The sequence below is a fragment of the Bacillus sp. JS genome, from assembly GCF_000259365.1.
GTDB lineage: Bacteria > Bacillota > Bacilli > Bacillales > Bacillaceae > Bacillus > Bacillus stercoris.
Map to the genome: position 1 here is coordinate 717,672 of NC_017743.1, position 115,343 is coordinate 833,014.

Annotated in this window: 78 protein-coding genes, 4 pseudogenes and 2 riboswitches (1 of these 84 only partly in view); of the genes and pseudogenes, 72 read left to right on the forward strand and 10 right to left on the reverse strand. The window is 45.4% G+C overall.

All coding sequences use genetic code 11. The annotated features are described in order from the left end of the window. Positions 1-40: 40 nt before the first annotated feature. From guaA to purD, 20 genes are all read left to right on the forward strand, one after another. A complete protein-coding gene (gene guaA / locus MY9_RS03705; RefSeq protein WP_024571783.1) occupies positions 41-1,582 on the forward strand; it encodes a glutamine-hydrolyzing GMP synthase in 1,542 nt (513 codons plus the stop codon). Positions 1,583-1,691: 109 nt separating this feature from the next. After that, positions 1,692-2,225 carry a sigma-70 family RNA polymerase sigma factor gene (locus tag MY9_RS03710; RefSeq protein WP_014476022.1) on the forward strand — a complete coding sequence of 178 codons (534 nt, stop codon included), beginning with the start codon at positions 1,692-1,694 and terminating at the stop codon, positions 2,223-2,225. After that, a complete protein-coding gene (locus tag MY9_RS03715; protein WP_014663053.1) occupies positions 2,207-3,673 on the forward strand; it encodes a DUF4179 domain-containing protein in 1,467 nt (488 codons plus the stop codon). The genes MY9_RS03710 and MY9_RS03715 overlap by 19 nt, the downstream gene beginning before the upstream one ends. 147 nt (positions 3,674-3,820) lie before the next feature. After that, positions 3,821-3,922: riboswitch (purine riboswitch) on the forward strand. A 134-nt stretch (positions 3,923-4,056) separates the two neighbouring features. Then, positions 4,057-5,379, forward strand: a complete 1,323-nt coding sequence (gene pbuG / locus MY9_RS03720; protein WP_014663054.1) for a hypoxanthine/guanine permease PbuG — start codon at positions 4,057-4,059, stop codon at positions 5,377-5,379. Between the two features lie 210 nt (positions 5,380-5,589). Beyond that, positions 5,590-6,393: a hypothetical protein gene (locus tag MY9_RS03725; RefSeq protein WP_014663055.1), complete on the forward strand. Its 804-nt coding sequence runs from the start codon at positions 5,590-5,592 to the stop codon at positions 6,391-6,393. A gap of 158 nt (positions 6,394-6,551) precedes the next feature. After that, positions 6,552-6,719 carry a Fur-regulated basic protein FbpA gene (locus MY9_RS03730; protein WP_014663056.1) on the forward strand — a complete coding sequence of 56 codons (168 nt, stop codon included), beginning with the start codon at positions 6,552-6,554 and terminating at the stop codon, positions 6,717-6,719. A 210-nt stretch (positions 6,720-6,929) separates the two neighbouring features. Continuing rightward, complete coding sequence (locus MY9_RS03735; RefSeq protein WP_014663057.1) at positions 6,930-7,484, forward strand: DUF2179 domain-containing protein; 555 nt, start codon at positions 6,930-6,932, stop codon at positions 7,482-7,484. Next, a complete protein-coding gene (locus tag MY9_RS03740) occupies positions 7,484-7,681 on the forward strand; it encodes an NETI motif-containing protein (RefSeq protein WP_003219403.1) in 198 nt (65 codons plus the stop codon). The genes MY9_RS03735 and MY9_RS03740 overlap by 1 nt, the downstream gene beginning before the upstream one ends. A 79-nt stretch (positions 7,682-7,760) precedes the next feature. After that, positions 7,761-7,862, forward strand: a riboswitch (purine riboswitch). A gap of 141 nt (positions 7,863-8,003) precedes the next feature. Beyond that, on the forward strand, positions 8,004-8,492 hold the full coding sequence (gene purE, locus MY9_RS03745) for a 5-(carboxyamino)imidazole ribonucleotide mutase (protein ID WP_014663058.1): 489 nt from the start codon (positions 8,004-8,006) through the stop codon (positions 8,490-8,492). Further along, positions 8,485-9,627: a 5-(carboxyamino)imidazole ribonucleotide synthase gene (purK, locus tag MY9_RS03750; RefSeq protein WP_014663059.1), complete on the forward strand. Its 1,143-nt coding sequence runs from the start codon at positions 8,485-8,487 to the stop codon at positions 9,625-9,627. Before purE ends, purK begins: the two co-directional genes overlap by 8 nt. Next, positions 9,624-10,919, forward strand: a complete 1,296-nt coding sequence (purB, locus tag MY9_RS03755) for an adenylosuccinate lyase (protein WP_014663060.1) — start codon at positions 9,624-9,626, stop codon at positions 10,917-10,919. The genes purK and purB overlap by 4 nt, the downstream gene beginning before the upstream one ends. A gap of 73 nt (positions 10,920-10,992) precedes the next feature. Beyond that, positions 10,993-11,718: a phosphoribosylaminoimidazolesuccinocarboxamide synthase gene (gene purC / locus MY9_RS03760; protein ID WP_014663061.1), complete on the forward strand. Its 726-nt coding sequence runs from the start codon at positions 10,993-10,995 to the stop codon at positions 11,716-11,718. Continuing rightward, positions 11,711-11,965 carry a phosphoribosylformylglycinamidine synthase subunit PurS gene (gene purS, locus MY9_RS03765; protein ID WP_003219409.1) on the forward strand — a complete coding sequence of 85 codons (255 nt, stop codon included), beginning with the start codon at positions 11,711-11,713 and terminating at the stop codon, positions 11,963-11,965. The genes purC and purS overlap by 8 nt, the downstream gene beginning before the upstream one ends. Next, complete coding sequence (purQ, locus tag MY9_RS03770) at positions 11,962-12,645, forward strand: phosphoribosylformylglycinamidine synthase subunit PurQ (RefSeq protein WP_014663062.1); 684 nt, start codon at positions 11,962-11,964, stop codon at positions 12,643-12,645. The genes purS and purQ overlap by 4 nt, the downstream gene beginning before the upstream one ends. Further along, positions 12,629-14,857 (forward strand): phosphoribosylformylglycinamidine synthase subunit PurL, encoded by a 2,229-nt coding sequence (gene purL / locus MY9_RS03775; RefSeq protein ID WP_014663063.1) that lies wholly within the window; start codon positions 12,629-12,631, stop codon positions 14,855-14,857. Before purQ ends, purL begins: the two co-directional genes overlap by 17 nt. Then, positions 14,833-16,263 carry an amidophosphoribosyltransferase gene (gene purF / locus MY9_RS03780; RefSeq protein ID WP_003233947.1) on the forward strand — a complete coding sequence of 477 codons (1,431 nt, stop codon included), beginning with the start codon at positions 14,833-14,835 and terminating at the stop codon, positions 16,261-16,263. Before purL ends, purF begins: the two co-directional genes overlap by 25 nt. Before the next feature lie 100 nt (positions 16,264-16,363). Beyond that, positions 16,364-17,404, forward strand: a complete 1,041-nt coding sequence (gene purM, locus MY9_RS03785; protein WP_014663064.1) for a phosphoribosylformylglycinamidine cyclo-ligase — start codon at positions 16,364-16,366, stop codon at positions 17,402-17,404. Then, entirely contained in the window at positions 17,401-17,988 is a 588-nt protein-coding gene (gene purN, locus MY9_RS03790) for a phosphoribosylglycinamide formyltransferase (protein ID WP_014663065.1), read from the forward strand. The genes purM and purN overlap by 4 nt, the downstream gene beginning before the upstream one ends. Then, on the forward strand, positions 17,985-19,523 hold the full coding sequence (gene purH, locus MY9_RS03795; protein WP_014663066.1) for a bifunctional phosphoribosylaminoimidazolecarboxamide formyltransferase/IMP cyclohydrolase: 1,539 nt from the start codon (positions 17,985-17,987) through the stop codon (positions 19,521-19,523). The genes purN and purH overlap by 4 nt, the downstream gene beginning before the upstream one ends. 15 nt (positions 19,524-19,538) lie before the next feature. Further along, the gene (purD, locus tag MY9_RS03800) at positions 19,539-20,807 is read left to right on the forward strand and encodes a phosphoribosylamine--glycine ligase (protein ID WP_014663067.1); all 1,269 of its coding nucleotides are present in this window, start codon (positions 19,539-19,541) and stop codon (positions 20,805-20,807) included. Between the two features lie 37 nt (positions 20,808-20,844). Here purD and MY9_RS03805 read toward each other — a convergent pair whose 3' ends face one another. Then, positions 20,845-21,267 carry an Lrp/AsnC family transcriptional regulator gene (locus MY9_RS03805; protein ID WP_014663068.1) on the reverse strand — a complete coding sequence of 141 codons (423 nt, stop codon included), beginning with the start codon at positions 21,265-21,267 and terminating at the stop codon, positions 20,845-20,847. A gap of 143 nt (positions 21,268-21,410) precedes the next feature. Between MY9_RS03805 and MY9_RS03810 the strand changes: the two are divergent. After that, a pseudogene (locus MY9_RS03810) lies at positions 21,411-22,673 on the forward strand (APC family permease); the annotation flags it as partial. Between the two features lie 24 nt (positions 22,674-22,697). On the opposite strand, the gene MY9_RS21045 reads toward MY9_RS03810, so the two are convergent. Further along, the gene (locus MY9_RS21045) at positions 22,698-22,925 is read right to left on the reverse strand and encodes a YgaP family membrane protein (RefSeq protein WP_040083954.1); all 228 of its coding nucleotides are present in this window, start codon (positions 22,923-22,925) and stop codon (positions 22,698-22,700) included. A 129-nt stretch (positions 22,926-23,054) separates the two neighbouring features. Between MY9_RS21045 and MY9_RS03815 the strand changes: the two genes are divergently transcribed. The 3 genes from MY9_RS03815 to MY9_RS03825 are packed head-to-tail and all read left to right on the forward strand — an operon-like array spanning position 23,055 to position 26,136. Continuing rightward, a complete protein-coding gene (locus MY9_RS03815) occupies positions 23,055-24,797 on the forward strand; it encodes an adenine deaminase (RefSeq protein ID WP_014663070.1) in 1,743 nt (580 codons plus the stop codon). Between the two features lie 26 nt (positions 24,798-24,823). Then, complete coding sequence (locus MY9_RS03820) at positions 24,824-25,819, forward strand: DUF3048 domain-containing protein (RefSeq protein WP_014663071.1); 996 nt, start codon at positions 24,824-24,826, stop codon at positions 25,817-25,819. A gap of 2 nt (positions 25,820-25,821) precedes the next feature. Beyond that, positions 25,822-26,136, forward strand: coding sequence for a YerC/YecD family TrpR-related protein (locus tag MY9_RS03825; RefSeq protein WP_003219429.1), 315 nt, complete (start codon positions 25,822-25,824; stop codon positions 26,134-26,136). 37 nt (positions 26,137-26,173) lie between these two features. Here MY9_RS03825 and MY9_RS03830 read toward each other — a convergent pair whose 3' ends face one another. Beyond that, on the reverse strand, positions 26,174-27,751 hold the full coding sequence (locus MY9_RS03830) for an FMN-binding glutamate synthase family protein (RefSeq protein ID WP_014663072.1): 1,578 nt from the start codon (positions 27,749-27,751) through the stop codon (positions 26,174-26,176). Positions 27,752-28,015: 264 nt separating this feature from the next. On the opposite strand from MY9_RS03830, the gene MY9_RS03835 reads away from it, so the two are divergent. The 19 genes from MY9_RS03835 to MY9_RS03925 all read left to right on the forward strand — a co-directional run bounded on the left by MY9_RS03835 (position 28,016) and on the right by MY9_RS03925 (position 77,966). Beyond that, a complete protein-coding gene (locus MY9_RS03835; protein WP_014663074.1) occupies positions 28,016-28,702 on the forward strand; it encodes a heptaprenylglyceryl phosphate synthase in 687 nt (228 codons plus the stop codon). 61 nt (positions 28,703-28,763) lie between these two features. Next, entirely contained in the window at positions 28,764-30,983 is a 2,220-nt protein-coding gene (gene pcrA, locus MY9_RS03840) for a DNA helicase PcrA (protein WP_014663075.1), read from the forward strand. Positions 30,984-31,006: 23 nt separating this feature from the next. After that, positions 31,007-33,013, forward strand: a complete 2,007-nt coding sequence (ligA, locus tag MY9_RS03845; protein WP_014663076.1) for an NAD-dependent DNA ligase LigA — start codon at positions 31,007-31,009, stop codon at positions 33,011-33,013. 15 nt (positions 33,014-33,028) lie between these two features. Then, entirely contained in the window at positions 33,029-34,219 is a 1,191-nt protein-coding gene (locus tag MY9_RS03850; RefSeq protein ID WP_014663077.1) for a CamS family sex pheromone protein, read from the forward strand. A gap of 125 nt (positions 34,220-34,344) precedes the next feature. Continuing rightward, positions 34,345-35,538 carry an MFS transporter gene (locus MY9_RS03855; protein WP_014663078.1) on the forward strand — a complete coding sequence of 398 codons (1,194 nt, stop codon included), beginning with the start codon at positions 34,345-34,347 and terminating at the stop codon, positions 35,536-35,538. Positions 35,539-35,619: 81 nt separating this feature from the next. Next, a complete protein-coding gene (locus tag MY9_RS03860; RefSeq protein WP_014663079.1) occupies positions 35,620-40,116 on the forward strand; it encodes a non-ribosomal peptide synthetase in 4,497 nt (1,498 codons plus the stop codon). Then, entirely contained in the window at positions 40,113-41,618 is a 1,506-nt protein-coding gene (locus MY9_RS03865; protein ID WP_014663080.1) for a serine hydrolase domain-containing protein, read from the forward strand. Before MY9_RS03860 ends, MY9_RS03865 begins: the two co-directional genes overlap by 4 nt. Beyond that, positions 41,608-42,591: a hypothetical protein gene (locus tag MY9_RS03870; protein ID WP_014663081.1), complete on the forward strand. Its 984-nt coding sequence runs from the start codon at positions 41,608-41,610 to the stop codon at positions 42,589-42,591. The genes MY9_RS03865 and MY9_RS03870 overlap by 11 nt, the downstream gene beginning before the upstream one ends. Beyond that, positions 42,588-43,289 carry a thioesterase II family protein gene (locus tag MY9_RS03875; protein WP_014663082.1) on the forward strand — a complete coding sequence of 234 codons (702 nt, stop codon included), beginning with the start codon at positions 42,588-42,590 and terminating at the stop codon, positions 43,287-43,289. The genes MY9_RS03870 and MY9_RS03875 overlap by 4 nt, the downstream gene beginning before the upstream one ends. A 1-nt stretch (position 43,290) precedes the next feature. Then, positions 43,291-44,145, forward strand: a complete 855-nt coding sequence (locus tag MY9_RS03880) for a 3-hydroxyacyl-CoA dehydrogenase family protein (protein ID WP_014663083.1) — start codon at positions 43,291-43,293, stop codon at positions 44,143-44,145. Positions 44,146-44,160: 15 nt separating this feature from the next. Continuing rightward, complete coding sequence (locus tag MY9_RS03885) at positions 44,161-45,222, forward strand: HAD-IIIC family phosphatase (protein WP_014663084.1); 1,062 nt, start codon at positions 44,161-44,163, stop codon at positions 45,220-45,222. 25 nt (positions 45,223-45,247) lie between these two features. Further along, positions 45,248-45,517, forward strand: a complete 270-nt coding sequence (locus MY9_RS03890) for an acyl carrier protein (protein WP_003240117.1) — start codon at positions 45,248-45,250, stop codon at positions 45,515-45,517. Next, complete coding sequence (locus tag MY9_RS03895; protein WP_014663085.1) at positions 45,504-46,646, forward strand: acyl-CoA dehydrogenase family protein; 1,143 nt, start codon at positions 45,504-45,506, stop codon at positions 46,644-46,646. Before MY9_RS03890 ends, MY9_RS03895 begins: the two co-directional genes overlap by 14 nt. Positions 46,647-46,667: 21 nt before the next feature. After that, positions 46,668-55,766: a hybrid non-ribosomal peptide synthetase/type I polyketide synthase gene (locus tag MY9_RS03900; protein ID WP_014663086.1), complete on the forward strand. Its 9,099-nt coding sequence runs from the start codon at positions 46,668-46,670 to the stop codon at positions 55,764-55,766. Positions 55,767-55,785: 19 nt separating this feature from the next. Next, positions 55,786-58,455: a non-ribosomal peptide synthetase gene (locus MY9_RS03905; RefSeq protein ID WP_014663087.1), complete on the forward strand. Its 2,670-nt coding sequence runs from the start codon at positions 55,786-55,788 to the stop codon at positions 58,453-58,455. Then, positions 58,448-62,971 (forward strand): type I polyketide synthase, encoded by a 4,524-nt coding sequence (locus MY9_RS03910; RefSeq protein ID WP_014663088.1) that lies wholly within the window; start codon positions 58,448-58,450, stop codon positions 62,969-62,971. The genes MY9_RS03905 and MY9_RS03910 overlap by 8 nt, the downstream gene beginning before the upstream one ends. A 17-nt stretch (positions 62,972-62,988) precedes the next feature. Beyond that, a complete protein-coding gene (locus MY9_RS03915) occupies positions 62,989-70,542 on the forward strand; it encodes a type I polyketide synthase (protein WP_014663089.1) in 7,554 nt (2,517 codons plus the stop codon). Between the two features lies 1 nt (position 70,543). Continuing rightward, positions 70,544-76,972, forward strand: a complete 6,429-nt coding sequence (locus tag MY9_RS03920) for a type I polyketide synthase (RefSeq protein WP_014663090.1) — start codon at positions 70,544-70,546, stop codon at positions 76,970-76,972. After that, the gene (locus MY9_RS03925) at positions 76,965-77,966 is read left to right on the forward strand and encodes a phosphotransferase enzyme family protein (RefSeq protein WP_014663091.1); all 1,002 of its coding nucleotides are present in this window, start codon (positions 76,965-76,967) and stop codon (positions 77,964-77,966) included. Before MY9_RS03920 ends, MY9_RS03925 begins: the two co-directional genes overlap by 8 nt. Positions 77,967-78,036: 70 nt before the next feature. Here MY9_RS03925 and MY9_RS03930 read toward each other — a convergent pair whose 3' ends face one another. The 3 genes from MY9_RS03930 to putP form a co-directional block, all read right to left on the reverse strand. After that, positions 78,037-79,416: an alkaline phosphatase gene (locus MY9_RS03930; RefSeq protein ID WP_014663092.1), complete on the reverse strand. Its 1,380-nt coding sequence runs from the start codon at positions 79,414-79,416 to the stop codon at positions 78,037-78,039. A 111-nt stretch (positions 79,417-79,527) separates the two neighbouring features. After that, the gene (locus tag MY9_RS03935) at positions 79,528-80,226 is read right to left on the reverse strand and encodes an MgtC/SapB family protein (protein ID WP_014663093.1); all 699 of its coding nucleotides are present in this window, start codon (positions 80,224-80,226) and stop codon (positions 79,528-79,530) included. A gap of 106 nt (positions 80,227-80,332) precedes the next feature. Then, entirely contained in the window at positions 80,333-81,811 is a 1,479-nt protein-coding gene (gene putP, locus MY9_RS03940) for a sodium/proline symporter PutP (RefSeq protein WP_014663094.1), read from the reverse strand. Between the two features lie 413 nt (positions 81,812-82,224). On the opposite strand from putP, the gene gatC reads away from it, so the two are divergent. From gatC to gatB, 3 genes are read left to right on the forward strand one after another with little or no spacing between them, the layout of a single operon-like run. After that, entirely contained in the window at positions 82,225-82,515 is a 291-nt protein-coding gene (gene gatC / locus MY9_RS03945; protein WP_003219442.1) for an Asp-tRNA(Asn)/Glu-tRNA(Gln) amidotransferase subunit GatC, read from the forward strand. A 15-nt stretch (positions 82,516-82,530) separates the two neighbouring features. Then, positions 82,531-83,988 (forward strand): Asp-tRNA(Asn)/Glu-tRNA(Gln) amidotransferase subunit GatA, encoded by a 1,458-nt coding sequence (gene gatA, locus MY9_RS03950; protein WP_003233901.1) that lies wholly within the window; start codon positions 82,531-82,533, stop codon positions 83,986-83,988. Positions 83,989-84,001: 13 nt separating this feature from the next. Beyond that, a complete protein-coding gene (gene gatB, locus MY9_RS03955) occupies positions 84,002-85,432 on the forward strand; it encodes an Asp-tRNA(Asn)/Glu-tRNA(Gln) amidotransferase subunit GatB (RefSeq protein WP_003219444.1) in 1,431 nt (476 codons plus the stop codon). Here the strand turns inward: gatB and MY9_RS03960 are convergent. Beyond that, positions 85,419-86,316 (reverse strand): annotated as a pseudogene (locus MY9_RS03960) (TetR/AcrR family transcriptional regulator). The gene gatB and the pseudogene MY9_RS03960 overlap by 14 nt on opposite strands. A 131-nt stretch (positions 86,317-86,447) precedes the next feature. Here MY9_RS03960 and srfP point away from each other — a divergent pair. From srfP to MY9_RS03980, 4 genes are all read left to right on the forward strand, one after another. Continuing rightward, positions 86,448-89,606, forward strand: a complete 3,159-nt coding sequence (srfP, locus tag MY9_RS03965) for a surfactin resistance protein SrfP (protein ID WP_041521260.1) — start codon at positions 86,448-86,450, stop codon at positions 89,604-89,606. A gap of 150 nt (positions 89,607-89,756) precedes the next feature. Beyond that, complete coding sequence (locus MY9_RS03970) at positions 89,757-90,668, forward strand: diacylglycerol kinase (protein ID WP_003233894.1); 912 nt, start codon at positions 89,757-89,759, stop codon at positions 90,666-90,668. A gap of 56 nt (positions 90,669-90,724) precedes the next feature. Next, positions 90,725-92,107, forward strand: a complete 1,383-nt coding sequence (gene rlmD, locus MY9_RS03975; RefSeq protein WP_014663097.1) for a 23S rRNA (uracil(1939)-C(5))-methyltransferase RlmD — start codon at positions 90,725-90,727, stop codon at positions 92,105-92,107. 102 nt (positions 92,108-92,209) lie between these two features. Then, a complete protein-coding gene (locus MY9_RS03980; protein WP_014663098.1) occupies positions 92,210-93,373 on the forward strand; it encodes an MrcB family domain-containing protein in 1,164 nt (387 codons plus the stop codon). A 527-nt stretch (positions 93,374-93,900) separates the two neighbouring features. Here MY9_RS03980 and MY9_RS03990 read toward each other — a convergent pair. Together MY9_RS03990 and MY9_RS03995 are read right to left on the reverse strand one after the other, a co-directional pair. Beyond that, a complete protein-coding gene (locus tag MY9_RS03990; protein ID WP_014663100.1) occupies positions 93,901-94,284 on the reverse strand; it encodes an Imm50 family immunity protein in 384 nt (127 codons plus the stop codon). Positions 94,285-94,299: 15 nt separating this feature from the next. Further along, positions 94,300-96,048, reverse strand: a complete 1,749-nt coding sequence (locus MY9_RS03995) for a T7SS effector LXG polymorphic toxin (protein WP_014663101.1) — start codon at positions 96,046-96,048, stop codon at positions 94,300-94,302. A gap of 210 nt (positions 96,049-96,258) precedes the next feature. Between MY9_RS03995 and MY9_RS04000 the strand changes: the two genes are divergently transcribed. Together MY9_RS04000 and MY9_RS04005 are read left to right on the forward strand one after the other, a co-directional pair. Then, a complete protein-coding gene (locus tag MY9_RS04000) occupies positions 96,259-97,266 on the forward strand; it encodes a hypothetical protein (protein ID WP_041521261.1) in 1,008 nt (335 codons plus the stop codon). Between the two features lie 108 nt (positions 97,267-97,374). Next, the gene (locus MY9_RS04005) at positions 97,375-98,535 is read left to right on the forward strand and encodes a lysozyme inhibitor LprI family protein (RefSeq protein WP_014663104.1); all 1,161 of its coding nucleotides are present in this window, start codon (positions 97,375-97,377) and stop codon (positions 98,533-98,535) included. A 45-nt stretch (positions 98,536-98,580) separates the two neighbouring features. Here MY9_RS04005 and MY9_RS04010 read toward each other — a convergent pair whose 3' ends face one another. After that, positions 98,581-99,279, reverse strand: a complete 699-nt coding sequence (locus MY9_RS04010; RefSeq protein ID WP_014663105.1) for a YetF domain-containing protein — start codon at positions 99,277-99,279, stop codon at positions 98,581-98,583. A 194-nt stretch (positions 99,280-99,473) separates the two neighbouring features. Between MY9_RS04010 and rapH the strand changes: the two genes are divergently transcribed. From rapH to yesS, 20 genes and pseudogenes are all read left to right on the forward strand, one after another. Then, positions 99,474-100,604 carry a response regulator aspartate phosphatase RapH gene (rapH, locus tag MY9_RS04015; protein ID WP_014663107.1) on the forward strand — a complete coding sequence of 377 codons (1,131 nt, stop codon included), beginning with the start codon at positions 99,474-99,476 and terminating at the stop codon, positions 100,602-100,604. Beyond that, complete coding sequence (gene phrH, locus MY9_RS04020; RefSeq protein ID WP_014663108.1) at positions 100,594-100,767, forward strand: phosphatase RapH inhibitor PhrH; 174 nt, start codon at positions 100,594-100,596, stop codon at positions 100,765-100,767. The genes rapH and phrH overlap by 11 nt, the downstream gene beginning before the upstream one ends. A 158-nt stretch (positions 100,768-100,925) precedes the next feature. Next, the gene (locus tag MY9_RS04025) at positions 100,926-101,645 is read left to right on the forward strand and encodes a YebC/PmpR family DNA-binding transcriptional regulator (RefSeq protein ID WP_003233863.1); all 720 of its coding nucleotides are present in this window, start codon (positions 100,926-100,928) and stop codon (positions 101,643-101,645) included. A 137-nt stretch (positions 101,646-101,782) separates the two neighbouring features. Further along, positions 101,783-102,292: a hypothetical protein gene (locus MY9_RS04030; protein WP_014663109.1), complete on the forward strand. Its 510-nt coding sequence runs from the start codon at positions 101,783-101,785 to the stop codon at positions 102,290-102,292. A gap of 112 nt (positions 102,293-102,404) precedes the next feature. Then, complete coding sequence (locus MY9_RS04035; RefSeq protein ID WP_014663110.1) at positions 102,405-102,989, forward strand: TetR/AcrR family transcriptional regulator; 585 nt, start codon at positions 102,405-102,407, stop codon at positions 102,987-102,989. A gap of 79 nt (positions 102,990-103,068) precedes the next feature. Beyond that, entirely contained in the window at positions 103,069-103,512 is a 444-nt protein-coding gene (locus MY9_RS04040) for a nuclear transport factor 2 family protein (protein ID WP_014663111.1), read from the forward strand. Then, positions 103,509-104,377, forward strand: a pseudogene (locus MY9_RS04045) (NmrA family NAD(P)-binding protein). Before MY9_RS04040 ends, MY9_RS04045 begins: the two are co-directional and overlap by 4 nt. A 126-nt stretch (positions 104,378-104,503) precedes the next feature. Beyond that, complete coding sequence (gene cotJA / locus MY9_RS04050) at positions 104,504-104,752, forward strand: spore coat-associated protein CotJA (RefSeq protein WP_014663113.1); 249 nt, start codon at positions 104,504-104,506, stop codon at positions 104,750-104,752. Further along, positions 104,736-104,999, forward strand: coding sequence for a spore coat protein CotJB (cotJB, locus tag MY9_RS04055; protein ID WP_014663114.1), 264 nt, complete (start codon positions 104,736-104,738; stop codon positions 104,997-104,999). Before cotJA ends, cotJB begins: the two co-directional genes overlap by 17 nt. Positions 105,000-105,013: 14 nt before the next feature. Beyond that, positions 105,014-105,583 (forward strand): spore coat protein CotJC, encoded by a 570-nt coding sequence (gene cotJC, locus MY9_RS04060; RefSeq protein ID WP_014663115.1) that lies wholly within the window; start codon positions 105,014-105,016, stop codon positions 105,581-105,583. A gap of 124 nt (positions 105,584-105,707) precedes the next feature. Further along, a complete protein-coding gene (locus tag MY9_RS04065; RefSeq protein WP_014663116.1) occupies positions 105,708-106,250 on the forward strand; it encodes a GNAT family N-acetyltransferase in 543 nt (180 codons plus the stop codon). A 22-nt stretch (positions 106,251-106,272) separates the two neighbouring features. Further along, a pseudogene (locus MY9_RS04070) lies at positions 106,273-106,577 on the forward strand (YesK-like family protein). Positions 106,578-106,691: 114 nt separating this feature from the next. Continuing rightward, positions 106,692-107,321 (forward strand): YesL family protein, encoded by a 630-nt coding sequence (locus MY9_RS04075; protein WP_014663118.1) that lies wholly within the window; start codon positions 106,692-106,694, stop codon positions 107,319-107,321. Continuing rightward, positions 107,318-109,051: a two-component system sensor histidine kinase YesM gene (gene yesM, locus MY9_RS04080; RefSeq protein WP_014663119.1), complete on the forward strand. Its 1,734-nt coding sequence runs from the start codon at positions 107,318-107,320 to the stop codon at positions 109,049-109,051. The genes MY9_RS04075 and yesM overlap by 4 nt, the downstream gene beginning before the upstream one ends. Then, a complete protein-coding gene (gene yesN / locus MY9_RS04085; protein ID WP_014663120.1) occupies positions 109,051-110,157 on the forward strand; it encodes a two-component system response regulator YesN in 1,107 nt (368 codons plus the stop codon). Before yesM ends, yesN begins: the two co-directional genes overlap by 1 nt. 102 nt (positions 110,158-110,259) lie before the next feature. Next, complete coding sequence (locus MY9_RS04090; RefSeq protein ID WP_014663121.1) at positions 110,260-111,543, forward strand: ABC transporter substrate-binding protein; 1,284 nt, start codon at positions 110,260-110,262, stop codon at positions 111,541-111,543. Then, positions 111,540-112,469, forward strand: coding sequence for a carbohydrate ABC transporter permease (locus MY9_RS04095; RefSeq protein WP_014663122.1), 930 nt, complete (start codon positions 111,540-111,542; stop codon positions 112,467-112,469). Before MY9_RS04090 ends, MY9_RS04095 begins: the two co-directional genes overlap by 4 nt. Positions 112,470-112,472: 3 nt before the next feature. Next, positions 112,473-113,363 (forward strand): carbohydrate ABC transporter permease, encoded by an 891-nt coding sequence (locus MY9_RS04100; RefSeq protein ID WP_014663123.1) that lies wholly within the window; start codon positions 112,473-112,475, stop codon positions 113,361-113,363. Positions 113,364-113,378: 15 nt separating this feature from the next. After that, positions 113,379-114,413, forward strand: a complete 1,035-nt coding sequence (gene yesR, locus MY9_RS04105; protein WP_014663124.1) for a rhamnogalacturonyl hydrolase YesR — start codon at positions 113,379-113,381, stop codon at positions 114,411-114,413. A gap of 23 nt (positions 114,414-114,436) precedes the next feature. Continuing rightward, positions 114,437-115,343, forward strand: partial view of a transcriptional regulator YesS gene (yesS, locus tag MY9_RS04110; protein WP_014663125.1) — the 5' end (the start) only. Its footprint extends 1,379 nt past the window's final position; only the first 907 of its 2,286 coding nucleotides appear in the window; its start codon is at positions 114,437-114,439; its stop codon lies off the right edge, out of view.

A 115,343-nucleotide genomic window follows, 5' to 3' on the forward strand; every position in this document is an offset into this window, starting at 1 on the left:
TTTCTGTGTCAAAAAACTTAGAGGAGATTAGGTGACAACCATGACAAAGTTAGTGAATGAAATGATTCTTGTCCTTGATTTCGGCAGTCAGTATAACCAGCTGATTACACGCCGTATCCGTGAATTCGGTGTATACAGCGAGCTGCATCCACATACATTGACGGCTGAAGAAATTAAAAAAATGAATCCAAAAGGAATTATTTTATCCGGCGGTCCAAACAGTGTGTATGATGAAAACTCTTTCCGCTGTGACGAGAAAATCTTCGAGCTTGATATTCCTGTATTGGGAATTTGCTACGGCATGCAGCTGATGACTCATTACCTTGGCGGTAAAGTTGAAGCGGCAAGCCAGCGTGAATACGGAAAAGCAAACATCCACATCGAAGGCACACCTGATTTGTTCAGAGATCTTCCGAATGAACAAGTGGTTTGGATGAGCCACGGCGATTTGGTTGTAGAAGTTCCTGAAGGCTTCACTGTTGACGCGACAAGCCATCACTGCCCGAACTCAGCAATGAGCAAAGCAGACAAAAAATGGTACGGCGTTCAGTTCCACCCGGAAGTGCGCCACTCTGAATACGGCAATGATCTTCTGAAAAACTTTGTATTTGGTGTTTGCGAATGCGAAGGCGAATGGTCAATGGAGAACTTTATCGAAATCGAAATGCAAAAAATCCGTGAAACAGTCGGAGACAAACAGGTTCTTTGCGCGCTAAGCGGCGGCGTTGATTCCTCTGTTGTTGCTGTTTTGATTCATAAAGCGATCGGCGACCAGCTGACTTGTATCTTTGTAGATCATGGTCTTCTCCGTAAAGGCGAAGCTGAGGGTGTTATGAAAACATTCAGCGAAGGCTTTAACATGAACGTGATTAAAGTAGACGCACAAGATCGATTCTTAGATAAACTAAAAGGCGTTTCTGATCCTGAGCAAAAACGCAAAATCATCGGTAATGAATTCATTTACGTATTCGATGATGAAGCGGACAAGCTCAAAGGTATCGACTACCTTGCACAAGGTACGCTTTACACAGATATCATCGAGAGCGGTACCGCAACGGCGCAAACGATCAAATCTCACCACAATGTCGGCGGGCTTCCTGAAGACATGCAGTTTGAGCTGATCGAGCCGTTAAACACGCTCTTCAAAGACGAAGTGCGCGCGCTTGGCACAGAGCTCGGCATTCCGGATGAAATCGTGTGGCGCCAGCCGTTCCCAGGACCGGGACTCGGAATCCGCGTTCTTGGCGAAGTAACAGAAGAAAAACTAGAAATCGTTCGTGAATCAGATGCAATCTTGCGTGAAGAAATTGCAAATCACGGCTTAGAGCGTGATATCTGGCAATACTTCACGGTTCTTCCTGACATCCGCAGCGTTGGTGTTATGGGTGACGCAAGAACATATGATTACACAATCGGAATCCGCGCCGTTACATCAATCGACGGCATGACATCTGACTGGGCGCGTATCCCGTGGGATGTGCTTGAAGTCATTTCGACACGTATCGTAAACGAAGTGAAGCACATTAACCGCGTGGTGTACGATATTACAAGCAAGCCGCCTGCGACGATTGAGTGGGAATAAGTAAATAACAATGAGAAAAACGTCCCTTTTTCAAAAGGGGCGTTTTTTTGTTAACTTTTTGAAACCGTTTCGGCAGTTTTCGTATCTAACAACATAGGAGGTGGATAAGGTGAAGGAAGAAAGATTGATTACAAAGGCGAGAAAAGGAAATACTCGGGCCTTTGAAAAGCTTATGCTGGCACATCAGGAGACTTTATATAAAACCGCTTATCTCTATTTAAGAAATAAAGAAGATGCACTTGATGCTGTACAGGAAACAGCTTATAAAGCTTTTATCAGTATAGAAAAACTAAAAGAGCCAAAGTATTTTTTAACGTGGCTTACTCGAATATTGATTCATACTATTTTTGCCATGAATAAAAAGAAAGGAGATTTGGTTCCGTTTGAGAAACATCATGATGCTGGAACCAATCAAGCAAATATTGAGGAATACATAGACTTGCGAAATGCGATTGATTTACTTGATGAACATGTTCAGCTCACGATACAGCTCTATTATTTTCAAGATTATTCGATTTCAATGATAGCTGAACAAACAGGAATGGCAGAAGGCACAATTAAAACCCATTTACATAGAGCGAGAAAAGCATTGAAACAGGAGCTGGAAAAGGAGGATCAAAACAAATGGACAAACACCAAATGAAGCAGATATTTGATGACATTGAAGTGCCTAAGACAGCGCTAAAAAAAGCAATACATCAAGCTGTTGTTCGTGCTGAAAATGAGAGTAACACAAGGCGCCGTTTTAAATGGGCACGAACTATTACAAATGGAATCGCTGTTGCTGCTGTGGTAGGTATACTGTATTTAACGTCCGGTCTTTTTCTGCCTTCTGTAAACAAAGCGATGGGGAGCATACCCATTGTCGGCCAAATTTATAAGGAGTTTCAAGATAAAGTTGGTCTATCATTGTTTAAAAGCAATCTGGTCACAGCTTTGAATGAAAAAGCTGAGTCAAGGGGAATCACTGTTTCGGTAAACAGCTCGTATTACGATGCCGGGCAGCTTGTGTATAACTTTACTGTTGATAACCTCCAGTCTGATGAAAAAGAGCTCAGTTATAATGTGAGTAAAGCGAGTTTTAACAATAATTTTTCAATCAACTACGATTCCTTAATGCTCAAAAAATTAAATAACAAACAATATGCTGGTCAATTAAGGCTTTATACAAAAGGGACAGAAATAAAAAATGGGGATACCGTGCCTTTTGTGATTACTCATATCAATGAAATACAGGGAAACTGGAGATTCAAACTGCCTATTACCAAAAAGAATGCTAGTTATTTAGAAAGCTCAAAAGTGGTATCAGTGCTTAACAATCGTTATCAATTTTCCAATATTCAAGTGGAGAACGGAAAGCTCGGATCTGTCCTTCAATTTACAATCGATTATCAAGGCGTAGCAAAGCATGATACGGTTGAAATTAACGAAGTCAAAGATGATTTAGGAAACACATATGAGATGACAGCGTCAAACATCCAACTTGGAGACCGCAAAAAAGTAAACGAGAGAACGGTAAGAGCAAAAGGACAAACACAGTTAGAATCACCAATTAATCCAAAGGCAAAAAAGCTAACATTAATAGCAAATATTAAATCTGAGGCAGAGGGCAGTGAAATTGTCCCGCTAAATGCAGAGATGCCGTTTCATGTTTCAGAAACAAACCATCAAAACATAGGGATTGAAATCAATAACATTAACCAAAAAGGGAGGAAAGTATTGGTTCATTATCGCTTCACTGGAATTGATACCTCAAGCATGAATGAAAATGACTTAGTGAATATCGGTGAAACGATTGGCCTTGGTGATACGAAAAAAATGCAATCTTGGCTTGATCCAGTGGGTGATTATGAAGAAGGTTATTATTTGAAAGCAAATATAGCTAAAGTGAAAAATATGAAAACAGCCGAAATGGTATCTACTTTTGAACTGGATGATGATTATAATAATAAGCTGTCTTTAAAGCATTTTGAGTTTAATGAGTATGGCCTGTATATTGATAAGGGCGTTTTAAATCACCTGATTCAACTAAAGTCAATCTCGTTTACTGTACCAGTGCATCAGGTGAGTCAGCCTACCGAAAAAAAATAATCATAAGTCGAAAAGCCGTATGTTGCCATACATACGGTTTTTATCATTGTTGCCCATTTAGTCAATAGACGAATAAACCAATTTTTTTAATAAGTAATGTTCGTTATTTATATTGTCATTTCAAAATGAACTTGGTACAATAGACACAGAAATCAAATAAGATGAATTCGTATAATCGCGGGGATATGGCTCGCAAGTCTCTACCAAGCTACCGTAAATGGCTTGACTACGTAAACATTTCTTTCGTTTGATATAAATAAAACACGTTTATTTATTCGAACTGAAATCCGTCTGTAGTCAAGCGTCCCAAAATTATTGGGGCGTTTTTTATTTGGCGATTTCAGGGCAGGATAAATAGCAAAGAGTGAAGGGAGTCAAATAGCTTGAAAAAGTATTTTCAGTTTGATGAGCTGGGCACCAGCTATCGCAATGAAATCATTGGCGGATTAACGACTTTTTTGTCTATGGCATATATTTTGTTCGTCAATCCGATTACGCTTGCTTTGGACAGCGTGAAAGATTTTCCGGAGGCGCTGAGAATTGACCAAGGTGCGGTCTTTACGGCGACAGCGCTGGCGTCTGCAGCAGGCTGTATCTTAATGGGATTAATAGCGAGATATCCGATCGCCATCGCGCCCGGTATGGGGCTGAACGCGTTTTTTGCGTTTTCTGTTGTCCTTGGTATGGGCATTTCATGGCAGGCAGCTTTGTCTGGTGTTTTTATTTCAGGTCTTATTTTCGTTGCTCTTTCTTTAACAGGTTTTCGTGAAAAAATCATCAACGCCATTCCGCCTGAGCTGAAATTGGCAGTCGGTGCGGGGATCGGCCTGTTTATTACATTCGTTGGCTTACAAGGATCAGGAATCATTACTGCAAATCCTTCTACGCTCGTCACGATCGGAAACATTCACAGCGGTCCTGTGCTGTTAACCATTTTCGGTGTGATTGTAACAGTTATTTTAATGGTGCTTCGCGTGAACGCAGGCGTGTTTATCGGGATGCTGTTAACAGCGGTTGCCGGCATGATTTTCGGTTTGGTTCCGGTTCCGACTCAAATCATCGGAAGTGTGCCGAGCCTTGCGCCGACTTTCGGACAAGCGTGGATTCACCTTCCTGATATTTTCTCCGTACAAATGCTGATCGTTATTTTAACATTCTTGTTTGTCGGATTTTTTGATACAGCTGGTACACTTGTTGCTGTGGCAACACAAGCTGGTTTAATGAAGGAAAACAAATTGCCGCGTGCGGGGCGTGCGCTTTTAGCTGATTCATCTTCTATTGTGATCGGTGCCGTGCTTGGTACGTCTACAACAACTTCTTACGTGGAATCAAGCTCAGGTGTCGCTGCGGGTGCCCGTTCAGGATTTGCCGCAATTGTAACAGGGATTCTCTTTTTACTGGCTACGTTTTTCTCGCCGCTCCTATCAGTTGTTACGTCAAATGTAACAGCGCCGGCGCTTATTATTGTTGGTGCATTGATGGTGGCGCCGCTTGGCAAAATCGCTTGGGATAAGTTCGAGGTGGCCGTTCCTGCTTTCCTTACCATGATCATGATGCCGTTAACGTACAGTATTGCAACTGGCATTGCCATCGGATTTATTTTCTATCCGATTACGATGGTGTGCAAAGGAAAAGCCAAAGAGGTTCATCCAATCATGTACGGGCTGTTTGTTGTATTTGTCCTGTACTTTCTCTTCTTAAAATAAGGAATGAAAAACCAGCTGCCGGTGCAGCTGGTTTTTTTGTTGCAAAAGATAAAACCATTTCATACGATATACCGTCATGTAGATGTGAAGCCATGCTTTACTTAAATGGAAATGACTTGACTGTTCAGGAAGGCTTCGGTACCTTATATAAGTGTTTTATTTTCTTGCTGAATGGTATTCCGCCGTATTTTTTTGATAGGAGTTGCTGACATGACGGAAGAAAGAAAAGAAACGTTTGAAGAAGAAATTAACCAGAGTGAAAGAATAGATGCAGATGAAGAACCGCTATCGAGAATGTCCAGAAAGGCAAGCCGCCAAAGCAAGCAGAAGCAAAAACAAAAGCAGAAACCCCGCCAGGAACGCGGTGAATCGGCTGTTAAAGACAAGCTTGCGTCTGTATGGGCAGCCATCAACAGATACTGCGGTTTTGCATTCTCGATTTTAAAATCACCGGCGAAAACCGTCATAGCGGATGGTTTTTCTCATTATAAGTACGGTCTGATTTCAATGCTTATATTCAGTGTGATCTTTTCAATTGGGAACTGGTTTCAGTTAAAGGCGAGCTGGAACCGGCCGCTCGGTTTCGGAGAACGCCATCATGCTTTCTATGACGGGTTTTTAGTTGTTCTAGTGTATTTGCTGATCTTTTTTGCGGTAATGGTCTTTGCTATATGGGCTGTCTCCCGCTACATGATGAAGCAGAAGGTGACGTTCAGAGAAGCGGCTGCCGTATTGGGTTCATTGCTTGTACCGGTGATAGCTGTTTCAATTATATGGCTGATCTTTGCGATCGTGAATATCCCAATGCTGACAGTTCTGTTTACGGTGCTGATCCTGTTTTCCATCTTTTTTATCATCGCGCTGTATGTACAGCGGGTGTACCAGGCGGCAGAAGATGCACCGATTGATTATATCTATTGTGTATTGGCTGTGGTGGGGATAGCGCTGCTGTTTATGGCAGTGACTTGGCCATTTATTTCTGAATATTTCACGGCATCGCTGATTCCGCTTTAATGAAAAAACCGGCTCAAAGCAGCCGGTTTTTTCATGTCACACTTTTTACAAATATATCTAAAAAACATAGTTGATTTGTAGGATTAACCCGTGTATGATGGGGAAAATGCTGTAAACGTCCAGCGCAAAAACCTTTATATTGAAGGAGGATGATGGACATGGCTGAAGTACTTCGCCGCGCAATTAATCAAAAGAAGCAATTTTTAAAAACCAAATTACTGCTCTCGGAATTTTATCAGGGAAGAGGGGAACAGCTGGCCCACTACACGCTTAGTGAGCTTGAGAAAGAATACAAGTCCCTTCTGAAAATGAAAAAAGAGATCTGACAATAGATGAGAAGAGGTGAGTCTGCTGAAAAGCGGGCTTTTTTTGATTTTGAAAAGGTGAGAAAGCGGGTAAACTACTACTGTTTAACCTCATAAAGCGTGTCGAAATATTTTCCTTAGGCTTTGGGCCTCGGCTCATTGTAAACGACTCATTTCTCTAGTAGAATATGAATGCTTTATGCAAGCTGAAGAGTAGGGGGATGAAATAAAATGATGCAAACCATCTTATCAAATGGGATAGCCATGGTTCTCATAATTCTCATTATTAATATTGTCTATGTGTCATTTTTTACGATAAGAATGATATTAACGCTGAAAGGACAGCGTTATTTAGCGGCCGGCATCAGCACGGTTGAAATACTGGTTTATGTGACAGGTCTGAGTCTTGTGCTTGACAACCTAGACCAGATTCAAAACGTGATCGCGTACGCGCTCGGTTACGGTCTTGGCGTGATTGTCGGCATGAAAATAGAAGAAAAATTGGCGCTTGGCTATATTATGGTCAACGTCATTACGAAGGAGCTCGATCTTGATCTTCCGAAGCAGCTCCGTGAAAAAGGCTACGGCGTGACAAACTGGGTGGCCGGCGGACTCGAAGGTGACCGTACAGCCCTTCAGATTCTGACGCCTAGAAGATATGAACTCCAGCTATATGATACGATTAAAACACTTGATTCAAAGGCCTTTATTATTGCGTACGAACCAAAAACAATCCACGGGGGCTTCTGGGTCAAAGCGGTTAAGAAGAGGAGAATTAAAGAATAATGGCAAAGCCGAAGAAGAAAAAGTTTGAAGTGACAGAGCAGCAAACGATTGATGCGGTGCTTCAGCAAATGAAAGAAGAAGGTTATCTGCCTGTAAGGCGAATGGAAGAGCCTATTTTTATGGAAAAAAAGGAAAATGGGTCAATTCAGATCGTTCCGTGCGGGAAAAAAATCGTATTTGAAGGGAAATTGATCTAAAACACGAACATTAGTAGAATGAATTTTTGTATCGTTCGATAATATCGTTGACATTATCCATGTCCGTTGTTAAGATAAACATGAAATCAAAACACGACCTCATATAATCTTGGGAATATGGCCCATAAGTTTCTACCCGGCAACCGTAAATTGCCGGACTATGCAGGAAAGTGATCGATAAAACTGACATGGATATATCGCAGAAGCGAACGACTGACGATACATGTACCATGCCCGGTTTGTATTGCTTCCTCATAAGTGCAATGCAAATTCGGGTATTTTTTATTTTCTGAAAACTAAAGCATTAGAAGGTGGGAACAGAATGCAGCCGCTAGTAGGAATCATCATGGGAAGCACTTCCGATTGGGAGACAATGAAACACGCATGCGACATACTTGACGAACTTAATGTTCCATACGAAAAAAAGGTCGTTTCCGCTCACAGGACGCCTGATTTCATGTTTGAATACGCTGAAACCGCCAGAGAAAGAGGCATCAAGGTGATCATCGCCGGCGCCGGTGGAGCGGCGCATCTGCCGGGGATGACGGCGGCGAAAACAACGCTTCCGGTCATTGGAGTGCCGGTCCAGTCCAAGGCGCTGAACGGCATGGATTCACTTCTATCCATCGTCCAAATGCCTGGAGGCGTACCTGTTGCGACGACAGCCATAGGCAAAGCGGGCGCAGTGAACGCAGGCCTGTTAGCGGCGCAAATTTTGTCAGCTTTTGACGAAGATCTTGCCCGTAAGCTGGATGAGAGAAGAGAAAATACAAAACAGACGGTGTTAGAAAGCAGTGATCAGCTTGTCTAAACAAATCATCTATCCGGGAGCTGTAATCGGCATAATCGGCGGCGGCCAGCTTGGGAAAATGATGGCTGTATCCGCCAAACAAATGGGGTATAAAGTCGCGGTCGTTGATCCTGTGAAAGATTCGCCGTGCGGGCAGGTTGCGGATGTCGAAATTACCGCTCATTATAATGACCGTGAAGCGATTCGACAATTGGCTGAAATCAGCGATATCATCACATATGAGTTTGAAAACATTGACTATGATGCGCTGCATTGGCTGAAAGACCATGCGTATCTCCCGCAAGGAAGTGAGCTGCTGCTCATTACCCAAAACCGTGAAACAGAGAAAAAAGCAATTCAAGCCGCGGGCTGTGAAGTCGCCCCGTACAGCATCGTCAAAACACAGAAGGAATTGATACAGGCGGTACAGGAGCTCGGGTTACCCGCAGTGCTGAAAACATGCCGCGGCGGGTACGACGGCAAAGGCCAATTTGTGATAAAAGAAGAGGCGCAAATGGAGCAGGCAGCCGCTCTTTTAGAACACGGAACTTGTATTCTTGAAAGCTGGGTTTCTTTTAAAATGGAATTGTCAGTGATTGTCGTCAGATCGGTAAACGGAGAAGTTTCAACATTTCCGGCAGCTGAAAACATTCACCACAACAATATTCTTTTCCAAAGCATTGTGCCTGCACGGGCCGGGGAAGGGATTCAGCAGAAGGCTGCTGAGCTGGCCGTTAAGCTTGCTGATGAGCTCAATCTTGTCGGGCCGCTTGCTGTTGAGATGTTCCTGACAGAGGACGGAGAGCTTTTGGTCAATGAACTGGCGCCAAGGCCGCACAATTCTGGGCATTATACGCTGGACCTTTGTGAGACGAGCCAGTTTGAGCAGCATATCAGAGCGGTATGCGGGCTTCCGCTTGGGAAGACAGATTTGCTGAAGCCGGGCATGATGGTGAATCTTCTCGGCGATGAAGTGAAGCTTGTTGAGAAAGACCCGGAGCTTTTAAAAGAGGCAAAGCTATATATATACGGAAAACATGAAATCAAAAAAGGCCGCAAAATGGGGCATATTACATTTATGAAGCAGCCTGAAGACGAATGGATTCAGGAGATCACAAATAAATGGATGAATAGAGACGGAGGACAAGCAGAATGATCGAACGTTATTCAAGACCTGAAATGTCCGCGATTTGGACGGATGAAAACAGATTTCAAGCATGGCTGGAGGTAGAGATTCTTGCCTGTGAAGCGTGGGCGGAGCTTGGCGTCATTCCGAAAGAAGATGTAAAGATTATGCGCGAAAACGCGTCATTTGACATCAACCGCATTTTAGAAATTGAAAAGGACACGCGCCATGACGTTGTCGCTTTTACACGCGCTGTTTCCGAATCACTGGGCGAAGAAAGAAAGTGGGTGCACTACGGATTAACGTCAACTGACGTTGTTGATACGGCTCTTTCCTACTTATTAAAACAGGCAAACGATATTTTACTCAAGGATCTTGAGAGATTTGTTGACATTATAAAAGAAAAAGCGAAAGAACATAAATACACAGTCATGATGGGGCGCACACACGGCGTACACGCTGAGCCTACAACATTCGGCTTAAAACTTGCGCTTTGGCATGAAGAAATGAAACGTAATCTTGAGCGTTTTAAACAAGCCAAAGCAGGCATCGAGGTTGGAAAGATTTCCGGCGCTGTCGGCACATATGCGAACATTGATCCATTTGTTGAGCAATATGTCTGTGAGAAGCTCGGATTGAAAGCAGCACCAATTTCAACTCAAACCCTTCAGCGTGACCGTCATGCTGACTATATGGCAACACTTGCTTTAATCGCGACAAGCATCGAGAAATTCGCTGTGGAAATCCGCGGATTGCAAAAGAGTGAAACACGTGAAGTTGAGGAATTTTTCGCGAAAGGGCAAAAGGGTTCATCTGCAATGCCGCATAAACGAAATCCGATCGGCTCTGAAAACATGACAGGCATGGCGCGCGTGATCCGCGGCTACATGATGACAGCTTACGAAAATGTTCCATTATGGCATGAGCGCGATATTTCTCATTCTTCAGCAGAACGGATTATTCTTCCGGATGCGACAATTGCGCTGAACTATATGCTGAACCGCTTCTCCAACATCGTGAAAAACTTAACGGTCTTCCCGGAAAACATGAAGCGCAACATGGACCGCACTCTAGGCCTTATCTATTCTCAGCGTGTGCTGCTTGCTTTGATCGACACAGGCCTGACACGTGAAGAAGCCTATGATACTGTTCAGCCGAAAGCAATGGAAGCGTGGGAAAAACAAGTGCCGTTCCGTGAGCTTGTGGAAGCGGAAGAGAAAATTACGTCACGTCTTTCTCCGGAAAAAATTGCTGACTGTTTTGATTACAACTACCATCTGAAAAATGTTGATCTGATCTTTGAACGTTTAGGTTTAGCATAGAAGAAGCTTTTAGCGGCTTCTTCTAAGCCGCCGCAGTTTGAAAATTCCCAACATTCGGGTTAGGAGGCCTTCCGTGAATATTGTGAAGAATGAACTTTTATATGAAGGAAAAGCAAAAAAGATCTACAAAACCGATGACGAAAACACGCTGTATGTTGTGTATAAAGACTCCGCCACTGCCTTTAACGGCGAGAAAAAAGCAGAAATCAGCGGAAAAGGACGCTTAAATAACGAGATTTCAAGCTTGATTTTCAAACATCTTCATACAAAGGGCATTAACAATCACTTTATCGAGCGCATTTCGGAAACGGAGCAGCTCATTCAAAAGGTAACGATCGTGCCGCTTGAAGTCGTCGTCAGAAATGTTGTGGCAGGAAGCATGTCCAAACGTCTCGGCATTCCAGAAGGCACGGAACTTGAACAGCCGATTATCGAGTTTTACTACAAGGATGACGCCCTGGGTGATCCGCTCATCACCGAAGATCATATTTGGCTTTTGAAGGCGGCGACTCCTGAGCAGGTAGAGACCATTAAGTCCATTACAAAAACAGTAAATGAAGAGCTTCAAAGCATTTTCGACGATTGTCATGTCAGATTAATAGATTTCAAGCTTGAATTCGGTTTAGATGCAGAAGGGCAAGTGCTTTTGGCGGATGAAATTTCTCCTGACACATGCCGCTTGTGGGATAAAGAAACGAACGAAAAGCTGGACAAAGATTTATTCAGACGCAATCTGGGAAGCTTAACCGACGCATACGAAGAGATTTTCAAAAGACTGGGAGGCATTCATCATGTATAAAGTAAAAGTTTATGTCAGCTTAAAAGAAAGTGTACTAGATCCACAAGGGAGCGCTGTCCAGCATGCCTTGCACAGTATGACTTACAACGAAGTTCAAGATGTGCGCATCGGGAAATACATGGAGCTTACCATTGAAAAATCTGACCGTGATCTTGACGTGCTAGTGAAAGAAATGTGTGAAAAACTTCTTGCAAATACAGTGATTGAAGATTACAGATATGAAGTTGAGGAGGTAGTCGCACAGTGAAATTTGCGGTGATTGTGTTACCTGGCTCCAACTGTGATATCGATATGTATCATGCTGTAAAGGATGAGCTCGGCCATGAAGTGGAATACGTCTGGCATGAGGAAACAAGTCTTGACGGCTTCGACGGCGTGTTAATTCCGGGAGGATTTTCTTACGGCGATTACTTAAGATGCGGCGCCATCGCCCGATTTGCGAATATTATGCCAGCTGTCAAACAGGCGGCGGCTGAAGGAAAACCTGTTCTTGGCGTCTGCAACGGATTCCAGATTTTACAGGAGCTTGGGCTTCTGCCAGGCGCAATGAGACGCAACAAAGATTTGAAGTTCATTTGCCGTCCGGTTGAATTGATTGTGCAGAACGACGAAACATTATTCACAGCTTCCTACGAAAAGGGACAATCGATTACAATCCCGGTTGCCCATGGTGAAGGGAATTTCTACTGTGATGACGAGACGCTTGCTTCATTAAAGGAAAACAATCAAATTGCTTTCACATACGGCTCTAATATTAATGGAAGTGTCAGCGACATTGCCGGTGTCGTGAATGAGAAAGGCAATGTATTAGGCATGATGCCTCACCCTGAACGCGCGGTCGATGAACTGCTTGGAAGCGCCGACGGTCTTAAATTGTTCCAGTCTATCGTGAAAAATTGGAGGGAAACTCATGTCACTACTGCTTGAACCAAGTAAAGAACAAATAAAAGAAGAGAAACTGTATCAGCAAATGGGTGTCAGTGATGATGAGTTTGCATTGATAGAATCCATTCTTGGAAGATTGCCGAACTACACTGAAATCGGAATTTTTTCTGTCATGTGGTCTGAGCATTGCAGCTACAAAAACTCAAAGCCGATTTTGCGTAAATTCCCGACAAGCGGCGAGCGTGTGCTGCAGGGGCCGGGGGAAGGCGCCGGAATCGTTGATATCGGTGATAACCAAGCGGTTGTCTTCAAAATTGAATCACATAACCACCCATCAGCTCTAGAGCCTTACCAAGGCGCTGCCACTGGCGTAGGCGGAATCATCCGTGACGTATTCTCGATGGGTGCCCGTCCAATCGCTGTATTGAACTCTCTTCGATTTGGTGAACTGACTTCACCGCGAGTGAAGTACTTGTTTGAAGAAGTAGTAGCGGGTATCGCCGGATACGGCAACTGTATCGGCATCCCGACAGTCGGCGGAGAGGTGCAATTTGACAGCAGCTATGAAGGAAATCCGCTTGTCAATGCCATGTGCGTCGGTTTAATCAATCATGAAGACATCAAAAAAGGCCAGGCGAAGGGTGTCGGCAATACCGTAATGTACGTAGGAGCGAAAACCGGGCGTGACGGAATCCACGGCGCTACGTTTGCTTCTGAAGAGATGTCAGACTCATCTGAAGAAAAGCGTTCTGCTGTCCAAGTCGGCGATCCGTTTATGGAGAAGCTTTTGCTTGAAGCATGTCTGGAAGTCATCCAATGCGACGCCTTAGTCGGCATTCAGGATATGGGAGCTGCCGGTTTAACAAGCTCAAGTGCAGAAATGGCAAGTAAAGCCGGCTCTGGTATTGAAATGAACCTTGACCTGATTCCTCAGCGCGAAACAGGCATGAGCGCGTATGAAATGATGCTTTCTGAATCACAGGAACGGATGCTTTTGGTCATCGAGCGCGGACGTGAGCAAGAAATCATCGATATTTTTGATAAGTACGATCTTGAAGCGGTTTCTGTCGGACGTGTGACAGATGATAAAATGCTTCGCCTGACACACAAAGGAGAGGTTGTGTGCGAGCTGCCTGTTGATGCCTTGGCAGAAGAAGCACCGGTTTACCATAAACCTTCTCAAGAGCCTGCTTACTATCGCGAGTTTTTGGAAACGGACGTTCCTGCCCCGCAAATTGAAGATGCGAATGAAACGCTGAAGGCGCTTCTTCAGCAGCCGACGATTGCGAGCAAAGAGTGGGTTTACGACCAGTATGACTACATGGTGCGCACGAATACAGTTGTCGCTCCCGGGTCTGATGCTGGTGTTCTCAGAATCCGCGGAACGAAAAAAGCGCTGGCGATGACGACAGACTGTAACGCGCGTTATCTCTATCTTGATCCTGAAGTCGGCGGGAAAATTGCTGTTGCTGAAGCGGCACGCAATATCATTTGCTCAGGCGCAGAACCGCTTGCAGTCACGGATAACCTTAACTTCGGAAATCCGGAGAAGCCGGAAATCTTCTGGCAGATCGAAAAAGCGGCTGACGGCATCAGCGAGGCGTGCAATGTTCTCAGCACACCGGTTATTGGCGGAAACGTATCACTTTATAACGAATCAAACGGTACAGCGATCTACCCGACACCTGTTATTGGCATGGTCGGCTTAATTGAAGATACAGCACACATTACTACACAGCATTTCAAACAAGCGGGCGATCTTGTGTACGTGATTGGCGAAACAAAACCAGAGTTTGCCGGAAGCGAGCTGCAAAAAATGACAGAAGGCCGCATTTACGGCAAAGCGCCGCAAATCAATCTTGATGTCGAACTGTCACGCCAAAGAGCACTGCTTGAAGCGATTAAAAAAGGCTTCGTTCAATCTGCGCATGATGTGTCTGAAGGCGGCCTAGGCGTAGCGATTGCGGAAAGTGTCATGACGACGGAAAACCTTGGCGCTAACGTAACTGTAGAAGGGGAAGCAGCGTTATTATTCTCTGAATCTCAATCCCGTTTCGTTGTTTCAGTGAAAAAAGAACACCAAGCAGCGTTTGAAGCAGCTGTAAAAGATGCGGTTCATATTGGTGAGGTAACGGCTGACGGAATTCTGGCGATTCAAAACCAAGACGGACAACAAATGATTCATGCGCAAACGAAAGAGCTTGAACGCGCATGGAAAGGAGCTATCCCATGCTTGCTGAAATCAAAGGCTTAAATGAAGAATGCGGCGTATTTGGGATTTGGGGGCATGAAGAAGCCCCGCAGATCACATATTACGGTCTCCATAGCCTTCAGCACCGAGGACAGGAAGGTGCGGGCATCGTAGCGACTGATGGTGAAAAACTGACGGCGCACAAAGGCCAAGGGCTGATCACTGAAGTATTTCAAAATGGCGAACTCAGCAAAGTAAAGGGAAAAGGCGCTATCGGGCACGTTCGGTACGCAACGGCTGGAGGCGGCGGATACGAAAATGTACAGCCGCTCCTCTTCCGTTCCCAAAACAACGGCAGCCTGGCGCTTGCTCATAACGGAAACCTTGTCAACGCCACTCAGCTGAAGCAGCAGCTCGAAAATCAAGGGAGCATTTTTCAAACCTCTTCGGATACAGAGGTTTTGGCCCATCTGATCAAAAGAAGCGGCCACTTCACACTGAAGGATCAAATTAAAAACTCGCTTTCCATGCTGAAAGGCGCCTACGCGTTTCTGATCATGACAGAGACCGAAATGATTGTCGCGCTTGACCCGAACGGGCTTAGACCGCTGTCGATCGGCATGATGGGCGACGCTTATGTGGTCGCATCGGAAACATGCGCATTTGATGTTGTCGGCGCAACGTACCTTCGTGAGGTAGAACCGGGTGAGATGCTGATCATCAATGATGAAGGCATGAAATCAGAGCGTTTTTCCATGAATATCAACCGTTCTATTTGCAGCATGGAGTACATTTATTTCTCCAGACCAGACAGCAATATTGACGGTATTAATGTGCACAGTGCCCGTAAAAACCTTGGGAAAATGCTGGCTCAGGAATCCGCAGTTGAAGCTGACGTCGTAACCGGGGTTCCAGATTCCAGTATTTCAGCGGCAATCGGCTATGCAGAGGCAACAGGCATTCCGTATGAGCTCGGCTTAATCAAAAACCGGTATGTTGGCAGAACGTTTATTCAGCCGTCCCAGGCTCTGCGTGAGCAAGGCGTCAGAATGAAGCTGTCTGCGGTGCGCGGGGTTGTAGAAGGCAAACGCGTCGTGATGGTGGATGATTCGATCGTACGCGGAACAACTAGCCGCCGGATTGTCACGATGCTGAGAGAAGCGGGTGCGACAGAGGTGCATGTGAAAATCAGTTCACCGCCGATCGCTCATCCGTGCTTTTATGGCATTGACACTTCCACACATGAAGAACTGATCGCGTCTTCGCATTCTGTTGAAGAAATCCGTCAGGAAATCGGAGCCGATACCCTCTCATTTTTGAGTGTGGAAGGGCTGCTGAAAGGCATCGGCAGAAAATACGATGACTCGAATTGCGGACAGTGTCTCGCTTGCTTTACAGGAAAATATCCGACTGAAATTTACCAGGATACAGTGCTTCCTCATGTGAAAGAAGCAGTATTAACCAAATAAAACTTGAAAATGACATAAAGGCAGCGCAGTTCGGCTGCCTTTCTCTTTCTGCCCTCTTTAGGGGAGATATTTTGAAAAGCGCCTTAAAGGAGTGAATAGGATGTCTGAAGCATATAAAAACGCAGGGGTTGACATCGAAGCCGGATATGAAGCTGTAAAACGAATGAAAAAACACGTGGAGCGCACGAAACGGCTTGGCGTTATGGGCAGCCTTGGCGGTTTTGGCGGCATGTTTGACCTGTCTGAGCTTTCTTATCAAAAGCCAGTTCTCATTTCGGGAACGGACGGTGTCGGCACAAAATTAAAGCTCGCTTTTTCCATGGATAAGCATGACACGATTGGCGTGGACGCTGTTGCGATGTGTGTCAATGACGTGCTGGCACAAGGTGCAGAGCCGCTGTTTTTCCTTGATTATTTAGCGGTTGGCAAAGCGGACCCTGTGAAAATTGAACAGATTGTACAAGGTGTGGCGGACGGCTGTGAGCAGTCAGGTTCAGCCTTAGTCGGCGGCGAGACGGCTGAAATGCCGGGGCTCTATACAGCTGATGAATACGATATTGCCGGTTTCTCAGTCGGAGTGGCAGAAAAGGACGAAATCGTGACTGGAGAAAACATCCAAGAGGGCCATCTCTTGATCGGCCTCAGCTCCAGCGGCCTTCACAGCAACGGATTTTCCCTTGTCAGAAAAGTGCTTCTGGATGATGCGGAGCTGGATCTTGATACAACATATGAACCGTTTGAACGCCCGCTTGGCGAGGAGTTGCTTGAACCGACAAGAATTTACGTGAAGCCTGTGCTTGCCGCAGTCAAAAGCGGAAAAATTGACGGCATGGCGCACGTCACAGGCGGAGGATTTATCGAAAATATCCCGCGCATGCTTCCAGAAGGCTTAAGTGCGGAAATCGATCACGGTTCATGGCCGATCCCGCCGATTTTCTCTTTCCTGCAAGAGTACGGCAAGCTGAAGGAAGAAGACATGTTCAACGTCTTTAATATGGGGATCGGCTTTGTTTTGGCTGTCAAAGAAGAGTATCTGACAGATGTGATCGGAACGCTTGAAAGCCATGGCGAAAAAGCCTATTTGATCGGGCGTGTGAAAAAAGGCCAAGGCGTCACATTTGGCGGTGCGGCACTTTCATGAAAAAGATTGCGGTATTTGCATCAGGAAACGGTTCAAACTTCGAAGCCATCGTCACGCGTTTGAAGGAGGAGAACTGGGATGCGTCAGTAGCGCTCCTCGTTTGCGACAAACCGCAGGCGAAAGTCATCGAACGGGCGGAAGCATTCCACATTCCATCCTTTGCATTTGAGCCGAAGTCTTATGAAAACAAGGCTGCATTTGAACAAGCCATTATTGAACAGCTTCGTCTTCACGAGGTTGAATTGATTGTTCTTGCCGGTTATATGAGGCTGATCGGAGATACGCTCCTTCAAGCATATGGAGGGAAAATCATTAACATTCACCCGTCGCTTCTTCCCGCGTTTCCTGGAATCGACGCAGTCGGACAGGCGTTCCGAGCGGGTGTGAAGGTGGCCGGAATCACCGTGCATTATGTCGATGAAGGAATGGATACAGGTCCGATCATCGCTCAAAAGGCAATCGAAATTGATGAACATGATACATTGGAAACAATCGAACAGCGAATTCACAAGCTTGAGCATAAATGGTATCCGAGTGTGATTAAACAGCTATTAGGATTAAATAACAGAGGTGAAAAGGCATGACCATTAAACGTGCATTAATCAGTGTTTCAGATAAAACAAATCTTGTTCCTTTCGTAAAAGAACTGACAGAGCTTGGCGTTGAAGTCATCTCCACAGGCGGAACGAAAAAGCTTCTTCAAGAAAACGGCGTGGATGTGATCGGAATTTCTGAAGTGACAGGCTTTCCTGAAATTATGGACGGCCGGTTAAAAACCCTTCACCCGAATATTCACGGCGGTCTTCTGGCGGTTCGCGGCAATGAAGAGCATATGGCGCAGATCAATGAACACGGGATACAGCCGATTGACCTCGTTGTCGTCAACCTCTATCCATTTAAAGAAACGATTTCTAAAGAAGACGTCACGTATGAAGAAGCGATTGAAAATATTGACATCGGCGGACCTGGCATGCTGCGTGCGGCATCAAAAAACCATCAGGATGTGACGGTTATCGTCGATCCGGCCGATTACAGCCCAGTGCTGAAGCAAATCAAAGAAGAAGGCAGCGTATCTCTTCAGAAAAAACGCGAACTGGCGGCAAAAGTATTCCGTCATACTGCGGCATATGATGCACTGATCGCTGACTATCTGACAGACGTTGTCGGTGAAAAAGAACCAGAGCAATTCACTGTAACATTTGAGAAAAAACAATCGCTTCGCTACGGAGAAAACCCGCATCAGGAAGCAACATTCTATCAAACAGCACTTCCTGTTAAAGGCTCCATTGCGCAAGCAGAACAGCTCCACGGCAAAGAGCTTTCTTACAACAATATTAAAGACGCGGACGCGGCAGTTCAAATCGTTCGTGAATTCACTGAGCCGGCTGCGGTTGCCGTGAAGCATATGAATCCGTGCGGTGTTGGGACCGGGGAAACAATCTCAGAAGCGTTTGACAGAGCGTTTGAAGCGGATAAAACATCTATCTTCGGCGGCATTATCGCGCTGAACCGTGAAGTGGACAAGGCAACTGCCGAAGCGCTTCACAACATTTTCTTAGAAATCATCATTGCGCCTTCATTCAGCCAAGAAGCGCTTGACGTCCTGACTGCGAAGAAAAATCTTCGTCTACTGACGCTTGACGTATCTGCTGCTGTTCAAAAGGAAAAACAGCTGACATCCGTTCAAGGCGGGCTGCTGATTCAAGATTTAGATATGCACGGCTTCGATGATGCGGAGATCAGCATTCCGACAAAAAGAGAGCCGAACGAGCAAGAGTGGGAGGACTTGAAGCTTGCTTGGAAAGTCGTGAAGCATGTGAAATCAAATGCGATCGTTCTCGCGAAGGACAACATGACAGTCGGCGTGGGAGCAGGCCAAATGAACCGCGTCGGATCAGCGAAAATCGCAATCGAGCAAGCAGGAGAAAAAGCGAAGGGCAGCGCGCTCGGCTCTGATGCATATTTCCCAATGCCGGATACTGTCGAAGAAGCGGCAAAAGCGGGCGTTACAGCCATCATTCAGCCAGGCGGATCGATCCGTGATGAGGATTCCATCAAAAAAGCGGATGAATACGGCATTGCCATGGTATTCACCGGCATCAGACACTTCAAACATTAAGGGGATGAAAACGACGTGAATGTATTAATTATCGGTAAAGGCGGAAGAGAGCATACGCTGGCATGGAAGGCAGCGCAAAGCAGCCTCGTCGAGAATGTATTTGCCGCTCCCGGAAATGACGGCATGGCAGCTTCCGCACAGCTTGTAAACATTGAGGAAAGCAACCACGCAGGGCTTGTCTCATTTGCAAAAGAAAATCAGGTCGCCCTGACCATTGTCGGCCCTGAGGTTCCTTTAATTGAAGGTCTGGTGGATGAATTCGAAAAAGCGGGCTTGCGTGTGTTCGGCCCGTCAAAAGCTGCGGCGATCATCGAAGGAAGCAAACAGTTCGCTAAAGATTTAATGAAGAAATACGACATTCCGACCGCAGAATACGACACATTTACATCCTTTGAAGAGGCGAAGGCATATGTGCAGGAAAAAGGCGCTCCGATTGTCATAAAAGCTGATGGACTCGCAGCTGGAAAAGGCGTTACTGTTGCTATGACAGAGGAAGAAGCAATCGCATGCCTGCATGATTTTCTTGAGGATGAAAAGTTCGGTGATGCGAGCGCGTCTGTCGTCATTGAAGAATATCTTTCTGGTGAAGAATTTTCTCTGATGGCCTTTGTCAAAGGGGAAAAGGTGTATCCGATGGTGATTGCCCAGGATCACAAGCGTGCGTTTGACGGAGACAAAGGCCCGAATACGGGCGGAATGGGGGCTTACTCTCCAGTTCCGCAAATTTCGGAGGAAACGGTCCGCCATGCTGTAGAAACCATCGTGAAGCCGGCCGCCAAAGCAATGGTACAAGAAGGCCGTTCCTTCACTGGCGTTTTGTACGCTGGATTGATGCTTACTGAAAACGGCTCGAAGGTTATCGAATTTAATGCCCGCTTCGGCGATCCGGAAACACAGGTCGTGCTTCCACGCATGGAATCTGATCTGGTACAGGTGCTTCTTGATCTTTTAGATGATAAGGAAGTTGACTTAAGATGGAAGGATACCGCAGCTGTTAGTGTGGTGCTTGCATCAGAAGGGTATCCGGAAAGCTATGCAAAAGGCACTCCGATCGGCAGCCTTGCAGCAGAAACCGAGCAGGTCGTGGTCTTCCATGCCGGAACGAAAGCAGAGGGCGGAGAGTTCGTTACAAACGGGGGCCGCGTCGCCAATGTGACGGCTTTTGATGAAACGTTTGAAGCGGCTAGAGAACGAGTGTACAAAGCGGTTGATGAAATATTCAAACCGGGACTCTTTTTCAGAAAAGATATTGGGGCACGCGCTTTAAAGGCTGCCCAAAAATAAGTGAGGAAAACCCGCAGATTAAGCTGCGGGTTTTTTGTTACATAAAAGCGGGATGGTGAGCGGAAGAAGAAAGCACAACAAGCGTGGTTGGTTTTCCATGGGCCATCGAGGCGTCAATAAAATCTTCAAGCGTATGTACCGATTCTGTCACGACCTTTGTCACATAGCTGTACATACCCGTGATACGGTGGTTTTCTGCTACATCAGGATGCGATGTTGCAAAGGCGGCGTAGTGCTTGCAGCTTTTCGGCTCCATGAGAATAAAAGCGGTGACATGCTTGTTTAGTTTTTCGTAACAGATATTCGCGCTGTAGCCGGTAATCACTCCTTTGTCTTCAAGCTTCCTGACACGCTCCGCCGCGCTTGGCGAGCTGAGTCCGACAAGCTTTCCCAGCTCAACCATCGTTAATCTGCCATTTCGCTGCAAATGCGAGAGAATCTGAAGGTCTGTATCGTCCATTTGTCTGGCTCCTTTACATATTTAGGCGAATGAATGAAAATTCCTTTGATCATAAGGTAATGCTGTTGATTTAGCTTCATTGTAGCATATGGATGCCGTCTTATTTTTTCTATAATAAAGCCATCAATCAGAGAGGAGGCATCATGTTGCCAGAATTACAGCGTTCTATTACTTGGATACAAGGGACAGCGTTAACGATTGGAGCCGTTTTAGGCTGCGGGATATTAATTCTGCCGTCTGTAACAGCTGACGCAGCCGGACCCGCTTCTTTATTTGTTTGGGTGTTCATGTCCTTCTTATCTTTTCTTCTTGTCGGCACGCTGGCCCGGCTTGTGAAAATAGCGCCCAGCGCGGGAGGAATCACGGCTTATGTGCAGCTGGCCTTTCAGAAAAAAGCCGGGGCTATTTTGGGCTGGATCATGTTAGGGTCCGTTCCGATCGGCGTTCCCATCATCGCTTTGACTGGCGCGCATTACGTCAGTTACGTCACAGAGGCGGCGGATTGGCAGGTTACATCGATTGCTGGTTGTATGCTGGCTATATCTATTTTGCTTCATATGAGAGGGATTCAACTATCCGCAAACATCAGTACACTCGTTATATGTGTCATCGTATTTCTGCTTGTCACTTCTATTGCTGTGTCATTGCCATACGTCACGATAGCAGAATTCAAGCCGTTTCTTCCGCATGGCTGGTCTGCCGCGGGATCTGTTTCAGTTATGATTTTTTTCTCTTTTGTAGGCTGGGAAATGATTACCCCGTTGGCTGAGGAATTTCATCGCCCTGAAAAAGATGTCCCGCTTAGCTTGTTTTTGGCAGCGTCTTGTGTGGCAGGGCTGTATATCATGCTGTCATTTGTGACGGTGGGGACTCATTCATATGGACAGAATGGAGAAATTGCATCGCTTGCCATGCTCATCTCAAAAGGAGCAGGAGAAAGCGGTGTATATGTCACGGTATGTTTAGCGCTCTTTATTACATTCGCCACCATACACGCCAATATTGCTGGTTTTTCAAGAATGGTGTACGCATTGGCGAGAGAGGGGCACATACCCGTATTTTTTGGAAAACTAAGTGCGACAAAACGTACGCCTATCCGTGTTTTGACCGCGATGGCCGCGGTGTTTGGCTTAGTGCTTGCAACCCATGGCCTGTTTCAAATCGATTTGACGACTCTGTTGAAAGGGCCGAGCGCGGCTTTCATCGCATCTTACATATGTACATTGGCGGCAGCACTGAAACTCCTGAGCTGGAGAGATTCGGGCTGGTGGATGGCGCTCGGGGCGTTTGTGGCGTGCGCAGTGATTTACTCATTCAGCGGCTGGGCGCTTCTTTATCCGGCAGTGCTGGCAGCTGCCGGATATTTCTATATGAAAACAAAGGGTGGGCATAAAAAAAGCTCGATCACGTTTCGTGATCAAGCTTTTTCTTTATCCGTTTTGCTGGCCGTTATTTCCAGAATCGCTGTTTTGAAACATGTAGGTCACAGGACAGAATCGCAGGATTCCCGAACCCGCTTTCATGGCCCCCATAAAGATGTAAAAGAGATGCATTCTGCACCAAGGTTTTTTCGTAAACTTTGCGCTCGCGGCTGACATAATCGTCAATCCGCAGGCGATTCTGAAGACGGCATTAATGAGACTGATGTTTGGCTTCATGGAAATCCGCTCCTTTTTACTTGAAAAAGTTTTTTAATTGAACCTTCAAAAATTTGTAACGTTTTTATCGTGCGTGATGAGGAAGGATGTGATACCATGAGTCTAATACATATAAAGGAGAGTATGTGAATGTCCGAACGCACCTTTAACTGGAAAAACAAAGACATCAGGGCACAGGTTGATGTTGTAGACTCAAAGCTGCTTCCAACGCTCCTTTTACGGAATGCTCTCGTCTTAAATCCATATGTAAAACAATGGCTGAAAAAAAACATTTGGATTTATCAGGACCGCATTGTTTATGTGGGTCATGAACTTCCGAATAGAGCCGAAAAAATTCATACGATTGATTGTGAAGGAAAATACATTGTGCCGGGTTATATTGAACCGCACGCACATCCTTTTCAAATATATAATCCCCAAACACTGGCGGAATATGTGTCTCAATACGGAACCACGACATTTGTGAATGATAATTTATTTTTGCTTTTGCAAAGCGGAAAAAAGAAAGCGCTTACGATTTTAAATGAACTCAAAAAGCAGCCTGTCCAGTATTTCTGGTGGTCACGCTATGACCTCCAGACAGAGGTTTTGAACGAGGACCACGTTCTTCCGTTTGATGTCAGAAAACAGTGGATTGAACATCCGGATGTGATTCAAGGCGGAGAAATGACCGGATGGCCTCGCCTTGTAGATGGTGATGATTTAATGCTACACTGCATGCAAGCTACAAAGAAACAAAGAAAACGCATTGAAGGGCATTTTCCCGGCGCTTCTGATAAAACGCTTACAAAAATGAAGCTGTTCGGAGCGGATTGCGATCATGAAGCGATGACAGGTGATGAAGTGATGAGAAGGCTGGAACTGGGCTATTATGTTTCCCTTCGGAACTCTTCCATTCGCCCTGATGTAAGAAAAATCTTGCAGGAGCTGCATGAGAAGGGCTTCCGCTATTATGACCACTTCTTTTACACGACAGACGGCGCGACGCCGAATTTCTATAAAGGCGGCATGACAAACGAGCTGATCCGCATTGCGTTAGAAGAAGGCGTACCTGCAATTGACGCCTACAATATGGCATCATTTAATATTGCGAAGTATTACCAAATGGATGATTATTTAGGAGTTGTCGGGCCTGGCAGACTGGCTTCGCTGAACATACTGGAAGACCCGCTAAATCCAAATCCCGTGACTGTTCTGTCAAAAGGGACCATCCTGAGAGAAGACGGCTGTGATTTGAAGGCGTTTACAAATATGGACTGGAACAAAGGCGGTCTTGTCCCGCTTGAGCTTTCATATGATATGACGATGGATGATTTGCAGTTTTCCATGCCGATGGGCGTGAAAATGCGGAATGCGGTCATTATGGAGCCGTATATGATTGAGATCGACAATTCGGTGGAACAGCTCTCATTTGACCATGATGAAAGTTATTTGACAATGCTTGATAAACATGGAAAATGGCGCGTCAACACAATGATAAAAGGTTTTGCCTCAAACGTGCAGGGATTTGTTAGCTCCTTTACGACGACTGGCGATATTGTCGCGATTGGTAAAAATAAAGCGGATATGCTGCTCGCTTTCGCCCGCATGAAAGAGATCGGGGGAGGAATCGTTCTGGCGGAAAACGGGAACATTCTGTATGAAATTCCGCTTTCGCTGTGCGGCTGCGCCTCTTCAGAAGCATATGAAGTCGTGCTTGAGAAGGAACAGAAGCTGAGAGATCTTTTGACAGAAAGAGGCTACAAATTTAGTGATCCCGTCTATACGCTGCTCTTTTTGCAAAGTACGCACCTTCCGTATATACGCATTACGCCGAGAGGAATCTTCGACGTCATGAAAAAAACTGTACTCTTTCCATCGATAATGCGTTAAAATATAAAAGAGCGGGGAGCCGACATATGAAAAAATGGATGACAGTTTGCGTGCTGTGTTTCGTGTTTTTTCTGCTTGTATCCTGCCAGCAGAAGGACGCTGTCCCGGATTCCGCAAAGAAGCCGAAAGCTCCTTTGACTGGACTGGAGATTGAACAGAAGGTGACTGAACGCCGGCCTGTTGCTGTTGTGGTGAACAATCATCCGAAGGCGAGGCCGCAGTCTGGACTGTCTAAAGCCGACATTGTCATAGAAGCGCTTGCAGAAGGGCAGATCACACGATTTCTGGCTATTTTCCAAAGCCAGATGCCTGAAACTGTCGGACCTGTGCGGAGCGCGCGGGAATATTTCGTCACTCTCAGCAATGGCTTTGACAGCATATTTGTCCATCACGGCTGGAGTCCCGGCGCCAAAGAGCAGCTAGAATCCGGAGCTGCCGATTATATAAACGGATTGGATTTTGACGGAAGCTTATTTTGGAGAGCTGATTTCAGCAAACCGCCCCATAATTCCTACACGTCTTATGATTACATAAAAAAGGCGGCGGAACAAAAGGGATATGAGCTTAAGCGGGAAACAAATCCGCTGCTGTTTCAAACATCAGAAGCAAAACCTGCAAATGAATCTTACAATGTTCGGGTAGATTATGGAACAAAAAACGTTACAAATCTTGTCGAATACAACTATGATAAAAAAGCTGAATCTTATACAAGAAGCTCTGATGGTGTCATAACGACAGACCGGGAAACCGGAAAGCCGGTTGCAATGCAAAATATTTTCATTGTTGAAGCCAGCCATCATATTATTGATCAAGATGGAAGGCGGGACATCGACTTGGAATCAGGGGGGAAAGGTCTGTTGTTTCAGCACGGAAACGTCATTGAAACAGACTGGAAACAGGTGAATGGCAGAATTGTGCCGATAAAAGACGGCAAGTGGCTTCCGTTTGTGCCAGGAAAGACTTGGATCAATATCGTACCTGATCTTGATGCGGCTTCCATTAGTAAAGGAGAAGGTGTGTAACGATGCAAATCGATAAATTACGCGGCAAAGAGCTGGACCAGTTATTTAACTCGATCTTATCGCTGAAAGACCTGGAGGAATGTTACCGGTTCTTCGATGATCTATGCACAATTAACGAAATTCAATCGCTGGCTCAGCGCCTTGAAGTGGCGCGCATGCTTCGCGAAGGAAACACGTATCATAAGATTGAAACAGAAACAGGCGCTTCCACAGCTACGATTTCCCGTGTGAAACGCTGCTTAAATTACGGAAATGACGCTTATGAAATGGCGCTCGACCGTGTGAAGGAGACGGAAACTGAGTCTTCTTCTAAATAACAAAAAACCGCCCTGCCGTTTGGCAAGGGCGGTTTCTTTATGAAACAAATTGATGGATCAGGTTGTCGATATCGACAATGCTGCCATCCTCTTTTCGATAGACAACATGCTCCTTGGAAAAGTGAATCGGCGAATTGATTCCTGCTGCGGCTGCAAGGTTAAACAGCCCCTCGCGCAGTGAAATAACATAGTTGCAGACACGGTGCTGTTTTTCCTCAATGCTCAATGCTTTTTGCAATTTTGGATCTGTCGTCGCCACGCCTGCTGGACAGGTGTTGTTGTGGCAAACGAGAGCGCGTATGCAGCCAACCGAAAACATCATGCCGCGTGCGATGTTGACAAAGTCAGCGCCGAGAGCTAAGGCGACCGCGATTTTATCAGGAGTCAGGAGCTTTCCGGAAGCAAAGATTTTCAGCTGTCTGCGCAACCCGTACTGTCTAAGAAGCGTGTCAACAATAGGGAGCGCTGTCATAATCGGAAGGCCGACTGTATCCGCGAGCTCGTAAAAGGAAGCTCCGGTACCGCCTTCACTTCCGTCGATCGTGATAAAATCCGGATGCTTTCCGCTTTTCTGCATATAAGCGAAAAGCTCATGCAATTCTTCAGGATGCCCTGCGACTAGTTTGATGCCGACTGGCTTTTGCCCGACATCCCTAAGTTTTTCAATAAAGTCGAGCATTTCAGGAGGGTTTGAGAATTCATAAAAGCGGTTCGGGCTGTCAATCGACTTTCCTGGCTCGACATTCCGAATGTCTGCCACTTCCTCTGATACTTTGGCGCCGTCCACGTGGCCGCCCCGGGTTTTTGCTCCTTGTGCCAGCTTTAGCTCAAACGCTTTAATCTGGTCAATTCTGCTTTTTCTTTTAAATTCCTCCCATGAAAATTCCCCATTTCTTTTGCGCACGCCGAATAGGCCCGGTCCGATTTGGCAAATGATATCGGCGCCGCCCTTTAAGTGATACTCAGACAATCCTCCCTCACCTGTATTCATCCAGGTGCCGCCTGCCTGATGGAGCCCTTTTGAGAGCGCCGTAATTGCCCGTTCTCCGAGGGAGCCGTAGCTCATTGCAGACTGGCCGACTAATCCCTTCACGTGAAATGGCTTCTCGCATGTATGCTCGCCAATCACCTGCACATCATCAGGATGAAGAAAATACGGATCTGCCTTGATGCGTTCGGCGTGTTCCTTGCGTTTGAAGAGATTGTTAGCATCCATTTTATAAATTTGGGTTTCAATTTTTGGCGTTTGATTTACGTGCATTTCTTCCCTTTGTTTTGGAAACATAGCGTTACGGATATAATAGCCGGGTTTATCAAAATCTCTTACAGATCCAAAGCCCATCATTCTGCTTTTGTATTTGCCAGAGATAACCGTTTGCTCATATTCCTTTCGTGAAAAAGGCTGCTCTTCATTGTCATTGCTATATAAATACTGTCTGAGCTCCGGCCCGATTTTTTCAAGAATATACCGAAACCTTCCGATGACGGGGTAGTTGCGAAGAATTGAGTGCTCCTGCTGTTTTTCATCTTTTATGTAGATCCAGGCAAATAAGACGATCGGGATAGCGATGATCCCAATGATAAATGCGATGAGTGCAATAATAATGGTTTCCATCTCTCAGCCTCCCTTTTTTATGTAACCATTTCCACAGTTGAACACTTTCCAAACAATAGGAGAGGGAATCTGGTGAAAAATGTGCGCTTTTGCAGAAATAAGACTCACTGCGCAGGTACGTCCGCCTGCTCTCTTTTTTATGAAAAAAGAATCAAAACACCTTTTTCAGTGAATAACGAGATTAACGGCTTTTTCCGTTTTTACGCGCTATGTGAATTTGTTATAATGTTTAAATGGTAACAAACGAATGGAGGAACATATGACGTGTACGATGTAACAGAGTGGAAGCATGTCTTTAAACTCGATCCAAATAAAGATTTGCCTGACGAACAGCTGGAGATCCTTTGCGAATCAGGAACGGATGCGGTCATTATCGGAGGAAGCGATGGTGTGACAGAGGATAATGTCCTGCGGATGATGTCTAAGGTCAGACGGTTTTTGGTGCCGTGTGTTCTTGAGGTGTCGGCAATTGAAGCGATCGTTCCCGGCTTTGACTTATATTTTATTCCGAGTGTATTAAACAGCAAAAACACGGATTGGATTGTCGGAATGCACCAGAAAGCCATGAAGGAATACGGAGAACTGATGTCTATGGAAGAAATCGTGGCGGAAGGCTACTGCATCGCAAATCCAGATTGCAAAGCGGCGGCACTGACTGAAGCGGATGCCGAAATGAGTACTGACGATATTGTCGCTTATGCGCGTGTGTCAGAGCTGCTGCAGCTGCCGATTTTTTATTTAGAATACAGCGGCATGCTTGGAGACATAGACGCTGTCAAGAAAACGAAGGCTGTATTGGAAACGTCCACCTTGTTTTATGGCGGCGGCATCAAGGATGCAGAAACGGCCAAACAGTATGCAGAGCATGCGGACGTGATCGTTGTAGGCAATGCGGTGTATGAAGATTTCGACAGGGCTTTGAAAACAGTAGCGGCTGTGAAAGGCGAGTAGTAAATTGTACGGATTTGGTTTATGATAGAACATATGTTTTGTATAGGCGGGTGAACAAATTTTGAATTATATTAGCAATCAATTACTAAGCGGTTTAAATCCCGTTCAGCAGGAAGCAGTCAAAACAACGGACGGGCCTCTTTTGCTGATGGCGGGAGCGGGAAGCGGAAAGACGCGTGTCCTGACACACAGAATTGCTTATTTAATGGCAGAAAAGCATGTGGCGCCGTGGAACATTCTGGCGATCACATTTACCAATAAAGCGGCACGCGAAATGAAAGAACGTGTGGAAAGCATCCTCGGGCCCGGCGCGGACGATATCTGGATTTCCACATTCCACAGCATGTGCGTGCGGATCTTGCGCAGAGATATCGACCGGATTGGGATCAACCGAAATTTCTCCATCCTTGATACGGCGGACCAGCTTTCAGTGATCAAGGGGATTTTGAAGGAGCGCAATCTTGATCCGAAGAAATTTGACCCGAGAAGCATCCTTGGCACGATCAGCAGTGCGAAAAACGAATTAACCGAACCGGAGGAATTCTCTAAGGTTGCCGGCGGCTACTACGATCAGGTGGTCAGCGACGTATATGCTGATTATCAGAAGAAGCTTTTGAAAAACCAGTCGCTCGATTTCGACGATTTAATTATGACGACGATTAAACTGTTTGACAGAGTACCTGAAGTGCTTGAATTTTATCAGCGCAAATTCCAGTACATCCACGTTGATGAGTATCAGGATACGAACAGGGCGCAATACATGCTCGTAAAGCAGCTTGCCGAGCGTTTCCAGAACCTTTGCGTTGTCGGGGACTCTGATCAGTCGATCTACAGATGGCGCGGCGCGGATATCACCAACATTCTTTCATTTGAAAAAGATTATCCGAATGCAAGCGTGATTTTGCTAGAACAAAACTATCGTTCAACGAAACGGATTTTGCGCGCGGCTAACGAGGTCATCAAAAATAACTCTAACCGCAAACCGAAAAATTTGTGGACGGAAAACGATGAAGGCATCAAGATTTCTTATTATCGCGGTGATAATGAGTTCGGTGAAGGACAGTTTGTGGCCGGCAAAATTCATCAGCTTCACAGTTCAGGCAAGCGGAAGCTGTCGGATATCGCCATTTTATACCGGACAAACGCGCAGTCCCGTGTGATTGAGGAAACGCTTCTCAAAGCGGGCTTGAACTATAACATTGTCGGCGGCACAAAGTTCTATGACAGAAAAGAAATTAAAGACATTCTTGCGTACCTGCGCCTCGTATCCAATCCGGATGATGATATCAGTTTCACGCGCATTGTCAATGTGCCAAAGCGCGGAGTTGGCGCGACATCACTTGAGAAAATCGCTTCGTATGCGGCCTTAAACGGTTTGTCATTTTTCCAAGCGATTCAGCAGGTTGATTTTATCGGCGTCAGTGCCAAAGCAGCCAACGCGCTTGACGGCTTCAGACAGATGATTGAGAACCTGACCAATATGCAGGATTACTTATCCATTACAGAGCTGACAGAAGAAATTCTTGATAAGACCGAATACAGAGAAATGCTGAAGGCTGAGAAATCGATCGAAGCCCAAAGCCGTTTAGAAAACATCGACGAGTTCCTGTCTGTTACGAAAAACTTTGAACAGAAAAGTGAGGACAAGACACTCGTTGCGTTCCTGACAGACTTGGCACTGATTGCAGATATCGATCAGCTCGACCAGAAGGAGGAAGAGTCAGGCGGCAAGGATGCAATCACCTTAATGACACTGCACGCCGCAAAAGGGCTGGAGTTCCCGGTTGTTTTCTTGATGGGGCTTGAAGAAGGCGTCTTCCCGCACAGCCGTTCATTAATGGAGGAAGCGGAAATGGAAGAAGAACGCCGCCTTGCTTACGTTGGGATTACAAGGGCGGAGCAGGAGCTCTATCTGACCAATGCCAAAATGCGCACCTTGTTTGGCCGAACGAATATGAACCCGGAATCTCGCTTTATTGCTGAAATACCGGATGATTTATTGGAAAACCTAAATGAGAAAAAAGAAACGAGAGCGCCGTCTGCAAGAAAAATGCAGCCGAGACGCGGCCCTGTTTCACGTCCGGTATCCTACGCCAGCAAAACAGGCGGCGACACCTTGAACTGGGCAGTCGGAGATAAGGCGGGCCATAAAAAATGGGGAACAGGAACTGTCGTCAGTGTGAAAGGCGAAGGAGAAGGGACGGAGCTCGATATTGCCTTCCCGAGTCCTGTCGGCGTGAAACGCCTGTTAGCAGCATTTGCTCCTATTGAAAAGCAGTAATTGAAGAGGAAAGGAAGAAGCAGATGGACAAAGAAACAGCCAAGCAGCGGGCAGACGAACTGCGCCGCACCATCAACAAGTATAGCTATGAATATTACACCCTAGATGAACCGAGCGTCCCTGATGCCGAATACGACAGATTGATGCAGGAGCTGATTGCGATCGAGGAGGAGCATCCAGACCTCAGAACGCCTGACTCTCCTACGCAGCGCGTCGGCGGAGCCGTGCTTGAAGCGTTTCAAAAGGTCACCCACGGCACACCAATGCTCAGTCTGGGCAACGCCTTTAATGCTGATGATCTCCGTGATTTCGACCGCCGTGTGCGCCAAGCCGTCGGTGACGATGTGGCGTATAATGTGGAGCTGAAAATAGACGGTCTTGCTGTTTCTCTCCGTTATGAAGACGGCTATTTTGTCAGAGGAGCCACCCGAGGTGACGGAACGACGGGAGAGGACATTACGGAGAATCTGAAGACGATTCGCAATATCCCCCTCAAAATGAACCGTGAGCTGTCGATCGAAGTGCGCGGCGAGGCGTATATGCCGAAGCGTTCGTTTGAAGCACTCAATGAGGAACGAATTAAAAATGAAGAAGAACCGTTCGCTAATCCGCGAAATGCCGCGGCAGGATCACTTAGACAGCTTGATCCGAAAATTGCAGCGAAACGAAACCTCGATATCTTCGTCTACAGTATAGCGGAGCTTGACGAGATGGGTGTGGAGACGCAAAGCCAAGGGCTTGATTTTCTCGACGAACTCGGATTTAAAACGAATCAGGAACGAAAAAAATGCGGCGACATAGAAGAAGTCATTACGCTGATCGATGAGCTTCAGGCGAAGCGCGCTGACCTGCCGTACGAAATAGACGGCATTGTCATTAAAGTCGATTCTCTCGATCAGCAGGAGGAGCTCGGTTTTACGGCGAAAAGCCCGCGCTGGGCCATCGCGTATAAGTTTCCTGCTGAAGAGGTCGTGACGAAGCTTCTCGATATCGAATTAAATGTCGGCAGAACGGGTGTGATCACGCCGACCGCGATTCTTGAGCCGGTAAAAGTTGCCGGCACAACGGTCTCAAGAGCATCCCTTCATAACGAAGATTTAATTAAAGAGAAGGACATTCGGATTTTGGATAAGGTCGTCATCAAAAAAGCGGGCGATATCATTCCGGAAGTCGTGAACGTCCTCGTTGAACAGCGCACAGGAGAAGAAAAGGAATTCAGCATGCCGACGGAATGTCCTGAATGCGGCAGTGAGCTCGTCCGGATCGAAGGAGAAGTGGCGCTTCGCTGCATTAACCCTGAATGTCCGGCGCAAATCCGGGAAGGGCTGATCCATTTCGTTTCCCGCAATGCCATGAACATTGACGGGCTCGGCGAACGAGTGATCACACAGCTGTTTAAGGAAAACCTTGTCCGCAATGTGGCAGATTTATATAAGCTGACGAAGGAACAAGTCATCCAGCTCGAACGCATGGGTGAAAAGTCCACTGAAAACCTGATCAGCTCCATCCAAAAATCAAAAGAAAATTCGTTAGAGCGCCTGCTGTTTGGGCTTGGCATCCGCTTTATCGGATCAAAGGCTGCAAAGACGCTCGCCATGCAGTTTGAAAGCTTGGAGAACCTGAAAAAAGCCTCTAAAGACGAACTTCTCGCGGTTGATGAAATCGGTGAAAAAATGGCTGACGCGGTCATCACCTATTTTCATAAAGAAGAAATGCTTGAACTCTTGAATGAACTTCAGGAGCTGGGCGTAAACACGCTTTACAAAGGCCCGAAAAAAGTAAAGGCAGAGGACAGTGATTCTTACTTTGCCGGTAAAACAATTGTTCTGACAGGAAAGCTGGAAGAACTGTCAAGAAACGAAGCCAAAGCGCAAATCGAAGCGCTGGGCGGAAAACTGACGGGAAGCGTCAGCAAAAACACAGACTTGGTCATCGCCGGAGAAGCGGCGGGAAGCAAGCTGACAAAAGCACAAGAGCTGAACATTGAAGTGTGGAATGAAGAACAGTTAATGGAAGAGCTAAAGAAATAAGAGGAGTGTTTTCTATTGAAAAAGACGTTGGCATTGGCGGCAACGGCGGCAGTATTAATGCTGTCTGCCTGCTCGTCAGGTTTTGGGGGGGAGAAGGAGGAAGAGATTACGCAAAAGACGGCGAAATCGTCAGAAAAAGCGATTGTCCCGAAATATAATATCTCTGACTCCTATTACAAAATGGTGCTGCCGTTTAAGGCAGGCAAAGCGCGCGGCTTAACAACGGAACAGCTGAACACGAGACTGGACATTGACGAGTTTGAAACAGGGCTGATGCGTCTTGCCCAAGATTCTTTCTCGACTGACGATTATCTGTTCCAAGAAGGACAATATTTAGATGAGGATACAGTATTAAGCTGGCTGGCCCGGAAAAAAACGGGCTCTGATTTGAAAAAAGCCGAAAAAGAAGATAAGAACTTCAAAAATGAAGGCTTGAACCCGGCGCTCCCGAGTTCTGGTTCAACAGAAGAAAAGAACGAAAGCAGCCCGATTTATTTAGCATCCATGCTTGAGCACGATTATTTAGTCAGAAAAGACAAGAATTCTATCCAGCTTGGCGGCGTCATGATCGGACTGGCGTTAAACTCAGTGTATTACTATCGTGAAAAAACTGGCGACCCGCAAAAAGAAGTGGAGATTAAGGACAGCACGCTCCGCCAGCAGGGAGAAAAAATCGCACAGGAGGTTATTAACCGCCTCCGTAAAAAAGATAACTTGAAGAATGTGCCAATTACAGTCGCACTCTACAAGCAGGCGTCGAAAACATCGATTGTGCCGGGGAACTTCATTGCCAAAACAGAGGTCAAAGCAGGCTCTACTGATATCTCAAATTGGGATGACATCAATGAAAAATACGTATTCTATCCAGCGGATACAACCACAGCAGAAAAGTACCCGGATGACACCGAGGTCTTTAAGCGGTTCAAAAATTCAATTGAAGAATATTTCCCGAACTATACAGGCGTTGTCGGTACAGCGCTGTATGATAATGATGAAATGAAGAAAATAAAGATTGACATACCAATGCAATTCTACGGAAAAAGTGAAGTTGTCGCGTTTACCCAGTTCCTAACGGGTGAAGTGATGGACTACTACTCTAAAGGCTCAATTGATGTCGAAGTCAATATCACGTCCTCAGACGGACAAGAAGCGGTCATTATCCGCAATGCCGGAGATAAAGAGCCGACTGTTCACATTTATGACTAATATTGGATGACCCCTTGTGCCGCTGCGGCGCAGGGGTTTTTTGCGTTTTTTTTGAAGGCTAAGTAGCATTGGAGAGGGTGTTTATTTATGTTATGATGTTCTAAAAATAGAAAAGGGTTGAAATTATGAAAAATAAATCCTTTTATTTTATATGGGCGGGCCAGTCAATTGCCAATTTAGGAGATTCTTTATACGTGCTGGTTCTGACTCTATTTACGTATCAAGTCACAGACTCGGCCTTCTTGGCATCGCTGGTAGCCATGATGCAGTTCGTGGGTCAGTCATTAAGCGCAGTATTTATACCTGTTTTCATTCATAAATACAGACTAAAGCACATTTTGATTTTTTTACAGTTAACGCAAACCATTCTGTTATCTTTGTTGCTTCTTATATTTATGATAGATTTTAAATCTATTTTTATTTTTTTCTTTATCGTATTTTTAATGTCGCTGTTAGACGGAGGAACGATTCCAGTCAGAAATTCAATGATTCCCCGCTTTGTTCCAAAATCCATGTTGTTGAAAGCAAACAGCTTGGTGCTGACCTCTGACCAAATCGTGCTCCTGCTTGGATGGATGCTCGGCGGTATTTTGATCAAATGGCTCGGACCGCAATTGCTGCTATTGTTGACTTTTGCCCTTTATGGCACCTCTACAGTCTCTTTATTTTTTGTCAAGGATGCGGGAAAAGGAGATGCAGAAAAGGAAGAAACCGAGTCCTTTATGGATAAAATTTCTTCCGGGTGGAAAGCAATTTATCGCATGCCTGTTATCAGAATGCTGACTGTTCTTGAGCTTTTATCCATGTTCGGCAGAAGTATTTGGACAGGAGCCATTATCCTTGTTTATGTCGATGAAGTGCTGCATAAAAGCGAAACATGGTGGGGGTTTATTAACGCAAGCTATTTCGCCGGCACCATTACAGGCGGTTTAATCGTTTGGAAACTTTCAAAAATAATGAATGGAAAACTGTTCTCGATGATTTTATGGACATCACTTGCCATCGGCGCTTGCACACTATGCCTTGCGCTTAATAAGTATGCGTTGGCATCGCTGCTTTTTGTCTTTATTTTAGGACCGTCATTTCAGCTCCGGGGAATTGCGATCAGAACCTATGTGCAGGAGAGCATAAATGAAACTTTGCTTCCGAAAATACTGTCGGCTCAGCATACAATAAGTACATTTGTATACGGTGCATCGATCTTAATTATGAGCAGTCTTACTGATTGGCTGGGTGTCCAATATGTATTTTTCTTAAATTTTATTATTTTTACCGTTTCAGCGCTTTTATCTTTAAAACTAAAAAATGAACAAATATAGACAATCTTTTATAAATATTTACAAATTATTTGTTATGTGATTAAATTGGTGATGTAAAATACTATTTGTAAAGAGGTGGAAATGTTGAGTGGTAACTTGAATTTATTTCCTCTTTCTCATCATCAAAAAAGAGTTTTAAATATCGAAAATTTATACCCCGAAACAGCTATTAATCATATTGGTGGCCTTATCCAAATCAATGGAAAACTTCATCTTGAGACATTAAAAAAAGCCATTCAGCATTGCATCAGACAGACAGAATCCCTCAGAATACGGCTCGTAAAGCAGGAAGGATCAGTTCTTCAATACATAGACGAAAAAGTGCAGGCCCATGTGCCATCAGTCGATTTTACTTCAACCGACCATCCATATGAAAGAATGCTAGATTGGGCCGAACGGGAATTTAAAATCCCTTTCTCTTTGTTTGATGGCGCGCTTGTTCAATTTTATGTTTTTCAAACAGATGAAGCAACATGCGGGTATTTAATAAAATGCCATCACATTGTTGCTGACGGCTGGTCTATGAAAATCATCATTGATAAGATTAAGGATCTGTACATGCTTCTGGCAAAAGGAGAACTGCCTGAAGAAGCCGCTGATGACTATTCAATTCTCATAGAAAAAGAGAAAAAATACCTTTCTTCGCCACGATATCAAAAAGATGCCGCATTTTGGAAAGAAGAATTTTCTCATTTGCCGGACAGCTTCTTGTCAAAAAGTTCAGCGAACATTGCTGGTAAACGCAAACGATTTAAACTAGACAAAGAACATTCTGCTGCTGTTTATGAATTTATTCAAAAGCAAGGCTCTTCGTTAAACGCATTGTTTACCGCATCGCTGTTTTGGTATGTAAGCAAAGCAACGGGAGAGACTGATTTGATAATCGGCACGCCGGTGCTAAACAGGTCTGGAAAGAAGGAAAAAAGCACGGCGGGGATGACTGTCAGTACGATGCCGTTCAGAAAGAAAACAGACCTTGACCAGCGTTTCTCAGATTTTTTACAAGAAGTCAATTCAGACTATATGAAATACTTTCTCCACCAACGGTACCCCTATGACGAACTGATAAAGGAATTACAGCTGGCAAAACAGGGATATGACCAGCTCTTCCAAATGTATATCAATTCATACAACACCGCCCTTGCTTCTGATATAGATGGATGCCATGTCGAATATGATGAATTATATAACGGATCACAGCCTTATTCCCTTCAAATTGCGGTTAAAGAATGGGACGAAGGCGGGGCAATCGAATTGCAGTTCGACTACAAGGTAGCGGATTACAGCGAAACGCAAATTCAGCAATTGAAAGACCGTTTACTTCGCCTGATTTTATTGCTTGTCGAGGACCCAGATATTCAATTCAGACATTTGTCTATATTAACTGAACAAGAAAAAAGGGACGAGATATTTAAGTGGAATCAGACGCAGGCCGACTATTCGAAAGAACAGACAATCAATCAATTAATTCAAGCAACAGCCTCACAGCATCCGTTTCGGACAGCGATAGAGGATGGGGGCAGACATGTTACTTATCAGGAACTGGATGAACGCTCCAACCAAATTGCCCGCTGCCTAATACATAAAGGAATAAGCCGCGGTGATTTTGTTGCCGTGAGCATGAAACACTCACCAGAGTTGATTGCTGTTTTACTGGGCGTTTTCAAAGCAGGCGGCGCTTATGTGCCGATCGACCCCGAGTATCCCGCGGAACGAATCAAGTATATTTTAGAAAATAGTGAAGCGGCGTTTTTGATTACAGACCCTCTTTTTAAAATAGACTGCCGTTTGCCAAGGCACGTAAAAAAAATCAGTATTGACTGCACCATGTTTAACGATTTAGATACGGGACAGTTAGACATCAGGAACGATCCTTCCGACATCGCATACATGATTTACACTTCTGGATCAACAGGGCAGCCGAAAGGCGTGATGATCGAACATCAAAGCCTTGTGAACTACATAACATCAGCCTCTCAGAATTATACTTCTTCCCAAGAGGACAGCTTTGCGCTGTACTCATCCATAGCTTTCGATTTAACCGTTACATCCATTTACACCCCATTAGTGACAGGAAATAAGATTGTCATTTACAGACAAGAAGATATCCCGGAATTTATCCTTCATCAAATCGTAAAAGAAAAGAAAACAGCTGTCATCAAGCTGACACCAGCGCATTTAGCGTTGCTGAAAGATGCAAACTTAAAAGATTCCTCTATTAAAAGAATGATTGTTGGCGGTGAGCAGCTGTCTGTTTCTTTAGCACGCCAAATAACAGAAGCATCGGATCACCGCATCGAGATCTTTAATGAATACGGGCCGACAGAAGCGACCGTTGGGTGTATGATCCACAAGTATGACCGAGAACAGGATCAGCAAGCCTCGGTTCCAATTGGGGTTCCGCTGCAGAATACAGAAATTTATTTATTAGATGAACAGCTGCAGCCGGTATTGCCGGGAACTCAAGGCGAAATGTATATATCAGGCGATAATGTCGCTAGAGGATATTGGAAACGTCCGGATTTGCAAACCGAGCGTTTTCTGGACAACCCTTTCATAAAGGGCAGAAAAATGTATAAGACAGGAGATCTGGCGAAAAGAACGAATAGTGGATTGCTTGAATATGCAGGGCGTAAAGACCATCAAATCAAATTAAGAGGCTACCGTATAGAACTGGGAGAAATTGAATTAGCCTTGCTTTCTCTCACGGAAATAGAAGAAGCGGTTGTCATTGATTTTGATGATTCACAGGGCGGAAAGCAATTGGCGGCATATGTAGTGAGCTCTGCACCTGTGCCAGTGCTGGAGCTTAGGAAAAAGCTTTCTGGCAAACTGCCCGTTTTTATGGTCCCGGCCTACTTTATCAAGATGGATCATATTCCGCTTACGCAAAATGGAAAAACAGACAAAGAAGCGCTCCCTGATCCTTTACTTTATCAAGAGCAGACAGATTACGGATTGTTAAATGAAGAGCAGAAAGAAGCTGAGGCGGTTCTTTTGGAAACCGCGAAGGAGATTCTCGGCCAGACAGACATTTGCCCAGAGGACCATTTTTATCAGCTTGGCGGAGATTCTATCAAAGCCATTCAATTCGTTTCGAAAATGAAAGAAAAAGGTCTTTTTATCAAGACTCAGGATATTATGACATATCCCGTATTTAGAGAACTTGTCAGTGCTGTGACCAGCAAACAATCGCCTGCAATTCCTCAACAGCAGGCTGAAGGCAGAGTGATGGGCACACCGATTACCCAATGGTTCTGGTCTTTGGATTTAAAATGCGCTCATTTCTGGCATCAATCGGTAATGCTAACTGCTGAAAAAGAGATTCACCTTGAAGACGTTAAGACGGTTCTGTCTCTTTTAATCAATCATCATGACAGCTTGCGAATGAATGTAGAAAAAGAGACGAATGCCTTGGTCTATGACAATACAGATATCGAACCTTATATTGAATACTGGGATCTGTCTACTTTTTCCGAGGAAGAGCAAACCAAACAAATAGCAGTAATCGGGCAGGAAATGAGAAAAAGCACGGACTTATACAATGGAGTGCTTTTTAAAACCAGCATGATCAAAGCAAACGAAAAAACGCATTTGTTATTTACAGCCCACCACTTAATCGCGGACGGTGTATCATGGCAAATCCTGATTGATGATTTTCTTGCTCTTTTAGATTCATTAGATAAGAAGGAAGAGAAGAGACTCCCTTTAAAGACACATTCTTATCAGGAATTTTCACATTCGATCCATGAATACGCTTATTCACGTGAAGCGGAGGAAGAATGCAGTTATTGGAATGAAAAAGTGAAAAAAATTGAGCCGCTCTATGGGATTTGTTCGGAAAATTCCAAAGTTGAAAATAGCATAAAACTGAAACGGGTTTTGACAAGCCAGATGACCCAAAAACTGTTCAGTGAAGCAAATGAGGCGTATCAAACCCAAACAAATGATTTGATTATCACTGCGTTAATCCGGGCTTGCCATCATTGCACAGGCAAAGAGGTTATTTCTTTGGAGTTAGAAGGTCATGGAAGAGAGCCATTAAAGGAAGACTTAGATTTTTCAAGGACGTTCGGGTGGTTTACAGCAATGTATCCCGCAGTATTTCAGGCAGAGGCTGATCTGCCAGCGCAAATCCGTTCAGTGAAAGAAAACCTGCGCAATATCCCCAATAAGGGGATTGGCTACGGCGCTCTCACTTATTTGAATAAACGAATGCCGGATCACAAGAAGCCTGAGCTGCGCTTTAATTATCTAGGAGAAGTTGACCGTTTTTTAGCAGATAAATCAGAATACCGCATGACTTATTTAAATTCAGGCGCTGAGTCATCGCCTGAAAATGATCTGACGGTCAGTCTTGATTTGACAGCGGGAATCTATGGCGGACAGCTAACGTTGGATTTAATCTGCAGCAATCTTTATCAGACAGAGGATATGGAACAGCTTTTAGATGAATTTTCTGTACAGCTGGAAGAGCTGACTGAACATTGCTGTAAACAAGAGTCTGTCGAATATACGCCATCAGATTTCGAAACCGCCTCATTATCTATTGAAGAATTGGATTCCTTGTTCAAATGATGAGAAACGTATGGCTGGTTTTCTGTCTTTGTATCTTGTCGGTTCAAATCTGGAGCGGCGGACACGCAAGCGCTCAGACGCCAGTTGATAAGCGCATAGACGCTCTGATCGAAAAGCAAATGAAGGAAAGCGGAATACCGGGGATCTCAGTGACAGTGGTAAAAGGAAATGCTGCGGTTTACGAAAAGGGGTTTGGTTATGCCGGCGACAGGCATAGCAGCCCTGTAACCGCCTCGACATTGTTTGAGTTGGGCTCAACCTCTAAAGCATTTACTGCACTGGGGGTACTTAAGCTTGTCCATTCGGGGGCAATCAGTCTAAATGACCCTGTCAGCCGGTATATCAGCGGATTTTATGCAGTTTACAACGGAAAGAAAACAGATATCACAGTTCATCAGCTGCTGCATCATACAAGCGGAATTCCATTTTTATCAATAGCGGATATCAAGATTGATTCTAAGGAAGATGCTTTGGAAAAAACGGCGAAGGGGCTAAAGGGAGTTGAACTTAGTCATAAGCCGGGAAGCACATTTGAATATGCCACAATCAATTATGATGTACTGGGATATATCATTGAACAGGCATCAGGCCAGCCGTACGAGCAATATATGGCTGAGCACGTTTTTAAGCAGTTAGATATGTCAAACACGTATGCTGGGCGGCACGCTGGTGATGACGGTGATGTATCATCAGGTTTTAAAATTGGATTTTTAAAGGCGAGAGCCTATGACGCGCCTGAGTATCGGGGAAACACGCCTGCCGGATATATTATCACGAACGCAGAGGATGTATCCAAATGGCTTCGATCTCAGCTGAATCACAGTGACGGTGATATAAGCCGTTTGATTGAGCAAAGCCACCTGCCTGATAAAAGCGTAAAAACGGACGAGCCTGGCGTGTATTACGGTGCGGGATGGTCAATTTTTGAAAAAAAGGGCAGAGTCAAAGAATTGTTCCATGCCGGCTCCAACCCGAACTTTTCTTCGTTTATTATCATCAGCCCTGACGATAATGCGGCTGTAGGGGTTTTGGCCAATATGAACAGCGCGTACCCTGAGAAAATCGCCCGTTCTGTTTTACAAGTGATTGCCGATCAAAACCAAAAGCAGGACGGTTCTGTCACTGATCCGTTTCAGGTCATTGATAAAGCTGCGGCTGCCTTGCTGGTTTTATTCAGTTTATTGCTTATTGTTCTGGTGTGGAGGGTTTATATTTTTCTAAAAAACGTTAAATCGAAAAATGTTCCCGTTCAGCAGCGAACAAGAATAAAGGCGCTGCTTTGGGGAGGGTTGCTGGCAGCCGGAATAGTGGTGCCGAAGCTTATTTCAGTCTTTGCCTTTAATGGCTTGCCTTGGAGCATGATATTTATTTGGGGGCCCGGATCTCTTCGTTATTTGGCGGCGGTTTATGGTTTGCTGCTCCTTGCCTCCTGTCTATTCGGTTTAACTGCTTGTTTTTTCAATCACCGTGCCGCAAGAAGGAGTGAGACGCATGAAATGTGAAACATCCATCCTTGGTATTCAGCCGTTTAACGACCTATTTTATCGCAGCTGTTTTTTTAACTGTTATTTTTCCGTAGTTCGCTCGTTTCAGCAAGAAATCTATCCTTATCTTTTAAATGACATGTATTCGTATCAATTGGATGAAGACGGTTATCCAATGGTTGATCGGACAGAAGTTTATGATCCTGAGTATGTCATGAATCAGCAGGGAATCATCGCGGATAAGCAATCGGTCAGCAGCAGTCTCATAGCTGATGTGAAACGCGATGTTCTTAAACATAAACCCGTCATCATTTGGTTGGATACATATGCGCAGCCTTATAGACAGGAATATATGTCTAAGCATAACCGGAACAGCATACTGATTTATGGCTTTCATGATGTAGATCAGTCTGTTCTTGCCATTGAAAACCGTTATCCCGATAACTTGTCATATGAAGCCAGAAATATTTCATATCAGCATTTGGCCAAAGCCTATCAAGGCTTTCACAGTTATTTTCAGCCTCCTGCCGCTTTTCATTCATATGCCTCCTTTTCTTATGATCCGGGCAGGGACCTCTCAGGGCAAAGCATTTTCAAGGATGCGGCTGCCTTCTTTGCTCATAACATCACCGGGCATGTAGATCGGATGTTATCCGGTTTGGCGTCCTTCAGCCGGTTTACTGAGCAATTTCACAGCATAAGAGACAGCGAAAAGCTCCTTCATTCATTTAATGGGATTTTAAATGTGAAAAAAACAGAGCAATACCGCCTCGCATTTCTTCCGGATTTTCAACAGCTTGCCGCTGTGACATCTGACATTATTGATGAGTGGGAAGCAGCGCGGCATCTTGCGGCTAAGCTTTATTTTTCGGGGGGATCTTCTTCTGGTTATGAAGATCGGATCAAAGATTCACTGAAAAAAGTGCTGGAGCTTGAAGCAGCCCATATTGAATGCCTGAAGGATATAGGAAAAGAGGAGAGGGTCAAATGATCAAATTATTCTGTCTGCCGTATGCCGGGGGTTCGAGCACCATCTTCAGCGGATGGAAAAGGTTTCTTGATGCGTCAGTTGAACTGGTGGCCCTAGAGCTTCCGGGACATGGAACGAGAATGTCTGAGCCATTGCTCAATCGTGCAGAATCCGTGACGGAAGATCTGTTTATGCAAGCAAAATCTCATTTGGGTGATTCGGATTATGCCATTTTTGGGCACAGCATGGGATCGTTGCTTGCATACGAATTGCAAAGGAAATTAACCATGGAAAATAAACAGCCGATCCATATGTTTTTTTCCGGGCGTTTCCCGCCTCATATCCCGGAAAAGAAAGTGCTTCATCAGCTTTCAAATTCCGCTTTAAAACAAGCGATTATTGAGATGGGGGGTGTACCGGAAGAATTCAGCAAAAATGAGCAGGTGCTTGACTTTTTCCTTCCTATTTTAAGAGCTGACTTTGAGTTGCTGGAAACATACAGGAATACAGCAGTTGCTCCATTATCCTGCGATATTTCAGTTTTTTACGGCAAACGTGATCTGCCGTCAGTGCTGTTTGATTTATCTGATTGGAGTCAGTACACCGATCAGACATGCAGATTTTACGAATTTGAAGGAGATCATTTTTTCATTAATCAGAAGACAGAAGAAGTGACAGCTAAAATCAATCATATTTTGAATCAGACAGGAGTGGTATGAAATGGATTTCAGAACTGCCGGTGTTATCGGAGGAGGCGTCATGGGGGCCGATATGGCTCTTGATTTATCTGCGAATGGGTATCAAGTGATTTTGCTGGATATCAGTGATGAAAAACTGAAAGCCGCAGAGGAAAACATTAAAAAGACATTTAGGCTTGTTCAACTGATGCGGAAAGAAAAATTCAGCATGTCATTGGAAGATGTGCTTGATAACATTCAATTCACAACTGAGCCGCACAATGTAGAGCCGGCTGATATCATCATTGAAAACGTAACAGAAGATTGGGAGATCAAAAAACAAGTGTATTTACAGTTAAAGGATATCTGCCGAGAGGATGCCGTCTACCTTGTCAATACAAGCTGCATCTCAATTACGAAGGTCGGTTCACTGATGCATCGTCCGGAAAAGGTAATCGGAGCACATTTTATGAATCCTGTTCCTCTGAAAGAACTTGTAGAGGTGATACGGGGCGATGCCACCTCTGACGAGACTGTCAATGCAACCGTCGAGTTTTTGAAATCTTTCGACAAAAACCCTGTCGTCGTTCATGATTTGCCTGGCTTTGTGTCAAATCGTGTGTTAATGCTGACCATTAATGAAAGCATTTGGACGGTACAAGATCAAGTGGCGACACCAGCCAATGTGGATAAAATTTTCCGCGGCGGGTTCGGGCATAAAATGGGTCCGCTCGCGACTGCGGATTTAATAGGTCTCGATACGATCCTTAACTCCTTGCTGGTTCTATATGAAAGCTACAAAGATTCAAAGTTCAGGCCGTGTCCGCTGCTCGTGAAAATGGTAGACGCAGGAAAGTTAGGGAGAAAGTCAGGACAAGGATTCTTTCAATACAGTTAAAGGAGGGGCAGGCCATTGAAAAAGGGAGTTAAGTGTGTTGTCTGGGATTTAGATCATACGCTATGGGATGGTATTCTGCTTGAATCAGATGATGTAAAGCTGAAGGAACATATCAAAGAGATTCTGACTGAGCTTGATGAACGCGGCATATTGCTGTCTGTCGCCAGCAGAAATGACGAAGCTGCTGCTATGGAAAAATTAAAGGAATTTGGAATAGACCATTTCTTTTTATATCCGGAAATCAGCTGGAATGCCAAATCGGTCTCTTTGGAAAAAATCAGCAAAAACCTCAATATTCATAAGGATACGCTTCTCTTTATTGACGACCAAGCGTTTGAAAGGGAAGAAGTGAAAAATGCCCATCCGGAGATTTCGTGCTGGGATGCCGTTCGGTATAAGGATCTAATCGTCGACCCGTTGCTGAAGCCTGCATTCGTAACAGAGGATGCCAAAAGACGCCGGCAGATGTATCTGGAGGATGATCGCAGAAAAGAGGATGAAGAGCAGTTTGAAGGACCGTCCGAACAATTTCTTGCCACTCTGAATATGAAGTTTACGATCAGCCATGCGCAAGAAAGCGACTTGCAGCGGGCAGAAGAGCTTACGGTGCGTACAAATCAGCTGAATGCAAGCGGAAAAACATACGATTATCAGGAATTAAATTATTTCCGAGAATCAGACTCTCATATGCTGCTAGTCTGCGAACTTGAGGACAAGTACGGCTCTTATGGAAAGATCGGACTCTCTTTAATAGAAGAAAAGGGAGATGAATGGCATATTAATCTTCTTTTAATGTCATGCCGGGTTATGTCCCGCGGTGTCGGTACCATATTACTGACAGCTATTTTAAATGAAGCGAAACAAAAAGGGAAAAAACTGTTTGCCGATTTTAAACAAACAGATCGCAACAGAGTCATGTATATCACCTATAAATTTGCCAATTTCAAAGAACATACGAAGGGCCCGGACGGCTACATTCTATTTGAAAATGACCTGAGCCAGATTCAGCCGTATCCTGCGTATGTCGAGGTCAAAACGGAATTCAGCCAATCACCTGTTGCGGGAAGCAGCAATTAATCTAAATAGCGGGGAGAGCAAATAGATGAATCTTCATGAACAAATTAGAGAATATATTGAACAAAATTTGGTGGTCTTTGACGATGAAATCGAATTAACCAATGATGATCACATTTTTGAAATGGGATTTGTAAATTCTTTATTTGCGATGAAGCTTGTAACATTTCTTGAGCAAAACTTTGGGTTTCAGCTTGATAACGAAGATTTAGATATTGCCAACTTCAGCACAGTAAACCGAATCGTCAGCCTAATTGAAAAGAAACAGAACGGAGCGCTTGCTAATGAAAACAGCTGAGATGAAAGCCGACATCATTCAAGATTTCCGGGGTTACTGCGATGAAAAAATCAGACCTTTTGCAGGCGAGTTTGATGAGAAGGAATGCATCCCGGCAGAATTAATAAAAGAGTTAGGGAGCAAATCTTATTTTGCTGCGGGGATTCCGGAAGTTTATCACGGATTGGGATTGAACCCTGTCGAGTACGGTTTGTTTACTGAACAAGCAGGAAAAGCGTGCTGTAATATTCGAACCCTTTTGACTGTAAATTCGTTAGTCGGTGAATCTCTGCTGCGGTACGGTACAGAGCGCCAAAAAGAAGAATGGCTTGTCCCTATCGGAAAAGGAGAGAAAATCGGAGCGTTTGCATTGTCTGAACCAAACATTGGTTCAGACGCAAACCACATTGAAACATCGTATGCAAAAAACGGAAGCAGCTATGTCATCAACGGCAGAAAAAAATGGATTTCCTTTGGCGCCATTGCTGACTTTTTTCTGGTTATAGCCCGGGATGGAGAAGTGGTTACAGCCTTTATTGTAGACAGCCGCCAGAGCGGAGTAACGGTAAAAAAAATGGAAGGCATGATGGCCAATAGAGCTTCTTATCTTGCGGAAATAGAGTTTGACGGCGTCGAGGTTTCTGATGACCAAATATTAGGGCCAATCGGGGGCGGTTTTAATTACATCGTTAACTTGGCTTTGGATCATGGCAGATACAGTGTGGCATGGGCCGGATTGGCGATTGCACAGGAAGCCGTCGATTCTTTAGTCACATACTCACGGAAGAGAAGCCAATTCGGAGAGAAGCTCTACAAACATCAAATGATTAAAGGAATGATCGGTGATGCCGTAACACAGCTGCATGCGGCCCGCGCCTTATGCATGAAAGCCGGCGAAATGCGGATGAAACAAGATCCAGAGGCCGTGACGGAAACGTCTGTCGCGAAATATTTCACTTCAAAGGTTGCTGTTGAGATTACCAATTCAAATGTGCAAATCCACGGAGGAAGCGGCTTCAGCAGAGATCATTCAGCAGCCCGCCTGTACAGAGAAGCCAAAGTATTGGAGATCATTGAAGGAACATCTCAAATTCAGCAGCAAGTTATAGCGAATTATGGATTGAGACGATATTTTGTCAAACATATATAGGCAGAGGATGGAGAGGATTCTGTGAGTGAGCAAATGAAGAAAATAGATAAAAATAACATAGCCAACATTCTCGGACTGACAACCATTCAGGAAGGTCTGCTTTTTCATCATTTAATGGAGCCGGAAGGCAATGCCTATTTTGAACAAATGCTGATAAAACTAGAGAGTGAACCAGCACGTGATCTTTTTGAAAAAGCATGGCAGCAAACGGTTCAGCAAAATGAAATGCTGCGGACGGTGTTTAGGTGGAAGGAAACAGCTAAGCCAATTCAAGTGATATTAAAGCATCATAATATAGATATCCGTTATCAGAGCATCCCGTTCGAGAAAGGGATTTCTCAGGATAAGCTGAAGGAGGAGCTTGCGGCCCGTGATCGGAAAGAGCCGTTTCAGCTTCAGGAAGTCCCTTTTCGTGTCACACTTTATCAAACAGAAGAAAACGGGATCTGGATGATGATCAGCTTTCATCATATCTTGATGGACGGCTGGAGCATGGGGATTGTCCTCAAAGAGTGGATGGAGTCATATCAAGCGTTATCCATGGGTCAAACACCTGTTGTTTCTCAAAAACCGTCATATCAAGGATTTGTGAAATGGCAGCAGGAACAGCAGCGTAAAACAAAAGACAGCCAGGCGTCATTTTGGAAAGGGTTATTGAAAGACTGGGAGCCTGTGCAATTACTGCCGAATACAGAAAGGCCAGGGAAGCGAAATGCTATTTTTTCTAAACATGAGATACAGCTTCCGGTTTCAGCAGGAAAGGCTCTGCGCTCACTCGCTGCTGAACGGCAAGTTACGCTTGCTTCCATTTTATATAGTGTGTGGGGGCTGCTGCTAAAGAAGTATTCTGATCAAGAAGAAGTGGTGTTCGGGACAACCGTTTCAGGAAGAAGCGCGGATGTACCGGGAATAGAACAAATGACGGGGCTGTTTATTAACACCATTCCGCTTCGTCTTCGCTTTGCGCCTCAATCCACGCCTTTAGATGTGATTCAGCTTGCGCATGAGCAGATTGCCAAAAGAAGTGAATATGAACATACACCGCTGTCTGATCTAAAAACATATGCGGGTCTGACGGCTGAGCAGTCATTATTTGACACGATTGTCGTGATTGAAAATTATCCGCTTGATCAAATGCTTAAGTCAAACAGTCTTCCTCTTTCAATCGAACAATATGACATGTTTGAGCAAACTGAGTTTGATTTGACATTGAGTGTACAAGCTTTTGATGAACATATTCATTTTTCTTTTATCTACAATCCTGATGCTATGTCTGCTCTTCAAGTGAAGCAGCTTGGGGATCATTTTCTCAACCTGTTATCGGAAGTGATTGACAATCCGGCAGACAGATCTGTGCACCGCTTGAATATGCTTTCCGAAGATGAAGTGCATTATCAGCTTGAAGAGTTTTGCAACTATAAAGGTATGACCGGCAACGGACATCAGACTGTTATTGATTTGTTTGAGCGGCAGACAGCAAAGACGCCGGACGCTCTTGCTGTGGAGTTTCGCTCGGAGTCCCTGACCTATGATCAATTAAATAAAAAAGTGAATCAGCTCGCCCGTTTTTTAGAAGGTCAGGGAGTCAGACCTGCACAAAGAGTCGGTATTTTAACAGAACATTCAATTGAAATGGTGATCGCTTGTCTCGCTGTATTAAAAGCGGGCGGCGCTTATGTTCCGGTTGATCCCGATTATCCGCCGCAAAGAATTGAATATCTTCTTCAGGACAGCGGGATAAACCTGCTGCTGACAGAGGATATCGATGGGCTGGTTTACTCGTACGACGGTGTGAAAATAGATATTACCGATCAGAACCTTTATCAAGGAAACGACAGCAATCTGGTGAAACAATACGGTCCGCAAGACATTGCGTATTGCATATATACCTCTGGAACAACAGGCAGGCCAAAAGGGGTGCTTGTTAAGCATCTGGGTCTTGAAAATTATGTTTCCTGGGCCGCCGAGCAATATGTAAGAGGCCATAAAAGAGATTTTGCCCTTTATACGTCTTTATCTTTTGATTTAACAGTAACTTCTATCTTTACCCCGCTTATAACCGGAAACGCAATTATTGTGTACCAGGATAAAAACAAGCAGCTTCTTGTGGAACAAATACTGAAAGATAATCGGGCCCACGTTATGAAGTTAACGCCGTCCCATCTTCATTTCATTTCTGAGATGCCGTTTCAGGACAGTGTCATGGAGTGCCTGATACTGGGGGGAGAGCAATTAGAAACCTCCCTTGCGGCGAAAATTGAACAAAACTTCGATGGGAAAATTGAAATTTTTAACGAATACGGACCGACGGAAACGGTAGTCGGCTGCATGATTCACCGCTACTCATCTGAAATGGATAAGGATCTGTATGTGCCGATCGGCCGGCCTGCAGCACATACTGATATATACATTCTTGATTCACATATGAATCTGCTGCCCCGAGGAGCAGCGGGAGAACTCTATATTGCCGGAAAAGGAGTAGCAGAAGGCTACTTAGGCCGGAAGGAACTGACGGCAGAGCGATTTGTGGCACATCCTTTTAAGCCCGGAGAAAAAATGTATAAAACAGGAGACGCAGCCCGCTTTTTACCAGATGGAACCATTCAATTTTTAGGCAGAAATGATGACCAAATCAAACTTAGGGGCTATCGGATTGAGAGCGGGGAGATTGAACATTGGCTCTGCCGGTACGGACGGATCAAAGGGGCGGCGGCTGTCGTGAAGAAGGACGCGTCCCAGACACCGTGCCTGGCTGCTTATCTTTTCACTGATGAGACGATTGATGAAAAGCAGCTGCGTGAATACCTGCGCCGTCATTTGCCGGAATATATGATTCCATCCCGATTTATTGTGATGGATGAGATGCCGCTGACGGCTAATGGAAAACTGGATAAAAAAGCACTGCCCGAGCTTGCCGCAGAGACAAAACGGAAGGTGCTTATGGAGGCCCCAGCTTCTGAAACAGAAAAGATGGTGCTGGAGGTTTGGAAACGTGTACTTGGTCAAGACAGCATCAATGTTCACGATAAATTTTTTGAAATCGGCGGCACTTCCCTGCATTTGATCCAAGTTAATCAGCAGCTTTCTAAGGAAACGGGAAAAAGTATTCCTATGGTTGAGATGTTCCGCCGTCCAACAGTTCAGTTGCTTGCTGAATTCTTATCAGGCCAGGATGAAGGGCAATCAAAAAAGAAAGCATCATTCATATCAAAAAGGAAGGCTCCTTCAAATGACAGCATCGCCATCATCGGGATGGCCGGGCGTTTCCCCGGTGCTAAAAACATAGATGAATTTTGGCATAATCTGAAAAACGGCAAGGAATCTATCTCTTTTTTCACTGATGAAGAGCTGTTTGCGGCGGGCATTGATGAACAAACATTTATGAGAAGTGATTATGTAAGGGCGAAAGGAATCATCGACGGCCCTGATTTATTTGATGCCTCTTTCTTTGGCTATTCACCGGGGCAGGCAGAGGTCATGGACCCGCAAATCCGCCTTCTTCATGAGTATGTATGGAAAACGCTGGAGGACGCAGGGTGTGTTTCAGCTGAATATGAAGGGAAAATCGGTTTGTTTACAGGAACAACCTCAAATTTTCAATGGCTCCAGCATTTCGCTGACTCATTAGACGGCAGGATGTCAGAGCTGTTTGAAATCGGCTCTTTAAATGATACCTATACAATCAGCACGCGGGTTGCTCATAAACTTAATCTGAAAGGTCCAGCCATTACCTTGCAGACCGCTTGTTCAACCTCCTTGGTCGCGCTGCATTTGGCTTGCAAATCAGTGCTGAATGGAGAATCCGATATCGCTCTCGCAGGAGGTGTGTCCATTCTCCACCCGGTTAAGTCAGGCTACATCTATCAAGAGAATATGGTGAAATCGCCAGACGGCCATTGCCGAGCCTTTGATAAAGACGCGAAAGGCACTGTAGGAGGCGACGGAGTCGGATTTGTCGCAGTGAAATCGTTGAGCCGCGCGTTGGCTGACGGCGATAGGATATACGCGGTTGTAAAAGGATCTGCGGTCAACAATGACGGTGACCAAAAGGTAGGCTTTAATGCGCCGAGTGTGGAAGGCCAGACAGAGGTTATAAGAGAGGCGATTGCTGACGCGGAGATTGAGCCGGAAACCATCAGCTATGTGGAAACCCACGGGACAGGCACGGCTCTCGGAGATCCAATTGAAATTGAGGCCTTAACTAAAGCATTTCAAACGAATAAAACCGCGTTTTGCCGGATTGGTTCCGTAAAAACGAATATCGGACACCTTGATGCTGCTGCAGGCGCGGCGGGTCTCATTAAAACAGTTCTATCTTTGAAGCATCAACAACTTGTGCCTAGTCTTCATTTTAAAGAAGCAAATCCGAATATTGATTTTGAAAACAGTCCTTTCCTTGTCAATGACACGCTCCGGACGTGGAAGAAAACAAATGACCCGAGACGTGCAGGCGTGAGCTCATTCGGTATGGGCGGCACAAATGCCCATGTGATTCTGGAGGAAGCGCCTGTCAGTGAACGTGAAAAACATTCGCGTTCGTATCAGCTGTTTCCTCTTTCAGCAAAAACGATGAATGCTTTAGAGAAAACGAAAGACCTTTTGCTTGAACACATGGAAAGGAACTCTGAACTTAATGCAGCAGACGCCGCCTATACACTTCAGGCCGGAAGACAGCACTTTGATTATAGGCAAATGTTTGTGGCAAAGGACAGGCAGGATGTCATCCGCCTGCTTTCCGAGAAAAAGGACAGAGGACTCAGTCGAATGTCGCGGATTCAGGAAAAAAAGGAGAAAAAATTGATCTTCATGTTCACAGGCCAAGGCAGTCAATACGTGAACATGGGCAGGGATTTATACACGGAGGAGCCGTTTTTCAAAGAGACGATGGATCACTGTTTTCAAGAATTCTATGAAGCGACTGGTGAGAGGCTTGAGAATATTCTATACCCTGATCAGCAGGATGAAGAAGCTGCCGCGATAAAGCTTCAAGAGACGAAATATGCCCAGCCGGCTATTTTTATGCTGGAATATGCGCTGTCACTTTTATTGATGAAGTGGGGGCTGCGGCCATGGGCTATGATCGGCTACAGCTTTGGTGAACTAACGGCTGCCGCGGTATCGGGAGTGTTTACGCTCAGTGATGCCATCAAGCTGATCAGCTTGCGTGGACAAGCGATGCACGAAGCGCCGTCAGGCATCATGTTAAGCGTGCCAATGCCAGAGGAAGAACTGAAAGCGATTCTCCCCGATTGCATTTCATTGGCTGTTGTGAATGACGCTTCTTGCATTGTGTCGGGGCTTGAGTCTGACATTTCAGCGTTTGAAGAACAGTTAAAAGCAAAAAAAGTGCTTTGCATGAGAGTAAAAGGCTCAATTGCTGCCCACTCGCACGTCATGGCTTCCGCCGCTGAACGATTTGGAAACATGGCTAAGAACATTTCTTATCAAAAACCGGGTGTTCCCTTCTTCTCGAATTTAACGGGAGACTGGATAGCGGATGAAGAAGCTGCGGACTATGACTATTGGAAGCGGCACATGACTGAGACTGTTCGTTTTGCTGAGGGGATTGGCGTGTTAACGAAGCAGAAGCATGCTATTTTTATCGAAATCGGCCCGGGACAAGATTTAAGTGTGCTTGTGAAGAGATCGATTAACGATGAGATGTGCCAGCATGTTTGCAATGTGCTGAAACACAGCAGGCAGAATATGTCGGATGTCCAATTTTTACTCAGCAGAATTGGCACGCTGTGGATGTATGGCGCAGTCATTGATTGGCGCGGGCTGCATGAGGGCAGAAATCCTGAAAAAATTACAATGCCGCAATATCCTTTTGAAAAGGAATCCTTTTGGCCCAAACGGAAGCATACTGCCAGCGGAAAAGGCAATAAACATTCCGGAGGAAAGCTCCCGCTTCAGGAGTGGTTTTATCTGCCGCAATGGGAAAAAGAAATCCTGCCGATTTCCCGAGAGATTGAAGCGGCGGAACAACGTTTGCTTGTTTTCATGGAGGATGGCGATTTTTCACATAAGCTTATTCAGGGGCTGCAATCTGCCTGTGCTTCTTGTGTCATCGTTAAAAAAGGCCATAACTTTCAGCAGGTTGAAAAAGGAGTGTACACACTTCGCCCAGACTCTGCGGAAGATTACTGCCGTCTCTTTGAAGTGTTGGAGAAGGAAAAGATTCAGTACAGCCGGATTTTGCACCTCTGGGGGCTGGCAGAGAAGAATGAAACCGCTGCTGCCGAGTGGATTGAGCAGATCCAAAACGAATCCTATTACTCGTTGCTTTACTTAGGGCAAGCATTGAAAAAGAAAGGAACAAACCAGGAAATTTCGATCTTTGTGTTATCGTCCCTTACGTATCAGCTTGGCGGAGAAGAAACGTTATATCCAGAGAAAGCCGTACATCTGGGGCCGAGTATGGTCATATCTCAGGAAACACCGTTCCTTCGCTATCGAGTGATTGATATAGACAGGCAGAAAGAAGATTCCTGGAAAGAAGACAAGCTGCTGGGACTCATCAGATCTGAGCTGCTGACCGAATCAGGCAATCTCCTAACGGTTTACAGAAATAATAAAAGGTACACCAGGAATTTTATTCACAAAGCATTGCCTGCAGAATCATCGCAAGGGCACCTTCGTCCCGGAGGCGTATATATTCTGATTGGCGGGCTGGGCTTCATCGGTTTACATGCTGCAAAAACCATTGCTGAGAAAACAAAAGGAAAGCTTATTCTGACAAGCCGTTCCGGCCTTCCGCCGCGGAGTGAATGGGAGTCCTTAATCAGCACGCATGCTGAGGATGATCCAACTGTTAAAAAAATAAAATCAATATATGAGATAGAACAAACAGGCGCGGAAGTTATTGCTGTTGCTGCGGATGCAAGCCGTGAAGCGGATATGTCTGAACTGGTTCATGCGGCTGAACATAAGTACGGCTCCATACATGGCGTAATTTATGCAGCTGGAATAACAGGCGAACAATCATTTAGGATGATGGAGCAAACGGATAGAAGTTTTTCGAATGCTCACATTCAAGCAAAAATGACAGGCGTTGCGGTATTAGAAAAAGTGTTGGACGATCGGCCGCTTGATTTCTGCTTTTTGATTTCGTCCTTGTCTCCGATATTGGGAGGACTTGGATTTACCGCCTATACTGCAGTTAACCATTTTGTTGATGCCTTTGTATATCAACATAATGCGCAGCATCCTGTTCAGTGGACAGCCCTAAATTTAGACGGCTGGGAATTTGAAGACGGCAAAAAACCGGATATTCCAGTCGGAGGGGATTTAGAAAATACCCTGATTCGTGCGCATGAGGGCAGAGAGGTTTTCGAGAGAATTTTCACATTTGATCATATGGATCAGATTGTCGTGTCTGCCACGGATCTACAGGAGAGGATACAAAAATATGTGAATCGTCTGCACCAGCCTAGCGATGAACAGCAAGAAGAGGACGTTTCGCTGTATGGGCGGCCAGAGCTTACCGCTGAATATGTTGAACCAATAACTGAAATGGAGAAAGAACTTCTTGTTCATTGGCAGTCATTTTTCAAAATTGATCAAATCGGCATAGACGATGATTTCTTTGAGATGGGCGGTGATTCTTTAAAGGCGATTACTTTCATTTCCATTCTTCATCAAGCGTTCAATGTGGAAATTGCGCTGCCGGATTTCTTTAACATTCCGACGATCAGGCAGATGGCCGAATTTATCAGCCAAGCCGACAAGAAGATTTACAGAAAGATAGAAAAAGCTGAAAAACAGGATTATTATCCGCTGTCCTCAGCGCAAAAACGGCTTTATCTTGTTCAGCAGTTAGATCAAACAAGCACTGGTTACAATGAGTTCACTGCCGGCCGGATTGCAGGAAAGCTTGATATGCAAAGGCTGGAGAATGCGTTCCGGCAATTGATTCATCGTCATGAGAGTTTAAGAACATCCTTTAAAGCAATAGACGGTGTTCCTATGCAGTGCATAGCTGAGCATGCGGAATTTCATGCAGACTTTTTTGACCTATCCCATTTGGCAGGCCAGGAAGGGCAAAACGAAAAAGAACAAGAAGTCATCAGCAGCTTTTTAAAGCCGTTCCAGCTTGATCAGGCACCCTTGATGAGAGCTGGTGTGATGAAGAACTCTGAAAACGAGTATATTCTGATGCTCGATATGCACCATATTATTTCTGACGGTCTATCTCAGGACATCTTGGTCAGCGAGTTTATGGATCTATATGACGGCAAAGAGCTTGCACCGCTTGAACTGCAATATAAAGATTTCTCAGAATGGCAGAATCAGATGCTTCAGTCTGATGACCTGAATGAGGTGAAAACATATTGGCTGAAACGGCTTGACGGCTTCCGTGAGCTTCAGCTGCCGGCTGATTACCGGAGACCTGATGTCAAAAGCTTTGCCGGCGCCCATTATCGTTTTGATGTAAGCAAAAAAGAGCTTGAGGCGTTTAAAGCCATTATGGCCGATGAAGACGCCACGCTGTTTATGGGACTTTTATCAATCTATCAAGTCCTGCTGCACAAGCTCACTGGACAGTCCGACATTGTAGTCGGCGTTCCGGTTGCGGGGAGAAGGCAGGAGGAGCTGCAGCGGATCATCGGTATCTTCGTTAACATGCTTCCGCTTCGGTTTTATCCGGAAAAAGAGATGACGTTCACTCAATTTCTGCACCATGTCAAGCAGCTGGTGATTGATGACTTTGATCATCAAGATTATCAGTATGAACATATGGTTCAAGACTTGAAGTTAGATAGGACGTTAAATAGGAATCATATTTTTGATACCGTTTTTGCTCTGCAAAATCTAAGCCAGCCTTCTTTAGAGGTAGACGGGATCACACTAACCGACTATGAATATGAAACAGCGGTTTCCCGGTTTGATTTGCTTTGGATCGCTTCAGAAGACGAAAACGGTTTATCTTCTGTCATTGAATACAGCACTGAGCTGTTTACAAGAGAAACGATTGAAGGCATTGCGAAAGGGATTAAAAAGGTGCTGTCAGCCGTAATTGATTGTAAGCAAACTGCTCTCAAGGATATTGACCTGACTTCAGGCATCAATGATTTAGAAAAGGTATCGTTGCTGGAACTAGACGATCTGAAAATCTAGCAGAAATAGGTGAATAACAATGAACCAAACCGATGTCTTTCAATTGAAAACCGCAGCTCTTGAAAAAGTGAAGGAGCGGCAATATTGGACTTCTGTATTAACTCAAATCCCGTCGGACTGCCGTTTTCCTTATGATTCACAGCTTCTTGATCAAAACGATGAAGAAGCTTCAATACCTTTTTCATTCCCGGCTCAGCTGGAAAAGGCCATCTTAAAGGCATCCGGAGCTTCAGATTTGCGTATATTTATGATTTTGATGACTGCGGCAGTCACATTGCTGCACAGGTACGATGGAAGAACGGATATCATGGCGTCGGCCCCTGTGTTGAGACAGCGGGAAACACAGCCGGTGATCAATGATCTTCTTCCGCTGCTGGTGAAAATCAATCCTTCTATGAGTTTCAGAGACTGTCTAGAGCATGTGAAACAAGCTTTTCAAGAAGTGTATGCCCATCAAAATTTTCCTGTGAAAATCCTATTGGATGAGCTTCATCCTTTGCATAAAAAAGGGGAGCCCCGCTTCGGCATTTCCCTTGCTGTGAATGATCTTCAGCAGCCGGTGTCATTGAAAGCGCTGGACACGAATCTATTGTTCTCCATTCAGTGTGATGAAGGGAGATTGACTGGAAAGCTGAGCTGGAATTTGAAGCATTACACATTCGATACTGCTGAACGGATAGCCGGCCATTTTTGCATGCTGGCAGATCAGGCTTTGTCGGCGCCTGAGACTCTGGTCTCTGAGCTGCAGTTACTTTCTCATGAGGAGAGAGAGAGAGTCATCACGACATTTAATCACACAAATCAACCATACCCGAAGGAAAAATCGATTGTCGATCTCTTCAAAGAACAGGCAGCTCTCAAACCTGATCAGCCTGCAATCGTGTATGAAGATGTCAGCTTCACATACGGTGAGGCTGATGAATTGTCAGATCGGATTGCTGCTTTTTTGACAAAAGAAGGCGTTTGTCATGAGGAGCCTGTGGGGCTGATGGTTCATCGCTCGGCAGAAATGGTTATCGGCATATTAGGCATTTTGAAAGCAGGTTGTCCTTATTTGCCGATAGATGTAAATATGCCGTCTGAACGAATGGATTATATGCTGAAAAACAGCGGGGCGCGGTTTGTGATCACGAACAAGGGTTATGGCACTTCTGCTGAGAATCAAAAAAGCTTATGTATAGAGGAAATGATGAAATTTGAAGGGGCGGCGGAGCATGGGCGCCTGCCGTCTCCTGAAAATCTCGCTTATGTGCTGTATACATCAGGGACAACAGGAAAACCGAAAGGCGTGATGGTGGAGCATCGTCAAGTCATCAATTTAGTATATGGCATAGACAGCCTTCATTTTCAGCCATTTTCACAAGAGCACCTCCGTATCGGCATGCTTGCTTCACATATTTTTGACGCATCCGTGCAAACGATATTTCCGGCAGTGCTTCTTGGACACACCTTATATATTGCACCAGATCATGCAAGGATGGATGGAAAGCAGCTGTGGTCTTTTTATGAGGAGAACCGCATTCATATTTCAGATGCGACACCCTCTCATTTGCGCCTCATGATCAAAGCCGCTGAGAAAGAGCCGCATCACGTTGACGAATTGAAGTTAATAATGGCTGGCGGCGAAATGCTGCCGCCCCAATTGGTTCAGCAATATTTACAAACGTTTCGTGCGGGTAAGCCGGTGATGACAAATAATTACGGTCCGACGGAATGCGCTGTGCAATCAGCGGCTTTTACCATACCTGAGTCTTGGAATGAACCCGTCGTACCGATTGGCAGGCCGATGCCGAATGAACAGATTTATATTTTGGATCATTGCGGACAGCCTGTGCCCATCGGCGTATACGGAGAACTGTGCATTGCCGGAGACGGGGTGGCAAGAGGATATATCCGTCAGCCAGAGCTGACGGCAGAAAAATTTACAGAACCGCAGCATATTCCTGCCGGCAAGCTTTATCATACCGGCGACTTGGCGAGATGGCGTAGTGACGGCTTCATCGAATTTTTTGGCAGGTATGATGATCAAGTAAAAATAAGAGGATTCAGAATAGAGCTTGATGAGATTAGAAAAGCCTTGCTTGATTACCGGGAGCCGGGACAAATCGTTCATGATGCGGTGATTATTCCAGTTCAAAAGGAATCAGATGATCCGTTTCTTGTGGCGTATCTCATTTCCGATCAAAAACTGAAAACTCGAAAAATGAGAGGGTTTTTAGGAGAAAAGCTGCCGGGTTATATGATTCCGAGACGATTCATCCGCGTGGACTCATTTCCAATGAACCTGTCAGGGAAGCTTGATCTCAAGGCACTCCCAGACCCCTTTGAAGAGCCTGAATCTGACGAGCAGGTCATAAAACCGCACAATGAAACCGAAAAAAAGCTGGTTTCCATTTTTGCCGGCATTCTGAATATACCTGAATCTGATATCAGCATGGAAGATAACTTCTTTGATATCGGCGGAAACTCATTTCATATCGTAGAACTATCGAACAAATTGAAAGAGCAGTTTGGACAAGAGCTGTCTGTTGTTCAGCTGTTTCAGTATACATCTGTATCGGCAATAGCTGCCCAGCTCAGCCGGCAAGCGGAGTCTGAGGGTTGTCAGGCAAATGCAGAAAGTGAGGAAGAGGCAGCGGAAGATTTAGAAAATGTCGCACAACTGTTAGGCGGGATTTCTGATGAGTAAAACAACAGGCTTAGAAATAGCGGTTATCGGAATGGCTTGCCGTTTCCCCGGAGCCAAAAATATTGAAGAGTTTTGGGAGAACATGAAAACGGGCACGGAATCCATCACATTTTTCTCAAAAGAAGAGCTTATGGAAGCCGGTGTGCCTAAAGAACAGCTCGATCATAAGAATTATGTCAGAGCCAAAGGAAAAGTAGACCGGCATGACCACTTTGACGCGGCGTTTTTCGGCTACTCACAGCGAGAAGCTGAGGTAATGGACCCGCAAGTGCGCATGTTTCATGAAGTCGCGTGGGAATCTCTTGAAAACGCCGGCTACAATCCTGAAACCTATTCACAGCCTATCGGCTTATTCGGCGCTGCGTCTGCGAATTTGTACTGGCAGGCAAGTTCAATGCTGCTGAGAAATAGCAGTTCTTCTGAACAGTTTGCTGCTGTTCAGTTGACGGACAAGGATTTTATGAATACACAAGTTTCTTATAAATTAAATTTGAAAGGGCCGAGTATCGCGGTGGATACAGCCTGTTCATCTTCTCTGACGGCAGTGCATCTCGCGTCCAGGGCTTTGCTTACCGGCGACTGCAAAATGGCGCTGGCCGGAGGTGTAACGGTGACTTGCCCCCACAAAAAGGGCTATATGTATCAAGAAGGAATGATTATGTCGCCGGACGGCCGCTGCCGCGCATTTGACGCGGAAGCAAATGGGACAGTCGGGGGAGAGGGCTGCGGTGTTGTAGTGCTGAAAACCTTAAAGCAGGCGCTGAAGGATCAAGATCATATTTACGCTGTCATTAAAGGTTCCGCATATAACAATGACGGCAGCCGTAAAGTCGGTTACACTGCGCCAAGTATCGAAGGGCAGGCCGATGTCATTAGAAAAGCGCTGAACATCAGCCGTGTAGAGCCCGAAAGTATTTCTTATGTCGAAGCGCACGGCACGGGCACCTCGTTAGGAGACCCGGTTGAAATAGAGGCGCTAACACAAGCGTTTCAAACTGAAAAGAAGCAATACTGCGCAATCGGCTCTGTTAAAACAAATATCGGTCATTTGGATTCCGCCGCGGGTATTGCGGGGTTTATTAAAACGGCGCTGAGTCTCAAAGCGAGAACTCTGCCGCCAAGCCTTCATTACAAAAAGCCTAATCCTAAAATTGATTTTGAAAACACTCCTTTTTATGTCAGCACATCAGCAAAGCAATGGACAGTAGCTGGCCGGGTGTTTCGAGCGGGCGTCAGTTCCTTTGGGATCGGCGGCACGAATGTTCATGTTGTGATGGAAGAGCCGCCGATGAAGGAAAGACGTCATCAAGAGGATTATGAAGACTGCCTTATGCTTATTTCTGCCCGTTCTGAAAAAGCGGCAAAGAAGGCCGCGGATCAGGTCAAGCGATTTATAAAAGAGAATGAAGAGGTGCCGCTCCAAGACGTTTCATACACACTGCAAGAGGGCCGCAGGCATTTTCAGTATCGTCAGGCGTTTACGGCTGGCCCTTTAGGGATAACAAGCGATATGGCAAGTACTTCAAAAGCGCTGGAGAAGCCGGCCGTTGTCTTTATGTTTTCCGGCCAAGGCTCTCAATACGTCAATATGGGGAAACAATTGTATGAACAAGAACCCATATTCCAGGAGGAGCTGCACCGCTGTTTTGACATTCTGCAAGCTGAGGAAGGACTCAATATTAGAAGCATTATGTTTCCGAATAATGAGGCAGAAAGCGAGGAAGCTGAACAGCTTATCCATGAAACCTCGTATACGCAGCCTATTTTATTTTCTTTTGAATATGCGCTGGCGTCCTTCTTAATCAAAAAGGGGTTAAAACCGCAATACATGATTGGCCACAGCATAGGGGAATTAACGGCAGCCTGTCTGTCAGGCATTTGTTCATTGGAAGACGCTCTTCATATGGTTGTGATGAGAGGCCGATTGATGCAGGAAATGCCGGAGGGAGAAATGTTGAGCGTCAGACTGCCCGGCGTAGAGACAGAAATGGAATTGACAGAAGGGGTTGAGCTATCGGCTTCAAACAGCTCTGATTTATCGGTTGTATCAGGCCTTATGGAGCCAATCAATACTTTTGCCGCGCGCCTTCAGTCGAAAGGAGTGGCCATTCAGCACTTAAAAACGTCCCATGCGTTTCATTCAAGCATGATGAAGCCGGCAGCATCTCGTTTTGCTGATATTCTGCAAGAGATAGAATTCCAAGCACCAGACCTTCCGTTTATTTCAAATGTGACAGGCGATTGGATACAAGCAGAGCAGGCCGCAGATCCGAAATACTGGGCTTCGCAAATCACGGAAAAGGTTGATTTTCATTCAGGGCTGAGCACGCTTTTACAAATGAGTAATGTTGTATTTGTTGAGATCGGGCCAGGGAACACGTTGACGCAGTTTGTGAGAAAACATGACGGTTTTATGGCGGAGCAACATGCTGCGGTTAATATCATCAGGCATCCAAAGGAAGTATCGTCTGATCGTGTCTATCTGTTAAACCGCATCGGCAGGCTTTGGACGCATGGTGTAAACATGAACTGGGAGCACTTTCGCCAGGGGGGCTCATATGAAAGGGTCCCGCTTCCGACTTATCCTTTTGAGCATCAAGTATTTCCCGATCCGCAACCAGCTCAGGGCGGCATGGAAGAAAAGATCAAAAACGAATTGAAATTAAACATTGCCTCCAGTGAAGAACAGCTTCCTTTTGATAAGTGGTTTTCCGTCCCGCATTGGGAACGAATGGAACCAGCTAATGAGACATTCACTCATCAAGGAAAAAGGATACTTGTCTTTGAAGAAAACAATAATGTCAGCCAATATCTCCTAAAGCAGCAAGCGGAAGCCGTGTCTGTCCTCCCGGGTGATTGCTTTGCGGAAATGGATAAAAACACGTTTACGGTAAACCATCGGGATACGGCCCACTTCCGGAAGCTGCTGGATGAACTGAATGCAAGGGGGTTTATACCTGATGAAATCATCTGGATGCGGCTGCAAGACTGTGATTGTCGTGATGGAGATCTTGCAGAGCGCACAATAGCCGGTTATCTTCCCCTCCTTGATCTTGTCCGTTTACTTGGAACAGAGAGCAACAAAAGATTCAGCATGACCGTAGTGACCAATCAGGCTCACGATGTGACGGGAATGGAGGAGCTTCAGCCTCATCAGGCTGCGCTGACCGGAGTCTGTTTGACCATTCCGCAAGAGTATCAGCAGATCAGCTGTAAAGCTGTTGATCTTTGTCCGGATCCGCGGCACGGTCAATCAAACTGGCCTGAAATGATTTCTTATGAACTTAAAAAAGAGGATGATCAGCCTATTGTGGCTTATCGCGGAAACAGCAGATGGATTCGGCAGGCGAAGCAGCCGGGCAAGCAAGATGAGATTGATATGGCCGGCAATCTCAGGCATAAAGGAGTTTATATCATTACAGGCGGCCTTGGCGGGATTGGATTATCTCTTGCATCTCATTTAGCTGAAACAGTTCAAGCAAAGCTTGTGCTGCTAAGCCGGACAGGACTGCCCGATAAACTAATAGCAAATGACGATGCAATCAAAAAACTCAAAGCTGTTGAAGAGCTTGAGAAGGCTGGAGCCGAGGTGCTGGTATTACAGGCGGATATTTCAGATGAGGCAGAGCTTCAAAAAGCCTTGCAAACGGCAGAATCTCGTTTTGGACAAGCCATTCATGGCGTTATTCATGCAGCGGGCATTCCTGATGGCAAAGTGATTCACGCAAGGACACTAGACGATGAAAGGCAGATGGCGAAAGCCAAAATAACAGGAACCGCTCTGTTAAGAAAAGCGCTTAAAAACAAACAGCCGGACTTCTTCTTCATTTGTTCCTCTCTTGTTTCATTTTTAGGAGCGGGGGGCCAAGTCGGCTACGCTGCATCAAACGCATTCTTGGACAGCTATGCTCACGCATGCCGAAAAGAAGGCGAAAACATGGTGTCGGTTAACTGGGACCGTTGGGAACAAGTAGGGATGGCATATGAATCAGAAACGGCAGCCATTCTTTCGAAGATAGCGGACAAGGGAGAGCAACAAGGAATCCTGCCGGCTCAAGGTGCGAAAGCATTTATGAGAGCTTTGCAGCTGCGCTACCCGCAAGTCCTGATTTCGCTGCAGGACGTGAACAAACGAATAAAAGACAGCTATGTGAAAGAAGACAGACAAACCGCTGCGCATGTGCTGACAAAAGACCGCTTGGATACACTTGAAGAAAGGTTAATGAATATTTTTAAGGATTATTTTCATGCTGAGACAGATGTAAATATGAATTTCTTTGAATTAGGAGCCTCTTCACTTGATCTGCTTCAGGTGAGCGGGAGAATCAAAAACGAGCTCGATGTGGATATCCCGGTTGTGATGATGTATGCCCACCCAACGGTTGCAGCATTAACCGAAGCCGTCAAAGCACAGCAAAGCGGTGATGACTTACACATAAAAGGAATAGAGCCAGATCGCCAAAAAGCCATAAATGAAGGGAAAAACCGGCGAAAACAGCGAATGAGACGAAAATAGATGGGAGGCTGATTTCCATGGCTGACGAGAAACAATGGACAGAAACAGGACTGGAAATAGCGGTCGTCGGTATGGCGGGCAAGTTTCCAGGCGCGGCAAATATTGATGAGTATTGGAGCAACATTTCAAAAGGAATAGAATCGGTCACTCAATTTTCCGATGAAGAATTAAAAGAAGCCGGGGTTGATGAGACGCTGCTTGGTCAAGAGGCATATGTAAAAGCAAAGCCGATCATTGATGACGTTTCTGACTTCGACGCGGCGTTTTTTGGCTATTCACCGAGAGAAGCTGCCTTGATGGATCCGCAAATCAGGCTTATGCATGAATGCACCTGGGAAGCGCTGGAGCATGCGGGCTGTGACGCTGAACGGTTTAACGGGCTGATCGGGCTGTATGCTGGTGCTTCCAGCAATTTGTCTTGGATGGGCCGTCATATGTCTTCTCTTCATAAGAATGAAGACGCATTTCAAATCATGCATTTAAATGATTCATCGTTTGCATCACGAATCGCTTATAAACTTAATTTGAAAGGGCCGAGTGTATCAGTTCAAACTGCTTGCTCGACTTCTCTTGTCGCGATACATATGGCGTGCCAGGGCTTAATTGGGGGAGAATGTGACCTTGCATTAGCCGGAGGTGTTACCCTGAGCCTGCCGCATATATCTGGGTACCTTTATCAGGAAGGAATGATCTATTCAGCAGATGGGCATTGCCGTCCGTTTGACGAAAAGGCGAACGGAACCATTTTTGGTGAAGGAGCCGGAGTGGTGGCGTTAAAGCGATTGAAAGACGCACAAGCTGACGGTGATGTGATTTATGCGGTCATCAAGGGCTCTGCAATTAATAATGATGGAAACAATAAGGCAGGGTATACGGCTCCCAGTGCTGAAGGCCAGGCGAATGTCATTGCCACAGCTATGGAGATGGCGGAAACGGAACCGGAAACCATTGGTTATGTTGAGGCTCACGGGACGGGAACGCCTGTTGGAGATCCGATTGAAATTGAGGCGCTGACCCGTGCTTTCAATACAGATAAAAAAGCATATTGCCGCATTGGTTCTGTCAAAGCGAATATCGGGCATTTGGACGCCGCTTCGGGGGTAGCGGGATTTATAAAAACCGTTATGATGCTCCATCATAAAATGCTGCCTCCCGCTTTTCACTATCAAAAATCGAATCCGCGCATCAAGTTTGAGAACACGCCGTTTTTTGTCAATACAGAGCTGGCTGAATGGGAATCTCAGCAAGGGCCGAGAAGAGCCGGCGTGAGCGCCTTTGGAATCGGCGGCGCGAATGCTCACGTTGTCCTTGAAGAGCCCCCATCTCATAATGATGAAATGCCAGCCGGCGGTCCTGAGCTTGTTGTTCTTTCTGCGAGAACAAGGCAGGAGCTTATCCGTTCAATGGGTCAATTGGCTGATTTTCTTCGCCGCAACCCTGAAGCACCGCTGCCAGCCATAGCCCGTACGCTACAGCTTGGCAGAAAGCAATTCCAGTACAGAATCTCCTTTGTAGCTTCACATCAAAAGGATCTGCTTGATCAGCTTTCTGATCATCGGAGTAAAAAACAAATCAGAGAATCGGCGGTTGTTCCAAGCAGCACCATGTTTGTATTTGCGGGAGACGTTCAAGAGGGCTTTGGCCGATATACGCAGCTGTACCGCACGGAAAGCCTGTTCAAAAAAGAAGTCGATGCTTGTCTTGAAAAGGTGCAAAATGCGTTTCAGCAGGATGTACTCAGCTTCTTTAAAGCATGTATTTCTGCTCCAGAAACGTACCAGGAAGAGGAAAACCTGGGATTAGTCCATTTGTTGTCGTTCATCATGGAATACGCCGCAGTCCGTTTCTTACAGCACATCGGCATAACACCAGACCGCTTTATCGGGCGGGGGTTCGGGGAGTTTACGGCGGCCTGTGCGGCAGGAATGTTTTCCTTTGAAGAAGGGGCAACAGCTGCATATAAACGTGGAGAGTTAATCAGCATGTCGCCGGCAGGAAAAATGCTCGGTGTCAGCCTGTCAGAGCCGGATATCGTTCAATACTTAGAGAAATCATTATCCCTTGCGCTGATTGATGAGCGGTATTGTGCCGTCTCCGGTTTGCCGGAGGATGTGTATCAGCTGAAGGAGCGGCTTGAACAAGAAGGGATAGCTGCTGAGTTACTTGATGGGGATATTGCGTATCAATCGGATCTGCTGGCTGACGCAGCGCAAGAATTCATGCACTTCCTTGGCACGCTGGACATGAAGTCACCAGACATTCCAGTCGTTTCATCTGTCACTGGAAAAGTGATAACAGATGACGGAGCAGCGGATGCCAGTTATTGGGCCGGCCAAATCTGCAAGCCGATACGGTTTTTTGAACACATCTCGTCTTGTTTGCGGGAGGAACCTGCTATTTGCATAGACCTGCGTTTGAATCAGGGGGCATCAGTATTTACAGAGCGCCAATCAATTGGCATGACAGGTGAACTCGGCACACAAGGACACACAGACGTTTTAAAGTTACATATATACGGAGCGTTGTGGAGTCTCGGGTCTGAGGTTGATTTCAGTATCCTGCATGAACCTCAGCTTAATAAAAGGTTAGCTCTGCCGACTTACCCTTTTACAAAGCAGCATTTCCCGTTGCCTGACAGCTTGGCACCGGCTGAACTTGAAAAAGATGAGCCTCACCAGCCGGCAGAACCACTTCGTGCAATGCCGTTATCTGCTATTGAAAAGACAGTCAGAGAAATTGTCATTAAGCATTTTGGATTCAATGAGCTTAACGATGATGCACCGTTTTTTGAACTGGGGGCTACGTCGCTTGATATCTCTCAATTAGCGGCAAAAGTAACAGATCAGTTGAATTGGAAGGTGGAACCAGTTCTGCTTTATCAATTTGCCGCAGTTCGCAGCCTGGCGAAGCATCTTCATCAACAGGTTCAAACGAAGGCCGGACAGCTGGAAATGATGCAGCATCAAAAGGTGTCGCAAAGCCGTCCGAACGGCCAGGGAACTGATATCGCGATTATCGGTATGGCAGGGCGTTTTCCTGGAGCCGGCAATTTGGATGAGTTTTGGAATAATCTCGTAAACGGCAAAGAATCTATCAGCTTCTTTACGGATGAAGAACTAAAAGCGTCAGGCATTGATGATCAGCTCTTGAAGCATCCTGATTATGTAAAAGCGAAGGGGATTATTAAGGACTCTGATATGTTTGATGCAGATTTTTTCCAATATTCCTCAAGAGAAGCGGAATTGATGGATCCGCAATTCAGGCTTTTACATGAATGTGCCTGGGAGGCCTTAGAAGATGCGGGCTGCGACCCGGAGCGGACAACAGGGAAAATCGGCGTCTACACTGGGACAAGTCCAAACCTCGAGTGGATTACACGTTTCGCAGGGAAATTGGATGGGACTGAACAGTTCAGCTCCATGCTGTTAAATGACAGAGAATTTTTCAGTACCCAGCTTGCTTATAAATTAAACCTGCACGGGCCAAGCATCACAATGCAAACAGCCTGCTCTACTTCTTTAGTCAACATTGGAGCGGCATGTCAAGCGCTGCAAAACGGAGCATGTGACGCGGCGCTTGCTGGAGGCGTAACTGTCAGCACCCCTTTAAGGTCAGGCTATGTTTATCAGGATGGCATGATTCAATCACCTGATGGGCATTGTCGTCCATTTGATGAGGACGCAGGCGGTACCGTTTTTGGCGATGGCGCGGGGATTGTCGTTTTAAAAAGATATGAGGACGCCGTTAAAGAAGGGCACTCCATTTATGCGGTCATAAAAGGGGTCGGAATGAATAATGACGGAAGCCGAAAAGTCGGTTTTACCGCTCCGAGTGTAGAAGGCCAGGCCGAAGTGTTAAAACATGCATACGAAAATGCAGGGATTGATCCGAACACCGTAGGGTATATCGAAGCTCACGGAACCGGTACAAAAATGGGCGATCCAATCGAAATGGAAGCGCTGAACCAGGTTTTTAAAAGTGACAGGCCAATGTCAATTCCAATTGGGTCAGTGAAAAGCAATGTCGGACATTTAAACAGCGCTGCCGGGATTGCCGGACTCTTTAAGGCCGTTTTATCGCTAAAACATAAAACCATTTTGCCAAGCTTGAATTACACAACACCTAATCCGCATATTCATTTTGACCAGACGCCATTTTATGTCAATACCGAAGCGACATACTGGAAGGAATCCGCTGATCCAAGGCGGGCGGGTGTCAGCTCCTTCGGAATAGGCGGCACCAATGCGCACATTGTGCTGGAAGAAGAGCGGGAATCAGGCAGAGAAGCTGACGAGAGTCAGCGGCATTTGCTAGTTCTGTCAGCAAAAACAGACACAGCCTTAGAGCGGATGACAATTCGATTGAAGGAGTTTCTTCGAACGCATCCGAACGTTCCGTTAGAGGATGTGGCATACACCTTACAAGTCGGCAGAAAACAATTTTCATACCGAAAATCGGTCGTGCTGTCAAAATCAACGGAATGGGAAAGCGGTGCAGAGCTCACAGCCTATCAAAAACACAGCGGGCGCCCGACTGCTTTTATGTTCTCAGGGCAAGGCTCTCAGTATATCGATATGATGAAAGATTTATATGAAGCTGAACCGGTATTTCAGAGTGAAGCGGACCGCTGTTTTGCCTTCGTGCAGAGGTCACATCAAATTGATTTGAAGGCGATCGTCTTCCCCGAATCAAATGATGGGGCGAAGCTGACAGAGACCGCTGTTGTACAGCCGCTGCTGTTCATCTTTGAATACGCGCTCGCAAAGCTGCTGCAAAGTGCAGGCATCTCACCAGATTACATGATTGGGCACAGCATTGGTGAATACACTGCTGCATGCCTGTCAGGCGTGTTTTCATTAGAGGCGGCTTTAACGCTCGTAATGGAGCGGGGAAGGCTGATGCAGCAGCTGGAATCTGGGGCAATGATCAGTGTTCAGCTATCAGAGAAAGAGCTGGAGCCGCTGCTTACGGACAGTTTGTCACTTGCGGCTGTTAATGCTCATGACTTATGCGTAGTATCCGGAAAAAGCGAAGACATTGAGACGTTTGCGGTTCTCCTTGAAGAAAAGGGCATTGCAGGCCGCCGGCTGCATACTTCTCACGCCTTTCATTCTTATATGATGGAGCCCATTCTTGAGGATTTTGCCGCGATTGTAAAGCAACAGGATATGAACACCCCTCGGATTCCATTTGTTTCGAATGTAACGGGAACATGGATAACACCGGAACAAGCAGCAGACCCGGCTTATTGGTCTCAGCACTTAAGAGGCACAGTCCGCTTCCATGAAGGATTGGAACAGATTTTGAGTGATGACAACGTTCTGTTAATAGAAGTCGGGCCGGGCAGCACATTAAGCACATTTGCCAGAAGGCATAAGAAGAGATCTAGCCAGCATGATATTGTCAACCTCGTCAGACATGTTCAGGAACCAGCGCATGATCATTCCTATTTCTTAAAGAAATTAGGCCAGCTTTGGGTCTGCGGATGTGAAATTGACTGGAGGCAGTATGGCGGTGGTAAGCCTAAGCGTCTGATATCGCTTCCGCCTTATCCTTTTGAGAAAAAACGCTATTGGATAGAAGCGGCTGACAATGCGGCTGCTTTCACCGCAGTTGATGCATGGAATAAAAAGAAACCGATGGATCAATGGTTCTATCTGCCGTCATGGGAAAGGAAAATCAAGTCCGCTGACAGCCGAAAGAAAGAGCAGCCAGCTGAAAGCGGAAAAACACTTGTTTTCCATGAAGGAACAGCCTTTGGAGATCGGCTTGTGCAAGCGATGCGCCGTCAAGGACATGAGACCGTAATTGTCACGAGAGACCGGCAATTCAAAAAAATAAACAGCGGATTGTATGTCATTAATCCATCTGATGGCACACATTATGAGCGTTTATTTTCTTCGCTTGCTTCTGACGGGCTTCTTCCAAACTGTGTGATGCATCTGTGGAGCGTTTCGGAGCAAGAGGAATCCTATAAAACGTTCAGCACGTACAGTGAAAACGGCTATTATAGTTTGATTTTTACTGCACAGGCGGCATCTAATCAAAAACAAATGAACGAATGTAACATGTTTGTGCTGACAAGCGGGATTCATGAGGTGACTGGAGAAGAACAAATCAATCCTGAAAAATCGACCATTTTGGGGCCGTTGAAAGTCATCCCGCAGGAATATAACCATTTGAAATGCTGGAACATCGACATTCCTCCTTTACCGGATACATTGACATGGAAAGAAGAGGAGTTGATTGACCAAATCATGATGGAAACTGATGCTGCGGGTGAGGATCAAATAATCTCATACCGAAACCGCCGCCGATGGGTGCAGATGTATCAGCCTGTTCAGTTAAATAAAGCGTCCGGCTTGCCGAATATGATCCGCCCGAAAGGTGTTTATCTTATTACGGGAGGGCTTGGCGGAATTGGATTTGTGTTATCAAAGCTGCTTGCACAAGAAGGAAACGTCCGTCTGATTCTGACAGGAAGAAGTGAACTTCCGCAGCGCAGCCAGTGGGAAAGCTGGTGCGAGAAGCATGAGGACGATGATCCGACTTCGGTGAAAATCCTGAAAATAAAAGAATTGGAACGGTTAGGCGCAAAGGTGACAGCTCTTCAGGCAGATGCGGGAAGCCTGTCGGATATGCAGGCTGTTATGAGAAAAATTCATACTGAGTTTGGAGAGCTAAACGGTGTCTTTCACGCTGCCGGACTTCCAGGGAGCTCGTCTTTCAGGGCGATTACAGATATACCTGTAACGATTGAAGGCGGAGAAGACCAGTTCCAGTCTAAAGTCAGAGGATTGAAAGTGCTTGAATCTCTATTAGAAAACGAAAATATAGATTTTTGTTTCTTATTTTCATCGATTAGTGCTTTGCTCGGAGGTCTCGGTTTCTCAGCGTACTCCGCAGCGAATATTTATATGGATGCTTTTGCGGCGAGGGTGAATCAGCGCAGCAAGACGCCTTGGGTTTGCGTGAATTGGGATGCATGGAACTTCTGGGGCCAGCTTGAATCCACTATCGGAGAATCTATTGCTGAACTTGCCATTTTGCCTGAAGAAGGAGCAGCTCTTTTTCAATATGTGCTGTCAGATATCAACAATCGCCATTTATTAGTTTCAACGGGTGATTTGGGACACAGAATGAAGCAATGGATATCCATGAATGCCGATAGCATAGCGAAAGAGGAGAAAAAGGCAGGTGCCTTACACACTAGGCCGGAATTGAATAATCCGTATGTCGCTCCCCGCAACAAAACAGAGCAGGTCATATGCGGCATTTGGCAAGATTTCATGGGTCTGGAGCAAGTCGGCATACATGATAACTTTTTTGATTTGGGAGCCAGCTCGTTAGATATTGTACAAGTGACAAACCGTTTAAATAAAGAATTGGGAACCAATGAGGCTGTGGTGACTTTATTCACATACCCATCTGTAGCTGCTTTAGCGCAATTTATCAGTCCAGATCAAGAGGAAAGTGAAGAGGAGAAGGAAGAAATGGCGGCTGTATCCAAGGGACGGAGAAAAACGCGGATACGTAATCAGCGAGATAAAAGATTGAGAGGCGGCGAATAGAATGAGTAATTCTCATTATGCGAATCATGGAGCTGAAATTGCGGTAATCGGCATGGCAGGCCGATTTCCGGGAGCAAAAAACGTGCAGGAGTTTTGGAGCAATTTAAAAAATGCGAAAGAAACGATTTCTTTTTTCACTGATGAGGAGCTGAGAGAAGAGGGCGTTAATGAAGAGCTGCTGAATGATCCGCGATTTGTCAAAGCAAAAGGAATTGTGGAGGATGTAGATCTGTTTGATGCCGGCTTCTTTGATTATACGCCGAAGGAAGCTGCCATGATGGATCCGCAGTTCCGTATCTTTCATGAATGCGTGTGGACTGCCTTGGAAGATGCCGGCTACGATCCTTTCACTTACAAAGGGCAGATCGGCCTTTATACCGGAGCGGGCCTCAATGCAGAATGGGTGCTGAGGGCTCTTCAGGGAGCAAAGACCGGAGAAGACTCAAAGACGCTGGAAACAGCGGTTTTGAATATGAGAGATTACATGGCAACACTTATTTCTTATAAGCTTAACCTGAAAGGGCCGAGCATGATGGTGCAGACCGCTTGCTCAACCTCGATGGTCTCTATTCACCTTGCTGCTCAGGCTTTGTTAAATGGGGACTGCCATATGGCGGTTGCAGGCGGAGTCTCTATCCGCCTCCCGCAAAAGTCCGGGTATCTCTACCAAGAAGGTATGATCCATTCTCCGGACGGACATTGCCGCGTCTTTGATGATGAGGCGGCAGGCACAGTATTTGGAGACGGAGCGGGAGCGGTCATTTTGAAAACGCTAGAAGATGCTGAAGCAGACGGAGACCATATTTATGCTGTCATAAAAGGTACTGCAATCAATAATGACGGCAGCAGAAAGGTTGGATATACAGCGCCGAGCACCAAAGGCCAGGTAACCGCGATCAAAACAGCCCTGCACATGGCCGAGGTGGAGCCTGAAACCATTACCTATGTCGAGGCTCACGGAACAGGGACGACACTCGGTGATCCGATAGAAATTGAAGCATTAAAACAAGCTTACCAAACAGACCGTCGCGGCTACTGCAGAATTGGTTCTGTCAAATCCAACATCGGTCATTTAAATGATGCGTCTGGTGTAGCTGGATTTATGAAAGCAGTTCTAAGCTTAAAGCATAAAGTGATTCCGCCGACTCTGAATTTCGAAAAGCCAAACGCCAAAATCGATTTTGAGCAATCACCATTTGTCGTCAATACGGAACTCACCCCTTGGGAAGAAAGTGAATTTCCGCGCAGAGCGGGCGTTAGCTCATTTGGCATTGGGGGAACAAATGCCCATGTCATATTAGAGGAAGCGCCGGCGCAGCACAAGGCAGCGGAAAGACATGACGCTGAACTCTTATTGCTGTCAGCCAAAACACCGGCCGCTTTAAACAGCATGACAGAACGGCTGTCAAACTATTTTGTGCAAAATCCGCAGACCGATTTTGCAGCCGCGGCATATACCCTCAAAGCAGGGCGCCATTCATTTCCATATAAAAAAGCGATTGTGGCAGCGGATGTGCCTGAGTTTCTTCAGGCTATTCATGAAAATGACTATGAATCTGTTAAAACCGGCAGTTCTCAATCTGCAAGCCGGCCCGTTGTCTTTCTTTTTCCGGGACAGGGGGCGCAGTATGTTGATATGGCTAAAGGGCTTTACGATACTGTACCGATTTTCAAGAAGGAGCTCGACGCCTGTTTTGACATATTAAAAAATCATATGGACATAGATCCGCGCACGGTGGTTTTCTCTGACAATCAAAAGCATGACGCGAATCTGATTAACCAAACTGAATATACACAGCCCCTTTTGTTCTGCATCGAATATGCACTTGCAAAAATGCTGATCCACTGGGGAATTAAGCCGAAAGCAATGGCGGGACACAGCATCGGTGAGTATACGGCTGCAGCCATTTCAGGTGTGCTCTCATTGGAAGATGCTCTTGACATCGTCAGCTATCGAGGGGCAGCGCTCCAAAATCTGCCGCCCGGTTCTATGCTTAGCATTTCCTTAAGCGAAGCAGACATCAAACCGTATATAGACGGAACCATTTCAATCGCTGCCGTGAATGCATCGGATTCATGTGTTGTATCGGGAGAATCAAGTGCGATTGATGCATTGGAAAGGAAGCTGAACGCCGAAGGGCACAGCTGCAGAAAGCTTCATACATCACATGCCTTCCATTCGTATATGATGGAACCGGTTTTAGAAAGCATGAAACATAAGCTCTCAGCCTATCAATTTAAAAAACAAAAGATCCCGTTTGTCTCAAATGTAACCGGAGACTGGATCACTGACGAGGAAGCTAAAGACCCGGCATATTGGGCTGATCATTTGCGGGGAACCGTCAGATTTATGAACTGCGCAAAACGCTTAAAAGAAGAACTGGATCCAATTTTTATAGAGGTCGGCCCTGGAAATGCGCTGCGTTCGTTTGTCAGCAAATTGTATCAGGCTGAGGGCAAGCAGCATATTGCAATCCAGCTGATGAGGCATCCAAAGGAGACGGCTTCTGATTACCGTTATTTGCTGAGCAGGCTGGGTGATATGTGGCTTCACGGGGTGCCGGTCGATTGGACAGCCTTTTATGACCAGGACCAATGCCAGCTTATTCCGCTTCCAACATATCCTTTTGAAAGAGAAAGATACTGGATTGGCCGGACAAATGAACAGCAGGGAACACCGGCGGCAGAACATTTTCAGCTTTTAGTGCCTGAGCAAGCAAATGACGGGCAGACAGCTGATGCAGAAGCAGATATTCAATTTAATGAGACAGAGACGGTCTTGGCTGCTATGTGGAAAGACATTCTCGGAGTCAAACATGTCACATTAGATACCCATTTCTTTGAAGCAGGCGGGCATTCATTAAACGCCACTGGTCTGATTTCCCGCATTCATAAGGAATTTGGAGCGGAGCTGACGTTAAGCGATGTATTCCAGCACCCGACAATCCGTGCGCTTGCCGCGCTTATTGATCGCTCTGACCGACAACAATATACATCCATCCTGCCTTCAGAGAAAAAAGACGTATACAGGCTGTCAGCTGCACAGCGGAGAACGTATTTGATTCATCAAAGAATCGGGCAAGTCACCACATATAACATGCCGATGGCTCTTTTATGCTTCGGGAAAATTGATGCCGTCCGCTTCGAGGACACATTCAAAAAGCTGATTGAAAGGCATGAAACACTGCGTACAACGTTTGAAATTAAGGATGGAGAACCTGTGCAGCGAATCCATCAAAACTTTGAATTTTCGATTGAACAAACCGAAGCGAAAATGGATGGGCTTGATGACGAAATCAGTTCATTTATACGGCCGTTTGATCTTAAGGTTTCTCCATTAATTCGGGTGAAATTCGTCAAAATCGAAGAAGAAAAACATGCGTTGCTTGTTGATATGCATAATATTGTGGCGGACGGCGCCTCAATGAATATTTTTATAAAAGAATTCACCCAATTATATAGAGGGGAACAGCTCCCCGAAAACATCATTCAGTATAAAGATTATGCGGAGTGGCAGCAGACATTTTTTAATAGTGATATGTTTAAACGCCAAAAAGAGTATTGGCTGAAGCAGCTTGAGGGTGAAGTGCCTGTGCTGAATATGCCTCTTGATTACGAACGAAAAGAACAAAGCTTTTTAGGCAGGGCGATCAAGTTTACAATCCCGCCGCACGTTTTAGAAAAGCTTGAGAAAATCGGAGAGGCGCAGCAGCTGACAAACAATGTCATGCTGTTTCAGCTCTATGCCATGCTTTTGTCCAGTTATACAAAACAGCAGGAGCTGATGATTGGGTCATTGGTGGCAGGCCGGCGTCATGCGGATATTGAGAATACGATCGGTATGTTTACAAACTTTTTGCCGATCAAAATTCATTTGAATCCTGAAGAGTCGTTTGTCGGCAACCTTCAGCACACAAAACAAACTCTGCTTGAAGCTTATGACCATCAGGATTATCCATACGATCAAATGGCAGAAGCGCTGCAGCCGGTGATCAAGCCGAACCGCAACCCTTTCTTTGACACCATGCTGATCTATCATAATGAGTATGACCCGAATATAAAAATAGAGGCTGGCGGATTAACATTTGAAACATACGAATTCGCAAAGGGCATTTCAAAGCTTGATATGAAAATGGACGTCGTGAAGGAAGTGACAGGAGAGCTTAAATGTGTGCTTCAATACAACCGGTCGCTTTTCACTCATGAATCCATGCAGGCATTTGTTTCTCATTTTATCTCTCTTGCTGAAAAAGCTGCAGAAGAGCCTGAAAAATGCATTAAGGACATTCCGGTGCTGAGCCAAAAAGAGCAGGAAGAGGCCGAGCGGAAACGGGAGAGAGAGTCAAACCGAGTCATCTCGTGCCCATTAACCATTTGTTCCAATTTTACAGCTGATCCGATTGTGCCTTACCTAAAATGGTGGGGCGAACAGTTTGATATCAATTTAGATATAAAGCTGTCTCCTTACGGCCAGGTGTTTCAAGAATTGCTTAATGAAGAAAGCTTGCTGTCAAGGCAAAAAAACGGTGCCAACTTGCTGTTGATTCGCCTTGAGGATATGGCGGGGGGTGCGGGTCTTTCTTTGGAAGAAAGAATAGCTCACGTTCAATATAATTCAGATGAACTGCTCGCCATCATGAAACAAAAGAAAAAGGAAGTGCCTTATTTCATTGGATTGCTGCCGCTGGAAAATGTGAAAGAGCAGGAGCTCCGGGACATCCTTGTGCAATGCCAGCAGAATTGGATCGCGCAGCTTGCTAAAGAAACGGATGTACATTTGATTGATCTTCGCCAGCTGCATCAAACATACCAGCTTGATGCCATATTTGACCCGCACAGTGAAAGAGCGGCAAGAATACCGTTTACTGAAGAATTTTACGCGGCGATGGGAACACGGGTGGCGCGTGAGTTGACGGCATGGCTCAAACCGCCATTTAAAGCGGCCGCCATCGATTGTGACGGCACTTTGTGGAGCGGTACCGTGTCTGAAGATGGGGCGGAAGGAGTCATTATTACTCCTGCCCATCGAGCGCTGCAGCAATTTTTAAAGAAAAAACAAGAAGAGGGTCTGCTCCTTGTGCTTTCAAGCAGGAATAATGAAGAAGACGTCTGGAATGTGTTTGAACGTCATCCAGATATGATTTTAAAGAAAGAGGACTTTGTTCTGTCACGCATTAATTGGGATGAGAAAGCCAGAAACATGAAAGAAATGGCCGACGAGTTGAACATTTCAATGGACCGGTTCATATTCTTAGATGATGATCCGGCTCAATGCCTTGAAATGAACGAACGCCTGCCAGAGGTTCTGACCTTGCTTCTGCCGTCAGATATAGATTCTATTCCAATGTTCTTAGAACATGTCTGGGCATTTGACAGGTTCAGGGTGACAGAAGCTGATCAAAAGCGCACGGAACGATACTTGGCAGCACAAGAAAGAAAAATAGATTTGAATACGTCCCGTTCTCTTGAAGAGTTTCTTTCCGGTTTACACCTGCGTATAGCCTTGACTGAGATGACAGAAGAGCATTTGCCGCGAGTTGCTCAAATGAGTGCGAGAATTAATCAGTTCAATATGAATCCGTCAGTCTATCGTGAGGAGCAGCTTGCCCAGCGGCTCAATACGGACGGCCATATCGGCTGGGTCGTTGAAGCGGCGGACAGATTCAGTGATGAAGGCATCGTCGGTGCAATCATGGGAATCCAAAAAGAAGATTCATTAAAGATAGATACTTTTCTGCTCAGCTGCCGCGCACTAGGCAAAGGAATTGAACATAAGGTGCTATCCGGCCTTGCTTCATATGCAAGGGATAAACAGCTTGCGACGTTGTCGTTGAAGTATAAAAAATCAGGGAAAAACCGGGCTTTTTCTGAGTTTTTGGCTGAGCATCGTTTTATGGAAGAGGCTGACCCGTTAAATACGGTTTATCACATATCCGTCAATGAGGTAGAGGATCAAAGCGGCCATATCGAATGGGTGTCCTCGTTAGAGCCAGCGCCTCGCAAAAAGGCGAAAGCGATTGCCGATGGCGTATTGCAATCCGCTTTAATGGAAAACACAAACGCTCATTGGGAAGTGCTGCATGCTGAGAAATCCTTGCATTCTCCATATTTAATAGCCTTAGATACCAATCAGCCGGAGCATTTGCGTGCTCTGTTAGTAAAGGAACATTTAGGAGCTGAAACAGAAGATAGCGGACCGGAGACAGAACAGCAAAAAATCCTCTCGGATATCTGGAAGCAAATTCTCCACTTGGATTTTGTAGGAATTGACAACGATTTCTTTGATTTGGGAGGAAATTCGCTGCTCGCTGTCAAAATGGAAGTAGAGATGGAAAAGAAAGGCTGGTATGTTGATGATTTGAATCTTGCGAAAAAACACACGATAAGGGAATTATCTAAATATATGAAGAGGGAGAATCAGCATGCATAAAGACATTAAAGCAATTTTTGATGAAGAAAAGGTTTTGGCAGAAGCTGCCGTTATATATGGATTTAGTAGAGATCAAGTGCAGTTTTTAGCGGATGCGGAAAACTATGTGTATGAGTTTGCTAAAGACAATGAATCCTATATTTTAAAGATTACACACACGATTCGCCGGTCGCCGGATTATATTATGGGAGAGATGGAATGGCTCCATCATCTTGCTGAAGGCGGTCTTTCAGTGGCCAAACCAATCCCGTCGTTAAACGGTAAGGATGTTGAGGAAGTGCCGGACGGAAAGGGCGGAGCATTTTTATTGAGAGTGTATGAAAAGGCGCCGGGCCATAAAGTAGACGAATCTGATTGGAACGAAACCCTATTTTTCGAGCTTGGCAGATACACAGGGAAGATGCACAGCCTGACAAAAAGCTATAAACTGAGCAATCCTACATTTAAGAGACAGGAGTGGGATGAAGAAGAGCAGTTGAAGCTCAGAAAATATGTTCCTGAAGATCAGACAAAGGTTTTTCAGCAGGCGGACGATTTAATGAATGAGTTGCGGCAGCTGCCAAAAAACCGTGACAGCTACGGCCTTGTTCACGCAGATCTTCATCATGGTAATTTTAACTGGGATCATGGGAAGATCACTACATTTGATTTTGATGATATCGGATACAACTGGTTTGTGAATGATATCAGCATTCTTCTCTACAATGTACTATGGTATCCGGTTGTTCCTTATGAAAATAAAGCAGCCTTTACAGAAGAATTCATGACGCATTTTATGAAAGGGTACAGGGAGGAAAATGAAATTGACGCCGAATGGCTCAAGAAAATTCCAGATTTCCTTCGCCTGCGCCATATGCTGATTTATGGATTGCTCCATCAAATGTTTGATCTGGATCAAATAGGAGAAGAAGAAAAAGAAATGCTGAAAGGATTCAGAAACGATATCGAAAATCAAACGCCGATAACCGAATTTGACTTTTCGAAGTTAGCTTAAGAAAATTGCGCCGGTCCCTTTTGGGACGGCGCTCCTTAATCAAAAAACGCCGGCAGTGAGCCGGCGTTTTTTATTTTTGTTCAAAAATAGCAAAAATGTTTTTTGCCTGCTGCGTATTGTCGATAAGCCCCTTCCATTTTTCCTTTCCCGGACCGTAAGCATAAACCGGTACGTCTTCCCCGGTGTGGGCTAATGTCGTCCAGCCGGAAAAAGACCGTTTATCAAAAATCAATTGAATGCTTTTTTGGATCTCAGCTGTATTCGATTGTGAGGCTGCATTTTTAACCTGATTTATCTCGTTTTCCGTCAGCTTCATATCAACATAAGTGCTGAGCACCTTTTCGGCATCTTGGCCTTCAGCGATCTTTTCTGCCATATAGCCCGGCGTTTTTTTAGCGGCGATGATTGGGGAAGGGTCCCATTTATAGCCGGTCTCGCGAGTCATTCCCTCTGCGCCGTAAGAGAACCCGCCTGTAGAGTGATCAGCTGTAATAATAACCAGCGTTTCTTGATCTTTTTTCGCAAAATCCAGAGCAGCTTGAACGCCTTTCTCGAAATCTTCCATTTCGCTCAAAGCGCCCACCACGTCATTTTCATGGGCTGCATTGTCAATATTGCTTCCTTCCAGAAGCATAAAAAAACCGTTTTCGTTCTTCTGTAACTGGGTGAGTGCCGCTTCCGTCATGTCTTTTAGAGAGGGTGTGCTGTTCTCTCTGTCAATCGCTTTATCTAATTCAACTTCTCCAAACAGTCCGAGCAGTTTTTCGTGCTGATTTTTTTTTAGGTCTTGCTTCGTGGTCACATAATGATAGCCGTCTTTTCGGAACTCTTCAGCAAGATTTCGGTCATTGCGAATGAAATATTTCGCTCCGCCTCCAAGTAAAACATCAACCTTATGAGATCCATTAATACGTTCATCATAGTATTGGTCAGCAATTTCAGTGTAGTTTTTCCGTGAGACGTTATGTACGCCGAAAGCAGCGGGAGTGGCATCGGTTAAGTCCGAAGTCACGACGATGCCGACGGATTTCTTTTTCTCTTTTGCAGCTTCTGTTACGCTTTTGAGCCGCTGATGATTGTTGTCTACAGCAATGGCGTCATTATATGTTTTCGTTCCGGTTGCCATGGCAGTTGCAGCCGCCGAGGAATCAGTGATATTGTCTCTGGGATCGTTAGGTTTCGTCATCTGCATTCCTGTTAAATAAGAGTCCCATGCTGTTTGAACGGGAGTGTTCAGTTTTTCGCTTTTTAATGTCCTATAGCTGTTAATCATCGGCATACCCATTCCGTCTCCGATGATTAGGATAATATTTTTAGGATTTTTGCTGCTGCTCTTGGATGATTGAGAATGAGGAGGGGATATGAATTCAGTTATGGCAAAAATACTTAAGAAAGCAGTCAAAATGAGGGTGACAGTTACTGTAAACCGTGATTTGGTAATGAGGAACATCTCCTTTTATTATATTTATTTACTAATATGTATTTTATTTGAAAATAATAGAGACTTCAATGTTTTTTTCGATGACAGCAAAAAGCCAATGGGATTCCGCCCCATTGGCTTTTATAATGTATCACACTTCACGCCGACTACGCCTTCAATGGCTTTAATGTCATAGTAGACATCGGTCGTGTATCTGTTTTTATGGACGCGGACCTTCACTTCCATAATTGGAAAATCCTTTTCGCCCAGGTCGTCGATCCGGACGGAGTGTGTTTTGATATCTTTTCTTTTCATTTCTTTTAAAATCTCTGTCATTTTGTCCTTATCAGAAAGTGACATTCTGATGCGGATGTCTTTTTCCTGCAGGCGGTCGGGACCGATTTTTCTGACCGCCCATGGAAGAAATTCCACGCTGATCAGGATGAACAGAAGACTGGCAAACGCTTCTTTATAAAATCCGGCTCCCGTTGCCAGCCCGAGTCCCGCTGCACCCCAGATCATGGCCGATGTCGTCAGGCCGGAAATGACATCATTGCTTTTTCGCAGGATGACACCGGCTCCGATAAATCCGACGCCGGAGATGATTTGTGCCGGCAGACGCAGCGGATCCATCATGATGCGGTAGTATTTAGGGAAATGATATGCCGCATTAATACTGACGATCGTCAGCATGCATGAGCTGACGGCGATGACGATACAGGTTTTTAATCCGAGCGGCTTATTTTTTAATTCGCGTTCAAGCCCGATGACCATGCCAATCAATGTGGCAATGCCCAATTTTAATAAAATATCAGGATCAATATACCAGCTCAACAGCAAACTTCCCCCTTTTCTAAGGTGTTTTTAAATAAATATGATTTTCTCACAGTATTTATAGCAAAACAAGAGCACAAAAGCCACCAAGCTGCGCTTGATGGCTTATTGTTTACTTTTTGCGTTTTAACAGCTTTTCCATGACACCGAATAATCGGTAAGAGGCTTTTGCAGGACGTTTTGTGATCAAGCTTCCAATAATACCCGCAATCATACTCAAGAAAAATCCTGGAATCATTTCATAGATGCCTGTAGAGTCAGCTAAACCAGTTGTAATCCAAATTAATACTGTCGCAGCCCCAACAACCATGGCTGAAAGGGCGCCCCATTCAGTCATCCGTTTCCAATACAGGCTCAGCAGAATGGCAGGCCCAAAAGCAGAACCGAATCCGGCCCATGCATAACCAACCAAATCAAGAATCGTGCTGCTCGGATTCAAGGACATCAGAATCGCAATGACCGCGATAATCAATACTGACAGCCGGCCGGCCAAGACCAATTCTTTATCTGATGCTTCACGTCTGAAAAATGTCCGGTATAAGTCTTCTGTCATTGCGCTCGCTGTTACCAAGAGCTGAGAAGAGATCGAACTCATAATGGCTGCTAAAATAGCAGACAGCAAAAATCCAGTAATCAATGGATGAAACAATATTTTAGAAAAAATAATGAAAATCGTTTCAGGATCACTTACAGCAACTCCGAATTTATGGGCGTAAGCCACACCGACTAAACCCGTTACGGTTGAACCAAGAATGGAGATAATCATCCAGCTCATACCGATTCTGCGCGCAGGTTTTAAATCCTTGATATGCTTAATCGCCATAAAACGGACGATGATATGAGGCTGACCATAGTAGCCTAAGCCCCAAGCCAAATAAGAAATAATGCTAATGACGCTCGCGCCTTTAAAAATATCCAATAGCTTTGGGTTTACAGCTGTAATCTCATGTAAAGCAGGAGAAACGCCGCCCAGCTGGGTAAAAGCAACGATCGGCACAAGCACTAGTGCTGCAAACATGATCGCACCCTGTACAAAGTCAGTCAGACTGACAGCAAGGAAACCGCCAAACAGTGTATATAACACGACAACGCCTGCAGTCAGCAGGAGTCCAAGTGTATAATCGGCTCCAAAAGCAGATTCAAATAATCTTCCGCCTGATACCATACCTGAAGAAGTATACAGTGTGAAAAAGATCATAATGATTAAAGCTGATACAATTTTCAGCACTGACGAAGAATGCTGGAATCGTTTATCAAAAAAATCGGGAATCGTAATCGCGTCATCCGCCGCTTCCGTATACGCTCTAAGACGTGGAGCCAAAAGAAGATAGTTCGAATACGCGCCGATTGTCAAACCGAGTGCTAGCCATAGTGTCGACAAGCCTGTCGCAAACATTGCCCCTGGAATTCCCATCAGCATCCATCCACTCATATCCGCCGCTCCGGCAGACAAAGCTGTGACAAACGGTCCGAGGCCTCTTCCTCCAAGCATGTAATCGTTGATATCAGTTGTTTTCTTAAACGAGTACCAGCCGATTAACAGCATGGCAGTAAAGTAAATTCCTAAAGATATAATAATTTCAATACTCACGATTTACCCTCTCTTCATTTCTAATAATGTTGCATCACCTCTCAAATTGATGGTGCCAGTTAAGCAGCCTGGCGTAAGTGCGAAACAAAAGAAATTCTTTTAGGAGTGCACTTGGTAACTTAACCTAACAAAGTATTCCCGGCCATTCAAGCAATGAAACCTTGCTCATGAGCGGGAAATACCGCCGCAAACCTAGAAGGGAATAAAGAATAAAACGCTTTCAAAAAATAATAAAAGTAAAAATATTCAGAAAAATATTTCGTTTCTCCTTCGTCTCATTTTAGTATAAAATATATAGGGTATTGTTTCGAAAACACAGGCTTGTCTTAAGGCGTTTTGTTGCTTTAAAGGGCTTGTTTTTGATATGATCAGTATTATATGACTTAACGGAGAAATATGTGGAGGTGGATCATATGTCACGAATTTCAATAGAAGAAGTAAAGCACGTTGCGCACCTTGCACGACTTGCGATTACTGAAGAAGAAGCAAAGATGTTCACTGAACAGCTCGACAGCATCATTTCCTTTGCCGAGGAGCTGAATGAGGTCAACACAGACAATGTGGAGCCTACAACTCACGTGCTGAAAATGAAAAATGTCATGAGAGAAGATGAAGCGGGTAAAGGTCTTCCGGTTGAGGATGTCATGAAAAATGCGCCTGACCATAAAGACGGCTATATTCGTGTGCCATCAATTCTGGACTAAAGGAGGGACACAAGAATGTCATTGTTTGATCATAAAATCACAGAATTAAAACAGCTGATACATAAAAAAGAGATTAAGATTTCTGATCTGGTTGATGAATCTTATAAACGCATCCAAGCGGTAGATGATAAGGTACAAGCCTTTTTGGCATTAGATGAAGAAAGAGCGCGCGCATACGCGAAGGAGCTTGATGAGGCGGTTGACGGCCGTTCTGAGCATGGTCTTCTATTCGGTATGCCGATCGGCGTAAAAGATAATATCGTAACAAAAGGGCTGCGCACAACATGCTCCAGCAAAATTCTTGAAAACTTCGATCCGATCTACGACGCTACTGTCGTTCAGCGCCTTCAAGACGCTGAAGCAGTCACAATCGGAAAACTGAACATGGACGAATTCGCCATGGGATCATCTACCGAAAACTCAGCTTACAAGCTGACGAAAAACCCTTGGAACTTAGAAACAGTTCCCGGCGGTTCAAGCGGCGGTTCAGCGGCTGCGGTTGCTGCGGGAGAAGTTCCGTTTTCTCTTGGATCTGACACAGGCGGCTCCATCCGTCAGCCGGCATCTTTCTGCGGCGTAGTCGGATTAAAGCCAACATACGGACGTGTATCTCGTTACGGACTGGTCGCATTTGCGTCTTCATTAGACCAAATTGGTCCGATTACCCGTACGGTTGAGGATAACGCATTTTTACTTCAAGCGATTTCCGGTGTAGACAAAATGGACTCTACGAGTGCCAATGTGGACGTGCCTGATTTTCTTTCTTCATTAACTGGCGACATCAAAGGACTGAAAATCGCCGTTCCGAAAGAATACCTTGGTGAAGGTGTCGGCAAAGAAGCGAGAGAATCTGTCCTGGCAGCCCTAAAAGTCCTTGAAGGCCTCGGCGCTACATGGGAAGAAGTGTCTCTTCCGCACAGTAAATACGCGCTTGCGACATATTACCTGCTGTCATCTTCTGAGGCATCAGCGAACCTTGCACGCTTTGACGGCATCCGCTACGGCTACCGCACAGACAACGCGGATAACCTGATCGACCTTTACAAGCAAACGCGCGCTGAAGGTTTCGGTAATGAAGTCAAACGCCGCATTATGCTAGGAACGTTCGCTTTAAGCTCAGGCTACTACGATGCGTACTACAAAAAAGCGCAAAAAGTGCGTACGTTGATTAAGAAAGATTTCGAAGACGTATTTGAGAAATATGATGTCATTGTCGGACCGACTACGCCGACACCTGCGTTTAAAATCGGTGAAAACACGAAAGATCCGCTCACAATGTACGCAAACGATATCTTAACGATTCCGGTCAACCTTGCCGGCGTACCGGGAATCAGTGTGCCATGCGGATTAGCAGACGGACTTCCGCTCGGCCTGCAAATCATCGGAAAACACTTTGATGAAAGCACTGTATACCGTGTTGCCCATGCATTTGAACAAGCGACAGACCATCATAAAGCAAAACCTGAACTGTAAGGGGTGAAAAGAATTGAACTTTGAAACGGTAATCGGACTTGAAGTCCACGTTGAGTTAAAAACAAAATCAAAAATTTTCTCAAGCTCTCCAACGCCATTCGGCGCGGAGGCGAATACGCAGACAAGCGTCATTGACCTCGGATACCCGGGTGTCCTGCCTGTCCTGAACAAAGAAGCCGTTGAATTCGCAATGAAAGCCGCTATGGCGCTCAACTGTGAGATCGCAACGGATACGAAGTTTGACCGCAAAAACTATTTCTATCCTGACAACCCGAAAGCGTATCAGATTTCTCAATTTGATAAGCCGATCGGCGAAAACGGCTGGATCGAAATTGAAGTCGGCGGAAAAACAAAACGCATCGGCATCACACGTCTTCACCTTGAAGAGGATGCCGGAAAACTGACGCATACAGGCGACGGCTATTCTCTTGTTGACTTTAACCGCCAGGGAACGCCGCTTGTTGAGATCGTATCTGAGCCGGATATCCGCACGCCGGAAGAAGCGTACGCGTATCTTGAAAAGCTGAAATCCATCATCCAATATACAGGCGTTTCCGACTGTAAAATGGAAGAAGGCTCACTTCGCTGTGATGCCAATATCTCTCTTCGTCCGATCGGCCAAGAGGAATTCGGCACAAAAACAGAATTGAAAAACTTGAACTCCTTTGCGTTTGTTCAAAAAGGCCTTGAGCATGAAGAAAAACGCCAAGAGCAGGTTCTTCTTTCCGGCGGCGTCATCCAGCAGGAAACGCGCCGTTATGATGAAGCAACGAAGAAAACCATTCTCATGCGTGTCAAAGAGGGATCTGACGACTATCGTTACTTCCCAGAGCCAGACCTTGTCGAGCTATACATTGATGATGAATGGAAGGAACGCGTAAAAGCAAGCATTCCTGAGCTTCCGGACGAGCGCCGCAAGCGTTATATCGAAGAGCTTGGCTTGCCTGCATATGACGCGATGGTTCTGACGCTGACAAAAGAAATGGCTGATTTCTTCGAAGAAACCGTTCAAAAAGGCGCTGAAGCCAAACAAGCGTCTAACTGGCTGATGGGTGAAGTGTCAGCTTACCTAAACGCTGAGCAAAAAGAGCTTGCCGATGTTGCCCTGACACCTGAAGGCCTTGCCGGCATGATCAAATTGATTGAAAAAGGCACCATTTCTTCTAAGATCGCGAAGAAAGTGTTTAAAGAATTGATTGAAAAAGGCGGCGACGCTGAGAAGATTGTGAAAGAGAAAGGCCTTGTTCAGATTTCTGACGAAGGCGTGCTTCTGAAGCTTGTAACAGAAGCGCTTGACAACAATCCGCAATCAATCGAAGACTTCAAAAACGGAAAAGACCGTGCGATCGGCTTCCTGGTCGGACAGATTATGAAAGCGTCCAAAGGACAAGCCAACCCGCCGATGGTCAACAAAATTCTGCTTGAAGAAATTAAAAAACGCTAATAAAAAAGCAGCCCTTAGAGGCTGCTTTTTTATGGTTAAATGGAGATAAAGACAGAGATCAGAGCCCGAAGTTTTTCAACTTCTTCGTTATTGGTTCCGGTCAAATTGGACAGCATGCCTTTTATAATCGGCTTGCGCGGTTTAGCCTGAGCTAGTTCTTCCTCGATCACATCGAGTGACACTGTGATATCCTCGGGCAGCGTGCTGTTTTCTTTCACTTTCTGAATGTCCTCAAGCAGCTGGTCTTTCCCCGCAGGCATCGGAGTGAAAATTTCTTTTGGCACGATCGGATTGAGGTTTGAACGGCTCAGCCCCTGTACAAGATCATCCAGTCTCTCGATGATAAAGGCTGAGATTTCCTCTGCACCGATATTAAGCTCACTGTTAAATACCATCACATTCATATAGGAATGCACAATGCCTCTTGCCATGATAGACAGATCCGCGACGTACCGCTCGATTCCTTCGCCATAGGATACCAGCAAGGCGTTCCGGTACAGCTTATCCGTCTCCATGGTTACTTTGTAAAAGTATTGCTTGATTTCTTGATTTTCCGGAATGATATTTTCGGTAAGTAAAAGAACAATAAAATCTTTATGATCGCGAAAATCTTCAAATTGAGCGCCAATTTGCTTTTTTAACACTTCCTTAGGCGGCTTTCCGGCGAGATCTTCTTCTATATCTTTCATTTTGGTCATAGACATACCGATGTAATATTCACAGGCAGATAACAGCAGCGCTTCTTTCGATTTGAAGTGCAAATAAAAAGCGCCCTTTGAAATGCCGCATTCACTGGCGATTTCCTGGATCGTCGTAGCTGCGAATCCTTTTTTCGCAAATAAACGAATGCTGGCTTTTATGATTTTCTCTTTTTTTTCATTCATGACGTGCTTCCCCTTAATCCTTGAAAAATTTAGTAAAATTTTCTGGTATATGAGTTGACGTTGTTGCGTTATAACGTTTAGTATTATATAGAATGACCAGTCAGTCAATAAAAAATGTAATGGAGGATATGATGAATCACGTTATTAATTTCGTTCTGAAAAACAAATTCGCCGTATGGCTGATGACGATTATTGTAACGGCAGCCGGCTTGTATGCGGGTATGAATATGAAGCAAGAGTCTATTCCTGACGTGAACATGCCTTACTTGACGATCAGCACGACATATCCGGGTGCGACACCAAGCCAAGTGGCTGATGAAGTGACCAAACCGGTTGAACAAGCCGTTCAGAACTTGGACGGTGTCAGCGTTGTGACGTCGACGTCCTATGAAAACGCATCGTCGGTCATGATTGAATATGATTATGAGAAAGACATGGACAAAGCAAAAACAGAAGCGGCTGAAGCGTTAGAAAACGTCAGTCTGCCTGATGACGCGAAGGATCCGGAGATTTCACGCTACAGCTTGAACTCATTCCCGATTCTGACGCTGAGCGTGTCCAGTGATAAAGATAACCTGCAAGAGCTGACGAAAAAAGTGGAGGACAGCCTCGTTTCTAAGCTTGAAGGCATAGAAGGCGTTGCGTCCGTCCAAGTATCAGGCCAGCAGGTGGAAGAGGTTGAATTCTCTTTCAAAGAAGACAAACTGAAAGAATACGGCCTTGATGAAGATACTGTGAAGAAAGTGATTCAAGGTTCAGATGTGACAACTCCGCTTGGCTTGTACACATTCGGAAATGAAGAAAAATCTGTCGTCGTCAGCGGCGATATTGAAACAATTAAAGATTTGAAGAATATGAGAATTCCTACGGCATCTGCTTCAAGTGCAGGCAGCAGCGCAGCATCTCAAGCGGCGGCGCAAAGTGCACAAGCAGCTCAGAGCGCGCAAGCGGCAGCACAGGCGCAGCAAAGCGCAAGCACAGCAGTGCCGACGGTCAAGCTTTCTGACATTGCTACAATTAAAGATGTGAAAAAAGCTGAATCCGTTTCACGCACAAATGGCAAAGACAGCATCGGCATCAACATCGTTAAAGCAAACGATGCGAATACCGTAGAGGTTGCCGACAATGTCAAAGCTGAGCTGAAGAAGTTCAAAGAAGACCATAAAGGCTTCAACTACAGCGCAACTCTCGACATGGCGGAGCCGATCACACAGTCAGTTGACACGATGTTAAGCAAAGCCATCTTCGGTGCTATTTTTGCGATTGTGATTATTCTCTTATTCTTAAGAGATATCAAATCAACATTAATTTCGGTAGTTTCAATTCCATTATCATTGCTGATCGCACTCCTTGTGCTGCAGCAGCTTGATATCACACTGAATATTATGACGCTCGGCGCAATGACCGTCGCCATCGGACGTGTCGTCGATGACTCCATCGTTGTGATCGAGAACATTTACCGCCGCATGAGACTCAAGGATGAGCCGCTCCGCGGAAAAGCCTTGGTTCGTGAAGCGACGAAGGAAATGTTTAAGCCGATCATGTCATCGACGATCGTGACCATCGCGGTATTCCTGCCGCTCGCACTTGTAGGCGGACAAATCGGTGAATTGTTTATTCCATTTGCCTTAACGATTGTTTTTGCGCTTGCCGCATCACTGTTGATTTCGATCACGCTTGTGCCGATGCTCGCACACAGCCTGTTCAAAAAATCATTAACCGGTGCGCCGATGAAAGCAAAAGAACACAAATCAGGCAGACTTGCAAACATCTATAAAAAAGTATTGAACTGGGCGCTGAGCCATAAATGGATCACGTCTATCATCGCTGTTCTGATGCTCCTTGGAAGCTTGTTCCTTGTACCGTTAATCGGTGCCAGCTACCTGCCGTCCGAGGAAGAAAAAACGATGCAGCTCACATACAGCCCAGAACCGGGTGAAACGAAAAAAGAAGCCGAAAAAGAAGCTGAAAAAGCGGAAAAAATCCTGCTTGACCGCAAGCATGTCGATACGGTTCAGTATTCATTAGGCTCTGGCAGCCCGCTTGCCGGAGGAGATTCTAACGGTGCGTTATTCTATATCAAATATGAAAGCGACACGCCTGACTTTGATAAAGAAAAAGACAACGTGCTGAAGGCCATCCAAAAGCAATCTGACCGCGGAGAATGGAAGTCACAGGACTTCAGCTCTTCAGGCAATAACAACGAATTAACATACTATGTGTATGGCGATTCTGAAAACGACATTAAAGACACAGTCAAAGACATTGAAAAAATCATGAAAGATGAAAAGGATCTGAAAAACGTAAATTCAGGCCTTTCCAGCACATATGATGAGTACACATTTGTCGCTGACCAAGAAAAATTAAGCAAGCTCGGTTTAACCGCGTCTCAAATTTCTCAAGCCTTAATGTCACAAACATCACAAGAACCGCTCACAACTGTGAAAAAAGACGGCAAAGAGCTTGATGTGAACATTAAGACAGAAAAAGACGAGTATAAGAGTGTGAAAGATTTAGAGAATAAAAAGATCACTTCCGCGACTGGCCAGGAAGTCAAAATCGGCGATGTGGCAAAAGTGAAAGAAGGATCAACATCAGATACCGTGTCAAAACGTGACGGAAAAGTCTATGCGGATGTCACAGGTGAGGTTACATCTGACAACGTCACAGCCGTATCAGCTGCTGTACAAAAGAAAATCGATAAGCTAGACCATCCTGATAACGTATCGATTGACACAGGCGGTGTATCCGCGGATATCGCTGATTCCTTCACGAAGCTCGGTTTAGCGATGCTGGCAGCAATAGCGATCGTTTACCTTGTGCTCGTGATTACCTTCGGCGGAGCATTAGCGCCATTTGCGATCCTGTTCTCATTGCCGTTCACAATCATCGGTGCCCTGGTTGGACTTTACGTATCAGGTGAAACGATCAGCCTGAACGCAATGATCGGTATGCTCATGCTGATCGGTATCGTTGTGACGAATGCGATTGTCTTAATTGACCGCGTGATTCATAAGGAAGCGGAAGGCCTGTCTACGAGAGAAGCGCTTCTGGAAGCCGGCTCTACACGACTCCGTCCGATCCTGATGACAGCCATTGCGACAATCGGCGCCTTGATTCCATTAGCGCTCGGCTTCGAAGGCGGAAGCCAGGTCATTTCAAAAGGACTCGGCGTCACGGTTATTGGCGGTTTAATCAGTTCAACACTTCTAACGCTCTTGATCGTGCCAATCGTATATGAAGTATTGGCGAAGTTCCGCAAGAAAAAACCGGGAACGGAAGAAGAGTAAAAAACAAAAAGCCTCAGCTCTGCTGGGGCTTTTGTGCGTTTTCACCTGTAAGATTATGTACATTTTGTTGCGATTTTTTTAACTCATAGTATAATTAAAGGTTGTTAGTGTAAAAATGGATCGGATACTCTTAAGTAGGATGATGAGATAATGAAACGTGCACGCATAATATACAATCCGACTTCAGGACGGGAGATCTTTAAAAAGCATCTTGCCCAGGTCCTGCAAAAATTTGAACAAGCCGGCTATGAAACCTCTACCCATGCGACGACATGCGCAGGAGACGCTACACACGCTGCCAAGGAAGCGGCATTGCGTGAGTTTGACCTGATCATTGCGGCAGGCGGAGACGGAACGATCAACGAGGTCGTCAATGGGCTTGCGCCTTTAGACAACCGTCCGACACTCGGTGTGATTCCAGTCGGCACAACAAACGACTTCGCCAGAGCGCTCGGCATTCCGCGCGAGGATATTTTAAAAGCGGCAGATACGGTCATTAACGGCGTCGCCCGCCCGATTGATATCGGACAGGTCAACGGCCAGTATTTTATCAATATCGCCGGAGGAGGCCGCCTGACGGAGCTGACGTACGACGTGCCAAGCAAACTCAAAACAATGCTCGGCCAGCTTGCTTATTATTTAAAAGGAATGGAAATGCTGCCTTCACTTCGTCCGACAGAAGTCGAGATTGAATATGACGGCAAGCTGTTTCAAGGTGAAATCATGCTGTTTTTGGTCACGCTGACAAACTCCGTCGGCGGCTTTGAAAAGCTCGCGCCGGATTCCAGCCTGAATGACGGCATGTTTGATTTGATGATACTAAAGAAAGCAAACCTTGCTGAATTTATCAGGGTCGCCACGATGGCGCTTCGCGGCGAACACATCAACGACCAGCACATTATTTATACAAAAGCGAACCGCGTGAAAGTCAATGTATCAGAAAAGATGCAGCTGAACCTGGACGGCGAGTACGGCGGCATGCTGCCGGGCGAATTCGTGAATCTGTACCGACACATTCACGTCGTCATGCCGAAGGAGAAAGCGGAACAGCTGGATGACTAAAACTTGGCTTGTACAGGCCAAGTTTTTCTTTCGCTTAAAACAAGAGGTGAACATAGATGAAAATGAAACCCCCAGTAGAAAAAAACGAATACTACGACGTGACATTTGAGGATTTGACCCACGAAGGAGCGGGCGTCGCAAAGGTGCAGGGCTTCCCGATCTTCGTGCCGAACGCTCTTCCGGAAGAAAAAGCACAAATCAAAGTGACCCGCGTCAAAAAAGGGTTCGCCTTCGGCCGCCTGATCGAGCTGAAGGAAGAAAGCCCGCACAGAACGGATGCCCCGTGCCCGATTTACAAGCAATGCGGCGGCTGCCAGCTTCAGCACATGACCTACGAAGGCCAGCTCTTGTTTAAACAGAAACAAGTCAAAGACGTCTTGGAACGCATTGGCAAGCTGGACCTGTCCAACGTCACTGTGCACCCGACACTCGGCATGGAAGACCCGTGGAACTACAGAAACAAAGCACAGGTGCCGGTAGGAGAACGGGAAGGCGGACTCGTCGCCGGATTCTATCAGCAAAGAAGCCATGACATCATCGACATGAGCGCCTGCCTGATCCAGCAATCCAAAAACGACGAAGCCGTCCAAGCCGTCAAAGACATTTGCGCCAAATACGGTGTTAAAGCCTACAATGAAGAACGCCACAAAGGCTGGCTCCGCCACATCATGGTCAGATACGGCGTTGTTACGGGCGAAATGATGATCGTTTTCATCACAAGAACAAACGATTTCCCGCATAAAGCGAAGATCATCGAAGACATTACAGCGCAATTCCCGCACGTCAAATCCATCGTGCAAAACATCAACCCGAACAAAACAAACGTCATTTTTGGGAACGAAACAAACGTTATCTGGGGCGAAGAATACATCTACGACCTCATCGGAGACGTCAAATTCGCCATCTCCGCCAGATCGTTCTACCAGGTCAACCCGGAGCAAACCAAAGTGCTCTATGACAAAGCGCTTGAGTACGCGGAGCTTCAAGGCGAAGAAACCGTCATTGACGCTTACTGCGGCATCGGAACGATTTCTCTCTTCCTGGCAAAGCAGGCGAAAAAAGTGTACGGCGTAGAGATTGTGCCGGAAGCGATTGAAGACGCCAAACGAAATGCCGAATTAAACGGCATCACAAACGCTGAGTTCGCGGTCGGTGAAGCGGAAACCGTGATTCCAAAGTGGTATGAGGAAGGCATCACGGCCGATACGCTAGTTGTAGACCCGCCAAGAAAAGGCTGCGACGAAGCCCTCCTGCGGACAATTGTGGAGATGAAACCGAAGCGGGTTGTGTACGTGTCCTGTAATCCTGGCACGCTTGCGAGAGACCTGCGGGTGCTTGAGGATGGCGGGTATGAGACGCGCGAAGTGCAGCCTGTGGATATGTTTCCGCATACGAATCATGTGGAGTGTGTGGCTGTGCTTGAAAGAAAAGATATATAAGAAATTTTTAAAAAATAAAAGCCTCCCAAGATCAGGAGAGGCTTTTTATATGATTACGTTGTTTTTTAGGTATCTCATTTATATACAGAGGTGTTTGAAATAATGGCTGAAGTTTTAGATGATTCGAATTTAACCATACAAGAAAAAATGATTAAAGTAATAACAGAATATCATAAAGCTAAAAGAGAGATGTTTAAAGACCATCCTATAGGGACACTTGTTCGTCATAAGATAAAAGAGTCTCTTTTTAAAGACGCTGAATTGGATCAAAAAATTTACCATATAGTAGGGTCGGTAGGACAAGGTAGATGGGCTGAGATCCCATGGATTTCTGTCTTTATTAAGAAATTAACAATTTCAGCCACAAGAGGATACTATATTGTATACTTGTTTAATGCAGATGGCAGTGGCTTTTACGTTAGTTTGAATCAAGGTTGGTCATATTTTAAAGATAAATATGGAACAAAGCTAGGGAGGGATAAAATAAAAAAAACAGCTTCTATAATTAGAGGAAAATTAAATACTATACCTAAAAACATGAATCTTTTAAATATTGATTTAAAGGGCAATGGTGATCTTGCTAGAGGATATGAACTAGGACATATATGTGGACGATATTATGATGTGAGCTATTTACCCAGTAAGGAAGAATTCATAACTGATTTACAAAATTTGTTGATTACATATAAAGAAATAGAAGGCCTGATTGGACAGAGGTCGATAGAACAGTTCAATGATTTCATTTTATTACAGGAAGACGGATTATACACGGAAGATACGAATAATGAAGAAGAATATCAGCTAGCAGTTCAGCATTTTATTATATCTGAGAGTGTAAAAAGGACATATGAAGTAAATCAAAAAAAAGTACGTCCAGAACCAATTTATAATAAAGGTGGACAAAAGCAATGGACAAGGAATGCAAGCCTAGCCTCTATGGCAATGATGCTTTCAAATTACACTTGCGAAATTGACGACTCCCATAAAACATTTATCTCCAAATCTACCAATAAGCCTTTTGTTGAGTGTCATCATCTTGTGCCTATAGCTAAGCAAGATGAATTCCAATATGACTTAGATCAACTAGAGAACATGGTAAGTTTATGTCCACTTTGTCATCGTCTTATACATTTAGGTAGAGATCAAGATATAGAAACACTTTTAAGAAAATTGTTTGATCAGCGTAAGGATCAATTGAAACGTATAGGTATAGAAATAACCTTTTCGGATCTTAAAGAGATCTACGGTTGTCAAATAAAAAGTTAGTGAAATCATTTATATTATATTCTGGAAGTATTAATCTTCTAATTATTGATTATAGCAGGTCTATTACTGCAATCAATAGTTTTAAGGGCATTATTGACTCTCGGTAATACGATAGTAAGAACTGTTCATTTAGAAAAAGGCGGAGGAGTTATCGGATGTCTGTTCTTAAACTTTTCACCATCTTTTTAATAGCTTTTATGTTTACATAGGATTTATGTATTCGTTTGCTGATTCTAGATATGCTTTTGTCATGGTGCCTAATTTATTTTTTAATGAAGAAAACCCTTTCTTCGAATTGCTCCTCGGATTAATGTTGTATAAAGAATTTTGCCACTTCATATCTTTTTAATATGTTTTTCACTATAGAGGTTGGATTTTTTTATTAATTGTTTTTATTGCTGTAATTGTTAATAGAGTTATTTTATTAAATCATATCAAAAGTGGACGCCTTTTATTAAAACTATAAGCCCTCGATTAAGAGGGCTTACTAGTAGGTTGCTCTATAAACCAAATAAATTGAAATTTAATCAAATATTATTATGATATCCTCCCACAGATTGGACAAGTCCTGCAACAGCTTTTACTCTAGCCTCAACCGTGCCTGTTATGTTAACTTCGATTTCATCGTCCTTCTTTTCAATCTCTATGTTTCCGCTGAAATTTCTGCTTAGTGACTTAATGCTAATTTCCTTTATTTCAAATAAGTCAATTTCAATAACGGTAGTGTTATAATTTAAAAGGCTCCATTTTTTTGGCGGATTATCAGCGTGTGATGGCATATCAAATTTAATGCTAACTTTGTCGCCTTCTTGAAGAATATTAATCTCTGCAATTCTAACATTTTTTAATTCAGGTACCTTATTGTATAAATTACAAATCGCTATGTTTTTGTCTAAAGCTTCATGCCACATATTAACACCTCATATTTATTTATTAAATTCGTAATGATCTTTTGTACCATCAATACTTCCAGTTCTGGGGTTATCGCTTGGTCTTACGTTAAAATGGGGGCCTTGTCCGCCTTTTTCATGGCCAGCACTGTGATCTTGAATAATAATTGTTTCACCTTTATTGTTTTTAAAGTAATATTCTCGCGTGTATATAACATTACCTTGTTTATCTTTTATCACATGTCCACCTTCATGGGCTGCAGTTCGCATTGGTTCTGTCTTTACATCAAATGGTTGCTGAACAACAGGAATTCCCGCGTCTCTTTTAGCTTCTTTAAAAGCACCTCTGCGTGCATTTGTAACGACTTTTATATTGGAGCTAACACTTGTGTTTTTTCCGCTATTGGACTGATATAGTACACTATTTTTCTCGGTTATATCTTTCAGAGGTTTTGTATCTAGTGTATTATGAATATCTTTAATTCGATTTAAATCACCCGCAAAAGCAAATTGAACTGATCCGTTAGAAAATGTGTCACTAATCATTCTAGATGTAGTAACAAGTGCTTCATTGCCTTTTGTAATAGTTTTTTGAGCTGTGAGTTTTCCTAGCTTTCCAACTTTATCTATACCTTTAGTTCCAATAAGTGCTGTTACAACAGTGGCCAGGGAATAGGTGATCCAACGTGATCTTGACTCTGCGTCTCCGTTTATCATATCACGCTTCCATGAATCGGATAACGCTGCCCATATATTAACTCCCGTAAATGTAACTGTTGCAAGTTGTTGGGTGGGAGAGGAGTTTAAAAATTTGTACACACTGCTAATTGTCTCTGGTGCATTTAAAATCATATCCTTCACACCAAGAGCAGTGTCTTTTCCAAAGTCGTATAATCCCTCACCAATTCCTTTTAAAATTTTAGCATCCTGTTCAGCAGTTTCTAATTGTATCACATACTGTTGTTGATAAGGCTCAAGGTTCTCATACCCAATCTTCTTCGCAATTTCTAAATATTCATCAGGGTCAGATACACCATCCGCAAGCTTTTTCTTCAATTTTTCAATCTCGCGTTCCTTCGCTTCCTCTTTCTTAATCTTCAAGTAAGCCTCAGTCCGCTTTTCAATGTCGCCTTTTTTCTTATGTATGTCGCTCTCACGGTACGCCTTGGCGTTGTAGTGGATGGGTGTGGCGTTTTTGCCTTTGCCCGTTGCTTCTTGGAGCTTTTGGAAATCGGACTTGATGAATTGTTCATTTGGCTCTGACAGGGCGTACTCTGTTTTCAGGTCTTCGTCCAAGGCGTCCAATTTTTCCAGTGTTTTTTTGCGTTTGTCGTCGGCATCGGCCAGTTCGTCTTTGAAGGTTTCTGTTGAAAATAGGTCGAGCGGGAGGATGTCGTCGATATCGTTTAAGATATCTTTCATCGCTTTTTTCTGTTCAGACATGATGGATTTCGATTTTTTGTGGGCATTTGCCAGTTCGTGCTCCAGGAAGGATTCTTCGATGTATGCGTCTGAGAGGCCTTTGTCCTCGGCGGCTCCGGCGATGCTGTTGAAAAATGCAATTTTCATATCGATGTAGTCGATCCATTGGTCGGTGACGCCGACGTGGTCGTGATAGAATGCTTTGATGTTGTTAGCGCCTTTTCCTGAGAATTCGCTGTCACTGAGATCAGCGACGCTTTTTAACGCTTTTCTCAAGTTGACCATTTGCGTTCTTAGTTCTTTGTACTCTTTTGCACGGTCTGTCGCTTCCGAAAGTAGTGTTTTCGCTTCAAATACTTTCATGACCATTTCCCTTCTTTTGTTCGCTCAATATCAAAATTTTACCACGGGGCGGGATGAGGGTGGGGATGAGAACGTGTTTTGGTGGAAAAATGAGTCATTTGGCATGTGTCTTTATTCGTGGAGGGATTGACGGAAACATGGTCGAAATGTATTGTCTATAAACATTTTTTGGAAGTTTATATTCTATATTGTTTTTTAAGGAGCATGGTGATGAAGAAAAAATGGATTACATTTGGTTTATCAGGGTTAATGGTATGCATCATACTATTTTTTCAGTTACGCAATAATGACAGTATTCCTGTCCAATCTTCCGCCATCCACCCTGAAGAAGATCGCATCTTTTTTATTTACTCCAATCCTTTCATAAAAGAAAGCGTGCTGCTTTCAACCTCTACAGGCGAACACTTTAACAGGCGTACATTCAAGGTGGCGGATGTGCCCTATATTCAAACGAAATCTTATGCATCAACAGACCTTGTTTTATTAGCGGAGCACGAGCCTTTTTATTACACGCTGGAGAAGGATGCGATCAAAGAGCATCCTCTTTCAGATCCATTTGCGTTTTGGCATGAGGGGAAGGGTGTCTCGGTTAAGGCCTATAATGTTGATACGACGGGGAATGAGATCCACATAAATGATAAAAAAATGAAGAAGGAATATAACCTTACCTTGCCTTCGCTTGTCACAATGGGGGCCAGTGATCAGAACTTTATTTATATCATTCAAAGCATGGCTATTTACGTGATTGACAGAAAAACAGAGGAAATGATTGAGACTCTGAGTTTAGCTTCATACGCTGATCAATTCGCAGATTCGGAGGAATTTATTATCGCGAGTTCGGAGCATGAATTGACTGTGATTGAAAAAGGGACATGGAAGACGACATATATTGCGTATCCTGAAGATCTTGAATATGCAGATACTGTGTATTATGACAAAGAAAGCGGCAGTTTTTACGTGGCATACGAGGACAAAGAGGGAGGAGCGAACTTACTGGAATATGGGGAGAATTTTTCTTTTCACACATACAGCTTGAAGTTTCCTTATATGGAGGCGAAGTTTAAGGGGAATCTATTGTATATAGTTGCCCAGGAAGAGCATAAAAAGGGCATCGGCGGGTATGTGGGTGTGTTTGATATCCATTCTAAGAAGATGCTTTATCAGTTTGATTTGCCTGAGGAACAGGTGAAGGTGCAGGATTTTGTCGTGGTTGAGTAAGCTCATTTCAGTCTCTTTCTTCCTATGTAAAAATCAAATGTGCAAACCGACAAAAGACCTATAAAATAAGAAAGCTACCATGAGAGAGCAGAAGGGTGAGAAGAGACAATGAGTTATAAATTGGGTGCGCTGCTTTTATCTGTTTTATTCCTATTATCGGCGTGTTCTGATAGCGGAGCTTCTGATAAGGATCAGGAAAAGCAAGCTGTGAAGAAGGCGAGCGTTGCGAAGATGACGGAGCAGGAAGTAAAATCAGCTTTGAAAAACGATATTGATGCGATCTTCAATGCATTTGATAAAGCGGGAACAGAAAACGGCTGGAGCACAGCGAATAAGGCAGATTTCAGCAAGTTGCGGCCTAGTGTGCTGCCTTATGCAACGGAGACGTTTGCAGAGCAGACTTTAAAGGATTTGGCTGGAAAGTATTATTGCGAGTGTGATGCTCCTTTTCAACCGGGCACTGATTTCGATGTGCGTTTTACATATGAACAGAACAAGAATAAGATAGAGGCTTCATCAATAGATCCGGCAACAGAATTAAACAACATGGGCACATCATGGACGTTTGAATTGGTGAAGGAAGATGGCGATTGGAAGATCAACAAATGGGACAGCAAGTCGCTTCAAGGGGATGATATCAAGCTGACAAAAGAAGAAGCAAAAACGATTCTGTCGAGAAACGGTGAAACGGCGGAATTTGTGAAGTCCTATGAATCGAAGGCTGCCGGCGGAACAGCTTATCTTTTCAATGTAAAGAGTTCAAATGGGGAAAGACAGGCGGCGATCAGCTCAAAGGATACCAGTCTGGTAAGTGATAATGAAAACGAGACTGAGGCTGCGGAGCAAGAGACAGCTCAGACGACTGCGGAAACCGCATCGCCTGATACAGCGGATACACAGCGCAGTGGGCAGACAACGGGAAGCACAAAAACAGATTATGTTGCGAAATTGTCTGCGGCAGAAAAGAAAGAAAAGCACAATGACTATCAAAGTGATTATCAGATGATTGAGGATTACGGTTATAATTATCAAATGTGGGACGGATTGCTGAACGAGATATACGGTGTGCTGCAAAATCAGCTTTCTGCTTCAGACATGGCGGCATTAAAAGGGAAACAGCGCCAATGGATAAAGGATAGGGATGCTGCGGCCCAGAAACGATATGATGAGGAGGGCGGCGGTTCATTATCCCGAGTCGTCCAAACGGAAGAGCTTGCCAAACAGACGAAAGAGCGCTGTTACGAGCTGGTGAATACGTATATGAAATAAGTGAAGGGCCTTGTGCCGCAACAATGTTGCAGGCACAGGTCTTTTTTATTCAGGTAATGAATCCTCTTTTTGATCGATATACAGCGTGCCGTCTGTTTGAACTTCTGCATAAAATACTTCTTTAGGATTTTGGACGCCTGCTTCTTTTAGCCGGTCCATCAGCCATTGTCTGTTCAGATGCAATTTTTTTAAGTTGTCTTCTCTCACTTTTCCATCAGCTATGACTGAAGCGGAATGAGATACTTTCGCGTTTGCTCCTTGTACGTTCATATCCTTTTTTGTCACGCTTTGGTGTGTTTCCTTTTTCAACACAGATACAGTGCCGTCCGATTCGTAAATAGCATAATCCACTTCGGCGATTGAAAATATATTTTTTTTGCGAAGCGAAGTTTGCAAAGTATCGATATCAATTCGGGCTTTTCTAAGCTCCTTCTCCATGATTTTCCCTTTTTTAATCAGAATGACAGGCTGTCCTACAACCGCATACCGAAAAGCGGGGAATGTAATATCCAGAAACCCGATGATGATTGTAAAAGCGCTCCACACCAACAAGGCGATGAATCCATTTCTCATACTGATTGTTGAGTCAATGGCAAGTGAGGCCCCGATCGTTCCAATGGATATGGCTGAAACAAAGTTAAAAAAGGTCATCTGGGAGATTTCTTTTCTGCCCATCAGTCTTGTTAACACCAGCAATGTGATAAAGGCGATGAAAAGTCTAATGATCAGTTGCGTGATTGGCATCGGCCATTCTCCTTTACATAGGATCTGTTCATAGTGTTCCCATGCTTTTGTTTTTTTATTTTCATTAAAGGCTTTTGAAAAAGGGGTTTTGAATGCTTTTGCCAGGATGAAAAAGAAAATTCTTCCTTTCGTATTGTTTTCAAAATTTGGGATTGATAGAATATGACATATCTCACAGAGAAGGAGGGAAGCCGTTGAGTCAAGCCATACCGTCTTCGCGTGTTGGTGTTAAGATTAATGAATGGTATAAAATGATTCGCCAGTTCAGTGTTCCGGATGCAGAGGTTCTGAAAGCGGAGGTTGAGGAGGACATTCAGCAGATGGAAGAGGATCAGGATTTGCTGATCTATTATTCTCTGATGTGTTTTCGGCACCAGCTGATGCTGGATTATTTGGAGCCGGGACAGCCTTACGGGAATCGCCCTACAGTGACAGAGCTTCTTGAAACGATTGAGACCCCTCAGAAAAAACTCACAGGCCTTTTGAAATACTACTCTTTGTTTTTCCGCGGCATGTATGAATTTGATCAAAAAGAATATGTTGAAGCAATCGGGTTTTATCGCGAGGCGGAGAAAGAACTGCCGGTTGTGTCTGATGAAATTGAGAAAGCGGAATTCCATTTTAAAGTGGCGGAAGCGTATTATCACATGAAGCAAACCCATGTGTCGATGCATCATATTCTTCAAGCCTTAGACATTTATCAAAACCATCCCTTATACAGCATTAGAACGATACAAAGCTTGTTTGTGATCGCCGGAAATTATGATGATTTCAAACACTATGGCAAAGCGCTCCCGCATTTAGAAGCGGCGCTGAAATTGGCAATGGACATTCAAAACGATCGGTTTATCGCCATTTCTCTATTGAACATCGCGAACAGCTATGACAGATCAGGAGACGATCAGATGGCTGTAGAACATTTCCAAAAAGCGGCGAAAGTGAGCAGAGAGAAAGTGCCTGATCTGCTTCCGAAAGTCTTGTTTGGGTTAAGCTGGACATTATGTAAAGCGGGCCAGACACAGAAAGCGTTTCATTTCATAGAAGAAGGGCTGAACCGTATCACAGCACGTTCTCACAAATGTTATAAAGAATTGTTTCTGTTCTTAGAGGCCGTGTACAAGGAGACTGTTGATGAACGCAAAATTCATGATCTTTTAAGCTATTTCGAAAAAAAGAACCTGCACGCGTACATTGAAGCATGTGCCCGGAGTGCTGCCGCTGTGTTTGAAAGCAGCTGTCACTTTGAACAAGCTGCTGCGTTTTATCGGAAAGTGCTGAAAGCTCAAGAAGATATTCTAAAAGGAGAGTGTTTATATGCCTATTAAGAAAAAAGTGATGATGTGTCTGGCTGTTACTCTAGTTTTCGGAAGCATGTCGTTTCCATTCTTGACAAACTCGGGCGGCGTTAAGGAATCAACAGATCGAAATACGACGTATATTGACCATTCCCCTTACAAACTCAGTGATCAGAAGAAAGCCCTTAGCTAGGGCTTTTTCTTGCTTTACGGAAGACGTTCGATTTTCCCACCGCGGCATTCCTTCTATTTCTAACGCAAGACACTCGAAACAACCAAACCATTTGAGGTATAATGGATAAAGTGAATAACAGCATTTAGATTGATATATATGAAAGAGAGTGGAACATCATGGGCCGTAAGTGGAACAATATTAAAGAGAAGAAGGCGTCTAAGGATGCGAATACGAGTCGGATTTATGCGAAGTTTGGCCGTGAGATTTACGTGGCGGCGAAGCAGGGCGAGCCTGATCCGGAATCTAACCAGGCGCTGAAGGTTGTGCTTGAGCGCGCGAAGACTTACAGCGTGCCGAAAAACATCATTGAACGGGCGATCGAGAAGGCGAAGGGCGGAGCGGAAGAGAATTACGATGAGCTTCGTTATGAGGGCTTCGGGCCGAACGGATCAATGATTATCGTTGATGCGCTGACGAATAATGTAAACCGTACGGCGCCGGAAGTGCGTGCGGCGTTCGGGAAAAACGGCGGAAACATGGGTGTGAGCGGATCTGTTGCTTACATGTTTGACGCGACGGCTGTTATTGGTGTGGAAGGCAAAACGGCTGACGAAGCGCTTGAAATTCTGATGGAAGCGGATGTCGATGTCCGTGACATTTTGGAAGAGGATGACAGTGTGATCGTCTATGCGGAGCCGGATCAATTCCATGCAGTGCAGGAGGCGTTTAAAAACGCGGGCGTTGAGGAATTTACAGTAGCGGAGCTGACAATGCTTGCGCAAAGCGAAGTCACGCTTCCGGATGATGCGAAGGAACAGTTTGAAAAACTGATTGATGCCTTAGAGGATTTGGAAGACGTTCAGCAGGTGTATCATAACGTTGATTTAGGCGAGTAAGGAGTGAGCAGGCTGTTATAGCCTGCTTTCTTTTTTTGTCCTAGAAATTGTTTTAGCTGTATGTAGGCGGCTGCCTATACGATCTGTAAGATATTCTCATACTCTGGACTGTAACCTAAGTGAAGGAGAGAGTGAATATGACTGATACTGATACAAGACAGATCTATGGCGGACCTGGTTTTGGCGCTTTTCCAGGCTACGGCATTGGCCGTCCGGGGTTTGGCATGTATGGAGGACTAGGCTATCCGGGCTATGGGATGTACGGAGGCTACCCAGGCTACGGCGGCATGTTTGGAGGTTACCCAGGTTATGGAATGTCTGGAGGCTACCCGGGCTACGGCATGTATGGGGGGTATCCAGGCTATGGCATGCATGGAGGAGTCGGCGGCTATCCGGGATATGGCGCGTATGGCGGCGGTTACCCAAGCGGCGGTTATGGAGGCTCTCCGGGAGCTGTAAGCTATCCGGGCATGCACCATGAAAACGATGGACATCATCACTATTATCACCATCACCATGATGGAAAAGATAATCTTCATCACCACCATCATCATGTTGGTAAGGATAATCACCACCATCATCATGATGGTCATTATGGCCACCATCACCACCATATGGGCCATTGGGGAAAAGACGGCTTTAAATAAAAAAGATGATGGTGAAAAGAGGACACTCTTGCAGATCAAGAGTGTTTTTTTATTTTTTCTTGACTGTTCAGTCCAGAAAATGATAACATTTGTTTCAGGAGGTGATCGTTTTTTGGGGAGGAATAAAGAATTTGATACGGCGCTTGTTCTTCACAGGGCGATAGAGGTTTTCGGAGAGTATGGCTACGAAGGAACGTCTCTTCAGGAACTGCTTTCTCATTTAGGCATTGCCCGCCAGAGCTTGTATGATACGTATGGAACGAAACGTGATTTGTTTTTGTCCGCTGTGAAATCGTATCTTGAAGGAAAAAACACTGCCGTTATGGAAAGGCTTGAAGCGCCAGGATCTGTAATGGAAGCCATTCGTGAAATTTTTCAGGAGGGTGTCAATGCCCTGAGGGATCCGGAACGGGCGAAGGCGTGCTATATCATTAACAGCGCGATTGAACAGATTCCGCATGACCCTGAGCTTGCCCGGTATTTTGAAAGACAATCCAAGCAGCTTGAGGACGCTTTTTATCAGGCGCTTTTAAGGGCGAAGAATCAAGGAGAATTGAATGGCGAAGATCCTGATATATCTGCGCTTGCCCGGTACCTGAATCAAAGCAGGCTGTCACTGACATTTATTGCGAAAGTGACGGCAGATATGGATCGTCTTCAGGACCATGTTGACGTGAGTTTATCAGTGCTTGATTAACATGTGGTAAAGAATTCTTTGCCCATGTGTGCATTTTTTGGACTGAATGGTCTGGAAATAAAAAAAGAGGTGATGATGAATGTTGATGAATGAATTTGAAAAAGCATGTGAAACTTTGAGAAAGTTTATGGCTTATATGCTTGAGAAGGACATGAAGAGCTGGGTGGAGCTTTGGGATGAGAATGCTGTATTTGAGTTTCCTTATGCGCCGGAGGGATCACCAAAAAGAATAGAAGGAAAAGCGGCTATTTACGATTATATTAAGGATTATCCTAAGCAGATCCATCTTTCTTCATTTACCGCTCCGACAGTGTATCGTTCAGCGGACTCGAATACGATGATTGCGGAGTTTCAATGTGACGGTCATGTGATTGAGACTGGATTGCCTTATCGCCAAAGCTATATCAGTGTCATCGAAACGAGAGAAGGCCGCATTGTGCGTTATAAGGATTATTGGAATCCGCTTGTTGTAAAAGAGGCCTTTGGAGGATTATTTTTGCAAACAGAGGAGAGTGGAAAATGATGAAACAGAATCCGATTTTAATCACGGGCGGGACCGGCACAGTCGGCAGCCGAATCGCCAGCCGTTTAATCAAGCTGGGATACAGGGTGCGTATTGCAAGCAGAAAAAAGGGCGCGCTTGCAAATGCAGAGTATGTGTATTTTGATTGGATGGATGCCTCCAGTTATACGCCTGCCCTAGAACAAGTAAAAGACATCTATCTTGTTGCTCCGGTCGGTGTGCTTGATCCGGCTCCCTATGTGCTTCCCTTTTTAAAGGAAGCAAAGCGTCTTGGTGTAAAGCGGGTAGTGATGCAAAGTGCGTCTGTTGTCTCCGAGAATGGCCCTGTGTTTGGCGCGCTTCACCAGGCAGTGCGCGAGTTTCCAGAATGGACGGTGCTGCGGCCCTCATACTTTATGCAAAATTTCATCAACGTCCTGCATCAAATGTCGATTCAAAATGAGGGACGCATCGTCACGGCTTCGGGTGAGGGAAAGCTAGGATTCATTGATGCTGATGACATCGCAGAAACAGCTGTCCGTGCTTTGGCTGATGCCGTCCCTCATCAAACACATCATATCCTGACAGGACCCGAGGCGCTGAGCTATGCCGAAGCGGCAGAGATCATCGGTGCTGCCGCGGGACGCCGGGTGAAGCATGTCAGCATTTCTCGTTCTGAGCTGCAAAATAGGATGGCGGCAGCTGGTTTGCCGGCGGATTATGCCAGTTTTATGGCGGGGCTAGATGAAGCAATCAGCCATGGTGCGGAACATCGGGTAACGGATACAGTGAAGCGTGTGACAGGAAAAGAACCTCGTTCGCTCTTAAAGTTTGCTGCTGCTCATGCTGCGTATTGGAAACACTGACCTCATTTTGGACTGAATAGTCTAGAAAGACCTTCGGCAGAGCCGAAGGTCTTCTTATTGAAAAAGCTAAGTCGTGTTTCAGTCATAATCATGCCTCCTGCCTCATACCTATTAAGGTCATTGTTTTTGAGAAAGGAGGAGCCGGAATGAAGGATATGCAGCCGTTTACGCCTGTCAAATCATATACGCCCTTTCACAGCCGTTTTGATCCCTGTCCGCTCATAGGGAAGAAATATTACAGAACGCCCCCTAACCTTTATATGACCTTTCAGCCTGAGCACATGGAGCAGTTTTCGCCGATGGAGGCTTTAAGGAAAGGCACCCTTTGGAAGGATCTCTATGATTTTTATGAAAACCCTTATCGAGGGGGAGACGCACATGGCAAAAAAGGTTGACGCCGAGTATTATCGTCAGCTTGAGCAAATACAGGCCGCGGATTTTGTGCTTGTTGAGCTGAGTCTTTATTTAAATACACATCCTCATGATGAAGATGCGCTGAAACAATTCAATCAATATTCCGGCTATTCAAGGCACTTAAAAAGACAGTTCGAATCCTCTTACGGGCCGCTTCTGCAGTTCGGCAACAGCCCCGCGGGCGAGGATTGGGATTGGGGCAAAGGGCCATGGCCGTGGCAAGTATAAGGAGGAATGCCTGAATGTGGGTGTATGAAAAGAAGCTGCAATACCCTGTCAAAGTCAGTACGTGCAACCCAACGCTGGCGAAATATTTGATTGAGCAGTATGGCGGAGCGGACGGCGAGCTGGCCGCGGCTCTCCGGTATTTGAACCAGCGGTATACAATTCCAGATAAGGTCATCGGCCTTTTAACAGATATCGGTACGGAGGAATTCGCCCATTTGGAAATGATTGCGACCATGGTCTATAAGCTGACGAAAGACGCCACACCGGAGCAGCTGCGTGAAGCTGGCCTCGGCGATCATTACGTCAATCATGACAGCGCGCTATTTTACCACAATGCGGCGGGTGCGCCGTTTACAGCGACTTATATTCAGGCGAAGGGCGATCCGATTGCCGATTTATATGAAGACATTGCGGCAGAGGAAAAAGCACGGGCGACGTATCAATGGCTGATTGATATCTCGGATGATCCTGATTTAAACGATTCCCTGCGCTTTTTGCGTGAGCGTGAAATTGTGCACTCCATGCGTTTCAGGGAAGCGGTTGAAATTTTAAAAGAAGAACGGGATAAAAAGAAGATTTTCTAATAGGCAGATTGGCCTCTCTTTCATACACCCTTTTACATACAGAGAAAATGGTCTGTTTTTGCGGTTTGGTCTGCATTATAATCAAGGTGTGTGTGCAAGCTTACTTTTTGATTGGGAGGCCTTTATGTCAGCTTTTAAGATTGAGAACGAAACGATAGCAGATGGATTTTACGCGTGTCCGGCCGTCTATGAGGATGCAGAATCGATTACCGGGTTGCTCGTCCGAACAGCTGAATGGCTCCGGGATCGGGGGTCTAACCAATGGAGCGGACTTCTCAAAGGGCAAGATATACATGATATCACGGGGTCAATTGAAAAGGGACATGTGTTTGTGTTTAAAAAAGATGAAGAGCTTGCGGCTGTCGTGATGCTGCTGCCTGAACCAAGTGAGTGGGACCGGACGCTTTGGGGAGACGATGGGCATGAGGAGTCCATTTATTTGCATCGCCTCGCAGTAAGCCGCCGGTTTGCGGGACAAGGACTTGGAGCACGCGTCCTTCAATGGGCGGAGACGGGCATACACTTTCCAGGGAAAACGCGGATTCGGCTTGACTGTGTCGCTGATAACGACGCCTTGCATTCCTTTTATCGGCGTATGGGATATGAATTCATGGGTGCTGATGCATCCGGATATCATTTGTTTGAGAAAGAGATTACGACAGAATAAGCGTCCTTTCAAGGAGGCTTTTTTGTCTTTTTCTAAAAGGGAGGGCAGGCGATGTTGTGGCCAATTTTATTTATGACAGGGATCGTGACGGCTTGTTTGTTCACTGGCGTATCTGCTTTGATACGGATGAAGTTTCCTGGCAAAAGCCGGCCGGAATGGATATTGGCCGGGCTGATCGTCCTTGGTGTGTTTCTGATCTGGTACAGCCTCGTGTATGTACGCGGCTGGGAAGGGGCTGCGCTCGGAGTGCTTGGATTCAATGTCATTTGCGGAGCCATTGCCGGATATTTGATCGATAAGGCCATCCGGCGTTACAGGAAAAGATAAGGCGGAGGCTGTCTCTCATCATGTCGAATTTTTCACAGAACGGCAGGAATTTTCTTTCGAAAGGAGAAATACATAGTACTTTAAAATGAAAGCGTTTTCCAGAGCGGGAAGGTGATGTTGATGATACACAGTGTGACGAATGGGCTGAATCGTTTTTGTACATGGGTGATGAGACTGGCCTATTTGAATGTGCTTTGGATTTTGTTTTCTCTTGCAGGCCTGGTTGTGTTTGGGCTGATGCCCGCTACTGCCGCGATGTTTACAGTGGCGAGAGAATGGGCGAAGGGGAATGCGGATGCCCCGGTGTTTTCTGTCTTTATTCGGGCGTTTAAAAAGGAATGGCGGGCATCACAGATCATCGGGCTCATCGTTGTGACGGCTGCCCTGTTTCTGTTTGCAGATATGCGGATAGCGGCTCAGATGGATCAGCCTGTGCTCGTCAACGTGTTCCTGAGCATCAGTTTGATTTTCGCGTTTGTTGTGCTGTATGTGTTCCCGGTGTTCTCTCATTTTGACGTGAAAATCAGAGAGGTGCTGAGCATTAGCTTTTTGATTGCCTTCAGCCGCCCGGCGGTGACGCTTTTGATGGCGGCGGGCGCTGTCGGTGTGCTTTGTCTCATTCTGTTTCATGTCACATTTTTGCTGTTTTTCAGCGGGAGTTTACTCAGCCTGATCTTAACGAAGCTGTCCTTTAAAGCATTTCGGTCAATGGATCAGCGGCAGGAGAAAGAAAAGGCGGCATGAAGAAAAGAATTGCTGGCTGGTACAGGCGGATGAAGATTAAGGATAAGCTGTTTGTGTTTCTATCGTTGATTATGGCCGTATCCTTTCTGTTTGTATACAGCGGGGTGCAGTATGCCTTTCATGTGTATGATGAGCAGATTTACCGTAAGTCCTCGGAGGTGCTGCGGATGTCTTCTGAACGGATCGAAGACGAGCTGAAAAAGATAGAGGATGTGTCTTATGAAATCATTACAGACGAACAGATTCAGCGCATCCTGAGCATGCAAAATCGGGATGATACGTATGATCAATATCAAATGAAGCAGGAGCTGTGGGATCAGCTTGCGGGATATGCCAGCGATGAAAAGTACATCGACTCCATTCATTTGATTGATGCCCGCGGCGCAGAGTATTCAGCCGGAAGCAGTTCTTCAGATCTTTTGCAGCAGGAGCAGGAAGAGGTGTTTAAGCGAGCGGAGGCGAAAAATGGAAGAAATCTTTGGATGACGCTCGGCGGGTCAGATCCTGTCCTGATTTCAGCACGGCAGATCAGATCCTTTCACCAGCTGAGTTTGAACGGCTTGGGCATGGTGCTGATCCAAGTCAATATCAAACAGATGATTCGTGATGTGCCGAAGGATTGGGGCGATTCAGTCGGAGACATCATGATTGCTGACCAAGGCGGGAATTTGGTGTATACGGCACATGCATCAGCGCATGTTCCTGAGGCAGCAAAGGAGACGCTGAAGCACCCAGGTTATGACTTGATAAAAAAGAATGGCAAACGTTACTTTATTTCTTACCTTCAATCATCCTATCAAAATTGGAGCTACTATAACGTCATCCCCTTTGATCAGATGTTCGCAAAAATTTCCTTTATGAAAACAGTGATTGGCACTTGCTTTCTTCTCTTTTTCTGTGTGGTTTTGCTTTTCGGAAGGAAAATTGCCAACAGCATCACGGAGCCGATTGAACAGCTTGTGACCGCGATGAAATCGGTACAGCACGGCGGCATTGAAGCAGGTGTATCGCTTTCTCTGCCGGAGCATACACAAGATGAGGCCGGCATGCTGAACCGCCATTTTACTGTCATGATGAAACGGATTAATGAGCTGATGGAAGAAAATGTGGAAAAACAGCTCATCATTAAAGAAACCGAATTGAAAGCACTGCAAGCCCAGATCAATCCGCATTTTTTATATAACACGCTCGAGTCCATCAATTGGCTGGCCAAGGCGAATCAGCAAAAGCAAATCTCAAAAATGGTGGAATCGCTCGGTTTTCTTCTGCGAAACAGTATACATATGAAGAAGGATATCGTGACCATTCAGGAGGAGGCGGACATCGTACTCCACTATATGACCATTCAGCGATTTCGATTTGAAGAGCGTTTGAATTTCACGTTGGATATTGACGATGAGGTGAAGCATTGTCTCATTCCAAAACTAACGCTCCAACCGCTTGCGGAAAATGCGATTCAATACGCGCTTGAACCCTTTACAAGGCCGTGCGCCATCCGGATTCAGGCGAAAAAGGCGAAGGACTGTGTCTGTATGACGGTCGAAGATAACGGCCCTGGCATGGATGAACGGATTCTTGAATCAACGGGCGGAAGAGGAATCGGACTGTGGAATATTCGTGAGCGCATCAGCCTGACATTCGGAGAGCCATACGGATTGCGTATTCAAAGTAAGCATGAAAAGGGAACGAGGATTGTGATCACAATACCGTGTCAAAATGAGGTGGTGTGATGTATAAAATACTGCTGGCTGATGATGAGAGGATTATCCTCGATGGAATGGCGGGAATCATTGAGTGGGAGGCGCTTGGCGCTTCACTGATCGGCAAAGCGCAGAACGGACATGAAGCGTATGAAAAGATTGTACATAAGCAGCCGCATATCGTCATCACAGACGTCAAAATGCCTGGCATGGACGGGCTTGAGCTAATCAAAAAGGTATCAGCCGTCAGCCCGTCGGTGCAGTTTATCGTCCTGTCCGGGTTTGGAGAGTTTGAGTACGCAAAGGAAGCCATGAAATATGGGGTGAAGCATTATTTGCTGAAGCCCTGCAATGAACAGCAGATTATCAGCTCGCTGGAGGAAATCATTGCTGAGCTGAAGCGGCAAGATATGCGGAAAAAGAAAACAGACCACCTGATACACGAGCTTGATCATATCCGTTCCTTTGCTGCCGATCAATACTTGGAAGGCTTGATCGCCGGTGTCGCCCAGCTGTCTCCGCCGCCTTCGCTTGCCGGAAAAAAGGTCCGCCTCTTGATTTTAAAAGGGGGCCAATCTATTGATACCGCGGCTAGAAAGGCACTCGGGACGGCGCTGACAGCGGTTTGCGGCAGCGGAGAATGGACCGTGCTCGCTGTAGAGGAGGACGCCGCTGAAAAGGCGGCGGAGGTTTTTGCGGACCGCAAGATGGCTATCAGTCAGGCGGGAGAACTCCGGCACGCGGGGCAGCTGTTTCGGGACACAGCTGAAGTGGCTGATGACCTGCATGGGAGCGCAGTGATTTCAAAAATGATCAGGCTTATTGCCGACGAGCTCGGAAACCCGAATCTGTCCTTAAAATGGGCGGCGAAGGATATGCTGTTTATGAATCCTGATTATCTCGGGAAGTTATTTAAGCAGGAAACAGGTGAGAAATTTTCCCAATATGTTACACGAGTGCGTCTTGAACATGCGATGAAGCAGATGAAAATAAGGCGGGACGCAAGTGTATCAGAAATTGCTGAAGAAATCGGGTTTGGTGATAATCCGAAGTATTTCAGTCTTGTTTTTAAAAAATATACCGGTCTGACACCGTCAGAATTCAGAAGAAAACAGGGAGGCGCTTCCGCAGGATAGCCATCTCTGTTTTTTTGACTTTCCCCACTGTTTTTTGAGTGTTTCGCCTCATCTGAACGCTTTAAAATAAATGTAAGCACTTACATTAAAGGGGGGATTGGTTTGAAGAAGATTTGTTACGTGCTGTTATCGCTTGTCTGCGTCTTTTTTTTCAGCGGTTGTTCAGCGGGTGAAGAGGCCTCGGGAAAAAAAGAAGACGTTACACTCAGAATCGCATGGTGGGGCGGGCAGCCAAGACATGATTATACAACAAAGGTAATTGAACTTTACGAGAAAAAGAATCCTCACGTCCATATTGAAGCGGAATTTGCGAACTGGGATGACTACTGGAAAAAGCTCGCGCCCATGTCTGCCGCCGGCCAGCTTCCTGATGTCATCCAAATGGATACCGCTTACTTAGCCCAATACGGAAAGAAGAACCAGCTGGAAGATTTAACGCCGTATACAAAGGATGGAACGATTGATGTCAGTTCAATCGACGAGAATATGCTGTCGGGCGGAAAAATCGATAATAAGCTCTATGGGTTTACGCTAGGCGTCAATGTGCTGTCTGTGATTGCGAATGAAGATTTGCTGAAAAAAGCCGGTGTGTCTATCAATCAGGAAAACTGGACGTGGGAGGATTACGAGAAGCTGGCGTATGATCTTCAGGAAAAAGCCGGCGTCTACGGCTCCAACGGAATGCATCCCCCTGATATTTTCTTCCCTTATTATTTGCGCACGAAGGGTGAGCGTTTTTATAAAGAAGACGGCACTGGCCTCGCGTATCAGGATGATCAGCTGTTTGTCGATTATTTTGAACGGCAGCTGAGGCTGGTGAAAGCGAAAACGTCCCCAACACCTGATGAAAGCGCACAGATTAAAGGGATGGAGGACGATTTTATCGTCAAAGGCAAATCAGCGATTACATGGAACTACTCCAATCAATATTTGGGCTTTGCCCGGTTGACAGACTCACCGCTGTCTCTCTATCTGCCGCCGGAGCAAATGATAGAAAAGGCGCTGACACTGAAGCCGAGTATGCTGTTTTCCATTCCGAAAAGCTCTGAGCATAAAAAAGAGGCCGCCAAATTTATTAATTTCTTCGTGAACAATAAAGAGGCAAACATGCTGATCAAAGGCGAGCGGGGAGTGCCAGTATCCGACAAGGTGGCGGATGCGATTAAACCGAAACTGAATGAGGAAGAAGCCAACATTGTGAAGTATGTGGAAACCGCATCAAAAAACATCAGCAAAGCCGATCCGCCGGAGCCTGTGGGAAGCGCGGAGGTCATCAAGCTGCTGAAGGACACGTCTGATCAGATTCTGTATCAGAAGGTATCCCCGGAAAAAGCCGCCAAAACGTTCCGGAAAAAGGCCAATGAGATATTAGAGAGGAATAATTGACGGGAAATGGGGCTGACGCAATGAAACAAAGCCGGAGTATGAGAAAAGACAATCTGGCGGGATATGCTTTTATTTCTCCGTTTATCATCGGATTCCTATGCTTTACGGTCATTCCGATGGGGGCGTCCCTGTTTCTGTCCTTCACAAGCTATGACTTGTTTACGGCGCCGAAATGGATCGGGCTCGACAACTTTAAGGAAATGTTTACGGGTGACGAAAAGTATTGGCAGTCGTTGAAGGTGACGTTTACGTATGTGCTTGCCGGGGTTCCGCTCCGCCTCGGCTTCGCGCTTTTTATCGCTGTCATCTTAAACAATGCAGCAAAAGGAACGGCCATTTACAGAACGCTCTTTTATCTGCCTTCGATCATCGGCGGGAGCGTGGCCGTGGCGATTATGTGGCGCAATATTTTTGGCAATGATGGGGTCATCAATGCGCTGCTGTTTTTTGTCGGGATTGATCAAAAAATTCTTTGGTACCAGGACCCGACAAGTGCGTTGTGGACATTGATTCTGCTTTCCGTCTGGCAGTTCGGGTCATCAATGCTGATTTTTCTGGCCGGGCTGAAAAACATTCCGTCTGCGTATTTGGAAGCGGCAAGTGTGGACGGGGCGAATCGGGCGCAGCGTTTCTTTAAGATCACGCTTCCGATCCTCACACCGATTATCTTCTTTAACCTTGTGATGCAGACAATTTCAGCATTTATGACATTTACACCTGCCTATATCATATCGAAGGGCGAGGGAGGACCGCTTGACGGAACGCTTCTGTATTCGCTCTATTTGTTCCAGCGGGCGTTTAACTATTTTCAAATGGGCTACGCATCGGCGATGGCGTGGGTCATGCTTATCATTGTCGGGCTGATAACGCTGATACTGTTTAAAACATCGTCCTATTGGGTTCATTACGAGTCAAAGGAGGAATGACGGATGGAGCCGGTCAACCAGCCTGTCAGAGAAGTCCCGGTTTTTGAGAGGAAAAAAACCGGGCGCGTCAGGCCCAAACGCATACTGTTCCATGTTTTTACGGCATCGCTGGCGGTGTTATTGCTGTATCCGGTCATTTGGCTGTTTGTCAGCTCATTTAAGGAAAGCGCCAGTATTTTTACAACCTCTCATTCTCTCATTCCCGATCCTTTTATTCTCAGTAACTATGCTGAGGGATGGAAAGGGATAGCGGGGCAGCCGTTTCTGACGTTTATTAAAAACTCGGCGATTATTGTGGGGCTGTCAACAATCGGCGCCGTCCTGTCATCGGCTGTCATTGCTTACGGATTTGCGCGTATTCCGTTTAAGGGTAAAAAGTTTTGGTTCGCGTGCATGATGGGGACGTTAATGCTGCCCCATGAAGTGCTGATGATTCCGCAGTATATTATGTTTGCGAAGTTAGACTGGCTGAATTCCTTTAAACCGATTGTCGTTCCGCAATTTTTCGGGCATGCGTTTTTTATTTTTCTGATGATCCAGTTTATCCGGACGATTCCCGAGGAGCTGGATGAGGCCGCACGAATCGACGGGTGCGGGCGCTTTGCCTGCTTTTGGCGGATCATTCTCCCGCTGATTGCCCCAGCGCTCGCGACGTCTGCGATTTTCTCCTTCTATTGGAAGTGGGAGGAGCTGATTCAGCCGCTTTTGTATTTGAATAAACCGGAGCTTTACCCTGTTTCACTTGCGCTGAAGCTTTTTCTCGATACGGAATCGGCTTCGAACTGGGGCGCGATGTTTGCCATGTCGGCCGTTTCATTATTGCCTGTGATTCTTGTATTCTTTTTGTTTCAGAAATATATCGTTCAGGGCATCAGTACGACCGGATTAAAATAAAAAGGAGCGTTGCAGATGGCACAGCTTATCTTTGATGAAGAAAAGGTGGCGTCCGTCATTGATCGGATCGTGAAACGGACATTTCAGATGGATTTTGCGTGGGATTGGCCGGGCGGCGTCGCGTTTTACGGCGTGGCGGAGGCCTACGAGGCGACGGAAAACGAGGAATATATCAATCTGCTAAAAACGTGGGTGGATGAACAGCTGGAGGATGGGCTGCCGCCGCTTTCGATCAATGGCGTTTCTATCGGGCATACACTTTTGTTCCTCCACAAGGTGACGGGTGATGACGTGTATTTGGAAACAGCGGGCGAGATGGCGGAATATGTGCTGCATAAGGCCCCGCGCTTTGGCGAGGGCATCCTTCAGCATACGGTGAATGCGGCTGAATATGTATTTCCTGAGCAGGCATGGGCAGATACGCTGATGATGGCGGGGCTGTTTATGCTGAGAATCGGGCGCGTGATGGAGCGTGAGGATTATTTTGAAGATGGTCTGCGCCAGTTTCACGGACATGAGGACGTGCTTCAGGACCCTGTCACGAATTTGTACTACCACGCCTGGGACAACAAAGCGCAAAATCATCTGTCGGGGATTTATTGGGGCAGGGCGAACGGCTGGGCGGCACTCACAATGGCAAAGGCGCTCCCGCTCATTGAGGTGACGCATCCTTCCTTTATGATCATTGACGGATCGCTCAGAGACCAGCTGAGCGCGCTTGTCCGGCTTCAGGATGAATCAGGGCTGTGGCATACGATTTTGGATGATCCGGATTCTTATCTGGAGGTTTCGGCATCGGCCGGTATTGCCTCTGCTCTGCTGTCGAGCGGAAAGCTCTATACAAAATATGTGCAGAAATCGCTTGCCGCCATTTTGGATGCGGTGGAAGAGGACGGACGGGTCAGCAAGGTATCGGCCGGGACAGCCGTCATGAAAAATGCCGAAGGATACAAACAGGTGCCTTACAAACGAATACAAGGATGGGGACAGGGGCTTGCGCTGACGTTTCTTGCTGATGTGTTGAGAACGAAAAAACGCGTGTATCAGTAAAGACCAGCGGCGGGGGGAAAGGGATGAAAAAACAGCCTCAACAGAAGGAACGGGTTTCTCGCTGGAAGGGAACGTATTTCAAAAGAAACTTTTTCTTCATTTTGCTGATTGCCTGTATTCCCGGATTACTGACTGGCGGCGCAATCTATTTTCTTTCGATCGACAAGGTGGAGAAAGAGCTGCAGAGATCGCATGAAGCACAGGTGGCGCGTGAGGTCAGCCGAATGGATGAGAAGCTGGGCGTGCTTGAGCTGGCTCTCACCCAGATGGCCTACGATTCTTCGCTGATGAACGGATTGGCCGAGAGGGATTTGGAGAAAGACTTTACGTTTTCCTATCAATTAACGAAAAAGCTGTTTCTTTTGCGGGACCAGCAGCCGCTGATCGAGCGGGCTACCATCTTTCTGAACAGCCCCCGGCCTCTTGTGCTGAGTCCCGAATACAGCGCTTTGACAGAACAGGGGGCGCTTCGCAAATATCGCTCGCTGCTTGCCTCAGACCAAAGCATTTATTGGAAGCGGTCGGGAAATCAAGCGATGCTGATTCAGCTCATTCCGGGCGCGGCGGAGAAACCGTTTGGCGCGATCATGCTGGCGGTTGATCTGAAAGAAATGGCATCGATCCTGCAAAGCTTGTCCCCTTATCCTGATGGCAGTGCGCTGCTTTTGGATCAAAATCAAGAGGTGCTCTTTCATGAGGGGGAAAAAGATTTTGAAAAGACTTTGCTTCATGAGGTAAAAAAACAGCCGAATGAGAAAGGCCATTTTCAGATGGAATGGGACGGCAAGGTGTATTCCGTTTCCTTTGGAGAAATGAACCGAATGCATCAGCAATGGACCTTTGTGTCAGCGGCGCCTCTTTCTGCCATTACAGCGCCGATGGTGTTTTTATCCAAAGTAATCATTGTGATGCTTGTCATTTGCATCGGTT

Excerpts from the sequence above, each read along its gene's own strand:
- guaA (WP_024571783.1), top strand. The coding sequence starts at position 41 with ATGACAAAGTTAGTGAATGAAATGATTCTTGTCCTTGATTTCGGCAGT.
- MY9_RS03715 (WP_014663053.1), top strand. The coding sequence starts at position 2,207 with ATGGACAAACACCAAATGAAGCAGATATTTGATGACATTGAAGTGCCT.
- MY9_RS03725 (WP_014663055.1), top strand. The coding sequence starts at position 5,590 with ATGACGGAAGAAAGAAAAGAAACGTTTGAAGAAGAAATTAACCAGAGT.
- MY9_RS03730 (WP_014663056.1), top strand. The coding sequence starts at position 6,552 with ATGGCTGAAGTACTTCGCCGCGCAATTAATCAAAAGAAGCAATTTTTA.
- MY9_RS03735 (WP_014663057.1), top strand. The coding sequence starts at position 6,930 with ATGATGCAAACCATCTTATCAAATGGGATAGCCATGGTTCTCATAATT.
- MY9_RS03740 (WP_003219403.1), top strand. The coding sequence starts at position 7,484 with ATGGCAAAGCCGAAGAAGAAAAAGTTTGAAGTGACAGAGCAGCAAACG.
- purE (WP_014663058.1), top strand. The coding sequence starts at position 8,004 with ATGCAGCCGCTAGTAGGAATCATCATGGGAAGCACTTCCGATTGGGAG.
- purB (WP_014663060.1), top strand. The coding sequence starts at position 9,624 with ATGATCGAACGTTATTCAAGACCTGAAATGTCCGCGATTTGGACGGAT.
- purS (WP_003219409.1), top strand. The coding sequence starts at position 11,711 with ATGTATAAAGTAAAAGTTTATGTCAGCTTAAAAGAAAGTGTACTAGAT.
- purL (WP_014663063.1), top strand. The coding sequence starts at position 12,629 with ATGTCACTACTGCTTGAACCAAGTAAAGAACAAATAAAAGAAGAGAAA.
- purF (WP_003233947.1), top strand. The coding sequence starts at position 14,833 with ATGCTTGCTGAAATCAAAGGCTTAAATGAAGAATGCGGCGTATTTGGG.
- purM (WP_014663064.1), top strand. The coding sequence starts at position 16,364 with ATGTCTGAAGCATATAAAAACGCAGGGGTTGACATCGAAGCCGGATAT.
- purN (WP_014663065.1), top strand. The coding sequence starts at position 17,401 with ATGAAAAAGATTGCGGTATTTGCATCAGGAAACGGTTCAAACTTCGAA.
- purH (WP_014663066.1), top strand. The coding sequence starts at position 17,985 with ATGACCATTAAACGTGCATTAATCAGTGTTTCAGATAAAACAAATCTT.
- MY9_RS03805 (WP_014663068.1), bottom strand. The coding sequence starts at position 21,267 with ATGGACGATACAGACCTTCAGATTCTCTCGCATTTGCAGCGAAATGGC.
- MY9_RS21045 (WP_040083954.1), bottom strand. The coding sequence starts at position 22,925 with ATGAAGCCAAACATCAGTCTCATTAATGCCGTCTTCAGAATCGCCTGC.
- MY9_RS03815 (WP_014663070.1), top strand. The coding sequence starts at position 23,055 with ATGTCCGAACGCACCTTTAACTGGAAAAACAAAGACATCAGGGCACAG.
- MY9_RS03820 (WP_014663071.1), top strand. The coding sequence starts at position 24,824 with ATGAAAAAATGGATGACAGTTTGCGTGCTGTGTTTCGTGTTTTTTCTG.
- MY9_RS03825 (WP_003219429.1), top strand. The coding sequence starts at position 25,822 with ATGCAAATCGATAAATTACGCGGCAAAGAGCTGGACCAGTTATTTAAC.
- MY9_RS03830 (WP_014663072.1), bottom strand. The coding sequence starts at position 27,751 with ATGGAAACCATTATTATTGCACTCATCGCATTTATCATTGGGATCATC.
- ligA (WP_014663076.1), top strand. The coding sequence starts at position 31,007 with ATGGACAAAGAAACAGCCAAGCAGCGGGCAGACGAACTGCGCCGCACC.
- MY9_RS03855 (WP_014663078.1), top strand. The coding sequence starts at position 34,345 with ATGAAAAATAAATCCTTTTATTTTATATGGGCGGGCCAGTCAATTGCC.
- MY9_RS03860 (WP_014663079.1), top strand. The coding sequence starts at position 35,620 with ATGTTGAGTGGTAACTTGAATTTATTTCCTCTTTCTCATCATCAAAAA.
- MY9_RS03865 (WP_014663080.1), top strand. The coding sequence starts at position 40,113 with ATGATGAGAAACGTATGGCTGGTTTTCTGTCTTTGTATCTTGTCGGTT.
- MY9_RS03870 (WP_014663081.1), top strand. The coding sequence starts at position 41,608 with ATGAAATGTGAAACATCCATCCTTGGTATTCAGCCGTTTAACGACCTA.
- MY9_RS03875 (WP_014663082.1), top strand. The coding sequence starts at position 42,588 with ATGATCAAATTATTCTGTCTGCCGTATGCCGGGGGTTCGAGCACCATC.
- MY9_RS03880 (WP_014663083.1), top strand. The coding sequence starts at position 43,291 with ATGGATTTCAGAACTGCCGGTGTTATCGGAGGAGGCGTCATGGGGGCC.
- MY9_RS03890 (WP_003240117.1), top strand. The coding sequence starts at position 45,248 with ATGAATCTTCATGAACAAATTAGAGAATATATTGAACAAAATTTGGTG.
- MY9_RS03895 (WP_014663085.1), top strand. The coding sequence starts at position 45,504 with ATGAAAACAGCTGAGATGAAAGCCGACATCATTCAAGATTTCCGGGGT.
- MY9_RS03905 (WP_014663087.1), top strand. The coding sequence starts at position 55,786 with ATGAACCAAACCGATGTCTTTCAATTGAAAACCGCAGCTCTTGAAAAA.
- MY9_RS03910 (WP_014663088.1), top strand. The coding sequence starts at position 58,448 with ATGAGTAAAACAACAGGCTTAGAAATAGCGGTTATCGGAATGGCTTGC.
- MY9_RS03915 (WP_014663089.1), top strand. The coding sequence starts at position 62,989 with ATGGCTGACGAGAAACAATGGACAGAAACAGGACTGGAAATAGCGGTC.
- MY9_RS03920 (WP_014663090.1), top strand. The coding sequence starts at position 70,544 with ATGAGTAATTCTCATTATGCGAATCATGGAGCTGAAATTGCGGTAATC.
- MY9_RS03925 (WP_014663091.1), top strand. The coding sequence starts at position 76,965 with ATGCATAAAGACATTAAAGCAATTTTTGATGAAGAAAAGGTTTTGGCA.
- MY9_RS03930 (WP_014663092.1), bottom strand. The coding sequence starts at position 79,416 with ATGTTCCTCATTACCAAATCACGGTTTACAGTAACTGTCACCCTCATT.
- gatC (WP_003219442.1), top strand. The coding sequence starts at position 82,225 with ATGTCACGAATTTCAATAGAAGAAGTAAAGCACGTTGCGCACCTTGCA.
- gatA (WP_003233901.1), top strand. The coding sequence starts at position 82,531 with ATGTCATTGTTTGATCATAAAATCACAGAATTAAAACAGCTGATACAT.
- srfP (WP_041521260.1), top strand. The coding sequence starts at position 86,448 with ATGAATCACGTTATTAATTTCGTTCTGAAAAACAAATTCGCCGTATGG.
- MY9_RS03970 (WP_003233894.1), top strand. The coding sequence starts at position 89,757 with ATGAAACGTGCACGCATAATATACAATCCGACTTCAGGACGGGAGATC.
- rlmD (WP_014663097.1), top strand. The coding sequence starts at position 90,725 with ATGAAAATGAAACCCCCAGTAGAAAAAAACGAATACTACGACGTGACA.
- MY9_RS03980 (WP_014663098.1), top strand. The coding sequence starts at position 92,210 with ATGGCTGAAGTTTTAGATGATTCGAATTTAACCATACAAGAAAAAATG.
- MY9_RS03990 (WP_014663100.1), bottom strand. The coding sequence starts at position 94,284 with ATGTGGCATGAAGCTTTAGACAAAAACATAGCGATTTGTAATTTATAC.
- MY9_RS03995 (WP_014663101.1), bottom strand. The coding sequence starts at position 96,048 with ATGAAAGTATTTGAAGCGAAAACACTACTTTCGGAAGCGACAGACCGT.
- MY9_RS04000 (WP_041521261.1), top strand. The coding sequence starts at position 96,259 with ATGAAGAAAAAATGGATTACATTTGGTTTATCAGGGTTAATGGTATGC.
- MY9_RS04005 (WP_014663104.1), top strand. The coding sequence starts at position 97,375 with ATGAGTTATAAATTGGGTGCGCTGCTTTTATCTGTTTTATTCCTATTA.
- MY9_RS04010 (WP_014663105.1), bottom strand. The coding sequence starts at position 99,279 with ATGCCAATCACGCAACTGATCATTAGACTTTTCATCGCCTTTATCACA.
- phrH (WP_014663108.1), top strand. The coding sequence starts at position 100,594 with ATGCCTATTAAGAAAAAAGTGATGATGTGTCTGGCTGTTACTCTAGTT.
- MY9_RS04025 (WP_003233863.1), top strand. The coding sequence starts at position 100,926 with ATGGGCCGTAAGTGGAACAATATTAAAGAGAAGAAGGCGTCTAAGGAT.
- MY9_RS04030 (WP_014663109.1), top strand. The coding sequence starts at position 101,783 with ATGACTGATACTGATACAAGACAGATCTATGGCGGACCTGGTTTTGGC.
- MY9_RS04040 (WP_014663111.1), top strand. The coding sequence starts at position 103,069 with ATGTTGATGAATGAATTTGAAAAAGCATGTGAAACTTTGAGAAAGTTT.
- cotJA (WP_014663113.1), top strand. The coding sequence starts at position 104,504 with ATGAAGGATATGCAGCCGTTTACGCCTGTCAAATCATATACGCCCTTT.
- cotJB (WP_014663114.1), top strand. The coding sequence starts at position 104,736 with ATGGCAAAAAAGGTTGACGCCGAGTATTATCGTCAGCTTGAGCAAATA.
- cotJC (WP_014663115.1), top strand. The coding sequence starts at position 105,014 with ATGTGGGTGTATGAAAAGAAGCTGCAATACCCTGTCAAAGTCAGTACG.
- MY9_RS04065 (WP_014663116.1), top strand. The coding sequence starts at position 105,708 with ATGTCAGCTTTTAAGATTGAGAACGAAACGATAGCAGATGGATTTTAC.
- MY9_RS04075 (WP_014663118.1), top strand. The coding sequence starts at position 106,692 with ATGTTGATGATACACAGTGTGACGAATGGGCTGAATCGTTTTTGTACA.
- yesM (WP_014663119.1), top strand. The coding sequence starts at position 107,318 with ATGAAGAAAAGAATTGCTGGCTGGTACAGGCGGATGAAGATTAAGGAT.
- yesN (WP_014663120.1), top strand. The coding sequence starts at position 109,051 with ATGTATAAAATACTGCTGGCTGATGATGAGAGGATTATCCTCGATGGA.
- MY9_RS04100 (WP_014663123.1), top strand. The coding sequence starts at position 112,473 with ATGGAGCCGGTCAACCAGCCTGTCAGAGAAGTCCCGGTTTTTGAGAGG.
- yesR (WP_014663124.1), top strand. The coding sequence starts at position 113,379 with ATGGCACAGCTTATCTTTGATGAAGAAAAGGTGGCGTCCGTCATTGAT.